Origin of the sequence: Kitasatospora sp. NPDC098663 (assembly GCF_044760075.1) — a bacterium.
GTDB lineage: Bacteria > Actinomycetota > Actinomycetes > Streptomycetales > Streptomycetaceae > Kitasatospora.
In genome coordinates, this window is sequence record NZ_JBIWAP010000005.1 from 1 (window position 1) to 114,102 (window position 114,102).

The 114,102-nt window shown below is 72.2% G+C and carries 97 protein-coding genes and 3 pseudogenes (1 of these 100 only partly in view); 38 read left to right on the plus strand and 62 right to left on the minus strand.

The features are described from left to right. Nucleotides 1–378: 378 nt before the first annotated feature. Nucleotides 379–3,150, minus strand: a complete 2,772-nt coding sequence (locus ACIQVZ_RS06795; RefSeq protein ID WP_402447721.1) for a hypothetical protein — start codon at nt 3,148–3,150, stop codon at nt 379–381. 157 nt (nt 3,151–3,307) lie between these two features. Further along, nucleotides 3,308–3,703 carry a hypothetical protein gene (locus ACIQVZ_RS06800; RefSeq protein WP_402447723.1) on the minus strand — a complete coding sequence of 132 codons (396 nt, stop codon included), beginning with the start codon at nt 3,701–3,703 and terminating at the stop codon, nt 3,308–3,310. Between ACIQVZ_RS06800 and ACIQVZ_RS06805 the strand changes: the two are divergent. After that, a pseudogene (locus tag ACIQVZ_RS06805) lies at nt 3,702–4,019 on the plus strand (response regulator); the annotation flags it as partial. The gene ACIQVZ_RS06800 and the pseudogene ACIQVZ_RS06805 sit on opposite strands and share 2 nt — an antisense overlap. A gap of 29 nt (nt 4,020–4,048) precedes the next feature. Here ACIQVZ_RS06805 and ACIQVZ_RS06810 read toward each other — a convergent pair. Next, nucleotides 4,049–4,153: pseudogene (locus tag ACIQVZ_RS06810) on the minus strand (transposase); the annotation flags it as partial. 287 nt (nt 4,154–4,440) lie between these two features. Between ACIQVZ_RS06810 and ACIQVZ_RS06815 the strand changes: the two are divergent. Continuing rightward, nucleotides 4,441–5,121, plus strand: a complete 681-nt coding sequence (locus tag ACIQVZ_RS06815; RefSeq protein ID WP_350876088.1) for a hypothetical protein — start codon at nt 4,441–4,443, stop codon at nt 5,119–5,121. A gap of 54 nt (nt 5,122–5,175) precedes the next feature. Here ACIQVZ_RS06815 and ACIQVZ_RS06820 read toward each other — a convergent pair whose 3' ends face one another. Next, nucleotides 5,176–5,502 carry a nuclear transport factor 2 family protein gene (locus ACIQVZ_RS06820; RefSeq protein WP_402447724.1) on the minus strand — a complete coding sequence of 109 codons (327 nt, stop codon included), beginning with the start codon at nt 5,500–5,502 and terminating at the stop codon, nt 5,176–5,178. A gap of 74 nt (nt 5,503–5,576) precedes the next feature. Next, on the minus strand, nt 5,577–6,761 hold the full coding sequence (locus tag ACIQVZ_RS06825; RefSeq protein ID WP_402447726.1) for a M20 family metallopeptidase: 1,185 nt from the start codon (nt 6,759–6,761) through the stop codon (nt 5,577–5,579). Between the two features lie 176 nt (nt 6,762–6,937). On the opposite strand from ACIQVZ_RS06825, the gene ACIQVZ_RS06830 reads away from it, so the two are divergent. The 3 genes from ACIQVZ_RS06830 to ACIQVZ_RS06840 all read left to right on the plus strand — a co-directional run bounded on the left by ACIQVZ_RS06830 (nt 6,938) and on the right by ACIQVZ_RS06840 (nt 10,085). Beyond that, complete coding sequence (locus ACIQVZ_RS06830; protein WP_402447727.1) at nt 6,938–8,014, plus strand: Lrp/AsnC family transcriptional regulator; 1,077 nt, start codon at nt 6,938–6,940, stop codon at nt 8,012–8,014. A gap of 204 nt (nt 8,015–8,218) precedes the next feature. After that, the gene (locus ACIQVZ_RS06835) at nt 8,219–9,037 is read left to right on the plus strand and encodes a hypothetical protein (RefSeq protein WP_402447729.1); all 819 of its coding nucleotides are present in this window, start codon (nt 8,219–8,221) and stop codon (nt 9,035–9,037) included. A gap of 193 nt (nt 9,038–9,230) precedes the next feature. Further along, nucleotides 9,231–10,085, plus strand: coding sequence for a PIG-L family deacetylase (locus ACIQVZ_RS06840; RefSeq protein ID WP_402447731.1), 855 nt, complete (start codon nt 9,231–9,233; stop codon nt 10,083–10,085). Between the two features lie 180 nt (nt 10,086–10,265). On the opposite strand, the pseudogene ACIQVZ_RS06845 reads toward ACIQVZ_RS06840, so the two are convergent. After that, nucleotides 10,266–10,480 (minus strand): annotated as a pseudogene (locus tag ACIQVZ_RS06845) (short-chain dehydrogenase); the annotation flags it as partial. Between the two features lie 135 nt (nt 10,481–10,615). Here ACIQVZ_RS06845 and ACIQVZ_RS06850 point away from each other — a divergent pair. Further along, entirely contained in the window at nt 10,616–11,851 is a 1,236-nt protein-coding gene (locus tag ACIQVZ_RS06850) for an epoxide hydrolase family protein (RefSeq protein WP_402447732.1), read from the plus strand. A gap of 166 nt (nt 11,852–12,017) precedes the next feature. Here the strand turns inward: ACIQVZ_RS06850 and ACIQVZ_RS06855 are convergent, their stop codons facing one another. From ACIQVZ_RS06855 to lxmK, 3 genes are read right to left on the minus strand one after another with little or no spacing between them, the layout of a single operon-like run. Further along, nucleotides 12,018–12,998, minus strand: coding sequence for an LLM class flavin-dependent oxidoreductase (locus tag ACIQVZ_RS06855; RefSeq protein WP_402447734.1), 981 nt, complete (start codon nt 12,996–12,998; stop codon nt 12,018–12,020). Nucleotides 12,999–13,003: 5 nt separating this feature from the next. Continuing rightward, nucleotides 13,004–14,047 carry a T3SS effector HopA1 family protein gene (locus ACIQVZ_RS06860; protein ID WP_402447735.1) on the minus strand — a complete coding sequence of 348 codons (1,044 nt, stop codon included), beginning with the start codon at nt 14,045–14,047 and terminating at the stop codon, nt 13,004–13,006. Further along, nucleotides 14,044–15,234 (minus strand): class V lanthionine synthetase subunit LxmK, encoded by a 1,191-nt coding sequence (gene lxmK / locus ACIQVZ_RS06865; protein WP_402447737.1) that lies wholly within the window; start codon nt 15,232–15,234, stop codon nt 14,044–14,046. The genes ACIQVZ_RS06860 and lxmK overlap by 4 nt, the downstream gene beginning before the upstream one ends. Before the next feature lie 219 nt (nt 15,235–15,453). Between lxmK and ACIQVZ_RS06870 the strand changes: the two genes are divergently transcribed. Next, entirely contained in the window at nt 15,454–15,630 is a 177-nt protein-coding gene (locus ACIQVZ_RS06870; protein ID WP_350876063.1) for a hypothetical protein, read from the plus strand. Nucleotides 15,631–15,675: 45 nt separating this feature from the next. Beyond that, a complete protein-coding gene (locus ACIQVZ_RS06875; protein WP_350876060.1) occupies nt 15,676–15,843 on the plus strand; it encodes a hypothetical protein in 168 nt (55 codons plus the stop codon). Here the strand turns inward: ACIQVZ_RS06875 and ACIQVZ_RS06880 are convergent. The 7 genes from ACIQVZ_RS06880 to ACIQVZ_RS06910 form a co-directional block, all read right to left on the minus strand. Next, on the minus strand, nt 15,833–18,247 hold the full coding sequence (locus tag ACIQVZ_RS06880) for a LuxR C-terminal-related transcriptional regulator (protein WP_402447739.1): 2,415 nt from the start codon (nt 18,245–18,247) through the stop codon (nt 15,833–15,835). The two genes, ACIQVZ_RS06875 and ACIQVZ_RS06880, sit on opposite strands and share 11 nt — an antisense overlap. Before the next feature lie 311 nt (nt 18,248–18,558). After that, nucleotides 18,559–20,223: a multicopper oxidase family protein gene (locus tag ACIQVZ_RS06885; protein WP_402447741.1), complete on the minus strand. Its 1,665-nt coding sequence runs from the start codon at nt 20,221–20,223 to the stop codon at nt 18,559–18,561. 306 nt (nt 20,224–20,529) lie between these two features. Further along, on the minus strand, nt 20,530–21,585 hold the full coding sequence (locus ACIQVZ_RS06890; RefSeq protein WP_350876054.1) for a type III polyketide synthase: 1,056 nt from the start codon (nt 21,583–21,585) through the stop codon (nt 20,530–20,532). Nucleotides 21,586–21,889: 304 nt separating this feature from the next. Next, nucleotides 21,890–23,095 (minus strand): cytochrome P450, encoded by a 1,206-nt coding sequence (locus tag ACIQVZ_RS06895; RefSeq protein WP_350876052.1) that lies wholly within the window; start codon nt 23,093–23,095, stop codon nt 21,890–21,892. 192 nt (nt 23,096–23,287) lie between these two features. Further along, on the minus strand, nt 23,288–25,063 hold the full coding sequence (locus ACIQVZ_RS06900; protein WP_402447743.1) for a glycoside hydrolase family 3 protein: 1,776 nt from the start codon (nt 25,061–25,063) through the stop codon (nt 23,288–23,290). Next, the gene (locus tag ACIQVZ_RS06905) at nt 25,057–25,908 is read right to left on the minus strand and encodes a tyrosine-protein phosphatase (RefSeq protein WP_402447745.1); all 852 of its coding nucleotides are present in this window, start codon (nt 25,906–25,908) and stop codon (nt 25,057–25,059) included. The genes ACIQVZ_RS06900 and ACIQVZ_RS06905 overlap by 7 nt, the downstream gene beginning before the upstream one ends. 204 nt (nt 25,909–26,112) lie before the next feature. Next, nucleotides 26,113–26,715, minus strand: a complete 603-nt coding sequence (locus ACIQVZ_RS06910; RefSeq protein ID WP_350876046.1) for a TetR family transcriptional regulator — start codon at nt 26,713–26,715, stop codon at nt 26,113–26,115. A 234-nt stretch (nt 26,716–26,949) separates the two neighbouring features. Here ACIQVZ_RS06910 and ACIQVZ_RS06915 point away from each other — a divergent pair, with 234 nt between their 5' ends. Genes ACIQVZ_RS06915 through ACIQVZ_RS06935 form a run of 5 tightly spaced genes read left to right on the plus strand, consistent with a single transcriptional unit; the run spans nt 26,950 to nt 32,452 of the window. Then, entirely contained in the window at nt 26,950–28,497 is a 1,548-nt protein-coding gene (locus ACIQVZ_RS06915; RefSeq protein ID WP_402447747.1) for an ABC transporter substrate-binding protein, read from the plus strand. Beyond that, nucleotides 28,494–29,462 (plus strand): ABC transporter permease, encoded by a 969-nt coding sequence (locus ACIQVZ_RS06920; RefSeq protein ID WP_402447749.1) that lies wholly within the window; start codon nt 28,494–28,496, stop codon nt 29,460–29,462. Before ACIQVZ_RS06915 ends, ACIQVZ_RS06920 begins: the two co-directional genes overlap by 4 nt. Further along, on the plus strand, nt 29,449–30,330 hold the full coding sequence (locus tag ACIQVZ_RS06925; protein ID WP_402447750.1) for an ABC transporter permease: 882 nt from the start codon (nt 29,449–29,451) through the stop codon (nt 30,328–30,330). Before ACIQVZ_RS06920 ends, ACIQVZ_RS06925 begins: the two co-directional genes overlap by 14 nt. Further along, nucleotides 30,327–31,433 carry an ABC transporter ATP-binding protein gene (locus ACIQVZ_RS06930; RefSeq protein ID WP_402447752.1) on the plus strand — a complete coding sequence of 369 codons (1,107 nt, stop codon included), beginning with the start codon at nt 30,327–30,329 and terminating at the stop codon, nt 31,431–31,433. Before ACIQVZ_RS06925 ends, ACIQVZ_RS06930 begins: the two co-directional genes overlap by 4 nt. Next, entirely contained in the window at nt 31,430–32,452 is a 1,023-nt protein-coding gene (locus ACIQVZ_RS06935; RefSeq protein ID WP_402447754.1) for an ABC transporter ATP-binding protein, read from the plus strand. Before ACIQVZ_RS06930 ends, ACIQVZ_RS06935 begins: the two co-directional genes overlap by 4 nt. Nucleotides 32,453–32,650: 198 nt before the next feature. Here the strand turns inward: ACIQVZ_RS06935 and ACIQVZ_RS06940 are convergent, their stop codons facing one another. Further along, nucleotides 32,651–33,307 carry a TetR family transcriptional regulator gene (locus ACIQVZ_RS06940; RefSeq protein WP_350876034.1) on the minus strand — a complete coding sequence of 219 codons (657 nt, stop codon included), beginning with the start codon at nt 33,305–33,307 and terminating at the stop codon, nt 32,651–32,653. 59 nt (nt 33,308–33,366) lie between these two features. On the opposite strand from ACIQVZ_RS06940, the gene ACIQVZ_RS06945 reads away from it, so the two are divergent. After that, nucleotides 33,367–34,986, plus strand: coding sequence for an FAD-dependent oxidoreductase (locus tag ACIQVZ_RS06945; RefSeq protein WP_402447756.1), 1,620 nt, complete (start codon nt 33,367–33,369; stop codon nt 34,984–34,986). A 177-nt stretch (nt 34,987–35,163) separates the two neighbouring features. Here ACIQVZ_RS06945 and ACIQVZ_RS06950 read toward each other — a convergent pair whose 3' ends face one another. Then, the gene (locus tag ACIQVZ_RS06950) at nt 35,164–36,420 is read right to left on the minus strand and encodes a serine hydrolase (protein WP_402447757.1); all 1,257 of its coding nucleotides are present in this window, start codon (nt 36,418–36,420) and stop codon (nt 35,164–35,166) included. Between the two features lie 324 nt (nt 36,421–36,744). Here ACIQVZ_RS06950 and ACIQVZ_RS06955 point away from each other — a divergent pair, with 324 nt between their 5' ends. Then, nucleotides 36,745–37,785 (plus strand): glycosyltransferase family 4 protein, encoded by a 1,041-nt coding sequence (locus ACIQVZ_RS06955; RefSeq protein WP_402447759.1) that lies wholly within the window; start codon nt 36,745–36,747, stop codon nt 37,783–37,785. A 151-nt stretch (nt 37,786–37,936) separates the two neighbouring features. On the opposite strand, the gene ACIQVZ_RS06960 is transcribed toward ACIQVZ_RS06955, so the two are convergent. From ACIQVZ_RS06960 to ACIQVZ_RS06980, 5 genes are all read right to left on the minus strand, one after another. Beyond that, nucleotides 37,937–39,181, minus strand: coding sequence for a glycosyltransferase (locus tag ACIQVZ_RS06960; RefSeq protein ID WP_402447761.1), 1,245 nt, complete (start codon nt 39,179–39,181; stop codon nt 37,937–37,939). 362 nt (nt 39,182–39,543) lie between these two features. Beyond that, on the minus strand, nt 39,544–41,550 hold the full coding sequence (locus ACIQVZ_RS06965; RefSeq protein WP_402447763.1) for an ABC transporter ATP-binding protein: 2,007 nt from the start codon (nt 41,548–41,550) through the stop codon (nt 39,544–39,546). A 433-nt stretch (nt 41,551–41,983) separates the two neighbouring features. Further along, nucleotides 41,984–42,643: a helix-turn-helix transcriptional regulator gene (locus ACIQVZ_RS06970; protein ID WP_402447765.1), complete on the minus strand. Its 660-nt coding sequence runs from the start codon at nt 42,641–42,643 to the stop codon at nt 41,984–41,986. Next, nucleotides 42,640–43,050: a hypothetical protein gene (locus ACIQVZ_RS06975; protein WP_402447767.1), complete on the minus strand. Its 411-nt coding sequence runs from the start codon at nt 43,048–43,050 to the stop codon at nt 42,640–42,642. Before ACIQVZ_RS06975 ends, ACIQVZ_RS06970 begins: the two co-directional genes overlap by 4 nt. 74 nt (nt 43,051–43,124) lie before the next feature. Continuing rightward, nucleotides 43,125–43,721, minus strand: coding sequence for an ATP-binding protein (locus tag ACIQVZ_RS06980; RefSeq protein WP_402447769.1), 597 nt, complete (start codon nt 43,719–43,721; stop codon nt 43,125–43,127). A gap of 254 nt (nt 43,722–43,975) precedes the next feature. Here ACIQVZ_RS06980 and ACIQVZ_RS06985 point away from each other — a divergent pair, with 254 nt between their 5' ends. Together ACIQVZ_RS06985 and ACIQVZ_RS06990 are read left to right on the plus strand one after the other, a co-directional pair. Then, nucleotides 43,976–45,211, plus strand: coding sequence for a hypothetical protein (locus ACIQVZ_RS06985; protein ID WP_402447770.1), 1,236 nt, complete (start codon nt 43,976–43,978; stop codon nt 45,209–45,211). A 33-nt stretch (nt 45,212–45,244) separates the two neighbouring features. Further along, nucleotides 45,245–46,147, plus strand: coding sequence for a phosphotransferase family protein (locus tag ACIQVZ_RS06990; protein WP_402447772.1), 903 nt, complete (start codon nt 45,245–45,247; stop codon nt 46,145–46,147). Nucleotides 46,148–46,227: 80 nt separating this feature from the next. Here ACIQVZ_RS06990 and ACIQVZ_RS06995 read toward each other — a convergent pair whose 3' ends face one another. Next, a complete protein-coding gene (locus ACIQVZ_RS06995; protein ID WP_402447774.1) occupies nt 46,228–46,548 on the minus strand; it encodes a hypothetical protein in 321 nt (106 codons plus the stop codon). Between the two features lie 154 nt (nt 46,549–46,702). On the opposite strand from ACIQVZ_RS06995, the gene ACIQVZ_RS07000 reads away from it, so the two are divergent. Genes ACIQVZ_RS07000 through ACIQVZ_RS07010 form a run of 3 tightly spaced genes read left to right on the plus strand, consistent with a single transcriptional unit; the run spans nt 46,703 to nt 49,236 of the window. Next, nucleotides 46,703–47,791 (plus strand): hypothetical protein, encoded by a 1,089-nt coding sequence (locus ACIQVZ_RS07000; protein WP_402447776.1) that lies wholly within the window; start codon nt 46,703–46,705, stop codon nt 47,789–47,791. 13 nt (nt 47,792–47,804) lie between these two features. Beyond that, complete coding sequence (locus ACIQVZ_RS07005; protein ID WP_402447777.1) at nt 47,805–48,473, plus strand: YdcF family protein; 669 nt, start codon at nt 47,805–47,807, stop codon at nt 48,471–48,473. 22 nt (nt 48,474–48,495) lie between these two features. Next, nucleotides 48,496–49,236 carry a WbqC family protein gene (locus tag ACIQVZ_RS07010; RefSeq protein ID WP_402447778.1) on the plus strand — a complete coding sequence of 247 codons (741 nt, stop codon included), beginning with the start codon at nt 48,496–48,498 and terminating at the stop codon, nt 49,234–49,236. A gap of 239 nt (nt 49,237–49,475) precedes the next feature. Here the strand turns inward: ACIQVZ_RS07010 and ACIQVZ_RS07015 are convergent, their stop codons facing one another. Then, entirely contained in the window at nt 49,476–50,369 is an 894-nt protein-coding gene (locus ACIQVZ_RS07015; RefSeq protein WP_402447780.1) for a LysR family transcriptional regulator, read from the minus strand. A gap of 122 nt (nt 50,370–50,491) precedes the next feature. Here ACIQVZ_RS07015 and ACIQVZ_RS07020 point away from each other — a divergent pair, with 122 nt between their 5' ends. After that, nucleotides 50,492–51,580, plus strand: a complete 1,089-nt coding sequence (locus ACIQVZ_RS07020; RefSeq protein WP_402447782.1) for an alcohol dehydrogenase catalytic domain-containing protein — start codon at nt 50,492–50,494, stop codon at nt 51,578–51,580. Nucleotides 51,581–51,687: 107 nt separating this feature from the next. Here ACIQVZ_RS07020 and ACIQVZ_RS07025 read toward each other — a convergent pair whose 3' ends face one another. From ACIQVZ_RS07025 to ACIQVZ_RS07065, 9 genes are all read right to left on the minus strand, one after another. After that, nucleotides 51,688–51,858 carry a hypothetical protein gene (locus tag ACIQVZ_RS07025; RefSeq protein WP_402447784.1) on the minus strand — a complete coding sequence of 57 codons (171 nt, stop codon included), beginning with the start codon at nt 51,856–51,858 and terminating at the stop codon, nt 51,688–51,690. Nucleotides 51,859–52,026: 168 nt separating this feature from the next. Further along, nucleotides 52,027–52,665, minus strand: a complete 639-nt coding sequence (locus tag ACIQVZ_RS07030; RefSeq protein WP_402447785.1) for a DNA-3-methyladenine glycosylase I — start codon at nt 52,663–52,665, stop codon at nt 52,027–52,029. A gap of 102 nt (nt 52,666–52,767) precedes the next feature. Continuing rightward, a complete protein-coding gene (locus ACIQVZ_RS07035; protein ID WP_350876020.1) occupies nt 52,768–53,292 on the minus strand; it encodes a hypothetical protein in 525 nt (174 codons plus the stop codon). A gap of 180 nt (nt 53,293–53,472) precedes the next feature. Further along, nucleotides 53,473–54,261, minus strand: a complete 789-nt coding sequence (locus tag ACIQVZ_RS07040) for a 2OG-Fe(II) oxygenase (RefSeq protein ID WP_402447787.1) — start codon at nt 54,259–54,261, stop codon at nt 53,473–53,475. Continuing rightward, nucleotides 54,258–54,875, minus strand: a complete 618-nt coding sequence (locus ACIQVZ_RS07045) for a methylated-DNA--[protein]-cysteine S-methyltransferase (protein WP_402447789.1) — start codon at nt 54,873–54,875, stop codon at nt 54,258–54,260. The genes ACIQVZ_RS07040 and ACIQVZ_RS07045 overlap by 4 nt, the downstream gene beginning before the upstream one ends. After that, on the minus strand, nt 54,872–55,510 hold the full coding sequence (locus tag ACIQVZ_RS07050; RefSeq protein ID WP_402447791.1) for an RNA polymerase sigma factor: 639 nt from the start codon (nt 55,508–55,510) through the stop codon (nt 54,872–54,874). Before ACIQVZ_RS07050 ends, ACIQVZ_RS07045 begins: the two co-directional genes overlap by 4 nt. A 198-nt stretch (nt 55,511–55,708) precedes the next feature. Further along, complete coding sequence (locus tag ACIQVZ_RS07055) at nt 55,709–55,972, minus strand: hypothetical protein (protein WP_402447793.1); 264 nt, start codon at nt 55,970–55,972, stop codon at nt 55,709–55,711. Beyond that, nucleotides 55,969–57,129, minus strand: coding sequence for an anion permease (locus ACIQVZ_RS07060; protein ID WP_402447795.1), 1,161 nt, complete (start codon nt 57,127–57,129; stop codon nt 55,969–55,971). The genes ACIQVZ_RS07055 and ACIQVZ_RS07060 overlap by 4 nt, the downstream gene beginning before the upstream one ends. A gap of 142 nt (nt 57,130–57,271) precedes the next feature. Then, the gene (locus ACIQVZ_RS07065; RefSeq protein ID WP_402447796.1) at nt 57,272–58,570 is read right to left on the minus strand and encodes an IS21 family transposase; all 1,299 of its coding nucleotides are present in this window, start codon (nt 58,568–58,570) and stop codon (nt 57,272–57,274) included. A 728-nt stretch (nt 58,571–59,298) separates the two neighbouring features. Between ACIQVZ_RS07065 and ACIQVZ_RS07070 the strand changes: the two genes are divergently transcribed. Then, entirely contained in the window at nt 59,299–59,538 is a 240-nt protein-coding gene (locus tag ACIQVZ_RS07070; protein WP_402447798.1) for a hypothetical protein, read from the plus strand. 225 nt (nt 59,539–59,763) lie between these two features. Beyond that, the gene (locus tag ACIQVZ_RS07075; protein ID WP_402447800.1) at nt 59,764–60,270 is read left to right on the plus strand and encodes a DUF2637 domain-containing protein; all 507 of its coding nucleotides are present in this window, start codon (nt 59,764–59,766) and stop codon (nt 60,268–60,270) included. A 210-nt stretch (nt 60,271–60,480) separates the two neighbouring features. Here ACIQVZ_RS07075 and ACIQVZ_RS07080 read toward each other — a convergent pair whose 3' ends face one another. The 10 genes from ACIQVZ_RS07080 to ACIQVZ_RS07125 all read right to left on the minus strand — a co-directional run bounded on the left by ACIQVZ_RS07080 (nt 60,481) and on the right by ACIQVZ_RS07125 (nt 69,247). After that, a complete protein-coding gene (locus tag ACIQVZ_RS07080) occupies nt 60,481–61,176 on the minus strand; it encodes a FadR/GntR family transcriptional regulator (RefSeq protein WP_402447802.1) in 696 nt (231 codons plus the stop codon). 78 nt (nt 61,177–61,254) lie between these two features. After that, nucleotides 61,255–62,148: an amidohydrolase family protein gene (locus ACIQVZ_RS07085; protein WP_402447804.1), complete on the minus strand. Its 894-nt coding sequence runs from the start codon at nt 62,146–62,148 to the stop codon at nt 61,255–61,257. Then, nucleotides 62,145–62,456: an L-rhamnose mutarotase gene (locus tag ACIQVZ_RS07090; protein ID WP_350875992.1), complete on the minus strand. Its 312-nt coding sequence runs from the start codon at nt 62,454–62,456 to the stop codon at nt 62,145–62,147. The genes ACIQVZ_RS07085 and ACIQVZ_RS07090 overlap by 4 nt, the downstream gene beginning before the upstream one ends. Next, nucleotides 62,453–63,106 (minus strand): lactate utilization protein C, encoded by a 654-nt coding sequence (locus ACIQVZ_RS07095; RefSeq protein ID WP_402447805.1) that lies wholly within the window; start codon nt 63,104–63,106, stop codon nt 62,453–62,455. The genes ACIQVZ_RS07090 and ACIQVZ_RS07095 overlap by 4 nt, the downstream gene beginning before the upstream one ends. Beyond that, entirely contained in the window at nt 63,103–64,554 is a 1,452-nt protein-coding gene (locus ACIQVZ_RS07100) for a LutB/LldF family L-lactate oxidation iron-sulfur protein (RefSeq protein ID WP_402447807.1), read from the minus strand. Before ACIQVZ_RS07100 ends, ACIQVZ_RS07095 begins: the two co-directional genes overlap by 4 nt. Then, a complete protein-coding gene (locus ACIQVZ_RS07105) occupies nt 64,551–65,291 on the minus strand; it encodes a (Fe-S)-binding protein (RefSeq protein ID WP_402447809.1) in 741 nt (246 codons plus the stop codon). The genes ACIQVZ_RS07100 and ACIQVZ_RS07105 overlap by 4 nt, the downstream gene beginning before the upstream one ends. After that, on the minus strand, nt 65,291–66,289 hold the full coding sequence (locus tag ACIQVZ_RS07110; RefSeq protein WP_402447811.1) for an aldo/keto reductase: 999 nt from the start codon (nt 66,287–66,289) through the stop codon (nt 65,291–65,293). Before ACIQVZ_RS07110 ends, ACIQVZ_RS07105 begins: the two co-directional genes overlap by 1 nt. Continuing rightward, complete coding sequence (locus tag ACIQVZ_RS07115) at nt 66,286–67,047, minus strand: SDR family NAD(P)-dependent oxidoreductase (RefSeq protein WP_402447812.1); 762 nt, start codon at nt 67,045–67,047, stop codon at nt 66,286–66,288. The genes ACIQVZ_RS07110 and ACIQVZ_RS07115 overlap by 4 nt, the downstream gene beginning before the upstream one ends. Then, nucleotides 67,044–68,384: an L-fuconate dehydratase gene (locus ACIQVZ_RS07120; RefSeq protein ID WP_402447814.1), complete on the minus strand. Its 1,341-nt coding sequence runs from the start codon at nt 68,382–68,384 to the stop codon at nt 67,044–67,046. The genes ACIQVZ_RS07115 and ACIQVZ_RS07120 overlap by 4 nt, the downstream gene beginning before the upstream one ends. Nucleotides 68,385–68,395: 11 nt before the next feature. Next, nucleotides 68,396–69,247: a fumarylacetoacetate hydrolase family protein gene (locus tag ACIQVZ_RS07125; protein ID WP_350875977.1), complete on the minus strand. Its 852-nt coding sequence runs from the start codon at nt 69,245–69,247 to the stop codon at nt 68,396–68,398. Nucleotides 69,248–69,763: 516 nt separating this feature from the next. Between ACIQVZ_RS07125 and ACIQVZ_RS07130 the strand changes: the two genes are divergently transcribed. From ACIQVZ_RS07130 to ACIQVZ_RS07160, 7 genes are all read left to right on the plus strand, one after another. Next, nucleotides 69,764–70,810, plus strand: coding sequence for a sugar ABC transporter substrate-binding protein (locus tag ACIQVZ_RS07130; protein WP_350875975.1), 1,047 nt, complete (start codon nt 69,764–69,766; stop codon nt 70,808–70,810). 83 nt (nt 70,811–70,893) lie between these two features. Then, the gene (locus tag ACIQVZ_RS07135; RefSeq protein ID WP_402447816.1) at nt 70,894–72,450 is read left to right on the plus strand and encodes a sugar ABC transporter ATP-binding protein; all 1,557 of its coding nucleotides are present in this window, start codon (nt 70,894–70,896) and stop codon (nt 72,448–72,450) included. Then, on the plus strand, nt 72,434–73,465 hold the full coding sequence (locus ACIQVZ_RS07140) for an ABC transporter permease (protein WP_350875970.1): 1,032 nt from the start codon (nt 72,434–72,436) through the stop codon (nt 73,463–73,465). The genes ACIQVZ_RS07135 and ACIQVZ_RS07140 overlap by 17 nt, the downstream gene beginning before the upstream one ends. Nucleotides 73,466–73,600: 135 nt before the next feature. Continuing rightward, nucleotides 73,601–74,299 carry a FadR/GntR family transcriptional regulator gene (locus ACIQVZ_RS07145; protein WP_350875968.1) on the plus strand — a complete coding sequence of 233 codons (699 nt, stop codon included), beginning with the start codon at nt 73,601–73,603 and terminating at the stop codon, nt 74,297–74,299. Nucleotides 74,300–74,379: 80 nt separating this feature from the next. After that, nucleotides 74,380–75,414: a sugar ABC transporter substrate-binding protein gene (locus ACIQVZ_RS07150; protein ID WP_402447819.1), complete on the plus strand. Its 1,035-nt coding sequence runs from the start codon at nt 74,380–74,382 to the stop codon at nt 75,412–75,414. Between the two features lie 216 nt (nt 75,415–75,630). Further along, nucleotides 75,631–76,188, plus strand: a complete 558-nt coding sequence (locus ACIQVZ_RS07155) for a hypothetical protein (protein WP_402447821.1) — start codon at nt 75,631–75,633, stop codon at nt 76,186–76,188. Nucleotides 76,189–76,268: 80 nt separating this feature from the next. Continuing rightward, nucleotides 76,269–76,847: a hypothetical protein gene (locus tag ACIQVZ_RS07160; protein WP_402447822.1), complete on the plus strand. Its 579-nt coding sequence runs from the start codon at nt 76,269–76,271 to the stop codon at nt 76,845–76,847. Nucleotides 76,848–76,961: 114 nt separating this feature from the next. On the opposite strand, the gene ACIQVZ_RS07165 is transcribed toward ACIQVZ_RS07160, so the two are convergent. After that, a complete protein-coding gene (locus ACIQVZ_RS07165) occupies nt 76,962–77,459 on the minus strand; it encodes a TetR-like C-terminal domain-containing protein (protein ID WP_350875960.1) in 498 nt (165 codons plus the stop codon). A 432-nt stretch (nt 77,460–77,891) separates the two neighbouring features. Between ACIQVZ_RS07165 and ACIQVZ_RS07170 the strand changes: the two genes are divergently transcribed. Together ACIQVZ_RS07170 and ACIQVZ_RS07175 are read left to right on the plus strand one after the other, a co-directional pair. After that, the gene (locus ACIQVZ_RS07170; protein WP_402447824.1) at nt 77,892–78,302 is read left to right on the plus strand and encodes a hypothetical protein; all 411 of its coding nucleotides are present in this window, start codon (nt 77,892–77,894) and stop codon (nt 78,300–78,302) included. A 145-nt stretch (nt 78,303–78,447) separates the two neighbouring features. After that, nucleotides 78,448–78,981: a hypothetical protein gene (locus ACIQVZ_RS07175; protein WP_402447825.1), complete on the plus strand. Its 534-nt coding sequence runs from the start codon at nt 78,448–78,450 to the stop codon at nt 78,979–78,981. Between the two features lie 466 nt (nt 78,982–79,447). On the opposite strand, the gene ACIQVZ_RS07180 is transcribed toward ACIQVZ_RS07175, so the two are convergent. The 5 genes from ACIQVZ_RS07180 to ACIQVZ_RS07200 form a co-directional block, all read right to left on the minus strand. Continuing rightward, nucleotides 79,448–79,726, minus strand: coding sequence for a hypothetical protein (locus ACIQVZ_RS07180; RefSeq protein ID WP_402447827.1), 279 nt, complete (start codon nt 79,724–79,726; stop codon nt 79,448–79,450). Between the two features lie 87 nt (nt 79,727–79,813). After that, a complete protein-coding gene (locus ACIQVZ_RS07185; protein WP_402447829.1) occupies nt 79,814–80,962 on the minus strand; it encodes a hypothetical protein in 1,149 nt (382 codons plus the stop codon). A gap of 40 nt (nt 80,963–81,002) precedes the next feature. Next, entirely contained in the window at nt 81,003–84,692 is a 3,690-nt protein-coding gene (locus ACIQVZ_RS07190) for a hypothetical protein (protein WP_402447831.1), read from the minus strand. A 12-nt stretch (nt 84,693–84,704) separates the two neighbouring features. Beyond that, nucleotides 84,705–86,975, minus strand: coding sequence for a hypothetical protein (locus ACIQVZ_RS07195; protein ID WP_402447833.1), 2,271 nt, complete (start codon nt 86,973–86,975; stop codon nt 84,705–84,707). Nucleotides 86,976–87,016: 41 nt separating this feature from the next. Continuing rightward, nucleotides 87,017–91,021: a DUF6603 domain-containing protein gene (locus ACIQVZ_RS07200; protein WP_402447835.1), complete on the minus strand. Its 4,005-nt coding sequence runs from the start codon at nt 91,019–91,021 to the stop codon at nt 87,017–87,019. 880 nt (nt 91,022–91,901) lie between these two features. Here ACIQVZ_RS07200 and ACIQVZ_RS07205 point away from each other — a divergent pair. Beyond that, nucleotides 91,902–92,699, plus strand: a complete 798-nt coding sequence (locus ACIQVZ_RS07205) for an alpha/beta fold hydrolase (RefSeq protein ID WP_402447837.1) — start codon at nt 91,902–91,904, stop codon at nt 92,697–92,699. Nucleotides 92,700–92,813: 114 nt separating this feature from the next. On the opposite strand, the gene ACIQVZ_RS07210 is transcribed toward ACIQVZ_RS07205, so the two are convergent. Both ACIQVZ_RS07210 and ACIQVZ_RS07215 read right to left on the minus strand, forming a co-directional pair. Beyond that, nucleotides 92,814–93,179 (minus strand): darcynin family protein, encoded by a 366-nt coding sequence (locus ACIQVZ_RS07210; protein WP_350875946.1) that lies wholly within the window; start codon nt 93,177–93,179, stop codon nt 92,814–92,816. Nucleotides 93,180–93,259: 80 nt separating this feature from the next. Continuing rightward, nucleotides 93,260–94,153: an NAD(P)H-binding protein gene (locus ACIQVZ_RS07215; protein ID WP_402447839.1), complete on the minus strand. Its 894-nt coding sequence runs from the start codon at nt 94,151–94,153 to the stop codon at nt 93,260–93,262. 104 nt (nt 94,154–94,257) lie between these two features. On the opposite strand from ACIQVZ_RS07215, the gene ACIQVZ_RS07220 reads away from it, so the two are divergent. Continuing rightward, a complete protein-coding gene (locus ACIQVZ_RS07220) occupies nt 94,258–95,241 on the plus strand; it encodes a LysR family transcriptional regulator (RefSeq protein ID WP_350875942.1) in 984 nt (327 codons plus the stop codon). A gap of 41 nt (nt 95,242–95,282) precedes the next feature. On the opposite strand, the gene ACIQVZ_RS07225 is transcribed toward ACIQVZ_RS07220, so the two are convergent. From ACIQVZ_RS07225 to ACIQVZ_RS07250, 6 genes are all read right to left on the minus strand, one after another. Beyond that, a complete protein-coding gene (locus ACIQVZ_RS07225) occupies nt 95,283–96,479 on the minus strand; it encodes a cytochrome P450 (RefSeq protein ID WP_402447842.1) in 1,197 nt (398 codons plus the stop codon). A 31-nt stretch (nt 96,480–96,510) separates the two neighbouring features. Continuing rightward, a complete protein-coding gene (locus tag ACIQVZ_RS07230) occupies nt 96,511–97,884 on the minus strand; it encodes an NAD(P)/FAD-dependent oxidoreductase (protein WP_402447844.1) in 1,374 nt (457 codons plus the stop codon). Next, nucleotides 97,874–98,083 carry a ferredoxin gene (locus tag ACIQVZ_RS07235; RefSeq protein ID WP_063352161.1) on the minus strand — a complete coding sequence of 70 codons (210 nt, stop codon included), beginning with the start codon at nt 98,081–98,083 and terminating at the stop codon, nt 97,874–97,876. The genes ACIQVZ_RS07230 and ACIQVZ_RS07235 overlap by 11 nt, the downstream gene beginning before the upstream one ends. 266 nt (nt 98,084–98,349) lie before the next feature. Next, nucleotides 98,350–99,555 carry a cytochrome P450 gene (locus tag ACIQVZ_RS07240; protein WP_402447846.1) on the minus strand — a complete coding sequence of 402 codons (1,206 nt, stop codon included), beginning with the start codon at nt 99,553–99,555 and terminating at the stop codon, nt 98,350–98,352. A gap of 93 nt (nt 99,556–99,648) precedes the next feature. Further along, nucleotides 99,649–99,867 carry a ferredoxin gene (locus ACIQVZ_RS07245; RefSeq protein WP_350875932.1) on the minus strand — a complete coding sequence of 73 codons (219 nt, stop codon included), beginning with the start codon at nt 99,865–99,867 and terminating at the stop codon, nt 99,649–99,651. Between the two features lie 164 nt (nt 99,868–100,031). Further along, complete coding sequence (locus ACIQVZ_RS07250) at nt 100,032–100,304, minus strand: hypothetical protein (protein ID WP_402447848.1); 273 nt, start codon at nt 100,302–100,304, stop codon at nt 100,032–100,034. Between the two features lie 344 nt (nt 100,305–100,648). Between ACIQVZ_RS07250 and ACIQVZ_RS07255 the strand changes: the two genes are divergently transcribed. Both ACIQVZ_RS07255 and ACIQVZ_RS07260 read left to right on the plus strand, forming a co-directional pair. Beyond that, nucleotides 100,649–106,831 carry a DNRLRE domain-containing protein gene (locus ACIQVZ_RS07255; protein WP_402447850.1) on the plus strand — a complete coding sequence of 2,061 codons (6,183 nt, stop codon included), beginning with the start codon at nt 100,649–100,651 and terminating at the stop codon, nt 106,829–106,831. After that, nucleotides 106,828–107,085, plus strand: coding sequence for a hypothetical protein (locus ACIQVZ_RS07260; RefSeq protein ID WP_350875928.1), 258 nt, complete (start codon nt 106,828–106,830; stop codon nt 107,083–107,085). Before ACIQVZ_RS07255 ends, ACIQVZ_RS07260 begins: the two co-directional genes overlap by 4 nt. A gap of 144 nt (nt 107,086–107,229) precedes the next feature. Here ACIQVZ_RS07260 and ACIQVZ_RS07265 read toward each other — a convergent pair whose 3' ends face one another. From ACIQVZ_RS07265 to ACIQVZ_RS07275, 3 genes are all read right to left on the minus strand, one after another. Then, entirely contained in the window at nt 107,230–108,009 is a 780-nt protein-coding gene (locus ACIQVZ_RS07265; protein ID WP_402447852.1) for a phosphatase PAP2 family protein, read from the minus strand. A 330-nt stretch (nt 108,010–108,339) separates the two neighbouring features. Next, a complete protein-coding gene (locus ACIQVZ_RS07270) occupies nt 108,340–109,002 on the minus strand; it encodes a response regulator (RefSeq protein WP_402447854.1) in 663 nt (220 codons plus the stop codon). Further along, nucleotides 108,999–110,294, minus strand: coding sequence for a sensor histidine kinase (locus ACIQVZ_RS07275; RefSeq protein ID WP_402447855.1), 1,296 nt, complete (start codon nt 110,292–110,294; stop codon nt 108,999–109,001). Before ACIQVZ_RS07275 ends, ACIQVZ_RS07270 begins: the two co-directional genes overlap by 4 nt. 325 nt (nt 110,295–110,619) lie before the next feature. Here ACIQVZ_RS07275 and ACIQVZ_RS07280 point away from each other — a divergent pair, with 325 nt between their 5' ends. Together ACIQVZ_RS07280 and ACIQVZ_RS07285 are read left to right on the plus strand one after the other, a co-directional pair. After that, nucleotides 110,620–112,119 carry an alpha/beta hydrolase family protein gene (locus ACIQVZ_RS07280; protein ID WP_402448070.1) on the plus strand — a complete coding sequence of 500 codons (1,500 nt, stop codon included), beginning with the start codon at nt 110,620–110,622 and terminating at the stop codon, nt 112,117–112,119. A 377-nt stretch (nt 112,120–112,496) separates the two neighbouring features. Next, nucleotides 112,497–112,919, plus strand: a complete 423-nt coding sequence (locus ACIQVZ_RS07285; protein ID WP_402447856.1) for a P27 family phage terminase small subunit — start codon at nt 112,497–112,499, stop codon at nt 112,917–112,919. A gap of 358 nt (nt 112,920–113,277) precedes the next feature. On the opposite strand, the gene ACIQVZ_RS07290 is transcribed toward ACIQVZ_RS07285, so the two are convergent. Then, a protein-coding gene (locus ACIQVZ_RS07290) for a helix-turn-helix transcriptional regulator (RefSeq protein ID WP_402447858.1) crosses the window boundary here: on the minus strand, nt 113,278–114,102 show its 3' portion. Its footprint extends 144 nt past the window's final position; the window shows 825 of its 969 coding nt (coding positions 145–969); its start codon lies off the right edge, out of view — the gene reads right to left on this strand; it ends in the stop codon at nt 113,278–113,280.

A 114,102-nucleotide genomic window follows, 5' to 3' on the forward strand; every position in this document is an offset into this window, starting at 1 on the left:
GGCGCCCCCGAAGAATGCCTGGACTGCGCCTGCGGCCTCTACCTCGACAGCCCGGCGACCTGACCCCTCCACGAACTTGCGCGGAGCAGCACTAGTGACCACGGCGTGAGCCCTGTTCGGTGGCCGTCACCCAGCGGGGGTGGCGGCCATCGGCGGCGCAAAGGGCCGCTGCCGCACGGACCGGCTGTCCGTCCGGTCCCGGCGCCGTTCTTGCCCGTCGCTCGGAGGGCGCCGCAGTGGCCGTCGAGGGGGAAGCAGGTTTCCGTGGCCCCCGCGTGGCCCCTCACGCCGATGGCACCGGCCCCCGCGGCGGGGGCCGGTGCCATGGTCCGGGTGGTGCGCTCGGGCACCGTCAGGGTGGGACGTGGATCCAGGGTGTCAGCCCTGGCGCGCGCCCGTGACCTTCCCCGTGAGGAGGGGGCCGTCCAGCCACTGGTCCTCCTTGAGGATGTACACCTGCATCCGCAGGGACTTCTCGGACCCGGTCAGCGCGTTGGGGAGCGTGGGCACGGACACTTCGGTGCTCGTCCCGCCCTTGGGGACGGACGCCCAGAGGGAGGGGCTGTTCGCGGACAGGGGCCGCTCCGGGTCGGCTTGTTCACCGAGTTTGGAGAGCCATTCCTTGTCGACGTCCTTCGTGGACAGCTCCGTGCCCTCGCTCACCGGCTGGAAGTCGAACCGCGTCTCGATGGTGGTGTCGGCGGGCTCCGAGAGCTCCACCTTCCAGGTGAGCTTCTGGCCCTTGGTGACCGAGTCGGCGACCGGGGTCACGGTGACCGTGGGCATGGGGACGTCGTTCTCGACGAGCACGCCCCCGAAGGCGCTGCCGACCGCCGTGCCGCTCACCGCCTTGGCCGCAACCTCGTGGCGGAGGTCGTGGTTGTAGCGGGTGCTGCCCTTGACCGTGATCGACACGCCTACGGAGCCGCCGGCCTTCACCGTTTCGGTGTGGACGGTGGACTCGTGGGTCTCCGGGTCGCGGACGGCGAGCTTGATCACGCCGGTGCCCTCGCCGGCGACCTGGACGGGCACGTTGTAGGTGCGGGTGCCGGAGCCGCCCTTCTTGACCGTCAGCTTGCCGATGTCGACACGCGGGAGCGCGACGGGGCTCACCGCCGGGGTGCCGGGGCGCCAGCCCCAGGCGTCCATCAGCCAGAGCTCGCCGGAGCTGTTGCGCGGGATGAGCTCCAGCGACTGCGCCTGCTTCAGGTCGACACCGGCGCTGACGGCGGCCTTCAGCGGGACGCGGACCTCACGCGCCCAGTGCGCGGCCGTCGAGTTGGAGCCGGGAAGGCCGTCGACGGTGACCTGGCCGAGCTTCACCCGCTTGCCGGAGGTGTCGGTGAGGGCGACGTCGAGTCGGGTGCCCCGGGTGTTCGGCGGCACCATCACCCGCAGGGCGAGCGCGTCGGAGCCCGCCAGTGAGAAGGAGTGCTCCGGCGTCAGGCGGACCGGGGTGCCCGGCTTGGTCCAGCGGGCCGTGACCGCGTTGCGGCCCGGCTCACTGGTGGTGTCCGCCCAGGACGCGAAGTGCGGCGACCTACCGGGACCGGAGTCCGTCCTACAGGCCTGGGTGGTGTTCGTCGTGATCTGCTGGCACACGCGCCCGTTCGTCACCGAGAGCGGGTCGTCGGGCCGGATCGCCGGGGTGCGGTTGCCGCCGACGGCGTGGGTCAGCACCCGGACGGGGCCGGCCGAGGGCGCGCTCCGGTCGGAGCCGTCGAGCAGCGGGCGGACCCGGTCGTCGCCCGCGAGGAAGAGCCGCGCGGCCGCGGCGATGTAGGTGGCGCCCGCCGTCTGCTGCTGCTGGGCACTCAGCCGGGTCTCGGCCTGTGGCGAGCAGACCGGGTCCGGGTTGTTCCTGTCGTCCCAGAAGTCGTCGGCGGCCGGGGCCTCGGCCTGGCCGGGCGTCCACTCCGTGTTGAAGAAGTTGTGGTTGGCGCCGACCATGTACACCGCGCTGTGCAGCGCCGTGCCCTGGCCGATGCCCCGGGTGCCGTCGAGGTAGATCTGGCCCTGAAGATCGCTCACATCGCCGTCGCAGCCCGGCAGGATGGCCATGGAGGGCACGTCGGGCGCGGGGTTCTGGCCGAAGCTGGTGGAGCCGATCAGGACGGTGCCGCGGATCCGCCAGTCCACCGGCCCCCGGTAGCCGTCCTCGGCGGGCGGCGGCGGGGAGACGCTGTCGAGAGCCGCCAGGTTGACGCCCTCGCCGCCCCGGGAGTGGCCGACCAGGAGTACCTTCGAGAGGTCTGCGGGCTCCGTCGCGCGCACGGCCTCGGGGGCCTTCGCGGGGTTCGCACCCCACTCCGCCCAGCGGGCGAGGTGCTGGCGCACCAGGGACGAACGGGCTTGCGCCCCGAAGTCGGCCGCGCGGCCGTCCTGCGCGTTGACACCGTTCGCGGAGATGGAAACCGTCACATAGCCCTGGGATGCCAGGCGCTCCTGGTCGTACAGAAAGCCGCGGTAGCTCGGGACCTCCTTCTTGTCCGGCTTGCACGGCCACTCCATGCCCGCGCTGTTCTTGCCGGGCTCGTAGCAGGTGGCATTGCGGCCGTGGAGGAAGAGCGCCAGCGGTCGCTTCCCCGGCGCGTCCGTCGGGCCGACGACCGTGGCGCGCATCTCCACGGGCTCGGCGTAGCCCGGCAGCCTCACCGACTCCAGGGTGTACTCGCCGCTGATGGTGTGGAACGCACCGGCGACACCGGGGTCGACCGGGTTGGCGGGGAACAGGTCCTGGGGCGCCGCCACGGCCGACGAGCGCAGGTGACCAGGTGCCTCGTCGGCCCTTGCGGCGTCCAGCCGCCGCGAACCGGCGACCACCTGGAGTTCGCTCACCGGTCCGACCCTCGCCCCGTCGAGGGGGAGCCGGAAGGTGCGTTGGTCGGGGGAAGGCTTCGGGACGCCGAGGGTCCGCTCCCCCGAGCGGAACTTGACCAGGGCGCCGCCCATGCCCACGGGCTCGGGCGAGCTCCAGATCAGCTCCCCGCCCTCGACCCGCCACCCCTCCGGCAGCCGCTCCCCGGAGGCGCCCGGCGGCGCGCCGGGTATGGACTCGGTAACCGGTTGCGCGTGCGCCGGCCCTGGCGCAGCCGCAGCCAGCGCTACGGCTGCCAGGGCAGCCGCCAGTGCGCGTGAGAGCTGTCTCACGATGATGTCTCCTCGTCGTTGGTCGCGTGGCTCTGTCCACGAGAACGGGCGAATCGAAATGTTCACGACTGCGAAATGTTCACGACTGATGGACAAAGCCGTCCAGGGCAGTCGTCGTCCACGCTCCCCGCCTCCGCGCGTGTCCCGACCCCGCAGCTCAGGGGCGCTGATGCAGCTGCGCCGACTCCGCCGGGGTGCCGTTCACGGTGACGGAGGAGACCTGGAAGCCCTTGAGGTCCGGGAAGAGGCGGTCCAGCGACCGCAGGGCCCGGGCGGTGGCGGTCGTGTCTCCCGTCAACAGGTCGGGCCGCGCCGGGTCGTAGGCGATCCGGACGTCGTGGTCCGCCCCGTCGTAGCCGGCGTTGCCGTCGTCGGGGAAGTACGGGTCCCCGATCCCGACCGCTCCCGCGGGGACGGCGGTCAGGGCGACGCCGAGGACGGTGGCGGCCGCCACCAGGGGGGCGGCCTTGCGGTCGGCGGCGGGGACGGTTGACAGCAGCAGGGCGGCCCCGATGACGCGGGCCGTGAGGGACACCAGGCGGCGGGAGGGCATGACGCGGGAGCCTTTCGGAGGCTGGGCCGGGGCACTCCCCCGGCGGGTTCCACCACCCTGGTCCGTCGATGTCAGGAACTTGTCGAGAGGCTGTCAGGAACCGGTGGGAGTGCCTCCGGAGGCACATGTCGTGGTCGTCGAGGACGATCCCGAGCAGGCCGACCTGGCCCGCCTGTGCCTGGAGCGGGAAGGGCACCGCGTGGTCGTCGTCCACGACGGCCGGGCCGCGCTGGAGCAGGCCCGGCGCGGCCCGGCGGACCTCCTGGTCCTCGACGTGATGATGCCCGTCATGGACGGGCTCGACGTCTGCCGCGCCCTGCGTGCCGAATCCGCCCTGCCGGTGAAGAGCACGGCGGTGACCAGCCGCAGGAGCGCGTCGTCGTCGGGGAAGACCTGGACGACGTCGGTGCGGCGTTTGATCTCGCGGTTGATCCGTTCCAGCGGGTTGGTGGGCAGGGGCGGACCAACGGGCAGACACCGCCGCAGGAACCGCCGGCACGCGTCACTCCCCAGGCGTCGCGCTCAGGCCGGGTTCGGCCGGCCGGGGGTGAGGGCACCCGCCAAGGCGAGGGCAGGGCGCGGGCCCCGCCCGGGTGAGCCGTCAACTGTCCGGCGGACAAGGCCCATCGGCTTCTGGGACAGGATCGGGATACTTCCCGCACCTGCCTGTGAACGACCCTCGCCTACGGTGATCACACCCGGTGAACCTCACCGGCCGAACGACATCGGGAGACCTCATGCGCACGCGCCGCCTCGCCCTCACCGCCGCCGCCGTCGCGGCGCTCGCCGCCACCGCGACGGCCTGCGGGCCGGACAACAGCGCCACGGGCTCCACCGCCGCCAGCCCCGCGGCCACCGCCGCCGCGCCCACCGGGGCCGCGACCGCTGGGGCCGCACCCACCGGGGCCGTGCCGACGAAGGCCGCCGACGCGCCCACGACGCCCTCCGCGCCGAAGTCGTCCTCCACACCGAAGTCGCCCGGCGCGCCCTCCGCCCCCGCCGCCGACAAGAGCGGCTACGGCCAGGCCTGCGGCGCCAACGACCTCGCCCTCAGCGCGAAGGCCGAATCCCAGGCCGGCGGCTACCTCCTGATCACGGCCAAGGCCAAGCCGGGCATCACCTGCACGCTCCCCGGCACCCACCCCACCATCGCGTTCGGCTCGCGCGGCATCGAGGCCGCCAACGCTGAGCAGTCCACCGGCGAGCCGATCACCCTGAGCGGCGCCAAGGTCGCGTACGCGGGCATCATGACGAAGACCACCAACACCAACCAGGCGATCCAGTTCACCGACGTCATCGTGGGCATCGGCAACGCCGACCCCGACCCCGCCAGCATCGCCGTCGGCACCACGCCGGTCGACAAGCCGATCGTCACCAACTGGCACACCGTCGCGAAGGACGCCGTCCCCGGCCTCTGACGACCGTTCACCGACGGGGCGCCGCGCGGCGACCACCGTACGGGCCCGCGCTGTTCAGCTCAGGAAGTCGACGCGGTCTATGAGGCCTCCGCGCACCCGGTAGGCGACCAGGACGCGGACCGGCTCGTCGGCCAGGCCGTGGGCGACTTCGTGGTCGACCACCCAGTCGCCTTCGCTGAGCCGCCCCACGATCTCCGCCCGGCAGCGGCCCTTGGCGAACTGTCCGGCGTACCTGTCACGCAGCGCCTGCCGGCCCTGCAGCCGGCTGCCGTCGGCCCGGTGGATCGTGACGTCCTCGGCATAGGTGGCGACGAAGGCGTCGATGTCGTGGCTGTTGTAGGCGGCGAGCTGCTGCTCGACCACGTCGCGCGGTTCGGTCATGTGATTGATCGTTCCTTCCTCGGTGCACGGGTTACGTGTTACGTGTGACGGGTTTCGGCCGGGTTCAGGCGGGTTCAGGCCGCGAGGCGGCGGGTGGCGAGTTCGGCGTAGAGCGCGGCCCCGTCGGGGAGCACCGCGTCGTCGAACTCCGCGTAGGGCGAGTGGTTGACCGGCAGGTCGTCGGGGTCGGTGCCCTTCGGGGCGGCGCCGAGCCACACGAGCGATCCCGGCACCGCGTCCAGGACCCGGGAGAAGTCCTCCGATCCGGTCATCGGGTTCGGCATCGACCGGAAGCGCTCCTCGCCGAAGACCTCCCGGACGGTGTCCGCCAGGAAGTCGGTCTCGGCCCCGTCGGTCACCGTCACCGGGTACTGGGGAAGGTACTCGACCTCGGCCCGCAGGCCGTGGGCGGCCGCGATGGCCCTGACCAGCTCCACCGTGGTGTCGGCGGCCCTGGACTGCGCCTCGGCGGAGAAGGTGCGCACGGTCGCCTCGAAGTAGGCGGTCTCGGGGATGATGTTGCGCTGGGTACCGGCCTGGATCAGCCCGACGGTGACCACCACCGGATCGAACACGTCGAAGCGGCGGGTCACCATGGTCTGCAGGGCGGTGACCATCTCGCAGGCCGCCGGGATGGGGTCCTTGGCCCGGTGCGGTACCGAGCCGTGGCCGCCCACGCCGTGGACGGTCACGTTCAGCGCGGTGGAAGCGGCCATGATCGGCCCGCGCCGGGAGCCGAACTCCCCGTGCCGCATGACCGACGACACGTGCAGGGCGTAGGCGGCGACCGGGCGCGTTCCTGCCGCGTCGAGCACGCCCTCGGCCAGCATGGCTCCGGCTCCGTCCCACCCCTCCTCGCCCGGCTGGAACATGAAGACCACGTCGCCGTGGAGCTGCTCCCGCCGTGCGGCCAGCAGGTGTGCGGCACCCGCGAGCATGGTGGTGTGCAGGTCGTGTCCGCAGGCGTGCATGGCCCCGTTGTCGGCGGCGAACGGCAGCGGGGCCTTCTCGGCGACCGGCAGGCCGTCCATGTCGCCGCGCAGCAGCACCGCCGGCCCCGGTCGGCCGCCGCGCAGCACCGCGGTGACCGAACTCAGCGCGGAGCCCTGGCTCACCTCCAGCGGCAGTCCGTCCAGGGCCCGCAGCACCCGCTCCTGGGTGCGCGGGAGGTCCAGGCCCAACTCGGGGAACCGGTGCAGGTCGTGGCGCAGCCGGACCAGGTCCGGGGCCAGAGCGAGAGCGTCGTCGTGCAGGGACACGGGCACCTCCGTCGATCCCGCGCGTGGCGGGAACTTGTCGGGAACTTGTGCAGAGCGATCTTGTTCCGTGATTCTGGATCTCGCGGCGGGATCTGCCCGCGATTTCGCAGGATCACGCCACCAGGAGGCCCTTCGATGAACGAATCCACCGGCAGCCGACGGTGACCGGCGCCGAGGTGACCGACACCGAGACAACCGACGCCGAGACGACCGGCGCCGAGGTGGCGGTGGACGAGCTGGACCTCGCCCTGGTGAACGCGCTGCAGCTGCGGCCCCGCGCGCCCTGGTCGCTGCTCGGCCAGACGCTCGGGATCAGCCCGGTCACCGCCGCCCGCCGCTGGCACCGGCTCTCGCAGGCCGGGATCGCCTGGGTGACCGCCTACGGTCTGCCGCACCCCGAGGACCGCGGGTGCGTCGCCTACCTCGACCTCGACTGCGCTCCCGGCCGACTCCGGCAGATCGCCGACGAACTGGCCGAGGACCCGCACGTGATGAGCATCGAACACGTCGCCCAGGGCTGCGACCTCGCCGTCACCGTGGCCTTCGCCGACCTGGCGACGGTCTCCCGGTACACCGCCGAACGGCTCGGCCGACTCCCCGGGGTCAACGCCGTCCGCGTCCACCTGGCGACCGGCTTCTACGCCGAGGGGATCCGCTGGCGACTGGACTCACTGGACCCCGCCCAGCGCGTGGAACTGCACGACGATCACCCGGCCGGCCACGGGCCGCCGTCCGGCGTACGAGCCGAAGTCCGCGAAGAAGAACGGGAGTTGCTCATCAGGCTGGGCGTCGACGGCCGCCTCGGCCAAGCGGAACTGGCCGCCGCCACCGGGCTCAGCCCGTCCACGCTGCGCCGACGCCTCGACCGGCTGGCATCCTCCGACGCGATCCGCTTCCGCTGCGAGATCGCCGCCCGCGACGCCGGCCGCCCGGTCCTGGCGACCTTCCGGGCCGACCTTCCCCCGGACCGGCTCGACGAGGTCGGCCCCCAGCTCGCCAGACTCCCCGAGGTCCGGTTGTGCGTGTCCGTCACCGGCCCGCACAACCTCCTGCTCTCCGTCTGGCAGCGCTCCCTCGCCGACGTCCAGCGGCTGGAGGCCGTCCTCGCCCGCAGGTTCCCCGACCTGAGGGTGGCCGAGCGTCGCGTGTCGCTGCGCACCGTGAAGCGGATGGGCCGGATCCTCGACCCGGACGGACGCGCCGTCCGCGCCGTTCCGCTGGACATCTGGCGGGACCCGATCCCGGTCTCCTGACGGCCGTTCAGGTCGGCCCCTGCTTCAACGCGCCGTCTCCAGGAGCCGCGGGCCGCCTCGCACGGGCCCGGCGGCCCGCCCGTGTGTTCCGGCCATTTCCGGGCGTAGGCGCCCGTACCGGTCGCCCCGGCGGGCAGGATGGCCGACGGTCCGCGCCACTGCCCGGCCGGGCCCCGCAGACCGATCGGAAGGCAGGGACCAGCCATGCCCGAGAGCGCACGGCGATGCACCGTGGCGGCGACCCTCTGCGCCGCACTCATCGGCGCAGTCGGCCTCCTCGCACCATCCGCCCAGGCCCAGGCCCAGGCCCCGGCGACCGTGTCGTCGACGGCGGACCGGCCCCGGGACACCACCACGCCCCCGGGCACCGAGGGGCAGTCCACCACGGTCACCCGTCCCGACGGCACCCAGGCGCGGTTCGCGGTCTTCGCGACCGACGACGGCACCGGCGGGACCATCTGGTACCAGACGCAGTCGTCCTCCGGTGGCCCGTTCGGCGCCTGGAGCCAGGTCAACGGCATGAGCCTCAGCTACCGGAACCAGGTGCTCACCGCCGTCGCGGACGCCGACGGCGCGCTGGAGGTGTTCACCATCGGGTACCAGTCGTCGGTCCTGGTCCGGATGCACCAGGCGGGCCCGGACGGGCCGTGGTCGGCGCCCGAGCCCTTCGGCCCCACCGGGGGGCTGGTGCCGAGGTTCTTCGGGGTGCCGGTGGCCTTCCAGCGGGCGAACGGCGCGCCGGCCTTCTTCCAGGTCTACCAGGGCGCGGCCAGCCCGCAGTTGTACGTCAACGAGCAGAGCACCCCCGGCGTCTGGGGCTCCTGGACCAACCTGGGCACCGGTCCGCTGCCGGAGGCGGTGGCCACCCCCTCCACCGTCAGCGAGTCGGCCGACGGGAGGCTGACGGTGGTCGCGCACATGTGGAACGGCCCCTCGTTGTCCGCCGAGATCTCCGAGCAGACCCCGGGCGGCGCCTGGGGCCCCTGGCGCGACTGCCGCAACGGCGGCTGCGCCGGAGGCTGACCGTCGGGGGGTGGCCGCCGGCGGCCACCCCCGGAAGCCCCACGTGGCGGCCGGGAGGCCGAGCACACCCCCTGACAGCGCCACCCCACGCCGACCTGCCCGACGGCCTCGACCACCCCCGGGCCCGAGCCGCCCGAGGCGCTGACGCAGACTGGGAGACGGACCACACCCGACCGACCGGAGGACGACACTCATGGCCGACCGGCCCCTGACGCTGATGGCAGTGCACGCCCACCCCGACGACGAGGCCACCTCGACCGGCGGCGTCCTCGCCCGCTACGCCGCCGAGGGCATCCGCACCGTCCTCGTCACCTGTACCGACGGCGCCTGCGGCGACGGCCCCGGCGGCGCCAAGCCGGGCGAGGAGGGCCACGACCCCGCCGCCGTCGCCGAACTGCGCCGCCAGGAACTCGAAGCCAGCTGCCGGATCCTCGGGGTCGACCACCTCGAACTGCTCGGCTACGGCGACTCCGGGATGATGGGCTGGCCCGCCAACGACGCCCCGGGATCGTTCTGGAGCACCCCCGTCGCCGACGGCGCCGCCCAGCTCGCCGACCTGATGCTCCGCTACCGGCCCGACGTCGTCGTGACCTACGACGAGAACGGCTTCTACGGCCACCCCGACCACATCCAGGCCAACCGCATCACCATGGCCGCCCTCACCCAGGCCGCCCTGACGCCCAAGGTGTACTGGACCACGGCGCCGCACTCGATGATGCAGCGCTTCGGCGAGCTCATGCGCGAGTTCGGCGCCGACGGGGGCGACGGAGCCGACGGGGACAACCCGGAGCCCACCGGGGAGGCCGTGGAGCTGCCCCCGATCGGGCTGCCCGACGAGGAGATCACCACCTGGGTGGACGCCACCGCCTTCGGCGGGCAGAAGTACGACGCGCTGCTCGCGCACGCCAGCCAGGGCGAGAACATCTTCTTCCTGAAGATGGGTCGGGAGCGGTTCACCGAGCTGATGGGCGTGGAGACGTTCGTCCGGGTCCTCGACACCACCGGCGCGGCGCTGCCCGAGAAGGACCTGTTCACCGGCCTGCGCTGAGCCCCAGGGTGAGCCGCAGGGCAGGCCCGGGGCCTCGGACTGAACGATGCAGGCCACGCCCGGAAGGGCGTGGCCGCTTCCGCTCGGGGGCAGTCGACGAGGGACCGGACCTGGACCGGAACCCCGGCCGCCGGTACCCGTGCCCGCTCCGCTGACCGGAGCGGGCACGGGCCACCACGATCAGCGGGTGGTGTAGCCGCCGTTGGCGAACACGGCCCGCCCGTTGATCCACCAGCCGTCGGTCCAGCCGTCGGCGAGCAGGAACTTCACGAGCGGGGCGATGTCCTCGATCCCGGTGAGCATCCCGTTCTGGCGGACGGCCTGCGGTAGGCGACGGAGTCGTCGGTCTCGGCCGGGTAGAAGAACGAGGTGTCCATCGGGCCGGGGGCGACGTTGCCGCCGTCACCACGCTGTTCGACGGACTCGCCGCCGCGGCCGGGCAGGGCGGGTAGCCGTATTCGCCGGCCTGCTTGGTGCCCGTCCGCCGACGGCACCGCTTTCTCCTCCCCGGACCGGAAAGGAACCACGCCATGACCGCCCCGCACGCCTTTCCCCTGAAACCCACCCCGATCCACGTGCCCGACGAGGAACTCGACGACCTGCGCACCCGTCTCGCGCTGACCCGTCCCCCGCTGGACGAAGGGAACGAGGACTGGTCCTACGGCGTCCCGGACAGTTACCTCCGTGAACTGGTCGCCTACTGGCGGGACGGCTACGACTGGCGCAAGGCCGAGGCCGCCATCAACGTCCACGAGCACTACCGGGTGAGCGTCGCTGGCGTCCCGGTGCACTTCATGCGCAAGCCCGGCCGCGGCCCCCGCCCGATCCCGTTGATCCTCACCCACGGCTGGCCGTGGACGTTCTGGCACTGGTCGAAGGTGATCGACCCGCTCGCCGACCCGGCCGCGTTCGGCGGCGACCCCGCCGACGCGTTCGACGTCATCGTGCCGTCCCTGCCCGGCTTCGGCTTCCCCGGCCCGCTCACCGGCTTTCCGGACGTCAACTTCTGGAAGGTCTCCGACCTCTGGCACACCCTGATGACCGAGACCCTGGGATACGGGAAGTACGCCGCCGGGGGCTGCGACATCGGCGGGATCGTCTCCAGCCAGCTCGGCCACAAGTACGCCGACGAGCTGTACGGCATCCACATCGGCTCCGGGCTGCCGCTCGACTTCTTCACCGGACCCCGCGCCTGGGACTTCGCCCGGAACCGGCCCCTCACCGACGACCAGCCCGCCGACGTCCGCGCCCGCACCATCGAGCTGGACCACCGCTCGGCGTCCCACCTCGCCGTGCACACGCTCGACGGCGCCACCCTGGCCCACGGGCTGAGCGACTCGCCCGCCGGGCTGCTCGCCTGGCTGCTGGAGCGCTGGAACGCCTGGAGCGACAACGGCGGAGACGTCGAATCCGTCTTCACCAAGGACGACCTGCTCACCCACGCCACGATCTACTGGGTGAACAACTCCATCGCCACGTCGATGCGTTACTACGCCAACGCCAACCGCTACCCCTGGACCCCCGCCCACGACCGCACCCCGGTCGTGCAGGCCCCGGTCGGCCTCACCCTCGTCACGTACGAGAACCCGCCCGGCATCCACACCGCCGACGAACGCGTCCGGGCGTTCAGGACCGGCCCGCAGGCCGCGTGGTTCAACCACGTCAACGTCAACGCCCACGACCACGGAGGCCACTTCATCCCCTGGGAGAATCCCCACGCCTGGGTCAGCGACCTGCGCCGCACCTTCCACGACCGCAGGCCCTGAACAACCCTGCCGGCTCGCCCGGCGACAGGCCGGACGAACGCTGCCCGGCGGGGGCGTGCGCGGGGCCGGCGGCGGGATCAGGGTGCTGGAAGACGGACGGAACCGTGTCCGCCACGCCCCCCCACACCCTCGTGCTGCGCCACGACGGCACGCCTCGCCGACGTCCTCAAGAACGGGTGAGGAGTTCGGTGAGGTCCGCCAGCGCGGCGTCCCACCCGTGGGCCAGCACCACGCCGGCGGGGTTCAGCACCACCTCGTCGACTCCGGCCGTCCCGTAGGCGGCGAGCTCGGTCGCCAGCTGGTCCGGCGAGCCGTAGAGGAAGACACCGGACTCGACGAGTTCGCGGGCGCCGGCCACCGGGTCGCGGGTGTCCAGGTGCAGGCCCGCGCGGCGGAGCATGTCGGCGTAGTGCGGCGCGCCCAGGTGCCGGCCGGCGCCGTGCTGGGCCAGCACCATCGGGTGGCGGCCCGGCCGGGCGACGGCGGCGTGCACCACGGTCACCACTCTCGGCGGGGCCGCCGCCCGGCCCGTCGTCGCCGCGCCTTCGGCCAGGGCGGGGACGAGGACCTCGGCCACGTACCGGGGCGGGGTCATCCAGGTGATCGCGACGTCCGCGACCCGCCCGGCCGCGCGGGCCATGGCGGGTCGCAGGACGCCCGCGCCCAGCTCGACCGCCGGCGGGTGCCCCCCGTGCGGGAGTCGGAGCCCGGGCGCGGCGGGGCCGGGGCCCGGGGCGGGCGGCCCGGCCGACCGGCCGTCCAACAGCGTGCGGACGGCGCCGACGTAGTCCGCCACGGCCTCGGCCGGCCGGGCGTAGGGGGCGCCCAGCAGGCCGCCGACGAGCGAGGGTTCGCCCGCGCCGTAGCCGATCACCGGCCGGTGTCCGGTGAGCACGGCCAGGGACTGGGCCTGGGCGGCCGCCTCGAAGGGGTGCCGCAGGGCCGTCAGCGTGACCGAGAGCCCGACCGGGATCCGCTGCCCCGTACCGGCCAGCCAGGCCAGCGCCTGGTGGCTCTCCACCGCCAGGGACTGCCCGAGCCAGAGCCGGTCGGCCGCGCCGGCGCCCACCAGCGAGGCCAGCGCCGTCAGCGCGGTGAGGTCGGCCCGGTCGCGGAGGGCGTGCGGGAAGAGGACGGAGATCCGCATGCCGCTCAGCCGTTCCGCGAGGGGTCGGTGGGGTCGGTGGCCGCGTCGCGCAGCGATCGGGCGACGGAGGCGGCGAGCGCCGGTCCGCCTGATCCGGCCGGGCCGTCCGGGGCGGCCGCGTGTCGCAGTACTCCTTCGGCCACCGCCGCCGCCCGGTGCTGGCCGAAGCTCCGGCCGCGCCACCCGGCCCTGGTGTCGCCGGGCTCGTCGGCGGTGGCGATGCCCGGCCCCAACGGGTGGGCGAAGACCGAGGTCCGCGTTCCGAGGCCGGGCAGGTCGCGCAGGGCCGCCGCCAAGGCCGTCAACTCGTCGGCGTGGGACCGGGGGAGGTAGAGCACGACCGCGTCGCGACGCGGGTACGACCAGGGCCGGGAGAGGATCTTGGCCCGGTACCGCAGCGAGCGGGCGGCCAGCTCCCGGAGCAGCGCCGCCCAGAGCGCGGGCGCGGCGGTGAAGTCCTCGACGTGCAGGTAGAGCCGCCGCAGCGACTCGCCCTCGTGCGGCCCGCCGTGCGGCCCGTCCACCAGCAGGAAGCCGGGCGACAGCGTGGGGCGGACGGCGGGCAGCTCGACGGTCACGGACGTGTCCGCCGGTCGCGGGCCGTCGCTCCGGACGGCGGTGGCCGGGACGCGGACCGTCACGCCGCCCAGCTCGACCGTGAACTCCGTGGCGGCGCCCCCGGTTCCGGTCCCGCACTCAGCTCCGGCCCCGGCTGCGGCCCCGGCCTCGGTCCCGGTCCCGGTCCCGGTCGGGACGGCGGCGCGCAGGTGGGCGGGGGCGAGCGTGTCCGCGTGCGGTGTCGCCGAGATCAGCTGCCGCTCGAACTCCACGTCACGGCGGGGCAGTCGGGTGGCGGTGCCGGATCGGTCGAGGCGCGACCGGTCGAGGCCGGCGTGCCACTGCTCGTAGAGCGCCGTGCCCAGGGCGATCCGCAGGCCGCGCGGTGAGTCGGCGCTGATGCGGTGGCCGTCCACCGTGACGGCCTGCGGGTACTCGGTGAGATCGATGCCGGTGAGTGCGGCCGCGAGCTGTTCGGACACGTGCGTCATGACGCCACCAGCCCGATCGCCTCGATGAACCGGTCCGGGGCGAGCAGTGCCCCGCGTCCCACACCGGCGATGCCGCGCTGAACCGCGCTCAGGGTGGGCCGGACGCCGGCGGTGGCCATGGTGCGGTCGAAGAGGTGCCAGCCGGCGTACCCGACCACCCGCTCCGCGAGTTCGGGATCGAGCCGGTCGGTTTGCTGCCGGTAGCCCTGCCAGAAGGCGCCGATCACCGGGAGGACGGCGGCCAGTTCGCGCTCTCCGCTGCGCATGAGGGCGCCGTGGGCGTCGGCGGGTCGGCCGCCGTCAGTGAGGTCGGGGCCGGGGCCGGGGCCGGTCACGTCAACCTCGGCGTCGACCTCGTCGGTGTCGACGCCGGTGAACATCCGGCTCGCCGCGCGGTACAGCCACTGCCCGACGAAGCCGCCGAGGTCGATCGCCGGGTCGGCGAGCTGGAACTCCTCCCAGTCGGTCAGCTGGAGCGTGCCGTCGCAGAGCAGGAACTGGTCCAGCCGCAGGTCGCCGTGGACCGGGAGGTGGTCGGCGGCGGCCGAGCGGGCGTCCAACTCGCGCAGGGCGCCGTGCAGTCGGCGGTCCTGCTGGAGCAGGCCCCACAGGGCCAGTTCGGCGCCGCTGCTCGCGGTGTACTTGGCCACGGTCAGCGCGGCCAGCCGGTGGCCGGTGCGCGTGCTGGGGCGGGGCTTCGGTCGGACGTCGGCCGTCGGGAAGCCGTGCAGCTCGGCGAGCGCCCGGCCGGCCCGCCGGGCGAGTCCGGTGTCGAAGCCGTCCTCGTCGGCGAGGGTGTTCCCGGTGACGGCGTCCGCCAGCAGGTCGAAGACCAGCACCAACCGCTTCCGGTCGCCGCCGAGCAGCGCCGGAGACTCCCAGGAGAGTGCGCCGGCCCCGGTCCGGGCCGACTCGAAGGCGCAGGAGCGGTCGTAGCGGTCGGTTCCGTCGGGGGCCTGGCCGTCGAGTCGTTTGATGAAGACGCCGGTGCCGTCCGTGGTGCGTCCCGCCCACGAGTCGTTGCGGCCGAGATGACTCACCAGGCTGTCCGGGTCCAGCGGGGCGAAACCCAACGCGGCCAGTGCCACCGGCACTTCGGGCGCGTACTCGAAGATGCCCGGGGTGCGGCCGGGGCCGGCCCGGTCGGCTGCCGGCGTGGCCGGTGGGGTCGAGACTGTCGCTGCCATGGCGGCCACGCTAGGGATCCCGGCCGACGGTCGCCACGGGCAGGATCGTGTCATGCCAGGGCGGGCAAGGGGCAGGATGCCCCCACTTTCCTGCTACTGGGCACCGGCATCGAACGCCTGATCTGCTGGGGGCGGTCGAGGAACCCGCTCCTCGCCCGAAATCCGAAGCCGAATCCGGGCCCGATCCGAGCTCGAATCCGACGAGTCGAGAGGATGACCATGAGCTCTGCTGACCTGATGGGCGGCTACGCCGCCTACACCACCCCGAACGCGGCGATCGAGGAGCTCGCCAGCACCGGCATCACGGCCGAGTTGGAGTTCACCCCGGTCCTCACGGTCACCCCGTGGACCGAGGCGATCTCCCTGGTGGTGGTCTCCATCGCCACCCAGCTGTGATCCGCTCGCAGACCTGATTCCCCCTCCATCTCAAGGGAGTTCGACATGAGTACTGCTGACCTGATGGGCGGCTACGCCGCCTACACCACGCCGAACGCCGCGATCGCGGAGCTCGCCAGCACCGGCGTCGCCGGCGTCCCGGCGGAGCTGGAGGTCACCCCGACCGTCTCGCTCGTCGTCCTCTCGCTCGTCACGATCACCATCATCGGCTGACGGACCCGTCGAGCGTCACGTCGTCCGGGCCTCGCGGCGCGCTGCGGGCGGGGCCCGGCCGGCGGCCGGAGCGGTGCACCCAGCCGGCGACGCCGACCCGCGAGGAGCACTGCAACCGCCGCATCGTCTCGCGGAGGTGGTTGACCACCGTCCACTCCGAGATGCCCAGGCGGCGCGCGATCTGATGGTTGCTCAGTCCGTCGGCCACCAGCAGCGAGACCTCCAGTTGCCGACTGGTCAGTTGCCGCCTCGGCGGTGCTTCGGCGGAGTCCGGCTCGGCGGAGTCCGGCTCGGCGGAGTGCGGCTCGGCGAGGGGGAGGACGAGGGAGAGGGAGCAGAGCAGGTCCAGGAGCGCGGTGTCCGCGCCGGTCGCCAGCGCGTGGGCGAACTCGTCCTCGGCGAGGCGGCGGCGGATGCCGGGCAGCAGCCGGGCGGTGGCCAGGTCGGGATCCGCGGGGTCGCCGGGGATGCCGGCTCGCCCCGGATGGAAGCTGCCCAGCAGCCGGGCGGCGTCGGCCGCCCGCGCCGGTGCGGGGCGCAGCGGACTCGCGACCAGGCCGACCAGCGCGCCGAGCGTGGCGACCGCGCCGAGTGGGCGCAGGTGGGCCAGCCCCTCGACGTAGTGGGCGCGGGACGCGGACGGATCGCCCCCGGCGGCGGCGAGCAGGCCCAGGTGCAGCAGGGCCGTGCCGACCAGCAGCACGTCCCCCCGGCGCCGGGCCGCGGTCAGCACCCGGCCCGCCAGTGCGCCACCGGGCCCGGTCCGACCGAGCCGGAACCCGACCAGGGCGGCCTCCAACTCGACGCGCAGGGCCGCCGGTTCGTCACCGGCCGCACGGAGGAGCGCTGCTGCCCCGGTGAGGGCGGCGAGGGTACGCTCGGGGTCCCGGTCGCATCCGGTCAGACCCCGCAGCCGTAGGAGTCGGGCCGCCGTGGAGGGTTCATCGGGCGCGGTCCGGGATCGGTCCGGCCGGGATGAGGCCGCCTCGGCTTCGTCCAGCAGGGAACTCGCCAACTCGTGGTCGCCGTCGAGCAGTCGGGCCTCGGCGCGGATCAGCGCGAGCCGGACCCGCGCTCGCCCGCCGGTGATGCCGGTGGGATCGGCGGGATCGGTGGGACTGGTGGCGCCGAGCGGCACGGCGGGCCGGTCGGCCCAGTCCGGGCCGAGGCCTGCGACTCGGGCGTGGGCGAGCAACTGCTCCATCAGGTCGAGGGCCTCGGCGGTGAACCCGAACCGGGTCAGTGTGCCGACCGCCAGCCGGAGGTTGGCCTCCTCGACGCGCAGGGCGAGCAGGGCCGTCGGCTGGTCACCGGCGGCCAGCCGACGGGCGGCCCCGGCGGCGAGCCGGGCGTAGTAGCGCGCATGGCGGAGCATGAGGACGACGAGTGGGCCGCCGGCGGGCCGGACCTCGGGCAGGTCGCCGAACGGCACGTACAGTCGCGTCTCGGCCGCACCGTCCAGTCGGCCGGACGGCCGGTCCTCCAGCGTCAGCGACTGCCGATCGAGCAGGGCCCCCAACGCCGCCGGGAAGGCGCTCGGCGCGATCCCGGACACCGCCCGGAGCGCCTCGGGCCCGAATCCGCCGGCGAACAGGGGTGTGCAGGACATCAGCCGCGCCGCGTCGGCGCCGAGCGGGCCGCATCGCCCTGATGGTCGCCCCACCTCTCGCCCCACCTCTCGCCCCCGCGACCATCCCGGCGACCGGTCCGCCGACGGAACGGGCAGCGGGACGGGCGGCGGGCCAGCCGGCTCGACATAGGCGGCCACCAGGCGGCCTCCCCCCGCCCCGCCGAGTGCGGCCAGCACGGTGCCGACGCCCTCCAGCGCCGCCACCCGGGCCGCGAGCACCAACGCCCCTGGCAGGCCCCGGAGTTCCACGCAGATCCGGCCCACGGTCTGCTGGTTCCGGGAGGTCACCGTGAAGCCCGGACTCCAGGCCCGCCGGGCGGCCGTGAAGACCTGTACCGCGGGAGTGCGGCAGAAGGCGTCCAGGTCGGTCGGCGACCAGTCCACCGGAACGGCCAGCGGGTCCACCCGGTACGCCACGCCGCCGCCGGCGGGCGGCAGCCGACCGGTGGCGAGCAGCTTCACCCCACGCGGGGCGCACCGGGCCAGCAGCGCCAGGTAGTCGTCCGGCTCGACCTGATCGACCGTCAGCAGCTCGGCTGGTCCCGGGGTTCCGGCCGCCCCGCCCGCCGCCCGGTACTGCTCGGCGACCGCGAACGCCAGCCGGGTCTTGCCGCTGCCCGGCAGGCCGTGCAGCAGCACGCCGGGTACGGCGGGGTCGGCGAGCAGCCGCAGCAGTTCGGCCGTCTCACGTGCTCGCCCGAACAGTTCACCCGTGAAGGCCCGGTGGTCCGCGGGCTCCTGCCGGGGGACGCCGGACTCGAACAAGATGGTCATGGACGGCTCCAGGGCCGGCTCCGCCCGCCTACACGGCGCGGGCGCGCCGGCGGGATCGTCCGTACTGATCCTGGACGGCGGCGGCGGCCGGCGGTATCCCAGACTTCTGGGACGCCGCCGGTCCGGCATCGCCGGTTCAGCGTCGCCGGTTCGGCATCGGTGCGTGGCCGACCGTCGGGACGGCGAGCGCAGACCGCCACCCGGGGCCGTCACGGAGCCGTCACGGAGCCGTCCACCGCCGGGCTCGCACGGCGGCCCCGTTCCGCGGGCTCAACCCCTCGTCCGGGCCGGCCCGCCGTCCGGTTCCGGACTCACCGCAGTCCCCGGTGCCGGCGGTGGTGGCCCGCGTGGTGGTGGTGGTGCCGGTTGCGCCGTCGCCACCGCCGTCGACCGACTCCCGCCGCCGAGGCTCCGGCCGCCGACGCTCCGGTGGACCGGGACGAGTCGGCGAAGGCGTCGTCCGACTCCCGGCCGGAGTCCTTCGATCCCGCGGGCAGCACGTCGATCCGGCCCATCTGGCCGTGCGAGGAGTGCACCATGTGGTGGCAGTGGTAGACGTACTCGCCCGGATATTCGCCCCAGGTCATGGCGATCCGGACGCTCTCCCCCGGGTGGACCGTGACGGTGTCCTTCAGTCCGGCCTCGGCCGGGCCGACCGGCACCCCGTCACGGTCCAGCACGCGGAACTGCACCAGGTGGGTGTGGAAGGAGTGGGGGGCGTGGAAGACCCCGGCCGGCGGGCGGGTGAGGTGGTTGCGGATCGTCCAGATCTCGCTGCTGCCGACGGTGGTCCGCACGTCGGTCCGCTTCGGGTCGTACTTGCGCCCGTTGATCCTGGCGTCCGGGAAGGTCGTCAGCGCGAACTCCCGGTGCACCGTCGCCTTCGGGATCGGCGGCAGGGTGGCCAGGACGTCCGGGATCCGGCTCCGGTCCTCGGCCGTCCGGGTGATGTCGAAGCGCAGCACCTCGGTCCGCTCGCTCTCCAGCGCGGCCGTGTTCTCCAGCACCACCGATCCGCCGACCGGGTAGCGGGCGAAGTCGACCACGATCTCGGCGCGCTCCGCACCGGTCAGGGTCAGCTCGTGCAGCGTCACCGGCGCGGCGAGCAGTCCGCCGTCGGAGGCGATCTGGGTGAACGGCTGGCCGTCGGCGAGGCGCAGCGACACATGGCGGTTGGGCGAGACGTTGAAGACCCGCAGCCGGTACTTGCGCGCGGCCACCTGGAAGTAGGGCCGTTCCTTGCCGTTGACCAGCATGTGCGGGCACGCGTACGGGTCGGTGTAGACCAGCCTGCCGTCGGTCTCGATCCGGGCGTCCCGGATCAGCAGCGGGATGTCGAACTCGCCGTTCGGCAGCGGCAGGCCGCTCTCGTGCGGGTCGCTGAGCAGGTAGGCGCCGGCCAGGCCGCGGTAGACGTTCTCGGCCTCCAGCTCGTGCGCGTGGTCGTGGTACCAGAGCGAGGCGGCTACCTGCGAGTTGGGGTAGCGGTACTCGCGGGTCTCGCCGGGCTTGACGAGGTCCATCGGCAGGCCGTCGTAGCGCGAGTGCACATGGCCGCCGTGCAGGTGGACGGAGGTGTGCACGCGCAGGTCGTTGGTCTGCTGGACCACCACCTCCCGGCCCCTGACCGCCCGGATGGTCGGACCGGGGAAGCAGCCGCCGAAGGTCCGGACGGTGGTCAGCAGCCCCTTGACGATCTCCGCCTGGGTATCGGCCATCCGCAGCCGGTACAGGTCCGAGGAGTCCGTCCGCGACACCGGGCTCAGCACGGGGGGCACCGGCATGGCGTGCTCGAAGGGGGTGATCCGGGCGGCCGACCGCTTGGCCTCCGACCTGGGCGGCGCGGCTTGCGCGGCCGGAGCGGCCGGCAACGCCAGGGACGAGACCCGGGCCCCGCCCGGTGCGCGGTCCCAGGGGAAGAGGACCGCCGGGCCGCCTATCGCGGCGGCTTTCAAAAGGTCTCGTCGGTTCAGCATTCCCGGTCTTTCCGTCCAGGGCCGGGCGGTCGGTACGCCGCCGGGCCAGTGGTCGCCGGTCGTGGTTTCCGGCGGCCCTGCTCGGTGGCCGCCGCGCGCACGACGGCGCGGGCCGGGCGTGTCGGACCGTAGCGCCGACGCGACGTTCCGTCACTGCCCGTTGGCTCAGTATCGGCGAGCTTCTCGCGCTCCGCAGCGCGACCGCACCTGCCCGGACGCGGGGCCCGGGCCCCGGCCCCGGCCCCGGCCTCCTGAACGACGGACGCGGGGGCCGGGCACCTGGTGCCCGGCCCCCGCGTCCGTCGTTCAGGATTCGGGCGACGCCCAGGTGCCCAGGGACATCTCGGCGGTGATCCCCGGGCCGAACCCGGCCAGCAGCCCTTGGTGGCCTTCGAGGGCCGACTTCTCGTCGAACATCCGGGCCAGGGCGTCGAGCACGACCGCGCTGGCGATGTTGCCGTACTGGGTGAGGGTGGCCCGGCTGAAGCGGAACGCCTCGGGCGGCACCTCCAGGAAGCGGCTGAGGTCGTCCAGGATCCGTGGGCCGCCGGCGTGGACGATGTAGAAGTCCAGCGTGCCCACGTCCCACTGGTGCTGCTGCGCCACCGCGCGCAGGGCCGGGCTGAGCGGCTCCATCGTCCCCGGCACCCTCTTGTCCAGCTGGAAGTGGAATCCGGTGGGGCGGACCGCGTAGGAGATCCACTCCTCGGTGTTCGGGATGAGGTACGAGCCGTTGCGTTCCAACCGCATTCCGGTCCCGCCCTCGCCCCGGACCACGGCGGCGGCGATCCCGTCGCCGAACAGGCCGTTGGACAGCAGCGAGCCCACGCCCAGGTCCGTGGGCTGGTAGCACAGCGAGCAGAACTCACAGGCCACGATCAGCACGTTGGCGCCCGGGTAGGCCGAGCAGAAGTCATGGGCCCGGTTCACCGCCGCGCCGCCGGCCGCACACCCCAGTTGGGCGATCGGCAGCTGTCGGGTCTCCGGCCGGAAGCCCAGCCTGTTGATCAGCCACGCCGTGAGCGACGGCATCATGAAACCGGTGCACGACACATAGACGATCAAGTCGATCTGGGAGGCCTCCACTTGGGCCTGCTCGAGGGCCCTGACCACCACCGCCGGGACACGGTCCTTCGACTCCGCCGCGAAGACGGCGCTCCGTTCGTCCCACCCCGGGTGTTTCAGCACCACCTCGATGGGTTGGATCAGGTGCCGCTTGCGCACTCCGGTGTTCTTGATGAGACGCAGCGCCAGTTCGAGCTGTGGGTGGTCGGGGTGGAGCCTGCGCGCCAGCTCGATGGTCTCCTCGTTGGTGATGACGTGCTCGGGTACATCTATCGCCGGTTTGCACAGAACTGCCACGGCACTTCCTCCAGACGGGCGGTGTTCCCGGTGCGACCCTGGCGGGGCGGGATTTCACCACTCGACGGCAGCCGCTGCGAGCCGGACGCGCGGAGGGCGCGGGCGGCGGGACGCACCGGGCGGGACCCAACTCAGCGGCCGACGAGCCGACCGGGCGAGGATCGGATGATCGCGGTGCGGGCGGTCGTGCTGGCCGCAAGTTGGTTCAGGCCACCTAGCCCAATTTACGGAAGGCGGGCCCGTCCCGCACGTCGGCCCGCACACCCCGGGGTGTGCGGGCCGACGTGCGCGGTGCTTCCGGCACTCACCAGGTGACCGGCAGCGCCAGCGGATAGCGCCAGATGGACGTGGTGTTCCACGCCAGCTCCGCGGCCGGCTTGGCCAGCGCGATCCTGGGAAAGCGCTCCAGCAGGGTCCCGAGGGCGACTTCGAGTTCGGTGACGGCCAGCGGCGCGCCGAGGCAGTGGTGCGCGCCCCAGCCGAAGGTCATGTGGGAGGGGCTGGTCCGCTCCAGGTCCAGCTCGTCGGGCCGGTCGAACCGGCGGCCGTCCCGGTTGGCCGTCAGGTAGGAGACGTGCACGATGTCCCCCGCCGGGATCGTCACCCCGCTGAGCTCCACGTCCTCAAGGGCCACCCGGGGGATGCCGACGCCCTTGCGGAAGGGGATGAAGCGCAGCAGCTCCTGGAGCGTCCGGGAGAGCGTCTCGGGCCGCTCGCGCAGTGCGGCGAGCACGTCGGGGCGGCTGAGGATGGTGTACGAGAGGTTGCCGAGCTCGTACGTCGTGGTGTCCTGGCCCGTGATCAGCAGGACCATGGCCATCACGGTGAGTTCCTTCTCGTCGAGGACCTCGTCGCCGTCGCGGGCCGTGGCCAGCACGCTGATCAGGTCGTCGCCGGGGTTCCTGCGCCGTTCGGCGGTCAGCTCGGCGAAGTACGCCCGCAGGTCGGCCTTGGCGCGCACCGCGTTCGGCTTGTTGGCCAGGCTCACGTCCATCATCGTCCGGGCGTTGGCGCGCAACTGCGCGCTGTCGGCCTCGGGGATCTCCAGGACCTCGCAGATCGTGATCAGCGGGAGCGGGTGGGCCAGGTGCTCCATGAGGTCGGCCGGGGGGCCCTGGTCCCGCATGCGGTCCAGCAGCCCGTTCACGACGTGCTGGGTACGCTCCCTCATCCGCTCGATGTGGTCGGGGGTGAAGCCCTTGGACACCAGGCTGCGCAGGCGGGCGCTGGCGGGCGGGTCCATGACGTTGATCGCCTCGGCCTGGACGATGGGCTCGGGGGTCATGCGCGGGAAGTCCCGGCCGACGATGGCGTGGCGGCTGAACCGCCGGTCGGTGGTGACCGTGCGCACGTCGTCGTAGCCCGTGACGAGCCAGGCCTCCCCCTCGCCGTAGGGGAGGCGGATGCGGCTGACCGGTGCGTCGTTCATGAGCTGCCGGAGCGTCGGGTCGAACTCTAGGGTCTCGGCGAAGTCGAACGGGCAGTTCCGTGCGCTGGAGTCGGTGGACATGCGGACCTCCAGGTCTGGGCCGCGCGGGCCGGATGGGGGAGGCGGACGGAATGCACCGGTACCCGATCGGTCGGCCGCACACACCGGCGGACGGGCGAGAGCGCCGGTAATTCATCCGGTCCGATCAGCGGCTCGGCTCCACCCGCGCCGGGGCCTGCCACCGGTCGGTGACAGGCCCCGGCCCCGGGTGCCTCAGCCCTCCCCGATGGCCCGGTGCCCGTGCCGGAAGAGCGGGGCGCGGGTGTCGAAGGGCACGTCCTCGCGGGAGGCGGCGACGTCGGCGTCCGAGCAGGGGAGGTCGAACGGGAGCGTCGCGGTCATCGGGGCCCGGCCGAGCGCGGCGTCCAGCACGACCTCGTCCGCGGCGCCGAACTCGCCGATCAGCAGCGCCGCGTGCGGGGCGAGCGGGGTGAGCACGGCGGGCCGCTCCAGCTGAGCGGCGAACACCGTGGGCACGGTCGCGGCCAGCGCGGTGAGCCGGTCGACCTCGGCCGGCTCGAACTCCAGCGAGCCGCTGTGGAAGTGCTGCTCCAGCAGTCCTTCGCGCCGCTCGTACGGGGTGGCGAGGCGGATCACGGCCAGCTCGGCCCGCTCCGGGTCCTCGACCAGGGTGCCGTACCCGGCGGCGACGGCGGGGTCGATGCCCTCGACGTAGAGCCGGGTGGCGGTGCGCGGCTCGCCGGCCAGGTGGACCACCGAGCGGCGCTGGACCTCGCGGCCGAGCGCCCGGCCCTGCGGGGCGCCGACCAGGTCGGCGGCGGCCTCCGGATCGACGTACGGGTCGGCGAAGAGGCCGAGGCGGAACTTGTCGCGCAGGATGCGGCGGACCGACTCGTCGAGCCGGGCCTCGGTGACCGCGCCGGAGCGGACGGCGGCCAGGATCAGCTCCGGGTCCGTCTCGCCGCCGAGCTGGTCGGCGCCCGCGTCCAGGGTGAGCACGACCTGCTCGGCGACGGGCAGCTCCTCGACGCCCCAGTGCCGCGGGGGCAGCGTGACCACTCCGGGGACGTCCATGCCGGTGATGGCGTTGAAGTCGGTGCAGACCACGCCGTCGAAGCCGTAGCGCCCGCGCAGCAGGCCGGTGATGACGTCCCGGTTGAAGTTGGCGCCGACCTCGGCGAGGCCGCTGCCGGAGGGGATCGCGTAGGCGGGCATGATCTGCGCGGTGCCCGCGGCGAAGGCCGCCTCGAAGGGGCGCAGGTGGGTCTCGAACTCGCCACCGGGGTAGACCAGTCGGCGTCCGGCGGCGAAGTGCGAGTCCTCGCCGCCGGCCTGCGGGCCGCCGCCGGGGAAGTGCTTGGTCATGCAGGCGACGCTGTCCGGGCCGATCGGCCCGCCCTGGAGACCCTCGATGTAGGCGGTGATCATCCGCGAGGCGCGCTCCGGGTCCTCCCCGAAGGTGCCGCTGATCCGGGCCCAGCGGGGCTCGGTGGCGAGGTCGGCCATCGGGTGGATGGCCACCCGGATGCCGACGGCGCACAGCTCGCGGCGGATCAGGTCGGCGTAGCGGCGCACCAGGTCGGGGTCGTCGGTGGCGGCGAGGCCGATCGGCTCGGGGCCGGTGCTGAAGCCGCCGCCGGTGTGGGCGGTGGCCGGGTTGGCGGTGAAGCCGTGCCGGGGGTCGGAGGAGAGGGTGACGGGGATGCCCAGCCGGCCGGCCGCGGCGAGGTCCTGGACGTGGTTGTTCCACTCGGCCATCGCGCGCGGGTCGGGGACGGCCATCATGGCGAAGTGGGTGAGGCCGCGCTCGGTGATCAGGCGGGCGCCGGAGGGGAACGGGCCCTGGTCGCCGGGGAGCATCCGGCCGTGCAGCATCAGCGCGGCCTTCTCCTGCAAGGTCATCCGGGTGAGGAGGTCCTCGACCCGCTCCTCGACGGGCAGCCGCGGGTCCTCGTAGGGCTCCATGGTGCCGTTGTGGTTGAGGTCGCGGAAGGGCGTGCCGTCGGTGTGCCGCAGCAGGGTCAGCATGCCGTCACCTCGGCGGTGTTCGACGCGGCGGTGCGGGCGGCGGTACCGGCCTCGGCGCTGGCGGCGGTGCGGGCGGCGGTACCGGCCTCGGCGCTGGCGGCGGTGCGGGCGGCAGTGCGGGCGGCGGCCTTGGCGCGGAAGGCGTCCAGGGTCTCGGCGGGGACCCCGCAGGCGGTCAGGAAGCCCTCGGCGCCCCCGTGCTCGGCGCGGACCAGGCCGAGGAAGGTGCTCATCGCCCCGGCGGGCGCCTCCAGCAGCGGGGCGGGGACGACCAGCCGGCCGGCCTCGACCTCGTTGAGGGCGGCGCGGTTGCGGTCGGCGAGGCCGGCCCAGATCTGCTCGATCGCCTCGTTGGTGCGGGCGTAGTCGGCGACAATCTCCTCGGCGGGCACCCCGAGCAGCTCCAGCAGCAGCGCGGTGAGCAGCCCGGTGCGGTCCTTGCCGGCCGCGCAGTGCACCAGCACGCCGCCCGGGCGGACGGCTGCCTCGACGGCGGCGGCCAGCCGCTGCGGCGCGGACTCGGCCATCAGCAGGTAGAAGGCGCCGAGGTCCTCGGCGGTGGTCATGGCCCGCATGGCCTGCGCCAGTTCGTCGTTGGTCGGCTCGACCCGGGCGGGGACGACGGCGATGCCGGCGGCCTCGGCGGCGGCCCAGTCCTCGGGGCGGCTCTCGGACTCGCCGCGGAGGTCGACGACGGTGGTGATGCCGTGCTCGCGCAGCTGGGCGACGACGGCCTCGTCGGCGGCGGGGAAGGGCTGGGCGGAGCGGAACAGGGTGCCGGGACGGATCCACCGGCTCGCGGGGTCGGCGAGCGCTGCGGGGTCGCGGAAGTTGACCAGGGACATGCGGGGGCCTTTCAGGAAGTGCGAAGCAGGTGGTGAAGGTGCGCGGCGGGCCGCGCGAGGGGGGAGAAGAAGGGCCGGGCGGGGACGGCGAAGGGCGCGCGGTGCCGTCCGGACGGCCGGCGGCATCGCCCGGTGGTGTCGGGGTGTAGGGGTGTAGGGGTGTAGGGGTGTCGGGGTGTCGGGGTGCAGGGCTGTCGGCTCGGGTCAGCCGGCGGTGTCGAGCACGTCCCGGTAGGCCTTGTGCCAGTCGGCCACCGTGCCGGTCTCGGACGAGATCAGGACGTGGTGGCGCACCATGCCGCCGAACTGCGCGCCGAGCGCGGTCGGACGCAGGTCGGTGGCCGGGTCGACGCCGAGCCGCTCGGCCGCGATGGTGACGGTGCGTTCGGTGAAGCCGTCGATCACGACCACGGCGTAGTTGTGCACGGAACCCTGCACCTCGATCAGGCTCCGGCGCAGCCGGCGGCGGCGCTCGGTGTGCTCGACGGGCTCTTCCAGCCGGCCGCCGGTGGCGGTCAGCGCGTGGTCGAGCGCGGCCCAGAGCGGGAGTTCGGCGGGGGCGGCGGCGAAGGCGTCGAGGATGGCCTGGCCGAAGTCCCAGCCGAACAGCAGAGCCTCCTTGGCCGGGTAGTAGCGGAAGAACGTGCGGTGGGCGATGTCGGCGCGGCGGCAGATCTGGTCCACGGTGGTGTGCTCGAAGCCCTGCTCCTCGAAGAGGTCGAGCGCCGCGGTGCGGATGCTGTCGCGGGTGCGCGCCTTCTTGCGGTCGCGCATGCCCTGCTCCGCCGCGGTGTCCGTCCCCTGCATGGTTCTTCCGTTTCCTCTCGGTGAGTTGAGTGTGGATGGGGCCGCCGAGGGGGCGGCTGTCAGTACCGAATCACGTCCGACCGTGCTCGCTCAAGGCGAGCGCCGACTCTTCCGGGTTCCGTCATCTGAAATTTGCACAACTGCCTTTTGGCAGTACTGCCACTTCCGGAATGGTGTGGGGCGTCGGCGGCCGCACTCCCCCAGGCCGCCCCCACTCCCCCGAACCGAGGAACCATGAAGCGGCACTACCTCCTGGCATCGGCGGCCCTCGCCACCGCGCTCACCCTCACCGCCTGCTCCGCCTCCGACGACGCGGTCTCCGGCGCCGCAGGGAACACCGGCGCGGCGAACGACGGGCCTGCCGTCGACGGCGGCACGCTCAAGATCGGCCTGGACCGGCCGTTCGCCAAGCTCGACCCGGCCGACGGCACCCTGACCTCGATGCCGATGATGGTCCTCGCCAACGCCCTGTACGACCCGCTGATGGTCAACGGCGACAACGGCGCCGTCCAGCCCTACCTCGCCAAGTCCTTCACCCCCAACGCGGACGCCACGGTCTGGACCCTCGACCTGCACGAGGGCGTGAAGTTCAGCGACGGCAAGCCGCTGGACGCCCAGGCCGTCGCCGACCACGTCACCCGGCTCGCCAAGCCGGAGAGCAAGTGCGCGTGCGCCATCGACGCGGCCACCATCGGCGCCACCGCCGTCTCCGGCCCGACCACCCTCACCTTCACCCTCAAGGCGCCCGACGCCGCCTTCCCGAACCTGTTCACCCGATCCCTCGGCTACGTCTCCGAGGCCCCGGCCGGCGACTCCCCCGCCGTCGGCTCCGGCCCGTACACCGTGGAGAGCGTGCAGCCCGGAGTCTCCGTCACCCTCGCCCGCAACCCCGCGTACTGGGGCGCCAAGGGCCACGCCGACAAGCTCGTCTACCGGGTGCTCACCGACACCGACAGCCGCTACCAGTCGCTGCGCTCCGGCGACACCGACCTGATCTGGACCGAGACGCCCGGCCAGCTCAAGCAGGCCGCCGCCGACGGGCTGCGCGGCGCCACCGGGCCCGGCGCCACCACCACCATGGTCTTCAACACCGCGTCGGCGCCCTTCGACGACGTGCGGGTCCGCCGGGCCGTGCAGTACGCGATCGACCGCCAGGCCCTGGAGAAGGTCGTCTCCCTCGACCAGGGCGCCGTCTCGGACGGCCCGATCGGCTCCCGCTCCCCGTACCGCACCGCCGCCGGGTACCCGGCCCACGACCCGGCCAAGGCCCGGGCCCTGCTCGCCGAGTCCGGCCACCCCGACCTCGCCTTCGACTACCTCGTCGACAGCCGCCCCGAGGGCCAGCAGCGCGCCACCGTGATCCAGCAGATGCTCGGTGAGGCCGGGATCAAGGTGACCATCAAGCCGCTCGACGCCGCGGGTCTGGGCACCGCGATGCTCCAGCACAAGTTCCAGGTGATCGACTTCCCCACCAGCATGTTCGGCGACACCGACACCGCGCTCACCAGCCTCTACCTGCCCAACTCGCCCTACAACTTCATGAGTTGGTCCGACCCGGAGACCTCGAAGGCGATCGCCGAGGGCCGCGCCTCGACCGACCCCGCCAAGCGTGCGGCCGCCTACCAGCAGGCCGCCCGGCGGGTCGTCGGCGAGGCGCCGATGGCCTTCCTCACCGAGAACACCGTCGGCTTCCTCGCCGGCGCCAAGGTCGGCGGACTGCCCGACCTGTCCAAGCGCACCGTCCTCAACGTCTCCCCCGCCCCCCTGTGGGTGAAGCGGTGACCCCCCGCACCCGCACCGCGCTGCGCCACGGCGGGCGGCTCGGCCGCGCCGCGGCCGTGCTGCTGCTCGTCACCGTCGCCGCCCTGTACCTGCCCCACCTGATGCCGGGCTCCCCCGCCGTCGCCGCCCTCGGCCCCACCGCCACCCCCGAGCAGATCTCCGTCTACGAGGCCGGGCTCGGCCTGGACCGCAATCTGTTCGCCGCCACCTGGCAGTGGATCGCCGACGCCCTGCACGGCGACCTCGGCCACTCGCTGTCCACCGGAGCCGCCGTCACCACCGAACTCGCCGACCGCATCCCCGTCACCCTCGAACTCTTCCTCGCCGCCCAGCTGGTGGCGCTCGCCCTGGCCGTGCCCGTCGCCCTGCTCTCCGCCTGGCGCCCCGGCGGCACCTTCGACCGGATCGCCACCGCCGGCACCTTCGGCTGGCTCGCCGTCCCCGGCTTCGCCCTCGGCCTGCTGCTCATCTGGCTCGCCGCCGTCCAACTGCGCGTCCTGCCCGCCACCGGCTGGACCCCGTTCACCGAGGACCCGGCCGAGAACCTGCGCCACCTGGTGCTGCCCGCCCTCACCCTCGGCCTCACCGAGGCCGCCGTGTTCACCCGCACCCTGCGCGGACAGCTGCTCGACACCCTCGACCAGCCGTACATCGCCGCCGCCCGCAGCCGCGGCATGGGCACCACCCGGCTGCTGCTGCGCCGCGCCCTGCGGCCCTCCAGCCTGCCGCTGGTCACCCTGGTCGGCATCGGCATCGGCACCTCGCTGGGCGGCTCGGTGCTGGTCGAGTCGCTGTTCGCGGTGCCCGGCGTCGGCAGCCTGGCCGCCGGGGCCATCTCCGGCCGGGACTTCCCCGTCGTCCAGGCCGTGGTGGTGGTCAGCGCCGTCGGCGTGGTCGCGGCCACCTTCGCGGTCGACCTGCTGTACCGCACGATCGACCCGAGGATCGCCCATGAGCACCGCTGAGACCCCAGTCGTGACCGTCGAGACGGTCGCGGCGCGCGCCACCCGCCGCCGGCGGCCCCCCGCCGGCGTGCTCGCCGCCGGGGCCTGGCTGGCCGTCGTCGCCCTCGCCGCCCTGCTGCTGCCCCTGCTGCCCGGCTTCGACCCGCTGCACGGCGACTTCGCCCACCCCGCCGCCGCCCCCGGCCCCGGCCACTGGCTGGGCACCGACAGCGCCGGACGGGACGTCCTGCAACGCACCGTCGCCGGCGCCCGCGCCTCCTTCACCGTCGCCGCCCTCACCATCCTGGTCGGCCTGCTCGGCGGCGGAGCGCTCGGCCTCGCCGCCGGCTGGTTCCGCGGCCCGCTCGACAAGGCGATCGGCTTCGCGACCGACCTGCTGATGTCCGTGCCCAGCCTGATCCTGGTGATGATCGCGGTCTCGCTGCGCGGCCCCAGCCTCACCGTGATCGGCACGCTGATCGGGCTGTTCACCGTCCCGCACTTCACCCGGGTGGTGCGCGCCGTCGTGCTCTCGCTCAGCGAGCGCGGCTTCGTCCAGGCCGCCCGCATGCTCGGCACCGCCCCGCTGCGCGTCCTGCGCCGCGAGATCGTCCCGCACGTCGCGCCGGCCGCCCTCACCTTCGCCTTCACCGCCACCACCGTCGCCATCGTCGCCGAGGGCTCGCTCAGCTTCCTCGGCTTCGGGCTGCGCCCGCCGGAGCCCTCCTGGGGCGGCATCATCGCCGAGGGGCGCACGGCCCTCGGCAGCGCGCCGTGGATCTCCCTGGCGCCCGCGGCCGTGCTCTGCCTGACCGTCCTCGCCCTCAACTACCTCGGGGAGCACCTGCGTTCGGGTGGTCCCGCCGGCCCGAAGGGAGCGCGCGGATGACCTCCGCCCCCGACCTCGACGAACCCGTCCTCGACGAACCCGTCCTCGACGTCCCGGTGCTCGACGTCCGCTCGCTGGACACCGTCCTGCACACCCCCGACGGCCGCGCCCTGCACGTCCTGCACGGCGTCAGCCTCACCATCGCGGCCGGCGAGTGCCTCGGCGTGGTCGGCGAGTCCGGCTCCGGCAAGTCCGTGCTCGCCCGCGCCGTCCTCGGCGTCGAGTCCCGCACCACCAGGGCCGTCGCCACCGGCGAGATCCGGCTGAACGGCGAGGACCTGCTCGCCGCCTCCCGCACCCGCCGCGCCGAACTGCTCGGCACCGGCATCGCCATGGTCCACCAGGACCCGATGACCTCGCTCAACCCGGTGGTCCGGATCGCCGACCAGGTCACCGAATCCCTCACCAACCGGCGACGACTCTCCCGGCGCGAACGGCTGCGCACCGCCACCGAGTTGCTCGCCGCCGTCGACGTCCCCGACCCCGCCCGGCGGGCCCGCGCCCACCCGCACGAGCTCTCCGGCGGCCTGCGCCAGCGCGTCGGCATCGCCGCCGCCCTGGCCGGCGAACCCGCCCTCCTGCTCGCCGACGAACCCACCACCGCCCTCGACGTCACCGTCCAGCGCACCGTCCTCGACCTGCTCGACCACCACCGGCGCAGCCGCGGCCTCGCCACCCTGCTGATCACCCACGACATCGGCCTGCTGTACGGGCGGGCCCGCCGGATCGCCGTCATGTACGGCGGCCGGATCGTGGAGACCGGCCCCACCGAGGCCGTCACCCGCCACCCCCGGCACCCCTACACCGCGGCCCTGCTGCGCTCCGTACCCCGGGTCACCGGCCCGCTGCGCCGCACCCTGCCCGCGATCCCCGGCTCGCCGCCCGACCTCACCCGGCCCACCCCCGGCTGCCCCTTCGCCCCGCGCTGCGAACTGGCGACGGACCTCTGCACCACGACCGCGCCCCCCACCCACACCGCGGCGGACGGCCACACCGCCGCCTGCCACTTCCCGCTCACCGCGCCGCCTGACGCGCCGTCGCCCTCACCCTCCTCCGATTCCTCGCCCTCGTCCTCGCCCGACGAACTGGAGCCCGCGGCATGACCACCGCCCCCGAAGCCGCTGCCCCCGAGACCGTCGCCCCCGGCGCCGCCGCTCCCGGAACGGCCGTCCTGGAGGCCACCGGCCTCAGCGTCGTCCACCGCACCCGCTCCGGCCCGCTGCACGCCGTCAGCGGCGTCGACCTGGCCCTCCACCCGCGCCGCACCCTCGCCCTGGTCGGCGAGTCCGGCTCCGGCAAGAGCAGCATCGCCAAGGCCCTGCTGCGGCTGCCCCCGCCCACCACCGGCACCGTCACCCTCGACGGCACCGACCTCGCCACCCTCTCCCCGCGCGCCCTGCGGGCCGTCCGACCCCGCCTCCAGCTGGTGTTCCAGGACCCGCTCTCCTCCCTCAACCCGCACCGCCGCGTCCGCGACCTGGTCGCCGAACCCCTCGACGCCCACCCCGACCCGGCCCGCGACCGCGAACAGGTCGTCACCGAGCAGCTGGCGGCCGTCGGCCTGCCGCCCGCCCTGTTCGGCGACCGCCGCCCCCACCAGCTCTCCGGCGGGCAGGCCCAACGGGTCGCCATCGCCCGGGCCCTGGCCGCCGGACCGCGCGTCCTGATCGCCGACGAGGCGGTCTCCGCCCTCGACGTCTCGGCCCAGGCCACCGTGCTCAACCTGCTGCGCGGGCTCACCGAGGAACGCGGACTGGCCGGCCTCTTCATCTCCCACGACCTCGGCGTGGTCCGCGCGGTGAGCGACGAGGTGGCCGTGCTCCAACTCGGCCGCATCTGCGAACGCGGCCCCACCGAGGCCGTCCTCGCCGCCCCGGCCCACCCCTACACCGCCGCCCTGCTCGCCGCCGTCCCCGAACCCGGCCGCCCGCTGCGCGACACCGGCCTCCTCCCCACCGACCCGCCCTCCCCCCTCGCCCCGCCCAGCGGCTGCCGCTTCCGCACCCGCTGCCCCCTGGCCGACGCCCGCTGCGCCACCGAGGAACCGCAGCTGCGGGAGGTGGCACCTGGCCGCGCGGTGGCCTGCCACCGGCCGCTGGTCGGCACTGCCGCGGGGGTCTGACCAGCCGGGCGCAGCACGGGCCGGCGTCCTGGCGTGACGGATGCGCCTTACGCTCGCCGTCGAGCAGTCCCAGGGATATGTGAACGGCGGGCGACCGCAGGCCACTTCGACCTGTCGGCCGCCCGCCGTCCGCCACCCGCCGCCCGCCGCCCGCCGCCCGCCGCCCGCGCCCACGGCGGCGCTACGACGGCGGTGGCGCTACGACAGCGGCAGCGCCCGCCTGAGCGCGCCGAAGGCCGCGTCCAGCAGGGCGCGATGATCGGGGTCGACCGCCGCCGCGCTCTCCCCCGCCAGCATCCGGCTCGCGGAGGTGAGGCAGCCGGTGCGGTAGGCGGCGACGGCGAGCGCGGCGGTCAGCCGGGGCTGCGGGTCCGGCGAGGTCCGCGCGATCACCTCGGCCAGCGCGCCCTCCAGCTCCTCGACGCCCTCGCGGGCCCGCGCCCGCAGCGACGGGGAGTCCACCACGACCTGCCAGAAGGCCGTGAAGCGATCCCGCAGAGCGGCCAACGGGTAGCCCTCGTCGATGAGTTCGAGAATCAGGCGGTGCAGCGCGGCGAGTGGGGACTCGGCGGCCGGGCGGTCGCGCACCGCGCTCGTGAACAGCTCGACGGCCTCCGGGATCCGGTCCAGGAAGAGGTCCTCCTTGCGCGGGAAGTAGTTGAAGACCGTCATGGTCGAGACCTCCGCCGCCTCGGCCACCTCGGCGACGGTGACCTGGTCGAACCCGCGCGCCAGGAACAGGGTGGTGGCCACGCCGGAGATCCGCTGCCGGGTCTGCGCCTTCTTGCGCTGACGCATCGTGAGGTTCCGGGACTGCGGTTCGTCGTCGGCATCTGGGGTCCTGGCTACATCCATGACCGAAATTATACCCACCACAGATTTTTAGTGACTACAGTGAAGTCATGAACACGGACATGCGCACAGACGCAGGCACCGGCGCAGGCACGGACTACGACGTGGTGGTGGCGGGCGGCGGCCCGGTCGGGCTGATGCTGGCCTGCGAACTGCGGCTCGCCGGAACCTCGGTGCTGGTCATCGAACGGCTCACCGAGGTGGACCAGACGGTCAAGGCGGGCGCCATCAACACGCCCAGCGTGGAGGCCTTCTACCGGCGCGGGCTGCTGCCGGCGCTCGAAGAGATCCACGCGCAGGCGATGGAGAGGTTCGCCCAGTTCGCCCGGCAGCGCCGCCCGGACGGGCCGCCCACCAACGGCGAAGCGCCCGCCAACGGCGAAGCGCCCGCCGACGGTGCGGTGCCCACGCGGGCGCCGCAGCGGATCGCCGGGCACTTCGCCGGGATCATGCTGAGCCTCGACCGCTTCGACCCCGCCGACGACCCCGACTTCGCCGACCGCGGTCCCGTCGACAAGGCCGCCCTCGTCCCGCAGGCCGCCCTGGAGCACGTGCTCGGCGAGCGCGCGGCCGAGCTGGGCGTCGAGCTGCGCCGGGGCGTGGAGTTGACCGGCTTCGACACCGACGAGCACGGGGTGACCGTGCACACCGACGGCGGTGCGCCGATCCGAGCCGGCTGGCTGGTCGGGTGCGACGGCGGCCGCAGCACGGTGCGCCGGCTCGCCGGGTTCGACTTCCCCGGCACGGCCCCGGAGATCACCGGCCACCAGGCGATGGTGGAGATGACCGGCTCCGAGGCCCTGGGCGCCGGCTGGAACCGGACCCCGGTCGGGACGTACGTGCACGGGCCGGTGCCGGGCCGGATCCTCACCGTGGAGTTCGGCGGCCCGCCCGCGGACCGCCGGTCACCGGTCACCGCCGAGGAGTTGCAGGCCAGCCTGCGCAACGTCAGCGGCGTGGACGTGACGATCACCAAGGTGCACAGCGCGACCCGCTTCACGGACAACGCCCGCCAGGCGAGCACCTACCGCGCGGGCCGGGTGCTGCTGGCCGGCGACGCGGCGCACGTGCACTCCCCGTTCGGCGGCCAGGGGCTCAACCTCGGCATCGGCGACGCGATCAACCTCGGCTGGAAGCTCGCCGCCACCGTGCGGGGCTGGGCGCCCAAGGGCCTGCTGGACACCTACACCGCCGAGCGGCACCCGATCGGCGCCTGGGTCCTGGACTGGACGAGGGCGCAGGTCGCGCTGATGCGGCCCGAGCCGGGAAGCGGCGCGCTGCGCAACGTCGTCGCCCAGCTGGCCGACACCGCGGCCGGGACCACCTACTTCGTCAAGCAGCTCTCCGGCGTGTGGCAGCGCTACGACCTGCCCGGCGAACACCCGCTGGTGGGCCGCAGCGCACCGGACCTCGTACTCGCCGACGGCAGCAAACTGGCCGACCACCTGCACGACGGCCGCGCGCTGCTGCTGGACCTCACCGACGACCCCGAACTGCGCGCCCGCGCCGACGGCCACCGCGACCGGTTGCGGATCGTAACTTCCCACTGCCCCGAACAGCCCACGCCGGCCGCCCTGCTGGTCCGCCCGGACGGCTTCGTCGCCTGGGCGGGCGACAGCGGTGAGGCCTTGGACGGGCTCGACGAAGCCCTCGACAGGTGGCTCGGCGCAGCTCAGGGCTGAACTCAGGGCAGAACTCAGGGCTGAGCTCAGCCCTGGCGCAGGACGGCGGCTGCCAGGGCGAGCGCCGGGTCCCACCCCGGGCCGCCTTCAGCAAGCCGGCCTGCGCGGCCGGGGTCTCCACGTCGCCGGCCAACCCGGCGAGGGGCCTACTGGAACATGGAGGACAGTTCGCCTGCCTCAAACGCCCTCTGAGGTCAGCAAGTCGAATGCGCCTCGGATGATGGTCTGGCCTTTCAGTGCCACGCCGGCCTTGTCAGGGGCTGTACCGGCGTCCGAGACCATCAGGCTGGTGACCAGAGTGCGGTCGTCGCTCGTGTGCGCCAGGTAGTTCAGCGTGATGACTCCGGGTTCGCTGCCGCCTTTGTACCAGACGGTCGGGAATCGGGATGGGGCCAGATTCAGTCCGTCGTCGTTGAGGGTGAGTGCGTGCTCGATCTCGGGCTGGTCGAACCGCCACAGCGCCGCGTAGGCGTTGCAGATGTCGATCGGTGAGGCGAACCATTCGATCTGGTCGATCTTCCTTGGATGGGGCCAGGTCTCGCGAACATCGGGCAGGGGGAGTCGTTCAAGCTCCCGCAGCGCGGCGGAGCGGTGGTGTTCGGGCAGTGCCAGGTACTCGTCCGCGCGGGCTGGGTACTGGTCGGCCTTGAGTTGGAAGAACGCCTTGGTGGTCAGGCACGGAATGTTCGCTCGGGACTGTTGGTGGCCGAACAGGTCCATTTGGTGCACCACCGCGTCCTGGCCGAGCCGGTGGATGAGGTGGTCGGTTGCGGTGTTGTCACTGAGGGAGATCATGCAGTCGGCGAACTCGGCCATCGTGACGGTGGTGCCGGCCGGGTGGTCCTGCAGTCGGCCCGAGGGCAGGCTCTTGTAGTCATCGCGGATGACCAGCGACTCGTCCCAGGACGCTCGTTGTTCGTCGACGGCCTGTGCGAGCGCGCCCAGCACGTACAGCTTGAACGCCGAACCGATCGGCCGCTGGGTGTCGGCGCGTACGCCGTGCACCAGCTCGCAGCGCCCATCCGGGCCGATCCGCGCTGCGGCGAACGACACGCGGGCTCCCAAGTCGGCCAGCATGTCGTCGACTTGAGTCCACGACGAGAGCGGCGCCTCGTCGGGAGTCAGGCTCACATCATTCACCAGACCCGAGGGGGCCACGCGCACCCGCAGAAGGTAGTCGCCGTCACGGCCGCTGACCGCCGCCTGCACGTGATCCCGACCCGACTCGACAATCCTGTGCAGGGTGATGGGGCCCAGTTGGTGCAGCACCGCGTTGAAGGCGTTCGGACCGCCGCTGGCAGCCAGGAGCGGCGCAGCTATGTGGTCGTGGATCTCGGTGTCCGTCATCGGCGCCCGCGCCGAGGCGTCCACAAGCCAGTGCACCTGGGCCTGGGCGGTCGACGGTGGCGTGTCCGCGCCGGGTGTTTCGGTCATTCGTCCCCTCCGCGGGGTAGGGGCCGAGGGAGGCGGTCCCGCTCTCGGCGATTGAGTCAACTCTGCTGTTGCGAGGCACACTTGTTCACGCGAGAATGCTACCTTTCCAGTGGGGGATCTCTGGCGGCTACGACTACGGACAAGAAGTGGCCGCATTCGAACGGCGCCGGACTCTGGACGGCGGAACACCCGGCCGCCCCGACGCGGGGCCTCGGGGCCGTCCCACCGGCACCCGACGGTGCGCGTGCGACGGGCGAGCGAGGCCCGGGCTCGATCCTCGACGGTTCGCCAGCATCCTCGGCGTCGGCTGCCTGTCGTGGTCGGGTGATCTCCCACGTCTGGACTCCTTCCTCGTTCTGGACTCCGCCGCTTCCGCTGCTGCCGGGAAGCGGCGGAACGGAGACCTTCACCCTGGGCCAGTGCCGGGAGTTGACGCGCCGGGGTATCGACAACCAGGTAGTCACCTTTCGGCTCGGCGCGCAGGACGGTCGGGCGCGGGCGTCCGACGTACGCTTCACCGGCTACCCCACCCCGGACGACGCCGGCCTGCTGGAGGGCGAGGTGGTCCTAGCCACCGAGCCGCTGCGCCTCTCGACCGTCCGGGTGCCGCACGTGATGATGCACAACCTCCCGCTGGTCGGTCGGGATCTGGCGTTCTACCGGGAGGGCTACGCGGGTCACCGGCTGCTCGCGCCCAGCTGCGCCGCCGCCCGCGGGTGGGGCGCCTTCCTGGGCCTGGACCCGGGCGGGATCGGAGTCGTCCACCCGTTCGCCGGCGTCGAGTTCGCGACCGAACCGGAGCCGGAGCGCGGGTCGGGCCCGGTACGGGTGCTGTTCGCGGGGCGGCTCGGCCCCGAGAAGGGGGTCTACACGCTGTTCGAGGCGCTGCACTCGTTCGCCGGGGACGGGGACTTCGCGTTCACGGTGGTGCTGGCGGGTGGTCAGGACGCCGCCTACGCGCTGGCCGAGCCGCTGGTGCGGGCTCACCCGATGATCGAGGCGGTGGCACCGCGAACCTCCGCGCGTGAGATGGCGCGGCTGCTGGTGACGCAGGACGTGCTGGTGATGCCCAGTCACAGTGCCCTGTGGGTCGAGCCGTTCGGCACCCTGTCCGCCGAGGCGCAACACGCGGGCTGCCGGGTGGTGGCCAGTGACCTGGGAGGCCTGCCCGAGTCCGACTGCGGGGGCCTGGTGCTGTGTCGCCCCGATGACCCGCTCGCGCTGGCCCGTGCGATCCGCCGGGCGGGCGCGCTCGGCCGCCTGACGCCCGCCCCGCGCAGGGCTGCCGCCCGGCACCGCACCGTGGCGCACTCGGTCGACGAACTGCTGACCGCGCTGAACGGCGGGCCGCCCGTCCTCGGTTGACCCCGCCCCGCGCTACCCGGCACCACGCACCCGACGAAAGGAAGTACACGTATGACCGCGACGGGTCGGGCGCACCGGACGCTCCGGGCACGGGAGCTCGTCACGGGGGCGGGCCGCGAGGAGACGGCCGAGGGCCCGTGGTCCCGAGCGATCACCGCGCCCCTGCCGCGGTGACGCGCGGGTCGGCCACCCGGTGGTAGATCGCCCGGATACCGTCGACCCACCGCTCGGCGCCGTAGACGCTGGTGACGCGGTCCAGGCAGGCCTGTCGGCGCTCTGCCGCACCCGAGGTCAGTACGTCGACCAGCGCTTTCGCGAGCGAGGCCGGATTGCGCGGCGGCACCAGTACCCCGACGCGCGGGTCGGCGACACTCCAGCGCAGGCCGCCGACGCGGGTCGCGACCACCGGTGTGCCGCAGGCCATCGACTCCACGGCGACCAGGCCGAAGGGCTCGTAGTGGGAGGGCACGGCCGTGACGTTCGCGGCACTGTAGTAGCGGGCCGTGGCCTGGTGGGGAACAGGTCCGCGCAGGTCCACGCTCCCCGTCAGCCCGTGCCGCTCGACCAGCGCCGCCAGCGGACCGCGCCCGGTGCGCCGCTCCGGCGCCTCGCCGCCCACGACGACGAGAACCGCGCCGGGGAGCGCCCGGCGCACGAGGGCGAAGGCGGGGACGAGGTCCTCCCAGCCCTTGCGCTGTTCGAGCCGCCCGACGAACAGGACCACCGGGACGTCGGCCGGCAGGCCCAGTTCGGCGCGGGCGAGGGCCCGGTCGCGCGGGGTCAGGACCGCAGTGTCCACCCCGGGAGGCACCACGTGCAGTGTGTGCCGCGGCGTTCCCAACAGCTGCTGAAGGTCGGTGAGTTCGCCGGGACTGCTGGCCACGACAGCGGCAGCGCGCAGGCCGATGCGGCGTTCGATCCGGTGCCTGGCCGCGAAGTGCTCCCCGGCCTCGTCCGCCGCGTCCCGCCCGAGTGCCGCCCGGCGCACGGCCCCCAGGGAGTGGTGGGTGTGCACCAGCGGTACCTGGTGGCGGTCGCCCAGCCGCAGGGCGGCGACCGCGGAGTACCAGTAGTGACTGTGCACCACGTCGTATCCGCCCGCCTCCTTGTGGAGTCCGACGACACCCTCGCAGAACTCGTCGAGGACTTCGCCGAACCGCTCGCGCGGCAGCGGCCCGATCGGTCCAGCCGGTACCCGGACGGTCCGCGCGCCGGGGGCGATCGGCTCCCGCCGGGCCAGCCGCCCGTCCGCCCAGCGGGTGACGACGTCGACCGTGCAGCCGGAGCCGGCCAGCCGTCTCGCCAGTTCCCTGACATAGACGTTCTGACCGCCGCAGAACTCGCCTCCCGGAGTGGCCAACGGGTCGGCGTGGTCGGAGATGTGCAGGACGCGCATGGTGCTACCTCGCCGGTACGGAGCGGGTCGGGCTCGTCGGGTGTGGCCGGGGCGGCGGATGAGTGGGGAGACTACGACGTCAACCGTCGCCTGCGGAAAGCCTTTCAGGATCCGCGGAATCCGGCTACAGGCCAAATCCGGCAAGTTGTCAGCAGGCCGCCAGGAACCGCAACGCAGCCGGGCCGGCTCCAACCGGCTCTCGTGGATGACAGGACCACCCGTCGTCGCCGATGCGTACCGGCCGGATCAACACCGCAGGCTCTGTACGCGCTCCGGGCACACGAGTTGGACTCTGAACGGCCTTGCCGAGGGAGAGGGTTACCGTCCTGGGCCATTGCCCGCAGAATCGTGGAACTGCCCGCTCACTGTCCATTCTGTACAGGTACCGTCCATTTCGACGTGGAACCTACACGGCGCTCGCCGATGCCGTACTGGGCGGCCTGGAGCCGGTAGGCCTCGGAGTAGGTGGAGGGCTTGGCCATCAGCTCGTCGTGGGTGCCCTCTTCGATCAGGCGGCCGTGGTCGAGGACGTAGATGCGGTCCGCCTGCGCGGTGGCCGCGAGGCGGTGGGTGATCAGGACGATGCTGACGCCGAGTTCGGTCAGGGCGCGGATCTTCTCGAAGGCCTCGATCTCGGCTTTGGCGTCCATGGCGCTGGTCGGCTCGTCGACGACGATCAGGTGCGGGAGGCGGCCGTCCGGTGCGGGGGTGGTCATGCGGTGGCGCAGCCTGGCGAGGGCGACGCGTTGCCACTGGCCGCCGGAGATGCCGACGCCGCCTTCGAAGCCCTTGGCGAGGAGGGTGTCCCAGCCTTTGTCGAGTTCGGCGAGGACGGGGTGGAGGTCGGCGTAGTCGGCGGCGGCTTCCAGTTGCTGCTGGGTGGCGGGGGCGTCGGGTCGCCCGAGGAGGAGGTTGGCGCGCAGGGTGAAGGACCAGCGCTGGAAGTTCTGGGCCAACAAGGCGATGCCGGCGAACAGTTGGGCGCGGTCGGCGGTGGCGGTGTCGGTGCTGTCCCACAGGATGCGGCCCTGGTGGGGCTGGTAGACGCCGCACAGCAGGTGGGCGAGCGTGGACTTGCCGGAGCCGTTCTCGCCGACCAGGGCGATGACTTCGCCCCGGCCGATGGTGAGGCTGACCTTGTCGAGGGCGGGGGTGTCGCGGCCCGGGTAGGTGAAGGACACGTCCTCGACGCGGATCCGTTCGGGGCGTTCGGGCAGCGGTGTGCCGCCGACGGGGATCGCACGGCGGTGGCCGTGGCGGCGCAGCCGGTCGAGGTCGGCGACGAACAGGGACTCCTCGTAGAGGGAGTTGATCTGGGAGACGAGGCCGGAGATCGAGGCGGAGCCGGTGCGGATGGCGACGACGGCGGTGCCGGCGACGGCCAGCGGCATGGAGCCGGTGCTGACCAGCCAGCCGAGCATCGTGAACGCGCCCACCGTGGCGAGTCCGGCGAGGGAGGCGGTCAGCAGGTCGGTGCGGGCCTTCACTCCGGCGAGGCGGGCCTGTTCGCGTTCGGCGGCGCGGGCCATCTGCTCGTAGTGCCCGAGCAGGAACGGCCCGCAGGCGTGGACGCGGACCTCGGCGGCCGACCACGGCCGGATCAGCATGTCCGAGAGCAGGCCGCTGGCCCGGCTGTGCTGGAGCATCGCCTGCGTGGACAGGTAGCGGCGGCGGGCGGTGCGCACGGCGCCCCAGCCGCGCGGGGCGGTGATGAGCAGCAGCATCGGCAGCAGCGCGGGGTGGAGGACGGTCAGCACTCCGGCGGCGGAGACCAGGGCGAATCCCGCCGTCAGGACGGACACGCCCTGGCCGACGATGTGCTGGATCGATCCGGCGCCCCAGCGGGCCGAATCGACCTCGGCCAGGAACTCGGGGTCCTCGATCGCCTCCAGCTCGGAGCGGGAGACGATGCTGAGGAAGTCGACGGTGGCGGCCCGGAACACGGCCGGTTCCAGGCGGCCGGAGGCGAGTCCGGACACGGCCGCGAGCACGGCGGACAGGGCGGAGACGGCCCCGACGGCAACGACCGCCGGAATGGCCGCGCGGAGGACGGTCGCCATGTCGCCCGGGGCGAGAAGGCGGCCGAGGGCCTGGTTGGTGGCGATCAGCGCGGCCGCGGCGGCGACGCCGCGCAGCACCTCGGCCGTCACCAGGGCCACCAGCGCCGGGCGGTCGGCGGCCCAGGCCATCCGTCCCGCCAGCCGCAGGAACGTGGGCATCTGGCGGGCGACCGTCCAGAACGTCACCTTGGCGCCCGCGAACTCGTGCTTGGCCCAGCCGTAGTCGTAGCGCATCGGGCCGCCGAACAGCAGGCGTTCGCTCTCGGAGACGTGGAGGTCGTCCGGCGTGGTCGCGCTGGGTGAGGTCATGGCACTCCTGCCGTAGGGGTACGGGCCGTGGAACTCACGGGGTCGAGGGCGCTGTTCGAGCTGGAATGCCCAGTGTCGGCGCCATGCCCGCACGTTGGGGCGGGCTCGTGCCGGATCACCCGAGTGGGTGACGGCGGACGGCGGGCGGCCGCTGCCCTCACCAATGCGGTGCGCCCGGTCCGGCCGGTCCTTTCGGTGCGCCGGCGGTCGGCCGATGGTGGGCCCGGTGTGTGTCGGAGCCGGCCCAGCGGCCCTGGCAAGCTCGGGGTCCACCGGGTTCGCGGTGTGACGGGATGCGTGGGGGCGTCGAGGTAACGGGCGGTGGAGTCGAGCGGGTCGATGCGGCGTTCGGTGATCAGGTTGTGCAAGGCACGTGGGAGGTTGTCGAGGCTGCTGCGCACCTCCTTCAGGTCGAAGGCGTTGGCCTGCCCTGTCACAGCGGAACGGGCCTTGAGCAGGTTGGTCGGCGGGTTCTGGGCAGCGTTGCGAGGTGGGGCAGGATGCCCGAGGTCAGCGCCCCAACCGGCTGGCAGGGGCAGGGGTGTGCGGTGGCGAGCAGGCCGAGGCTGTGCAGGGTGAGGACCACGGCGGCGGCGGAGGTCACGTCCAACTCGTCGTAGAGGCGGCGGACGGACGTGGCCACCGTGCGGGAGTGGACGCCTCGGATCTCGGCGATCCGGGCTTGGGTGTGGCCGTCGGCGAGGAGCTGACCGGTGGTGCGCAGGACGTCGGTGACCGCCGGGCGGTCATCATCCGGGAATTCGGGCGCGGCGATGAGCCCGGCGCGCACGGCGATGTCGACGGCGTGGGCGGTGTTGTTCGCGCGCAGGCAGCGGGCCGCGACGCGCGTGTAGAGGGCGGCCGTGTCCCAGGCCCAGCGGTAGGCCCGGTCGATGAGGTCAGGGTCGAGCCCCTGGCCAGCGAGGTCCAGGACGGTGGCGTGGGTACCGGAGACCTTCGGGCGCCGGTGGCAGGTCGGACAGGGGCTTCCGGCGACGAGGCCGGACGGGATCTCCGGCACCATCGACGGCCGGGAGCCGATGGCGACGGCGGACGCGGGCAGTGGCACGGGAGTGCGGGGCGCGGTGGTCACAGCGTGATCCCGAGACGATGGGCGGCTTCGGCGACCTTCTCCCGGTCGAACGGGCTCGCGGCGTACAGGGCATGGACGTGGCGCAGCATCTCGGCGGCTGTGTCGGTGCTGCCGTTGGAGCCGGTGTGCTCGGCCGTCCACAGCAGGGTGCGGGCCTGCCAGGCGGGGGCGTTCTGGGCGAGGAAGGTGTTCATCGCGTCGGCGAACGCGGTGTCGCCTTGGGCGTGCTCGCCCCGGCTGGCGTGGATGCGGCCTTGCCAGGCGCGGGCCTGGCCGGCGTTCAGGCCGTCGCCTGCGGCGGTCAACTCGCCGTGCTCGGTGGACAGACGGCGCAGGGCGGTGTCGGAGTCGCCGAGGTGGTGGCAGCCGAGGGCTCGCCGTACGGTGGCGAGGGGCCGACTAGCCAAGCGGCGGGGCGCTGCCGGGGCCGGTCGGGGGTCGATCGGCAGGATCCGGCGCGTGCCGGACCTGCGCCCGCCGGCTACGCGACGGTGCGTTCCCTGCGGCGCGGGGTGGGCCAATGCAGTCTGAACAGGTTCCTCCGGGCGAGCACGGAGGCGATCGTCAGGCGCGGCGCCGAGGTCTGTACGGAGGTCTCCGGCTGCACTTCCGTGAGCGCGGTGGCCTGGCCGAAGCCCTCCAGGAGCTCCACGTCGAGCTCGAACCAGACGGACCAGCCGACAGCTCTCCCCTTCGAGTCGAGGCGCTGGTGCCATCCGGTGCCGTCCGCGTAGCCCGCGGCGACCGTGATCCCCCGGCCACTGGTCGCGTCCAGGTCCACAAATCGACTGCCCATGTCCGGCACCGTCGGACGGGGGTCGGTGACGGTGATCCGCAGCCGGCCCCGCGACGGGTGAATCTCGCCCTCGATGATCAAGTCCGCTTCCTCCTCGCCGTGTTCGCCTCCGTACTTGATCGCATTGGTGACGAACTCCGAGGTACACACGCGCAGCGCGTACGCCTGATCGTCGTCAAGAGCGACAGCGGCCAGGCCGTTCACGCGGTCACGGAGCTGATTGCGGATAGCGCCCACCGAAGCGGTTCTCAGTGGGGTCCTGTACTCGAAGACGCGGTGCATGGCTGTTCCTCCGGGCTGTATTCAGGGCAGGTGGTCCCGGGCCGTCGGCGGGGGCTTGCGAGCGGTACTCATCGCGTGCCCACCGAGATTCGCTGAATGGCGGCCGCTCGGCAAACGGGAGAAGTTGCTGTTCCTGGCCGAACTCACTGGGCCCGACCTCGGATTTCGGCAAAACGGTAATGAGTTACTGCTTCTGACTCCTGTTCAGTCATGTCAGATGGCGAGAATCCCCGCGGGTGACAGGGAGGTGGATCGTGGTTCACGGGCCGTCCTGCGCGGCGCGCACCAGGGCTGCTGCCGAGTCGAGCGGCTGGACGATCGACACCACGGTGTCCGCGATCGCCGAGTGCTGCGATGTCAGTCGGCTGCGTGCTCACCGCCTCGCCCGGGGGTGGACGCGCGAGCGCGCGGTCGCCGAACTGTCCTCCCTCTGCTCGCTCTCCGGGCTCGACCGTCCAAACCTGGACGCCGAGCAACTTGGCGCCTGGGAGCGCCGTGTCCGAATGCCCCGGGCGCAGACCATCGATTTGCTGTGCCGCCTGTACGAGACCGACACGCAGGGGCTGGGTCTTGCCGGCGGCTACCGGCCGGACACCCTCTCCTGCGGGACCGCGCTCCCGGCACCCGTCGGGCTCCGTCTTCCCGTGGCCCGCTCCGCAGCAGTCCCCTCCCCGCTGGGTGGCGGCGACCCGCTCGATGCGCTGGCCCGCTCCCACCGTCGTGCCATCGAGCGCACACTGGCCGCCACGACGCTCACCAGCGGCGAGCTGGAATCCCTGGACAGCAAGCTGCTCACCCTGCGCCGGGAGTACGTGAGCGACCCGCCGATGATGATGCTGACCAGGCTGCTGACGACCCTGGAGGAAGTCCGGCAGTATTCCGACGAACGACAGCCCGCGCTCGTGCAGGTGCGCCTGTCCGAGATGCTCGCCGTGCTGTCCACCCTGACCGCCGACGCCCTGATGAAGCTCGGGCGCAAGGAGCAGGCCCGGAACTGGTACGGCACCGCGAGGTCGGCCGCCGGCGACAGCGGCAACCGCGAACTGCGGACACGGCTCCGGGTGCAGGCGGCGATGCTTCCGTTCTACTACGGCCCCCTGGAGGAGGCGGCGGCCCTCACCCACGAGGCCGTGCTCCTCAACCGCGGACGTCCGACCCCGACCGGGGCGTTCGCTTCCGCCGCCGACGCCCGTGTCCGGGCACACCGGGGGAACGAAGAGGGCGCCCGCGCGGTGATCGCGCAGGCCCGCGACCTGTTCGAACGCAGCCGGCCGACAGCCCCGGGGGACGACGCGTGGGCGTTCCCCTACCGGCGCCTCCAGCTGTACCTGTCGGGCGCCTACACCGCGCTCGGCGAAACGGCGCAAGCCAGGCGGACCCAGGACGAGTCGCTTCGCCTCTACCCCACCCGCACTGGTATCGACCCGGCACTGCTGCGCCTGGAGCAGGCGATCGGCGAACTCCTGGCGCTCCCGACCGGCGCGACGTGACAGATCCACCTGCGGCTCGTCAGCCTGGCAGGTATGAGTGCTCCGGTCGTCCGGATCGGCGGGTTCGCCGAGTCCGAGGTTGTCAACGTCCTCAACGCCGCCTGCGATCAAGCCGGGCTCGATCCGGCCGACGCCGTGATGCTGCGTGGCCACACCAACGCCGTCTACCTCCTGCCGGCCGCCGGGGCGGTCGCCAAGATCGCCCGGGCCGGCACTCCCCTGACCAGCGTCCGCCGCACCGTCCAGTTGGTGCAGTGGCTCACCGCCCACAGCTTCCCAACGGTCGAACTGCTGCCGCTGGAGCAGCCGGTCATCGCCGACGGGCATGCCGTGACGTTCTGGCACTACCTCCCTCAGCCCGGCCACCCCGTTCCGGCGGTACATCTCGCCGGACCGCTTCGTGCTCTTCACGAGCTTCCACCTCCTCCCTTCGATGTTCTCCCCGTCGACACGGTCGGGGCGATCAGACGCTCGATCAGGGAGACGACCGCGCTCCCACTGGACGACCTCGATTTCCTCAAACGACGCTTGGCCGAGCTGGACGACGCCCTTCGCCAGGTGCGCTACGTCCTGGCTCCCGGGTTGCTGCAGGGCGATCCGCAGCACCGCAACGCCCTCCACCACCAGGGGGCGGCCGTGTTGTGCGACTGGGACACCGCCTGTTTCGGGCAGCCGGAACTCGACCTCGTCACGGTCGAGATCCACTGTCGCCGATTCGGCTATGGTCCTTCCCACTACCGGGAGTTCGCCGACAGGTACGGCTTCGACGTGACCTTGTGGCAGGGCTACCCGGTGTCGTCGGAGCTCCGGGAACTGCGGATGATCACGACGAACGCCAAGCGGGCCTCGCTCGGCAGTCCGACACTCACGGAAGTACGGCGACGCATTCACGGGCTGCGGTCCGGCCAAGACCGGCTCGCCTGGAACATTCTCTGAACAAGTCGGTTCGCACGTCGGGACCTTGGAATCAGCCAAGATGCCGCCACGACCCACCCGGCCTGCGATCAGTCGGCTGGTTAGCCCCGTGCGACCAGGAGACGTATGCCGGCGTCCTCAAGGTACCGACGTCGCCGATCAGCGTCGGGCTGACCGCCGAGGTGTGCGATCGTGGGCAGGACGACGGCGTACAGGGCGGGCTTCTCCTCGATGCGGGCGAGGAGGGTGTCCGGTTCGGAGCCGTCGTCGGTGATCACCTCGGCAAGGTGCAGCTCCCGCCGTTCGCAGAAGTCATCGAGGACACCGGTCAACGCCAGCTGGCGAGACAGTGCCGCGGCAACGGCCGCGCGGAGGAGCCCCACCACTACGGGCGGCGGGACGGGTAGTTGCTCGGTCAGCATCCGACAAGGTCCTTCCGATCGAGGAGTCCGTCTGCATCGAGACTGCCGGAGCCGCGATCGCCACGGAATCACGTCGCGTGGCAGTTCCGTGGCAGTTCCGGCGCACCACCACTGCTGACAATGCTTCGATGGCTCCCCGGAACGGGAGGTAGCGATGGCGGCAGTGATCGTGTGGACCGGCCTGGAAGCGAAGGCTCTGCGGCTGGCATGCCGAAAATCGGTGCGAGACTGGGCCGCGATCTTGGGCATGTCGGTACGGGCCGTGACGAACTGGGAGAGACTGGGGGCCGGCACCCGGCCCAGGCCTGACACCCAGGCGATCTTCGACACCGTACTGCGCCAATGCGATCCCGAGGCTCGGATGCGTTTCGAAGCTCTCGTAGCGCAACAACCCGGCGCTCCGGTGCTCGCGGAGATGCAAGCCGGGCCTCGGGCGTGGGAGTACGAGTCATGGACGGAGGACATCGAGCGGGCGGTTCTCGCGGCGGCCCGGCAGGACTTCGTCTTCGCCGGGAGCCTGCTGGAACGCTGGCGGTCACGCTGGCCGGTGACCGAACTCGACGACCGCGGGCTCTACCTGCTGGCCCGCTCGACGGCGCTGGTGGGAGACCTTCGCCGTGACCAGGGCGCTTTGCTCGGCCCGCTGTCAGCCTCGGCGTCCTACGCCCAGGCACGGCTGTTGTTCACCCGTCTCGACATCCCGAGGCGAACAGCACAGCTGGACCTGTCGCTGGCGGTGGTGACGGAGATGTCCGGGCAACTCGGTACTGCGGCGTCCCGGTACTCGGACCTGGCCGGCGACGTGCGTCTCAGCGCGCGGGACCGTGCGCGGGCAGCCTTGTGGGTCGGCACCGCACTGGACAAACAGGGCCGGCACGAACAGGCCATCGATATCACCACGACGGCGATCCAGGTGTTCGAGAACCTGGGAGAGACGGAGGACTGGGCGACGGGGCACCAGAAGCTCGCACTCGCGCACCGCGGCGCGCGGAACCTCGGGGAGGCCGTGCGGCTGATCGAGGTGGCGCGAGCGAACACCACCGGCGCGGCTCCGATGCAGGACGTGCGGTTGACCACCGCGCACGGACACATCCTGCTGAGCGACCACGCAACCGCCGAAGAGGGGACTGCCCTGCTGGAGAGGGCCGAGGCGAAGGCGGCCCAGTACGGTATGACCCACCAGCAGAGGAGCATCCAAGGCATCCGGGGTCGCTTCCAACGGCTGGCACCGTGCCTCCAATGAGCGGGAGAACAACGTGGCGGACACGCGGCAGCGCGAGATCACCGACCGGCAGTGGGCGGACACCGCGCTGATCTGGGACTACCACCAGATGGGGCACGAGCGACGCCCGTGCGACGTGGCGATCGGCCTGGGCTGCCACGACCTCGGTGTCGCGGCCGAGACGGCCGCGCTGTACCTGAACGGCCTGGTGCAGCGGATCGTGTTCACCGGCGGCCCGAATCCCTCCCGGCCCGACCACTTCCCCCGCGGCGAAGCCGTGCACTTCACCGAGCACGCCGTCGCCCTCGGCGTACCCGAGCACGCGATCCGCCAGGAACCGCGGGCGCGCAACACCGGGCAGAACATCCAGCTCTCCCGGGAAGTCCTGGAGACGGCCGGCGTGGAGGTGCGCTCGGTGCTGCTGGTGAGCATGCCCTACATGGAGCGCCGGGCGTACGCCACGTGCCGCAAGGTGTGGCCGGAGGTCGAGGCGGTGTGCACTTCGACCTCGATGAACCTGAACGACTACGTGAAGACGATCGGCGACGACGGGCTCGTGATCGACAGCCTCGTGGGGGACCTCCAGCGGGTGATCGAGTACCCGAGGTTCGGGTTCGCCGTCGCCCAGGATGTTCCGGAGACGGTCCTTGATGCGTACCAGCGGCTCCTGGCCGACGGATTCGACAGCAAGCTGCTCGACTGACACAGCACCGCCCGCCGGACTGGTGTGCGCCATCCACCAGCCGAACCTGTTCCCCCGCCTCTCCACCCTCGCCAAACTGTTCGCCGCGGACGTCTGGATCGTCCTGGACGATGTGCAGTTCGCCCGCCGCGACTACCAGCACCGCGCCCGCATCGGTGCTCTGCACGAGGACACCACCCGATGGTTGTCCCTTCCCACGCATCTGCCGAACGGCAGGGCCACCCTGATACGGGATGCCCGCCTCACCGACCCGGCGCGCAGCCGCCGCCAGCTGGAGGACATCCTTCGGGACCAGTACCGAACGTCGCCGTTCTGGCCGCTGTTCACCGAGCAGTTGGGGCCGGTACTCGACCTGTTCCGAATAGCCGACCGCACCGCCGAGATCACCAAGGCGTCCACGCTGCTGCTCCTGGGCGCGCTCGGCTGGAGCGGCCGGGTTGTGCGCAGCAGCGATCTGGCGGCCGGGACCGGGCGCACCGAGCGGCTGGTGGACCTGTGTCGGGCGATCGGCGCGGGCACCTACCTGTGCGGCACTGGCGGCACCCAGTACATCGAGCCTGACCGGTTCGCCGATGCCGGGATCAGCGTTCGGCGGTTCTGCGTGCCGGGCACCGGTGTGTGGAGGGGCGCCCGGTCGCTCAGCGCGGTTCACGCCTTGCTGCTCCACGGCCCTGGCCTCGTCGGCGTGACCGTCTTCGACAGCGCCACACAGGTGAGCGAAGTACAGCCGAGCTCCAGCACCTGCTGGCGGCGGGCACCATGATGGCCCGGATGACGACCGCCTCCCCCGCCCACCGCGGCACGCCGGACCCGTGGTGCTACTACGGCCGCACCCGCACCAACACCGCCCGGAGCACCCCGCCGGGCCTACCGGTCACGGTGAGCACCACCTCGTCAGTGTTCGGGGGTCAGCCCGAAGGTTCGGCTGCATCGGGGTGGGAGATCGGCCACTCGGCGGCTTCCTCGACCGTGCGCAGGGTGCGGCGGGCCCGGCGGTGCGTATCAGGCGGTCGAGACGATCGCCCGGATGACGGACGTGATCGCGGGGGTCGGGCGGCCGGGGAGTCGCGCTACGAGAACGCGGCGGAGCTCGGGAGGTGCGCCTTCGACGTGCAGCAGGCTCACCCCGGGCGGCAGCACCGGCGAGAGCCGGGAGGGCGCCGTCGTCACCCCGAAGCCGCCGGCGACCAGTTGAAGCTTCGTCAGCCAGTCGCGCGCGCGGTGGACGATGTGCGGCCGTGCGGGCAGGCCGGGCCAGACGCCGAGCAGCGGCTCGGAGTTCGACGCCGGGGCGGCGATCCACGGGGCGTCGACCAGTTCGTCGACGTGCACCGCGGTGCGGCCGGCGAACGCTCCGGTCGAAGGCGCCGCAACGACCAGTTCGGTGTCCATGACGGTCTCGACGTGCAGGCGCGGCGACTCGCCGTCCAGGGGCCGGTGGGGCGGGCGGGACGTCAGTACGGCGAGGTCGATCGAGCCCGCGCGCAGTGCCCGGACCAGGGTGGGGGTGGCGCCCTCGGTCGTCGTGACCGTGATCTGCGGGTCGGTCGCCGCGAGGCGGGCGAGGGTGGGAGGCAGGATGGCCGCGCCCGCACTCAGGAACAGTCCCAGCCGCACCGGTTCGGTCCGCGGGGCGGTGCCGGTGAGGTCGTGCTCGGCCGCCGTCAGGCAGTCCAGGATCGTGCGGGCATGGCGCAGCAGGGTCAGGCCCGCGGGGGTGAGCCGCACCCCGTCGGGGCGGCGTTCGAACAGGGTGGTGCCCGCGCTCCGTTCGAGGGAGGCGGCCTGGCGTGAGACCGCCGACTGGGTGTAGCCGAGCCGGGCGGCTGCCGCGGTGAAGCTGCCGGACGCGGCGATCTGCTGCAGGACCCGCAGGCCCGTGCTGGAGATGTCCATGCGGCATACGCATACCACAGATGCTTGATCATCGCTTCCGGCATGCTCTCCGGGCTCCTAGTGTCGAACTTGACGAACACGGATGAACGCGAATGAACACGGACGAACACGGAGGTCATCACGTGCGAGCAGCAGTCCTGACGCAGTTCGGCGCCCCGCTCACGGTGCGGGAGGTGCCCGACCCCGAGGCCGGCGGCGGCGAGGTGGTGGTCGAGGTGCTCGCCACCTGTGTGGCCCCGTACGCGGCCGAGGTCTTCGGCGGCCGGCGGAACTACCCCCTGGTGCCTCCCGTGGTGCCCGGGATCGGCGGGGTGGGACGGGTCGTCCACGTGGGCCCGGACGCCACCCGGCTGCGCCCCGGCGACCTGGTGTGGTGCGACTCCACGGTGCGCTCGCGGGACGACGCCCTGACGCCCGACATCACGCTCCAGGGCTGGAGCTCCCGCGGCGAGGGCGGCGCGCGGCTCGCCCGGCACCTGCACGACGGGTCGTTCGCCGAGCTCATGCGGGTCCCGACGGAGAACGTCTTCCCGCTGCCCGCGGCGGCGGGGGACGACCCGGCCCGCTGGGCCGCGCTCGGCGTGCACGTCATCCCTTACGGCGGGCTGCTGGCCGGCGGGCTCGCAGCCGGTGAGACGCTGCTCGTCAGCGGGGCCACCGGCAACCTCGGCAGCAGTGCGGTCGCGGTCGCACTCGCCATGGGGGCGGGCCGCGTGGTCGCCCCCGGCCGCAACCGGGCCGCGCTCGACCTCCTCGCCGACCGGTTCGGTCCGCGGGTGCGCCCGGTCCCGCTGACCGGGGACGAGGCCGGCGACCGCGCGGCGATGTCCGCGGCGGGCGACGGCCCGATCGACATGGTGATCGACCTGCTGCCGCCGAGCGCACCCAGCTCGGTGGCGCGCACGGCAGCCATGACCGTGCGCGAGTACGGCCGCGTCGTTCTCATGGGTGGCGTCGGCATGCTCAGTGGCGACGACCTCGCGCTCCCGTACCCGTGGATCATGCGCAACTCGGTCACCGTGCGCGGCCAGTGGATGTACCCGCGTACGGCGAACGTCGGCATCATCCGGCTCCTCGCCTCGGGCACCCTCGACCTCGCCCACGAACGGGTCCGGTCCTTCGGCCTCGGTGCCGTCAACGACGCCGTCGCGTACGCCGCCTCACACGGTGGCCCGTTCGACCGCACGGTCCTCACCCCACCGGCTCGCTGACCAGGGCCGACTGATCTCCGCAACCCGGCGCCACGGCCCACCCGCCCACCGCCCACCGCCCACCGCCCACCGCCCGTCAGGAGAGCCGGGCCGGCGCGTTCAGGCGGCTACTGGGCCAGCACCACGGTCCCGCCGACGAGCAGGACCATGGGGCCGAGGCCGAGGTGGAACTTCAGGTGGCCGGCGACGAGTTCGAGCGTGGCGATGATGAGCACCGGCCCGAGATCGGACCAGTGCGGGCGGAATCCGTCTTTCCCCCGGAAGATCCGTTCTTTCACGCTGCGCACACTACGCCGCCCTCGGCCCGGCGGGCCCGGCCTCACGGGGGGATGGGTCGACGGCCGTGCGGCTCCCGTCAGGGCAGGTCGAATACCGACGAGTCGGCTGGTACCCCTGCTGCCCGACGACGGTGAGCGGCGCGGTGCAGGCGCTGTGGTGTGGTGGGGTCATGCCGGCCAGATTCCGGAGGAACCGCGGCGGTGGGAGTCCACCAGGTGGGTGTCGATGATGCCGATGGCTTCCATGAGGGCGTGCATGGTGGTCGGGCCGACGAACGCGAACCCCTGTGCGCGCAGTGCTTTGGACAGGGCCTGCGATTGGGGGGAGGTGGTGGGGATCTCGGCGAACGTGCGCGGTCTGGGGGTGTCGAGTGGCTTGAACCCCCACACGAAGTCGGTCAGGCCGCCGTGTTCGCGCAGCCGGACGGTCGCCCGGGCGTTGGCCACGGCCGCGAGGATCTTCGCGCGGTTGCGGACGATCCCGGCGTCGGCCATGAGGCGTTCGACGTCGGTGTCGCCGTAGCCGGCGACCCGGTCGGGGTCGAAGTCGTCGAACGCGGCGCGGAACGCCGGGCGCTTGCGCAGGATCGTCGCCCACGACAGCCCGGCCTGGAAGGCTTCCAGGCTGATGCGTTCGTACAGCCCTCGCTCGTCGCGCACGGGCATGCCCCACTCGGTGTCGTAGTACTGGCCGAGCAGCGGATCGGTGCCGGCCCACGCGGGGCGGGCGAGCCCGTCCTCGCCTGTCACCACCCCGGGGTCGACGGAGCGTTCGGGGGCGGAGGCGGGGGCGGTGTCACCGGCCATCGGGAGGGTTCCTCGCTGTTCTTCAAAGGGACGTGGGTTGCCGGGCGTTCGCGGTCGGGCCGCCCGGCCGGGGCGGCACCTCCGACAGGTCGGACAGCGCCGTCATCGTGATGTGCCGGGGTCGGTGACCGTGAGGCCGCCGTCGTCGGTGACGGTCCAGGTGGCGCCGTTCGTACCGGCTCCGGTCAGGCCGCGCAGCTGCCGGGCGCCGACCAGGGCCAGCGTGGCGGGGCGGCCGATGGCGGCGGTCGCCAGGGTGCGGTCGGGCCGCCAGGACGTGGACCACAGCAGCCGCCGGGCCACCTGGGCCCAGCCGACCTCCGGGCCGGTCATCACCCACACGTCGGCCGGCGCGTCGGCGAAGTGGCGGGCCTGGCACAGCCAGGAGGCTGCGGTCTCCGGCCAGGTGGTCGTGGCGGCCACGACGCCGCCGACGGCCTGCCAGGCCCGGGTGATCGCGTCGGCGCCTGCCAGCGCGGCCGGGGTCCGGCCGGAGCCGACGGCGATGCTCCGGGCGCCGCGCGCCTCGGCCAACGCGACCAGCACGGTGACTTCGGTGTCGGTGACTGCCAGGTCGGGGCCCGGCGGTGAGGGGTCGGTCAGCAGGGGGCTGGTCAGGGGGTCCATGGGGTGCCTTCCTCGTCAACGTTCTTCCACTGCCGGCAAGGGGCCCGGACGGCACACCCCGCCCAGCCGGTATCCGACCGCCGCGACACCGGCCCCGGCGGCGGGCACCGTCTGGCCGCGTCGGCGGCGGCACGGGCCGGTGAATGGTGGATGGTGAAGGCGGACAGGCCGCCGGGGACGCTAGGCGGCGTCGTGGAAGACCAGGGCCAGGGTGTGCCGGTGCCCCGAGCGGACCGCCGAGACGCCGTGCCGGACCGGGGCGGCGGACCAGCCGCGCGCGGAGCGCACGGGTCGGTCGCGGGTGGTGAACACGTAGCCGTGGCCCTGCGGGAGCAGGGTGGCGGTGCCGCGGGACTGGGCGCGGGGGCGCTGCTCGACCAGCAGGAACTCCCCACCGGTGTGGTCGGTGCCGGGCCGGTCCAGGTTGATCACGACCTGCAGCGGGAACACCAGGTCGCCGTACAGGTCACGGTGCAGCGCGTTCCAGTCCCCGGCGCCGTAGCGCAGCAGGATCGCGGTGGACTTGGACTGCCCGGCCGCGTGGCACATCCGCAGCCACTCGTCCAGGGTGTCCGGCCACGGCGCGGTGCGGCCGAGCCGTTCCCACCAGGTGCGGGCGATGGGCAGCAGCCGCGGGTACAGGGCCTGCTTGAGCCACTCGACCGGCTCGGGGTAGGGGGCGTGGAAGTACTTGTACTCGCCGGACCCGAACCGGTGGCGGGCCATGTCGACGGTGGAGCGGAACAGCTCGGGCCGCCCGTACAGGTCCCGGAGCCGGCCGGCCTCGTCCGGGGTGAGCAGCTGCGGCAGCAGCGCGCCTCCGAACGCGTCGAGTTCGGCGGCCACCGCGTCCCAGTCGGCGGTCTCGGCCCGGCCGCCCCACGGCTCGCCCGCGGTGGCGCCGTCCGCGCCGGGAGCCGCCTTCCCCCTCTTCGCGGTGGTGACGGTGGTGACGGTGGTGGCGGTCATGCCGCGGCCTCCAGTTCCAGCAGTGCGGTCTTGGCCTCCAGGCCGCCGATGTAGCCGCCGAGGGTGCCGTCGGTGCGCAGCACCCGGTGGCAGGGGACGACCACCGGCAGCGGGTTGGTCGCGCAGGCCGTGCCGACGGCCCGCACCGCCTTGGGGCTGCCGACCAGTTCGGCGACCTGGCGGTAGCTGCGGGTCTGGCCGTAGCCGATCTCCGGCAGGTGCTGCTGGACCAGCTGCCGGAAGCCCTTGGAAAGGGACAGGTCCAGCGGCAGGTCGAACGCGCGACGGCGGTGGTCGAAGTACTCGTCGATCTCCCGGGCAGCGGTGTCCAGCCGGCCGGGGGCGCGCAGGATGCGCGGGCTGACCTTGTCGGCCAGGGTCTGAAGGACTCGGTCGTGGTCCTCGACCGCGTAGGCGACACGGACCAGGCCCCGGTCGGTGGCGGCCAGCAGCAGAGGGCCGACCGGGGAGTCGACGACGGTGTAGGCGATGTCGACCAGGGCGGCGGCCTGGGCCTCGGCCTCCAGTCGGCGGTGCAGTCGGGCCAGGGTCCCGGCGTCGACGGGAGCCGACAGCACGCTCAGGACGTCGTCGTGGGATCGGGTGCCGCTCATGTAGCTGCTCCTCTCGAGGTCGCGCCCGGATAGTGTTTTCGTAGATTCTTCAGACCGTCCGCCGCCGCCCGGCGCGCCGCCGCGGTGTTCCCACCCAGGACCGCCGCGATCTCGTCGTACGACATCCCGGCCAGATAGCGGAACGTGACCGCCTGCCGCTGCTTGCCCGGAAGACGGCCCACCATCTCCCACAGCTCGCCGTCGTCAGCGCCCGGAACACCCGACGAACTGGGCGCCTCCGGCAACTCCTCGACCGGCAGCGGCCGGCGTCCGGCGGCGCGCAGCACGTCGATCGCCTTGCGCCGCGCGATCGTCACCAGCCACGCCTCCACGTTCGCCGCCTCCGGCAGCCCTGGCCAGGCCCGCATCGCCGCCAGGAACGTCTCCGACCAGGCGTCGTCCGCGTCGTGTGTCCCCAGCAGCGCCCGGCACACCCGCAGCACGGTCGCGCCGTGCTGCTCGACCGCCTTCTCGAACGGTTCCCTCATCCTCGCCCTGCCGTAGACCTTGAATCCGAACCGGTGTGTTCGAGCTCCCGAAACAGCAGGCCGGTCGCGGCCGGCACTGCCGTCCTCCACGTCCGGCGGCCTCCGCCCGGTCTTCGGGTCGTCGCCGTGCCCGGCCGCCTTCTGCACTTGCTGTCTCACCTGGAAGACGGTGCGGGTGCCGAGAACGTGAGATCCGGATTTCACCCGCCGACTCCGTGGATCCCGGCCTGCCGGCCTGCTGCCGCCGAGGACGGGCGCACGGGCGGACTCGGACGTACGGCCCGGGCGGAGCCCGCACCTCCCGGCGGGACCGGCACGCGCCGGGACGGCCTGGACGGCGGGCGGTCAGCGGTGGCCGACGATGACGGAGATGCCCCAGCCGATCGCCGCGAGCACCACCGCGAAGATCAGTCCCGCCAGGGTGGCGCCGACCGGCCCGGCGGCGGGCCGGACCGCAGCCGGCTCGCCGATCGAGCCGATCGAGCCGGGCGAGCCGGGCGGGTTGAGCAGGCGCAGGCCGAGGGCGAACAGCGCGGGCAGGCCGGCGCCGGTGAGCAGGCCCACCACGACGATCCTCCACACCGCGTCCAGGTTGATCCAGGCGTTCACGGGCTCACCTCGTCCGTGGCCTTGACGGGCTCCGGGGCCACCGAACCGGTCCACGCCGCGTTGACGTTCTCCGGCGTCACGGCCGGATGGCGGGAGGCGGCGAAGAAGGCGACCGACGCCGCCACCAGCACGCCGACGATCACCACCACGCCGGCCGTCCCGCCGATCCCGTTCGCGGCCCGGTAGGCCAGCGCGCCGACCAGGGCGGAAGCCGGCAGGGTGAGCAGCCAGGCCGTCACCATCCGGCGGGCGAGCTGCCAGCGCACCACGGCGCCGCTCCTGCCGATCCCCGAGCCCAGGATCGACCCGGTGGCCACGTGCGTGGTGGAGAGCGAGTAGCCGAAGTCGGTGGAGCAGAGGATCACGGCGGCCGAGGCCGACTCGGCGGCCATCCCCTGCGGCGGTTCGATCTCCACCAGCCCCTTGCCCAGGGCCCGGATCACCCGCCAGCCGCCGATGTAGGTGCCCAGGGCGATCGCCAGCGCGCAGAAGAGGACCACCCAGGCCGGCGCCTTCGCCCCGGTGGGCAGGGTGCCGTTGGCGATCAGGGCGAGGGTGATGGCGCCCATGGTCTTCTGCGCGTCGTTGGTGCCGTGGGCGAGCGAGACCATGGAGGCCGAGCCGATCTGGCCGAGCCGGAAGCCGCGCCCGCGCGGGCCTTCGGGCACGTCGCGGGTGAGGCGGTAGACCAGGAGGGTGCCGACCGCGGCCACCCCACCGGCGATGAACGGCGACAGCGCCGCGGGCACGACCACCTTGGAGACCAGCCCCTGCCACTTGACGGCCGAGGCCCCGGCGGCCGCCACCGTCGCCCCGACCACCCCGCCGATCAGCGCGTGCGAGGAACTGGAGGGGATCCCGAGGAACCAGGTGGCCAGGTTCCACAGGATGCTGCCGACCAGACCGGCGCAGACGACCGTCAGGGTGACCTCTCCCGTGGCGACCAGGCCGTTGGCGATGGTCGCCGCCACGGCGGTCGACAGGAACGCGCCCACCAGGTTCAGCACCGCCGACACCGCGACCGCGACGCGCGGGGGCAGGGCGCCGGTGACGATCGAGGTCGCCATCGCGTTGCCGGTGTCGTGGAAGCCGTTGGTGAAGTCGAAGCCCAGCGCCGTGGCGACCATCAGCGCCAGGACCGCGTCGTTGCCGGTCACGGACCCGAACCTAGCCCGCGCACCGGCCGAGGCGGCGGCCGACCCGCCCTGGCCCGGGGCCGCGCACCCGTTCGTCCGGCCGTTCGCCCGGTTGCGGGGCCCTCGGTGCCGGTGCTCGTGTCACGCGAGACCGGCCGGCGGATCAGACCCCGCGGTGGGGGGCGACTCCCGCGGATTGCTCACGATCGAACACGCGCCCTGGCGCCGAACCGTTCCTGTACAGGGCCTCGGCCTCGGCCTGGGCCGCCGGGGAGAGCGGGAGGTGGTCCTTGCCGCGCGGGCAGGGTGGGGCCTCGACACGGGGCGGGCGGACCGGGCGTTGCAACACGATGGCCCTGTCGCGGTCGACCAGCCTCAGCCCGGCACCCGGCGGCGCCAGCGCGTAGCAGGCGATGACCGCTCCGCTCGCGGCGGTGATCGACAGGAACGATTCCCCGAGGCGTCGCCGGACGTGTACTTCCGCGCCGGTCAGATCGGCCGAGACCGCGTAGAAGTTCCCGCGATAGGGTACCAGGCCCTGCGGCATGACCGTGCGGTCGACGCAGCTCTGGAGCGGGTACGGGGTGCCCGGCAGGTCCAGCAGCGCCGTCGCCGGAGCCGACTGGTCCGGGTCGCCGACCGTGCGGGCGCGGTCGTCCAGGGCGGACGCGTACCGGTCGAGGATCTCCTGGGCACTCCAGAGGGAGCGACCGTCCGGAACGGTGAGCCACCAGTTCTGGACGGTGGCGCGATGGGCCGCGTCCATGGCACTGACCCGGTCGGACCGGCAGACCTTGACCGTCACGCCGTAGTACTTGGCCACCCGCGCGAAGGCCGGCGTCACCCGGCCGGTGTCCACGCACCACACGGTCGGCGACCGGCGGAACCGCCAGCATCCGGTGGTACCGCCCAGCCGCCGCAGCACCTGGTCGATCCCCTCGACGAGCTGCGGGAGTTCTCCGCCTTCGACGATCACGGCGCGCCAACGATCCGGCCGGGTGACCGAGCCCAGTAGCAGCCGGGCCGGGCTCCTGCCGTCCCACTCCGCCGGTGGCCCGGGAAGCTCCAGCCACTCGAACCGGACCTTCTCGTCCGCCGGACGCGGGGCGACGGCGCCGGCACCGAACCCGGCTGAGCCGCAGAGCTCGCAGGCCGGCCGGACCCGGTACTTGCGCAGGGCCCGGGTGAAGGTCGAGTATCCACCCGGATAGCCCAGCGCCGAGACCTCGTCGAACAGCGTGGATGCCGGCAGGTGCGGATCGTCCGCGAGTCGCTGGCGGCAGTACGGGAGGAAAGCGGAGAGCTGGTCCTGGGCCGAGCTGCGGATCCCCACGGTCCGCTCCCCGCGGAGGTAGAGCCTTACCGTCTTGCGGTCATGCCCCAGGTGCCGGGCGATGGCCGAGATGGACCACCCCTGCAGGTGCAGGTCCCGCACATTCTCGTATTCCTCCTTGGTGAGCATCCACTGCTCCTCACAACCTGGACTTCACCAGCAGGCGGGGCTCCGAATTCGAGCGGTCCCCGTACGGCCGCAAATGCTACACGACCACTCCGGACGAATAGGGGGAGGATCGAGCGCCGGGCGTGCGCCCTGGGGAATTTCAGAGAGCGCCGCAATCGAAATGAATTACGTCACGGCCCGTATCCCCGGGGAGGTTTGACGAGCCGCACCGGAAACTCATATGGGACGACGCCCATATTCCACGGTAATCGGCCGGCGGGCAGCGGCTCACAGGATCGACCATTCGCCACCCGGGAGGCAGGTGGAAATCGGGATTCACCGGAAATCCATTTTCCGGCGCCGAAAGTAAAGGGCCGGTCATGTGAGTCCGCAGGTAGCGACGGCACCAAGGGCACGAACCAGGCCGTCACGAACGCGGCACAGCTCCGGTCGAACATCGAGAACCGGGTCCACTCCGACCATGACACCGCCTTCACCACCGGTGCCGGCACACCTCCCACTGGCCCTTCACCCGCCCGCTCGACCGCCTGGACATCCCCCGAGGGCCCGCCCGCACCGACACGGGTATTTGCGACAGCCCGGGCGGTCCCCGGAGCGCGGCCGGGCCCGAACCAGTCCGGGTATTTTCGGAGAGCGCCGGAATGCTGAATATGGAACGACGCCCGGATGCCGGATACGCGTCCCGGCAGCCATTTCGTTGATGGGGCATGAGTTCAATGTGCCAACCAATGACTCTGCCGCACCGCCTGCCGAAGGAGCCGGCGACCAGGCTCGGCGAGTGGTTCTTCGTCCCGGATCGGCGGAACCCTGCGGGTGACGTACGGATCGGCTACCTGTCATGCAACGGCGAACGGGTCGTTCTGCACCACTGCTCCAGCTACCTGGCCGACTTCCTGCGGACGCTCCGTCAGCTCGAGGAGGACTTCGGCCGACGCTGTGGCGCGGAGCCGGTCCCGACCGGCGCATGACGACCGGGATGCGCGCCGAACGGGCAACCGTCGCCCGGCGGAGACGGCAAGGACATGGAGGGCGCCGTGTATGACCCGAGAGCCGCTTTCCTCCCCCCGCACGGTGGTGCCACCCGGTTCGAACCAGAGGACTTGCCCACGTACCCGACCATCGAAGCCTTGGGCACCTGGGACCCGGAGAGTCCCTTCGTCCCGCACCCCCGCGCTCCCGTCAGCGATCCAGGCATGTCCGGCGCCGACCCCGGACGCCCGATCTCCCGACACCGACGGCGCACGCCCCCCGCCGAGGCCACCTGGTCACAGGTCCTCGGCTCGCTGTTCCTGGTACTCAGCACCATGACCGTCATCGCGGTGTGCGTGCTGGGCTGGTTACTCGCCTACGACCCGCTGCGCAACCTGGCGCTCGACCGAGCGCCGGGCGGACTTCCTCACCTGTGGCCGCTGGTCATCTACGGGCCGTGGCTGGTGGGCTGCCTGTCGGTACTGCACGCCGCGCTGGACGGACGTCGGCCCGTGCACTCGTGGGTCGTGGTGGTCGCCTTCTCCGCCACGGCGGCCGGTCTGTGCGTGGCCGACGCCTCGCCGACCGTCCCCGATGTGATCGTCGCGGGCCTGCCACCGATCACCGGGGTGGTTTCGCTGCACCAGTTGGTGCGTCAACTCCTCTCCGGAAAGCGACCGCAACGCCCCACCTCCCACAAGGCGGGCCCTTCGAGGCGGGTGCGGCGATGACCGCCGTCCCAGGCGAGCGAGGTGTCGCACGGGTCGTCAGGAGACCGCCCAGGTGGCGGGAGTGACCGGGCACACCTCGTAGCATGCGGCAGGACGCCCGCACCGCGGTCCTGTGCCGCCCCCTGAACGACGGCGCCCCGCCGTCGTTCAGGGGGCGGGGCCGAGGCCTGGGTCAGGATCGCGTTCGCCCCCTGCAGCACCCGCCCCGGGTCAGCCGAGCGAGGATCCGGCTGCGCCGAGGGTGTCCCGCAACCACTGCTCGACGCCTGCCACGTGCACCGTCGCCCAGGCGTGCGCGAGGTCGGGGCGGCGGTGGGCGATGGCGTCGAGGATGGCGCGGTGCTGCTGGCGGGTCCGGTCGACCGCGCCTTCCTCGGTCAGCCCGCGCCAGACCCTCGCCCGGGCGGTCGGACCGGACAGGCCGTCGACGAGCGAGCACAGGACGGTGTTGCCCGAACCGGCCGCGATCCTGTGGTGGAACTCGAGGTCGTTGTCGATCAGCTCCTGCAGGGGGGCGTCGTCACGCAGGCTCTCCAGGACCTCTCCGAGCGCGGCGATGTCCTCGTCCGGCATCACTCGGGCGGCCATGGCCGCGGCGGCGGGCTCCAGGATGCGGCGGACCTCCAGGAACTCCAGCACCGAGTCGTCCTGGTGAAAGTCGACGACGAAACCCAGCGCGTCCAGCAGCAGGTTGGGCTCCAGACTCGTCACGTACGTGCCGTCTCCCTGGCGCACGTCGAGCACCCGGATGAGCGAGAGGGCTTTCACCGCCTCACGCAGGGAGTTGCGCGACAGACCGAGCCGCTCGGCCAGGTCGGCCTCCTTGGGGAGTCGCGAACCGGGGCGCAGCTCACCACTGACGATCATGGCTTTGATCTTCTCGATCGCCGAGTCGGTGACTGGCACGCCGATGCCTCCCTGGTCCTGATCCCTGCAGCATAGTCTCCCCGGCACCCACCCGGAGCTGGCCTTGATCGCGACAGGTCAAGACCATCCGGCACGTCCCTCCGCAGGCCGGCGCGGGGCGCCGAGCCCGTACACGCGGACCGCGTTGTGCCGGAACACCGCGTCCTCCTCCCCCGCGCTGAGGCCGTCCACGAGGTGCCGGGTGATCCGGGCGACCTCGGCGTAGCCGGCCTCCAGGGTGCACACCGGCCAGTCGGAGCCGAAGAGGAGCCGCTGCGGGCCGAAGGCCTCCAGGGCGGTGTCGGCGTAGGGCCTGAGGTCCGCCGTCCGCCACCGGCCGGGGGCGGCCTCGGTCACCAGGCCGGAAAGCTTTCCCACGGTGTTGGGCAGCGCGGCCAGGCGGCGCAGGTCCACGGCCCAGGGGTCGAGCGCGCCGTCGGCGATCGGGGGCTTGCCGAGGTGGTCGAGGACGAACGTCAGGCCGGCGAGCCGGGCGGCCGCGAGGGCGGCGGCGGGCAGCTGGTGCGGCTTGACGACGAGGTCGTAGGCGAGACCGGCCTCGGCGACGGCGAGCAGGCCGCGCTGGACGTCGGGGCGCAGCAGCCACTCGGGGTCGGGCTCCTCCTGGACCTGGTGCCTGATGCCCACCAGCCGTTCCCCGCCGGGGAGTTCACGCAGGGCGGCGATCGCGTCGGCAACGCCGGGGGCGGTGAGGTCGGTCCAGCCGACGACGCCGGCGATCAGGTCGCCGCCGTCGGCCAGCGCCAGCAGTTCGGCGGTCTCCTCGGGGACGCAGACGGTCTGCACGACGACCGTGGCGACCACTCCGGCCTCCGCGGCTTCGGGGGCGAGGTCGACGGCGGTGAAGGAGCGGGCCAGGGGAGCGAGGGCCTCGCCGCTGATCCAGGGCTGCGGCCGCGTGCCGAGGTCCCAGACGTGGTGGTGCGCGTCGACGATCTGACGCCTGGTCACAGTTCCCACACGGCCGGGAGCCCGGCCCCGGCGCCGGCGTCCGAGTAGTCGTGGCTGATGTCGAGCAGTTCGCCCATCCTCTCCTGCCAGGCGGTGTTGGCCGGGAGGTGCTCCAGTTCGGCGAGGAGCCGGGCGTAGTCCTCGCACTCCAGCAGGTGGAACAGCTCGCAACCGCTGCGCCAGATCGTCCACGAGGTGGCGCCGGCAGCCCGGATGGCTGCGACGAGTTCGGCGGGCACGTCCCGGTGGGCGGCCTCGTACTCGGCGATCCGGTCCGGGCGGAGGCGGGTGTGCAGGGCGACTCTCATGGCTGCTCCGGGTGGGTGGGGTGGTCGACGATGACGACGTGCAGGGTGCGGGGGCCGTGCACGCCCTCGACGCGGTCGAGTTCGATGTCGCTGGTGGCGGACGGTCCCGAGATGAAGGTCAGCGGCAGCGCGGGGTCGAGGCGGGCGAGGGCGTCGGGGACGTCGGCGGCGATCTGTCCGGCGCGGATGACGCACAGATGGTAGTCGGGGACGAGGGTGAGGGCGCGGCGGCCCTGGCCCGGGCCGGTGTCGAGGACGATGGTCCCGGTGACGGCGATGCCGGCGGCGGCAAGGGTGCAGGCGCCGTCCAGGGCGTTCAGGGCCTGGACGTCCAGCGGTTCCGGGTGCCACTGCCAGTCGCCGGGCGGCAGCAGCTCGACGGGAAAGCCGCTGGGCAGTGCCAGGTTGCTCGCCCCGGATGCGGTGAGCGCGGCGGCGATGGCGGCCGGCAGGCCCGCCCGGTCGGTGCGGGTGACGTTCGCGCGGTGGTCGGCGACCCGCTCGGCGAACAGGGCGACGGTGTCCTCGCCCGGCTCGGTGTGGCTGCGGCGGTAGGCCCGGGGTACGGGGACGTCGTCGGGCCGTTCGTCGGCGGGGACGTCGGCGAGCGCCGCCCGGATGCGGCCGAGAACCGCCTCACGGCTGCTCATCGTTCACCTTCCCTGTTCTTGCGCCACCAGGTGCGGAAGGACTCTGCCGGAGGTGCGGGGGTGTCGCGGGTGTCGGACCAGCCGTGCAGCGGGCCCGGCAGCCGGCCGATCCGCCCCTCCCTGGCGAGCGCCCTGCCGCCGAGCGCGGCGGCCTTCTGGGCCGCGGAGAGCAGGCGCGGGGAGTCGAGGACGGTGGCGGCGGCCTTCATGGCCAGCGCCTCGGCTCCCCTCGGCCTGCTCTCGACGGCCTTGGCCCGCAGGTGGGCCAGCACCTCCGGGATGTCGATCTTCACCGGGCAGGCGTCGTAGCAGGCGCCGCACAGGGTGGAGGCGAACGGAAGGGACGCCGCGTTCTCCACGCCGACCAGTTGCGGGGTGAGGACGGCGCCGATCGGTCCTGGGTAGACCGAGCCGTAGGCGTGGCCGCCGGTGCGCTCGAAGACGGGGCAGACGTTGAGGCAGGCCGAGCAGCGGATGCAGCCGAGTACCTGCCGTCCGACCTCGTCGGCGAGGGTGTCGGTGCGGCCGTTGTCGAGCAGCACCAGGTGGAACTCCCCGGGGCCGTCGCCGTCGGTGGTTCCGGTCCAGGTGGAGGTGTAGGGGTTCATCCGCTCACCGGTGGAGGAGCGGGGCAGCAGTTGGAGGAAGACCTCCAGGTCCTGCCAGGTCGGGACGGTCTTCTCGATGCCCATGACGGTGATGAGGGTTTCGGGCAGGGTGAGGCACATCCGGCCGTTGCCCTCGGACTCCACGACGACGACCGTGCCGGTGTCGGCGACGGCGAAGTTGGCGCCCGAGACGGCCACCTTGGCGGTGAGGAACTTCTCCCTCAGGTGCAGGCGGGCGGCTTCGGCGAGCTCACGCGGGTCGTCGCCGAGGTTCTCCGGTGCGGGCTGCCCCCAGTGGGCCATCTCGGCGAGGAAGAGGTCGCGGATCTCGGTCCGGTTGCGGTGGATCGCGGGGACGAGGATGTGGGACGGGCGGTCGTCGCCGAGTTGGACGATGAGTTCGGCGAGGTCCGTCTCGTAGGCGGTGATGCCGGCTTCGGCGAGGGCCTCGTTGAGGCCGATCTCCTGAGTCGCCATGGACTTGATCTTCACGACCTCGCGTTCGCCGGTGGCCCGCACGAGTTCGGTGACGATGCGGTTGGCCTCGGCGGCGTCCGAGGCCCAGTGCACGGTGCCGCCCGCGGCGGTGACGGCGGCCTCCAGCCGGACGAGGTAGCGGTCGAGGTGGCGTGAGGTGCGGTTCTTGATCGCGGCGGCGGCGTCGCGCAGGTGCTCCCAGTCGTCCAACTCGGAGGCGACGGCGAGCCGCTTGTCGCGGATGGTGGTGGTGGCGCGTTTCAGATTGGCGCGCAGCCGGGTGTTGCCGAGCGCCTCGCGGGCGGCGTCGGGAAAGGACGGGGAACCGAGCCAGACGACGCCGCGGCCGCCGGGCTTGCTCATCGTGCGGTTCCTTCGGTGGCGGCGAGGATCTCGGCCAGGTGCAAGGTCCGCACCGTCGCGCCCCGGCGGGACAGTCCGCCGCCGATGTGCATCAGGCAGGAGTTGTCGGCGGCGCACAGGACCTCGGCTCCGCTGTCCAGGACGGCGGCGTTCTTGTCGGCGAGCATCGCGGCGGAGGTGTCGGCGTTCTTCACGGCGAAGGTGCCGCCGAAGCCGCAGCAGGAGTCGGCCGCGGGCAGGTCGACCAGGTCGATGTCCTCGACGGCGCGCAGCAGCCGGTCCGGGCGATCGCCGAGACGCAGGCCGCGCAGGGAGTGGCAGGTGGGGTGGTAGACGACGCGGTGCGGGAAGCGGGCACCGACGTCCGTGACGCCGAGCACGTCGGTCAGGAACTCGGTGAACTCGTGTACCCGGGGCACCAGTTCGGTGACCTGTCGGAGGAGCGGGGCGGTGCCGTGCCGTTCGGCGAGCAGGGGGTGGTTGTCACGGACCATCCCGGCGCAGGAGGCGGACGGCGTGACCACGGCGTCGTAGTCGGCGAAGGCCCGGGCGAAGCGGGTCACCAGCGGGACGGCGTCGGGGCGGTAGCCGGTGTTGAAGTGCATCTGGCCGCAGCAGGTCTGTTCCCGGGGGAACTCGACACGGTGGCCGAGCCGCTCCAGCACCGTCACCACCGCGCGGCCGGTGTCGGGGAAGAGGGTGTCGTTGAAGCAGGTGATGAACAGGGCGATGCGCATCAGCCCGCCTCCCCCGGGGTCGGGACGTCCGCGGGAAGCAGTCCGCGGTGCTTGAGCTCGGCCCAGAGCGCCGCCGGAACGGGGTGGCCGAGCATGGCGGCGGCGTCCCGGGCCTCGCCGGCGCTGCGGGTGCCGACCAGCACGCTCGCCACCGCCGGGTGCCCGAACGGGAACTTCAGGGCGGCGGCGCGCAGCGGGACGCCGTGCCGCTCGCAGACGGCCTTGAGGTCGGTGGCCCTGGTGAGCAGGTCTGCGGGGGCCGCGGCGTAGTCGAAGGTGGCGCCGGGCCGCGGGTCGGCGAGCAGGCCGGAGTTGAAGACGCCGCCGATCACGACGCCGACGCCGCGCCGGTGGGCCAGGGGCAGCAGTTCCGCAAGGCCCTGCTGGTCGAGGAGGCTGTAGCGGCCGGCGAGCAGGACGGCGTCGAGGTCGGTCTCGCGGATGAACCGGGCGGGCAGCCCGGCCTGGTTCATGCCGACGCCGATCGCTCCCAGGACGCCTTCGGCGCGCAGGCGTTCGAGTTCCGGGTAGGCCTCGGCGAGCGCCTGTTCGGCGTGGTCGTCGGGGTCGTGCAGGTACGCGATGTCGATCCGGTCGAGGCCGAGCCGGTCCAGGCTGTCCTCGATGGAGCGGCGCACGCCCCGGGCGCTGAAGTCCCAGACGCGGTGGTGGGTGGCGGGCACGGCGAAGCCGTCGGCCAGGTCGTCGCCGTCGCCGGAGCAGGCCGGCTCCAGCAGGCGTCCGACCTTCGTGGAGATCGTGTACTGGTCCCGGGGGAACGCGCGCAGGGCGGCGCCGAGTCGCCGCTCGGACAGGCCCAGGCCGTAGTGCGGGGCGGTGTCGAAGTACCGTACGCCGGACTCCCAGGCGGCGGTGACGGCCTGTTCGGCCTGCTCGTCGGTGACCGGGGTGAACAGGTTGCCGATGCCGGCGGCGCCGAAGGCGAGTTCGGTCACCTGGGCCCTGCTGCGGCCGAGGGGGTGGTGGCGCGGCTTCACGGGCGTGGCTCCGGTCGCAGGCGCAGGCCGGCCATGCCGCCGTCGACGGCGAGCGCGGTGCCCGTGACGCTGGCGGCGGCCGGGGAGGCGAGGTAGGCGATGGCGGCGGCGACCTCCTCGGCGGTGACCAGCCGGCCGGTGGGCTGGCGGGCGTTCAGTGCGGAGCGCTCGGCGGCCGGGTCGTCGGCCGCGTCGAGCAGCCGGCCGACCCACGGGGTGTCGACGGTGCCCGGGTTGACGCAGTTGACCCGGATGCCTTCGCGGACGTGGTCGGCTGCCATGGCCAGGGTGAGCGAGTGGACGGCGCCCTTGCTCGCCGCGTACAGCGCGCGCCGGGGCAGTCCGGCCGTGGCGGCGATGGAGCAGGTGTTGACCACCGAGGCGGAGGCGGAGCGGCGCAGGTGGGGCAGGGCGGCGCGGGTGGTGCGGACGATGCCGAGCACGTTGACGTCCAGGACGTGGTGCCACTGCTCGTCCGAGTTGTCCTCCACGGTTCCGGCGGCGCCGATGCCGGCGTTGTTGACCAGGATGTCGATCCCGCCGAGCGCCTCGGCCGCCGCCTGGACGGCCTCGCGTACGGAGCGGTCATCGGCGACGTCGGCGGTGAAGCCGCGCAGCGGGGCGCGGACGCCGCTCGGGTCGAGGTCGAGGACGGCGACGTCCGCTCCGCGTGCGCCGAGCAACCGGGCGGTGGCCAGTCCGATGCCGGAGGCACCGCCGGTGACCAGGGCGGTGAGCCCGTCGAGGTCGGTCGTCATGAGCGCTCCTCCTTGTCGCCGCCGGCCAGGTCGGCTGCCCAGAACGTGCCGTCGGGGTAGGTGTAGGTGTCGATGGCCACCTGGTGCATGGTGGCGGAGAACCCGGGCACGGTGGGTGCCCGGTAGCGGCCGCCGTCGATGACCACGGGGTCGAGGAAGTGCTGGTGGAGGTGGTCGACGTACTCGATGACGCGGTCCTCGGTGGTGCCGGAGAGCGCGACGTAGTCGAACATCGACAGGTGCTGGACGAGTTCGCACAGGCCCACGCCGCCGGCGTGCGGGCACACGGGGACGCCGAACCTGGCGGCGAGCAGCAGGATGGCGAGGTTCTCGTTCACGCCGGCCACCCGGGCCGAGTCCAGTTGGAGGATGTCGATGGCGCCGGCCTGGAGCAGCTGTTTGAAGACGATGCGGTTCTGCACGTGCTCGCCGGTGGCGACCTTGACGGGGTGGACACCGCGCCGGACGGCGGCGTGGCCGAGCACGTCGTCCGGGCTGGTCGGCTCCTCGATCCAGTAGGGGTCGAACTCGGCGAGCTCGTTCGTCCACTCGATCGCCTCGGCGACGTTCCAGCGCTGGTTGGCGTCGATCGCCATCCGGATGTCCGGACCGACGGCCTCGCGGGCGGCGCGGCAGCGGCGGATGTCGTCCTCCAGGTCCGCGCCGACCTTCAGCTTGATCTGGGTGAAGCCGTCGGCCACCGCCTCCTTGGCGAGGCGGGTGAGCTTCTCGTCGCTGTAGCCGAGCCAGCCGGGCGAGGTGGTGTAGGCGGGGTAGCCGCGGCGCAGGAGTTCGGCGGCCCGCCCGGGTGCGCCCTGTCTGCCCTTGCGCAGCAGTTCGAGGGCCTCATCGGGCGTCAGCGCGTCGGCGATGTAGCGGAAGTCGACCTGGGACACCAGCCATGCGGGGTCGGCGTCGGCCAGCAGCTGCCACAGCGGCTTGCCCTCGCGCTTGGCGGCGAGGTCCCAGACGGCGTTGACGACGGCTCCGATCGCCATGTGCATCACGCCCTTCTCGGGTCCGAGCCAGCGCAGCTGGCTGTCACCGATCAGGTCGCGGTACAGGGAGCCGGGGTCGGCGCACAGCTGGGCGACGGACCGTCCGACGACGTGCGGGCGCAGCGCGTCGATGGCGGCGACCTGGACGTCGTTGCCGCGACCGATGGTGAAGGTGAACCCGTGGCCCTCGTGGCCGCCCGCGGAGGCGCGCAGGACGACGTAGGCCGCGGAGTAGTCGGGGTCGGGATTCATGGCGTCGGACCCGTCCAGCTCCCGCGAGGTGGGGAAGCGGATGTCGAAGGTGTCGACGGCGGTGATCCGCGCTGTGGTTGCGGACAACGTGGTGCCTTTCAGGCGTTGGAGAAGGTCTGGCGCTGGGTGCCGAGGCCGTCGATGGCCAGTTCGACGGTGTCGCCCGCGCGCAGGTAGGGGGTGCCGGGCAGCCCCAGGGCCACGCCGGCCGGGGTGCCGGTGTTGATGACGTCTCCGGGCCGCAGCACCATGTACTGGCTGAGGTACCAGACCAGGTACGGGACGTCGAAGATCATGTTCTTGGTGCTGCCGCTCTGCCGCTGCTCGCCGTTGACGGCCAGACGGAGGCCGAGGGCCCGCACGTCGCCGGCCTCGTCCGGGGTAACCAGCCAGGGGCCGAGCGGGTTGAAGGTCTCGCAGGACTTGCCGAGGTCCCACTGCCCGGAGTACTCGAGCTGGAACTCCCGCTCGGACACGTCGTTGCTGATCGCGTAGCCCGCGACATGGGCGAGGGCCTGTCGGGGCGAGTCCAGGTAGCGGGCCTCGCGGCCGATCACGACCGCGAGTTCGACCTCCCAGTCGGTCTTGGCCGAGCCGCGCGGGATCAGCACCTGGTCGCAGGGACCGACCACGGCGGACGGGTCCTTCATGAAGACCACCGGCCGGGCGGGGACGGCGGCGCCGGTCTCCTCGGCGTGGTCGCGGTAGTTGAGGCCGATGCAGACGACCTTGCCCGGCCGGGCGACGGGGGCGCCGATCCGCAGGCCGACCGGGTCGATCGGAGGGAGCTCTCCGGCGGCCAGGGCGGCACGAACGCGGTCGATCCCGTCCGAGGCGAGGAACGCCCCGTCGATGTCACCGGTCAGGCCCGAGAGCGCGAAGACCCGGCCGTCGTCGCCGAGGGCTGCCGGAGCCTCTTCTCCCGCCGGTCCGATCCGCATGAGCTTCATGCCATGGCTCCTGTCATAGGTCTGCGGGCCGGGGCTCTTCACCGGGCCGACACATCGGATGAATCCTCGACGCCCTGACCATACGAGTGTCGGCCACGCACCGCAAGAAGTCCTCCGATGTCTGTCGGCGCCCATCGGGGCCAGGAGTCGAACCTCTCCTAACTGTTCATCAAATCTCCAGCTCAGAAAGGAGATGACAGCTCGTTATCATCCGACATGGAGGCCCGGACGTTACGGTTGAGATTCGCCCGAGGTTTCCCTATTGTCAGTCAGGTGCCAAGCTCGTATGGTCCTCGTGATCGCAAGCCATCCGATGACTGCGGAGAGCACGATCCAGCGCGCCTGCCACGACCCGCCGCATCCACGGCCTCCCTCCTGGATGACGACCGGGAAGGGAGGTCCGGCCCAACCGCCCCCGCTCCACCTCCCGGGGGGACAGGCCTCTCCGCCTCCCGCCACACCGGCTCCCCACCCTCGCGGGGGAGCCCGGACATCCCAGCCAAGGAGATCAGCACCATGAAGCCTCGCTCCTCCAGAATCGCGGCCACGGCCGCCGCCGTAGTCGTCCTGGCGGGGGCCGCCACGGCCTGCAACCGCGGCAGCACGACGGACTCCGCCGCCGGCGGCAAGCCGGCGCTCGGCATCGACCTGCCGCGTGCGGACTCCGACTTCTGGAACTCCTACGCGCAGTACATCAAGCAGGACGCCTCCGCCCAGGGCCTCAACACCCTGCCGGTGAGCAACTCGCAGAACGACGTCACCAAGCTGGTCGCCAACGTCCAGGTCTTCCAGAACACCGGCGCCAAGGCCGTCGTCATGGCCCCGCAGGACACCGGCGCGATCGCCTCCACCCTCGACCAGCTGACCGCCAAGAAGATCCCCGTGGTCAGCATCGACACCCGCCCCGACAAGGGGAACGTCTACATGGTGGTGCGCGCCGACAACAAGGCGTACGGCACCAAGGCCTGCGAGTTCCTCGGCCAGCAGCTCGGCGGCAAGGGCAAGGTCGCCGAACTCCAGGGCGCGCTGAGCTCCGTCAACGGCCGCGACCGCTCCGAGGCCTTCGCCGCCTGCATGAAGGAGAAGTTCCCCGACATCCAGGTGATCGAGCTGGCCACCGACTGGAAGGGCGACGTCGCCTCCGCCAAGCTCCAGTCCACCCTCGCCGCCAACCCGGACCTGGGCGGCGTCTACCTCCAGGCCGGCGGTGTCTTCCTGCAGCCCACCATCGCCCTGCTCCAGCAGAAGGGCCTGCTCAAGCCCGCCGGCCAGCCCGGTCACATCGCCATCGTCTCCAACGACGGCATCCCGCAGGAGTTCGACGCGATCCGCAAGGGCGACATCGACGCGACCGTCTCCCAGCCCGCCGACCTCTACGCCAAGTACGCGCTGTTCTACGCGCAGGCCGCGGCCGAGGGCAAGACCTTCCAACCCGGTGCCACCGACCACCAGTCGACCATCATCTCCCTGCCCAACGGCCTGGAGGACCAGCTCCCCGCTCCCCTGGTCACCAAGGAGAACGTCGACGACAAGTCCCTCTGGGGCAACGGCGTAGGCAAGTAGCCCACCGACCCCTCGTGCGTGGCGGCCCGGACCCCCCTTCCCGGGCCGCCACTCGCGGATCCCGCGGAAAGGACATCCCCGCCATGGCGGACCCCAGCCCCGTCCGGGGCCCCGTCGTCGAGGCCGACGGGATCAGCAAGCGCTTCGGCGCCACCGTCGCCCTCAGCGACGCCCGCATCTCGGTCGCGCCTGGCGAGTCGCACGCCCTGGTAGGCCGCAACGGCGCGGGCAAGTCCACGCTCGTCTCGATCCTCACCGGCCTGCAGCACCCCGACACCGGCACCCTGCGCTTCGACGGCGAGCAGGCCCCGGCCCCCGGTGACACCGACGCCTGGCGGTCCCGGGTCGCCTGCGTCTACCAGCGCTCCACCATCATCCCCGCGCTGACCGTCGCCGAGAACCTCTTCCTGGACAGGCAGAGCAGAGGCGCCCTGCGCCCGATCAGCTGGAAGCAGCTGCGCGGCCGCGCAACCGAGCTGCTCGCCGAGTACGGCGTGGACGTCGCCCCGACCGCGCGCGCCGAGGACCTGAGTGTCGAGCAGCGCCAGTTCGTCGAGATCGCCCGGGCGCTGTCCTTCGGGGCCCGCTTCATCATCCTGGACGAGCCCACCGCCAAGCTCGACGCGCGCGGCATCGAGCGGCTCTTCGACAAGCTGCGCTCACTGCAGGAGCAGGGCGTCGCCTTCCTGTTCATCTCCCATCACCTGCAAGAGGTCTACGACCTCTGCACCACCGTCACGGTCTACCGCGACGCCCGGCACGTCATCACCGCGCCGGTCGCCGAACTCGACCAGCAGGCCCTGGTGGAGGCGATGACCGGCGAGAGCTCCCGGGACAGCGGGCCCGCCTGGTCGGTGACCGGCCGGACGCGCCCCGACGGTGCCCCGCTGCTGGACGTCTCGGGCCTGAGCCTGGCCGGCGCCTACCAGGACTTCTCCCTGACCGCGCACGCCGGCGAGGTCGTGGGCCTGGCCGGAGCGGCCGCCAGCGGCAACGTCCGGCTCGGCGAGACCATCGCCGGTCTGCACCGCCCGCAGGCCGGCACGATCACCGTCGCGGGCCGCCCGGTGCGCACCGGGCGCGTTCCCGCCGCTCTCGCGGCCGGCATCGGGTTCGTGCCCGAGGACCGGCACATCCAGGGCCTCATCCCGCAGCGCAGTGTCGCCGAGAACGCCACCCTGACCGTCACCGACCAGCTCGGGCCCTTCGGCACGGTGCTGCCCTCCCGCACCCGGGCCTTCGCCGAACGGATGATCGGCGACCTCGACATCAAGACACCCGGCCCCTCGGCCCCGGTGTCCGCGCTGTCCGGCGGCAACCAGCAGAAGGTGGTCATCGCGCGGGCCCTGGCCACCGAGCCGCACGTCCTGGTGGCCATCCGGCCCACCAACGGCGTCGACGTCAAATCCAAGGAGTCCCTGCTCGGCACCGTCCGCGAGGTCGCCGACGCCGGGAGGAGCGCTCTGATCGTGTCCGACGAACTCGACGACCTGCGGGTCTGCGACCGCGTCCTGGCCATGTTCCACGGCCGCGTCGTCGCCGAGTTCGAGCACGGCTGGAGCGACGAACAGCTGGTCGCAGCCATGGAGGGCATGTCCGGCCCGACCGACACGAAGGAACGCAATGTCTCCCACCACTGAGGTCCACCCGCGCGCGGCCACCGCCGGCACCGCACCGGCCGGCCGGCGCTTCGACCTCGCCCGCTACCGCGACCTCTCGCTCGTACCGGTCCTGCTCGTCCTCGGCGTCATCGGCTTCGTCGTCTCACCCGCCTTCCTCACCTCCGACAACCTCCTGGGCGTCGGCCAGCAGGCCACCGAACTGAGCCTGCTGGTGCTGGCCGAGGCGCTGATCCTGGTCGTCGGCCGGATGGACCTGTCCCTGGAATCCACGATCGGCGTGGCCCCCGTCATCGCCGTCTGGCTGGTCCTCCCCGACCACGGCGCGCGCTTCAACGGCCTCGGGCTCCTGCCCTCCTGGACGGCCATCCCGCTGTGCCTGGCCGTCGGCGCGCTCATCGGGGCGATCAACGGGTTCCTGATCCTCAAGCTGCGCCTCAACGGCTTCATCGTCACCCTCGGCGCGCTCACCCTGCTCCGCGGCCTCCAGGTCGCGATCTCCGAGGGCCAGTCGATCGTCAACCTGCCCGGCTCCTTCACCTACCTCGGCAGCACCAGCTGGCTCGGCGTCCCCGCGGCGATCTGGATCTGCGCCCTGCTCTTCCTGGCCGGCGGCTGTGCCCTCGCCTGGCTCCGCCACGGCCGCGCCCTGTACGCGATCGGCGGCAACCCCGAGGCCGCCCGCGCCGCCGGCATCCGGGTCGACCGGATCACCTGGATCGTGCTGGTCCTCGGCGGCCTGCTGGCCGCCTTCGCCGGCGTCCTCTACACCGGCCACTACGGCTCCATCTCCGCCGACCAGGGCAACGGGTGGATCTTCCAGGTCTTCGCCGCCACCGTCATCGGCGGCGTCAGCCTCAACGGCGGGCGCGGCACCCTCTTCGGCGCCCTGACCGGTGTGCTGACCCTCCAGCTCGTGGTCAACGTCATGACCCTCGCGGGCGTGCCGCCGCTGTGGAACCAGTTCCTCAACGGCGCGATCATCATCGTCGCGCTGATCATCTCCCGCTTCGCCTCGGGCGAGAAACAGGAGTGACGGGGTCCCCCGGCCCGAGAGCCACCGAAGCGGCGCGACCAGCCCCGCGGGAACCGGTCGCGCCGCTTCGGCCTCCCCCACTCCGCCCCCTCGACCGACCAGCACTCCCAGGCCCGCACGCAGGAGGCGAACACCATGGCGGTGACCGACCAGGCCATCGAGAAGATCAAGGAAATGATCGTCTCCGGCGCCCTGCTGCCCGGCGCGCGACTGCCCAACGAAGCCGACCTCGCCGACCAGCTCGGGCTGTCCCGCAACTCGCTGCGCGAGGCCGTCCGGGCGCTCACCGCGATGCGGATCCTCGTCCCCCGGCAGGGCGACGGCACCTACGTCTCCGGCCTGGAGCCGCACCTCCTGCTGGAAGCCATGGCCTTCGCCTCCGACGTCTCCCGCGGGCACACGGCCCGGCAGCTCCTCCAGGTACGGCGCCTGCTGGAGCCGCAGGTCACCGCCCTCGCCGCCGGCCTGCTCACCGACGACCACCTGCGAACGCTGCGGGCCGTCCTCGACCAGAGCGCCGCGGCTGCCGGCATCGAGGAGTTCATCGAGCTCGACATCGAGTTCCACCGCACCATCGCCGACGCCGTCGGCAACCCCGTGCTGTCCACCCTGCTCGGCATCCTCTCCACCCACACCCAGCGGCTGCGCATCGTGCGCGGTACACACGACGCCCCTGCCCGCGAGCAGGCACACCGCGAACACGAGGCCATCTGGCGGGCCCTGGTCGACCACGACGCCGTCCTGGCCGCCAGTGCCAGCACCGTGCACGTCGCCGCCGTCGAGGACTGGCTGGCCGCCGGCACCGACCCCCCGGACCTCGACGCCATCGCCTGACGGCGGCGTGCCGAATCCCGCACATCCGTTCCCCTCCCCCTCAGCGCGCAAGACCCCCACGACCCAGGACGGTCTGACACATGAAGAGCCGAACCATCCGGACCACCTGCACGGGCTGCATCGCCGTGTTGCTCGCCGGCTGCCTCACCGCCTGCGGTGGCACTGATGACCCCGGCGCCCGCCCCCAGATCGGCATCGACATCCCCCGCGCCGACTCCGACTTCTGGAAGGCGTACGCGAAGTACCTCCAGCAGGAGATCAACGACCAGCAGCTGAGTGTCCTGCCCCCGACCCGTTCGAACGGCGACGACGCGACGTTCACCGCCAACGTCCAGTCGCTGGCCGCCCGACATCCCAAGTCCATCGTCATGGCGCCGCAGAACACCATGACCACCGATTCGACACTCTCCGAGTTGTTCCGTGCCAACATCCACACGATCAGCGTGGACACCGAACCGGAGCACGGCAGCGTCTACATGGTGGTCCGCACCGACAACAAGACGTACGGCACCAAGGCCTGCGAGTTCCTCGGCAAGCAGCTCGGCGGCAAGGGCAAGGTGGCCGAGCTCCAGGGCGCACTGACCTCCATCAACGGATACGAACGCTCCGAGGGGTTCGCCGCCTGCATGAAACGCAACTACCCCGGTATCCAGGTGATCGCGCTGCCCACCGACTGGAAGGGCGACGTCGCCTCCGCCAAGCTCCAGTCCACCCTCGCCGCCAACCGGGACCTGAACGGCATCTACCTACAGGCCGGCGGCGTCTTCCTCCAGCCCACCCTCGACCTCCTGCGCCAGAAAGGCCTGCTCAAGCCCGCCGGCCAGCCCGGCCACATCACCATCGTCTCCAACGACGGCATCCCGCAGGAGTTCGACGCGATCCGCAAGGGCGACATCGACGCGACCGTCTCCCAGCCCGCCGACCTCTACGCCAAGTACGCCCTGTACTACGCCAAGGCCGCGGCCGAAGGCAGGAAGTTCCAACCCGGGCCCACCGACCACCAGTCGACCATCATCACCCTGCCCAACGGCCTGGAGGACCAGCTCCCCGCTCCCCTGGTCACCAAGGAGAACGTCGACGACAAGTCCCTCTGGGCCAACCACGCCACGGGCTGACCGAGGCGGGCTGACCGAGGCGGGCCCCAGCACCAGGCCGGCATCCACCGCACCAACGGGACACGACGGGACTCCGGTCCGTGCGCCACCACTGATCGCTCTCGGGCACGTCCGCGTGGCACATCGTTCGACTTCTTCGGTTCGTCCGTGTTTTGGCTCCGGGCAGCAGGGCACGCGCCGTTCAGGGAGGTCCGGATCTACAAGCGGAGGACCCACATGTCAACAGGGACCCTCATCGCAGTCATCGCCATCGTCATCGTCCTCCTGGTCGCGTGCGCGCTGGTGGCGACGTTCGCCATCCGCCGCCGCCATCTGCAGGAGCGGTTCGGCCCGGAGTACGACCGGACCGCGGAGGCGAAGGACGGCCGCTTCGCCGCCGACCGGGAGCTGCGCAAGCGCGAGTCGCGCCACGACTCGCTGAACATCAAACCGCTGTCACCGGGTACCCGTGACCGGTACGCCAAGGACTGGGCACGGGTGCAGGAACAGTTCGTCGACCGGCCCGACGACACGGTGCACGAGGCGGACCGGCTCGTCACCACGCTCATGAGCGAGCGCGGATACCCGACCGAGGGATACGAGCAGCAGCTCAAGGACCTCTCGGTCGAACACGGGAACGTGCTGACGCACTTCCGGACCGCTCACGAGGTCAACGACCGCAGCAGCCGCCACCAGGCGACCACGGAAGAACTGCGGGGCGCCATGGTGCACTACCGCACCCTGTTCGAGGAACTGCTCCACAACGGTGACCGTCCGCAGGGCAGCCGTGCGTGAGCCCCGGACCTGCGAGTCGAGCCGACGGGACGCACCCGGCGACGGCCGCCGACCGGAACCGCCGAGAGGGAAGTGAAGAGATGCACAGCCGAGCAACATCCGAACCGCGCGAGGGCGGCCTGTCCACGGAGGATCTGGCCGGCGCCCGACAGGACACCGACGAACGGAGCGATACCGCCGGGGCGGATTCGCCACCGGCGTTCCCCGGGGAAGCCACCACCGAACAGCGGAGCGGTGAGCAGGAGTTCACGCTCGAAGGCCGCGACCGCGAGCAGAGCTACGGGCAGGAACGCGGACAGGAAGAGGATCAGGAAAGGGGCTACACCCAGGCATCCGAGCCGTCCGAACCGTCCGAGCCGTCCAAGCGCACCAAGGACCCGGAAGCCGCCGAGAACGAACCGCTGCTGGGCGGGCAGCAGGAGGAGTTCCGCTCCCGGTGGCAGAAGATCCAGGGCGAATTCGTCGACGACCCGCGCAGTGCCGTGTCCGCGGCCGACAATCTGGTCGCCGAAGCGATGCAGGCACTCGCCACCACCTTCTCCGCGCACAAGCAGGACCTCGAAGGCCAGTGGCACCGCGGCGACGAGGTGCCGACCGAAGAACTGCGCGTCGCGCTCCGGCGCTACCGCTCGTTCTTCAACCGCCTGCTCAACACCTGAAGCAACGGGGCCGAAGCAACGGTTCCGAAGCCACTCCCCCGACCTGCGACGACCGAGTTCCGTTCGGTCCTCGCCCAAGAAAACCGAACAGGTTCTTCGGGCCTCCTGCGAACTTCAGGAGGCCTGCTGGCTGATCGGACCGGGCGACAGCAGGCGCGACACGAGGGTGCGGGTCCATTCGGCGGTCAGGGGCAGGGCGGTGAAGACGGCGCGGTAGTAGAGGGGCGCGAGTACGGCGTCCGCGGCGTGTTCGAGGGTCGGGGGCTGTTCGCCCCGGGCCCGTTCCCGTCCGAGGATGGCTTCGAGCCCTTGCTCGCGCTCTCCGCGGCACGCCGCGGCACCTTGTTCTCCGCCCGTGCCGATGGTGGCCCGCACCAGGGCGAGGGTGTCCGGGTCGCCGAGGTCCTTGGCGAGGTCGGACGCGTAGCGCTCCAGGTCCCCACGGAGGCTCCCGGTGTCCGGCACCACGATGTCTCCGGTGAAGCGGCTGGTCGCGACGTCGGCGAGCAGTTCGCCGACGGAGCCCCACCGGCGGTAGACCGTGGTGGCGTGCACACCCGCGCGGGCGGCCACCACCGGAATCGTCAGCACGTCGGGGGAGCCTTCGGTCACCACTTCCTGGACGGCCCGGTGCACAGCCGCTCGGACTTTCGCGGAGCGGCCGCCGGGCCGGCTGCCGTTGCCGGACGGAGGGGGCGTCGTAGCGGTCACGCGGCCAGTATCGCATCGATCACTGCTTTTTAGGTTTTCCCCGGGCAAGCCCCTGAACTGCGGAAACGCTGACCAGTTGGCCACTGACCTGCGAAAATGCCTCTCTGGGACTCTCGCGACCTCTCCGCGTTTCTCGGCCTCATGTGTGCCGATTCCGTGCTGCGAGATGCCCCCCGGCACTCTGGCCACCGCCGACCGCCTCGCTGCCCGGCCGCTCGACGGCCCTACAAGTATGGCAGGCCCACCGCCCCTCGCGGGTACCGAACAGGGCTGGACATCGCTGCGGACCTACGTGTGGCAGCGCCCCCTCACCCACCTCAACCATCACGGAACGTGACCAAGGAGCTGACCTTACACATCGACACCATCACCCCTCAGCGGTTCGACGAACTGCTCTGGGACTCGACCATTCCTGTCGCTCACCGCGCCTTGTGGGTGCTGCTCACGGAGGTCAAGTTAAACCTTACGGACTTCCTTTCTCTCGACGTCCGGGACCCGACCGACACCACGTTGTCAGCCGCTGGCGCGTCGAAAACTGGGTTGACGGAGATGCTGATCCCGGAGTGCGCCTCGATCCTTCTCCGGGAGACCATCGGTGACCGTGTGGAGGGCGCCATCTTCACCGAAGGAGGGAAGGCCATGTCCCGAGAGGCGGCGACTCGGGCCGCACGCCAGTACGCCGGGTGCTCGATCCACACCTTCCGAAACTCCGGGTTCGAATGGAAGTCCAGGCCGGCGGACTGAGTCGCGGCTACCCGGTCGATAGAACCTGTCGGCATCCCGCAGGAACTGTCGGTCTGCTGCGTCCACCAAGCAGGAAACCAGCGGCGGCGCGGGCACCAGGGCAGGCAGAATTGGGTGACCACTGATGCTCAGCTGCGGGGCGGCCGTGCAGGAACTGCGCTTCGAGAACGACGTCCGGTTCACGCTGGAACTGGACGAGCAGGTGTGGCTCAACCGCTCGATCGGCGGCCACGAACTGCGAGTCCAGGCCGCGGTCAGCGTATCGCCGCTGAGTGAGGCCGGGAGATTCCTCTCGCTGGAAGCAACCTTGTTCGGGTTCGCGGCCTCCCCGATCAACCGGGCCCAACTCGGGCGGGTGACGGCGAACCTGGCGTACACGCGGACCGTCACCGTTCATCAGCAAGCCTTGGTGTTCCCGCTGACCACCGTGCAGTTTCACGCGATCGAGGCCGGCCGGTCTGGCGACGCCCGGTTTGAGGTGGAGGTGTCGGCGACGCTTCCGCAGGCGGCGGGTTACCCCGGCACCGCAATCATTGTCGGCCGATTCCGACGACACCGGGCTTGGCGCGTAGCGCTCCGGGGCACCGCCAGCCGGCCCGGGTTGGCATGCCGAACCCCGTGGTTCAGCCGTTGCCCCAGCCTGCGATCCGATCGGCCCGGTGGACCTGCGCGAGCTTGAAGCCGACCTCCGCGCTGGCTACCTGACGTACGCGGAAGAGAACCTCGACGCCGCGGCTCTCCAACGACAAGCCGTCGTTCTGACCAACCAGGTCAACGCGGCGCGCGACCTCGCGCTGGACCAGAGCCCCCTCGGTCAGGTCCGCAGCAACTCCGCGCTCCGCGCGCTGTGCGAGCAGGCAGCAGGCTACCGGCCTGCTCGGAACACTGGGCACTGCTCCTCGGAGAGGAGGGCCGTTTCGACGGTCGACGTGCCCCGGTTTAGCGAAGGCGCGGTCCCTGCTGGTCCTGCCGGATCTGCCACGGGCGCGGCTGGACCGGCGGGCGCTGCCCGCTCGGGCGCTGGCCGGGGCCTCAGCCTGACGCGGGTCACCGGCCTCAACTCGGCGGCTGACGACCTACGCCTCGTCACCCCGGTCGTCGTCGGGCAGCATCTCGCCGAACCGCTCCAGCACCTCCTCCGGCCCTCAGGCGAAGGCGCGGCCGATGTACTCCCAGGTCATCAGGTTGCTGCGTGCCTTGCGGCCGGCCAGCAGCGCGGTCGAACCGGCGGCGCGCTCGAACTGAGCGGCCGCACGGGCGGCGGCGTACGGCTCGCTCTCCGTCAGGCGGACACCATCCGCGACACCGCCGTCACGCAGCCGCTGCTCGTAGCCTCCGCGCTGGTCTCGGCGGGGCAGCTCCTCGCGTCCACCGAAGACGTGTCCCGCCGCCCCGGCCTTGACGGCCCTGGTATCGGCGATCAACGAGCTGACCCCGGACGGGAACCCCGGCGGGCCCCACGAGCGGGCCTGCTGTCAAATGATCTTGCATCTCAAGGTCGTAGGTGGCGGCTACCAGGGCAGTGCTTCCCCGCCGAACGGGAACCAGCCGACGACGACGTCGGGATTCCCGGCGGGCTTTCTCACCGTGATCTTCCATCCTTTGACCAATGGCAATGTCACAGGGATGGCGTTCCGGACGGCATAGGTCTGGGAGTCCTGGAAGCCACCGTCCGGTCGGAACTCGACGTCGATGCGCACGGTGGAATTGCCGCCGTCGCCGGACATGGTGCGGATGGTCAGAATCCCGTCCGTTGGGATCAGTGCTTCCTTTTCCGGAACGGCATTCCTCAGCTGATAGTGGTGGTAGCCGAACACCGTGGCGGTGCCGCGCAGTTCCAGATCGTTGTTGACGGCGAGTCTGCCGTGGGTAGTGGCTCCGCCGTAGACATCGAGGTGACCGACTTCGAGGTCGGGTTTGTCGACCATGACGACGGCGGTGAGGGTGTGGATGAGGGTGTCCGGGCCAGTGGTGACCTTGGCCTGGAGCATGAAGCCGGTGGGCGCGACGAGGGGTTCGGGGGTGGTCCAGGTCCGGACGCTGCTCACGTCCCTGTTGTCACGGCCCCAGAACATGGTGTATTCGGCGTCCGAGCCGTCCCACTTGAGGGTGGCGTGTTCGCCGTTGTCCACCATGACCTTCTCGGGGCGGAAGTTGCGGAAGGCGAATTCGGCGGGGAACTTCGCGACCGACGAGGGCGTGCTCTTCTCCGTAAAGCCACTGCTGGTAGGTGAGGTCGTCTCGATGATCTCGATGCCGGCATTGCCGGGCGTCTTGTTGACCTCGATCTGGGAGACGACGAGGGTCAGGTGCCAGTCGGTGAACTGGGGCGGGCGGTTGGGGGTGAACTCGAAGACCTGCCAGTCCCCTGAGGCGTACCCGTCTTTCGGCGTCCAACCGCCGCCCTGCTCCGGGGCGGTACCGCCTTCCACCGCGGAGACGATCGCCGTGCGATTGTCGGTGAGGGCGTTGGCGCCGGTGCCGATACGGATTCTGACGGTGAGCTTCTCGCAGTAGGCGGGGCCCGTTTCCCCTCGGGTGACGGTGATGTCCAGCCGTCCGCGCACCGGATCCTTGTCGGTGCTCACCGCCAGCGGATCGGGCTCGGACTTCATCGCGTAGGACAGCAACGCGTCGGCGGACGTCAGATACGTGGACATGAACTGCCTTTCTCCTGATGGCATGTGAGGAGTGTCGGGATCAGTCGGTGCCGGCCGGGCGCAGCTGGAGGTAGCCGGCACGGGCCTCGGCGCTGGGACCTCCGGGGGAGGCGTAGGTGTCGGCGGGCGCGATCGGGAACTCCAGCCAGTCCGGTACTGCCGGTCCGGCGCCCTCGCGGGGTTCGGCCCAGGTCCAGGTGCCGTGCCAGGCTGCCGGGCGCGGCATCACCAGCTCGTCGTGCTGCGGGAAGCCGCTGCGCAGCGCTTCCTCGGGGTCGAGTGGCGGACGGACCGATGCCAGCAGGGGGTTGAGGAGGAAGGAGGCGCGGATGTTCTTCAGGGCCTGGTGGACGAGGTCCGCGTCGAGCTGGAGCACGGCGATCGGGAGGATGTCCGTGATCGCGTGGACGGGGGTGTGCGGTTCGGCCAGCAGGGTGAGGTGGTGGGTGATGGTGTCGTCCGGCTGCCGCGCCGGCAGGGCGAGGTCCTGGCCGGTGGTGATCTGCCGGAGGTAGGGGTGGTCGCCGGCCGGGGCGGTGGCGTTCAGCTGCTGGTAGTCGATCTCGTCGCCGGCCTCGCCGGTGGTGGCGTAGTAGCCGATGAGTCCGTCGGTCAGGCTCTGGGCGTCGCCGAGGCGTACTGGCCAGGTGTAGGCGGGGTAGTCCTCGCTGGGGGGTTCGAGTACGGTCGCCCAGCTGGGATTGGTCAGTGGCGGTCCCTGGAGGTCGATGGCGAGGTCCGCGCGGAGCAGGGCGATCGGGCGGCCGATGAGCTTGGCGGGGACGGCGTCGTCTTGCGCGGCGGGGTCGACGATCAGGTCCAGCGTCCGGTCGATCGTGTCGAGCAGTGCGGTGAACGCTGAGGGTGCCTCGGGTTGGCCGCGCAGTCCGGCGAGGAATCCGGCCAGGACGGGGAAGGCTGCTCGGAAGTGCGCGGATGTCGGGTCGGGGTGAGGCGAGTGCGGCAGGGGGTTCCAGGCGATGGACTGCGTGGTGTGGAGAACGCGGAGTTCACCGAGAGGATCTCCCCCGGGGGCGTACACCATCAGGGTCCGGTCGAGGTGGTTCACCAGCAGCCAGCCTGCGAGAGGCGTCGTGGGGGCGGCGCTGTCGCGGGCCGTGGGGGCCGAGGTGTAGGCGGCTCCGGTCGAGGAGTTCACGGCGTCCAGCCGGACCCGGGCGTCCTGGAGGATGCGCGGTGGGAGTTGGATGAAGCGCTGGTTGCCGACCGCGTCCGGGAACAGGGGTCGCTGCCGGTGGTCGGGCGGTGTGACGCTGGCGGCGCGTACGGGGGTGAACTGTTCGATGTGGTTCTGCCGGTCGTTGACGATGTCGACGGTGCGTCCGAAGCGGTCGATGATCCGCAGGTCGTGGAAGAAGAACTGGCCTGCGCGGACGGGCTGGAACACCTCGGCGTCGGTGTGGTCGTAGTCGCCGGGGATCGGCCGGGTGCCGCTGTCGCCGAGGAGGTCGGCCATGTCCGCGGGGGGCAGCAGCCGCGGGCCGCCGCCTTGCAGGAGCAGCCAGTCGTTGAATCCGTCGAGGGTCTGCGACAGCAGGTCCAGCTGGCCCATGTCCTCGCGCAGGGTGGCGATGCCCAGGCTGCTCGCCTGCGGGTAGGTCTCCAGGTAGCGGGCCAGCTGCGCGCGTACGACGTGCCGTGTGGTGGGGGTCAGGAAGGAGCGTCCGCGGAAGAAGCGGCGGCGTGCGGAGCTTTCGTCCGTCGCGGTCGAGCCGGTGCCCTTCCACTGGTAGGTGGTGCCGTCGAACTCCCAGTTGTCCACCCCGTCGCTGCGGTACGGCGTGGGTACGTAGCGCAGGTCCCACTGGATGTACAGGGGCAGCCACGGCTGGCGCCACGGCGCGGTGTACTCGGCGATCCGGCCGGTGGCGTTCTGATCCGGGTCGGCGATCGCGTCGTGCAGCGCGGTCGGGCCGGGGTCCGTGGCCGTGGCCCAGACGGCCTGGTCGAGCAGCGCGAACTCCTGGAGCAGGGCGAGGCAGACGTCCGGCAGCCCGGTGAGGTTGGGCTTCGCCGGGTCGGTGGGGCGCTCGACGAGGCCGGCGCCGATCCTGACGGACTCCAGCAGGTCCGAGGCCAGTCGGCAGGGCAGGGGCGTGTCGCGGGTCAGGTCCTCGAAGGTTCCCGCGCCGTCGACCACGACCACCGGATCGGCGGGGCTGTGGAAGGCGGGCACGGCGTCCCGGATCAGCCGCGTGCCCTCAGGCAGCCGTTTGTCGGCGACGTAGGCGGCGATCGCCTCTTCCAAATCCTCGGGCGTCGTGCCGTGGGGAAGCTGCGCCGCCAGTGTGGCGGCCTGTTCGTGTGTGGTTCTGGTCCGGGAGGCGAGGCTGTTCGGGTCGGTGAGGGACAGCTGTGCGTCGGCGGCGGTGTCGAACTGGGGAGGGTGCTGGCCCTCGACGATGCTGCGGGTGCGCAGCCAGTACAGGCTCCAGGTGCGCCACTGCAGGTGCTCCAGTTCGGCGAGGAGCCGGTCGTACTGCGCCTGCCGCGCGTTCAGTTCCTGCAGCCAGTCCGGGGTGGCGTCGCGGCCGGTGGTGCGGCGGGTCGGCTGCGATCCCTGTGCCGGTCGATCCGCCAGGCGCCAGGTGTAGCCGCCGGTACGGCCGGCGAACCACGTCGTGCGCAGGGACTCGGTCAGGTCGCCGGGGCCCTCGGAGGTGTCGAAGGTGTCGATGGTGCCGTGGCAGAGGGCTGAGAGCAGGTCGCCGGTCTCCGCCGAGCGGGTCTGGTTGGCGGCGAGCGCGGCGGCGGCCTCGGCGGTGCTGTGCCCGACGGCGACGGTGATGTCGGCGATCTCCGGCTTGTCGGAGGGCGGCTGGAAGTCGTTGTACTGCCATGTGATGCCGAGCGCGGTACCCGAGTACAGCGAGCGTTCCAGGTCCTGTGGCACACCGCCGGGCAGCGCCCAGTTCAGGGCGGCGAGAATCGCCTCCGGGGAGGTGTCGTCGGGCGGGAGCAGGCCGGGGATCGAGATCGCCTGCTGGAGCAGGTCGATCGGGTTCTCGGAGTACCAGCCGACCACCAGGTAGGACAGCCGGTTGTCCGGCGGGTGGAGGTCGACGTCGGCCTGCAGGTCGCTCAGGTCGTCGTGGAAGGAGAAGACGTCGCGATTGTAGGGGTGGTAGGCAGCGAAGTCGGGCAGCCCGGGGCCGACCGCGGTGAGGAAGGGCTCGCGGCGCGGCGGCTCGTGCCAGGGCTCGGCGTCGCTCAGTCGCTGGTGGCGGCCGAGGAACTCGCGCCCCTCGCCGGGCAGTTCGCGCGGGAGGTACCGGTTGGTGCCGTAGGGCAGGGTGCCGTCGAAGTCCGCCGCGGTGTAGTCGGCCTCGCGGTAGTCGCTGTGCACGATCCAGCCGGCGGCCCGCACGTCCTGGCGGGACTGGGGGGCCGGCTGGTCCGGGGCGTCGAAGTAGCGCACCACCAGCCAGCGGTTGGGCACCAGGGGCCAGCTGGTCTCCTCGGTGTCCGGGTCGTAGTGCCCCGCGGTGAGGGCCTCGGGCAGCTGCCACATGAGGTGGACGCCCCGGAAGTCCTCAAGCCGCTCCTCCTGCTGCCCGTTGCCCGGGGAGGGGACCAGGCTGAGGCCGTCCTCCAGCATGCCCGCGTAGTCGGCGTTCCAGCGGGTGAAGGGGCCGCCGGCGGTGTGCACCAGGTGGTTGTACACCAGGGCGTGCAGCCGGATCGGTACGATCAGGTCGGTGTCGCTCATCTGTCGTCCCTCTCAGGCGCTACGGTCGGTCGGCTCGCGGCGGGTGGAGCCGGCGGGTGTCAGGCGCTGCTCGATCGGCGCGTTGACGAGTTCGAGGGCGAACTGCGCGGGATGCAGGTCCGTCAGCGGGGGGAACGCCGCCGCGAGTTGCCTGGCGAGTCCGTCCTCGCCGCGCAGCCGCAGCACGTCGGCAGGGCCGTCGCCGTGGGCCGGGCGCAGGTAGTGGGAGAACACGGTGTCCGTGCCGGTGGGGAAGTACTGGCCGGGCAGCGTGGCGCCCAGCGGTGGGGTGGTGCCCGCGGTGAGCTGGCGCAGGCCGATGACCTCGCGGCCGTCGAGGGTGGTGTCGATGCCGAAGTGGATGCCCTCGCTGGGCTCGCGGATCATCACCTCGTCCGGCACGCCGTCGAACAGACAGAGCATCATGTCCGGCGCCGGGTGGTCGCGGCGGACTTCCGTCAGAGCCCGACCGTCCTGGGTGGCGGCGATCCGCATCTGCGGCCAGGCCGGGACGAGGTCGGAGCGCAGCAGCAGCCCGGCCTGCGGGTAGGTGCCGCGCTGCGCGGTGCCGGTGGCCCGGCGCAGTGCCTGGTCGCAGGCGACGTCCAGGGTGGTGCTGGTGGCGACGTCGCGGGCTCCGGCCAGCAGTGCGTCGATCCAGGTCGGGTCGACACGGAACAGGCGCAGGCTCTCCGGAGGCAGCATCCGGAAGTCCGGGACCAGGTAGGAGAACGGCACCAGTCGCAGTTCGCCGAGCTCGTCGAGCCGCTCGCTGAGGCCGTCGGCGCGGCGGCTCGCGGTGGCGAGCAGGGCCGCCTGGCGGGGCTCGGCAGCCAGCGCGGCGCGGGCGGCGGCCCGGCTCAGCCGGGGCGGCTCGGTGGCGGTGCGTGCTGCGGGGTCCTGCGGGAGCTGCGGTGCGCGCAGGGCGTCGACCAGGCTCCGGCCGCCGCGGTCGCGGGCCAGGCGGGCCAGCGCGGTCAGGCCGGGCCGGGCCTCCGGTTCGGCGGCGGCGACCTGGGAGCGGGTCGGGTCGGCGGCGGTGGCCATCAGGCGGGTGGCGGTGTTCGCCAGTTCGCGCCGGGCGCGGGTCATCTCGGTCGCGTAGCTCGGGTCGGCGATGGCGATGGTGCGGCCGAGTGTCCAGGCGGCGGCGTAGGAGACGTCGAAGACGCCGTAGTCCTGGTCGTAGATGAGTGCGTGGTCGGCGGTGGTGCGGGGCGTGTCGGTGCCGATGCCGGGAGCCGGCCGGGCGGTGAGCGGGGTGAAGGGGCCGCGGTACCAGGCGTAGCTCTGCTCGCCGGTGATCAGCCGGTGCGGGACGGGGACGTAGCCGAGGTGCAGGCGGTCCAGGGCGTACTGCTCGTCGGGGGTCGGCGTTTCCGGCGCGGCGCTCGGCCGGGGCGTGCGCAGGGCCAGTTGCTCCGGGTCCTCTTCGCCGGGTCGGACGAGGTTGTTCAGGATGCCTGCCGCGTCGAAGGCCGCGTCGGGGTCGTTGCGGAAGGACCAGGACCACAGCGCGCACAGGCGCACCGTCTCGGTGCCCTCGGGCAGGCTGCCGTCCAGGTGGCGGTCGAAACCCTCCAAGGAGACCAGGTGCACGGCGTAGTCGCCGGCGGCGCGGGGGAAGCGGTTCGCGGTGACGACGCTGAAGGTGCCCTTCTCCAGGATCTCCCCGTCGGCCAGCAGCGCCGGTTCGGCCACGTCGCGCACGTGCGCCAGGTAGTAGAGCTCCTCCTCGGTCGGCAGGATCGCGGTGAACAGCGAGGCCGGCACGTCGATGCTCCGGCACTGCCCGTCCAGGGTGGTCTCGGGCAGATCGGTCAGGCGCGGCCCCAGCACGGTCGGGTCATCGGCGGCGATCAGTTCCCGGACCGTGAGCTGCTCGGTCAGGGCGATGCCCTCCGGATCCCCGGGCAGCTCACCGGCCCGGAAGACCAGCAGGGCCAGCCACGGTGCGCGCTTGTCCGCCAGCCGCGACCACTTCGGCTCCCGCTCCCAGGGCAGGTACTCCTTGGTCAGCGTGATGTGCGGCAGCACCAGGCGGAAGTCGCCGTCCGCCGCCCGCGCGGGGTAGACGGCCTGGACGGTGGCGCCGTCCAGCACGAACTGGGCCGCCCGGATCTCGAAGTCGTGCTCGACGGACGGCAGCGGGTCGCTGCCGTCGATCGGGTTTGCGCCGTCGCTGAGCCGTTGTTCCAGCGTGACCGTGTAGGTACCCGCGGTGGCTCGCGGGCTCATGTGGTCGACGAAGGTCACGTTCAGGTCCGGCTGCGTGGCCGTCAATGCGGCGGCTGCCTCTGGGGAGAGCGGTCGGGTAGCCATGGTCAGCCCGCCATCGTCGTCGCAGGGAGCACCAGCGGTGCGTCGGTCAGGGTCGTCTCGGCTCGCTGCGCGTAGCCGGCCAGGGAACCGTCCTCGGCCGCCAGGTCCAGGCCGAACCGGTCCAGCGCGGCGTGCACGGCGCTTCGGCGGGAGCGGATGCCGGGGGCGGCGACCGTCTGCGCGATGATCCGGGGGCCTGCGGAGTCCTGGGCCGGGACCGGGCCTGCCGCCGCCGGGTCGCGCAGCGGGGTGCGTCCGTGGGGCAGTTGCTCCGATCCGAGCGCGGCCGAGGTGATCGGGCCGACCTCGTCGCCACGGGTGGGCGGCGGTACCTCGATCAGCAGCCCGGAGGCCTTGTCCGCGATCATGCCTTCGTCGAGGCTGGGCTTGCCCGGCTTGCCCCACAGGGCGCTCGGGACGTCGCGCGTGATCGGGGTGATCTTCCAGCCGTAGCCCTGCCAGTCGAAGTACTCGGCGCTACGGTTGCGGTGGATGGTGACTCGGTGTTCCGAGGTGAGGCCCGTCAGCCCCATCGGGCGGATGTGCACCGGTACGCCGTTGGACGGCAGTTCGTCGTCGTTGACGTAGAGCGCCGAGGCGGGGATCGCCGACTCGGTGGCGAGCTCGAAGCCGGCCGAGGTGATCAGCGTCGGCGCCTCGACAGCACGACGTGCGGCCAGTTCGCCCGGGTCGACGTCGGCGAGCAGCCCGGCCAGCGGGGTCATGGCGACCGGGTCGGGTAGCTGGGCCCGGAACTCCTTCCAGTTCGAGGCCGGCAGCGACGGGCGGGCGGCACCGAACCCGAAGCTGAAGGAGACGAACCAGACGTGGACGGTGACCCGTCCGCCGAGCTGCGGGGTCCACAGGTCGATCTCGACGCCGACCTCGATCTTGACCCTTACCTTGACGAAGAGGACCTTGATGGTGAACGCGACGCCGATCCGCACGCCCAGCGAGAGTTCGAGGTAGAACGGGTTCCACTGGATCAGCACGTCCAGGTGGGCGGTGAACCACGCCGAGAGTAGACCCTTGTCGTACGTCGCCTCCAGCCGTCCGCCGAGCATGAGCGCGTTGGGCGTGAGCGCGGTGTAGCCCTGGGCGCTGACCCGCAGCTTGTCGTCCGGGGACCAGACGAAGCCCAGCCTGGCCGGCACCGGATAGTGCCCCGGCGGCTGGTACGAGGGGTGGTAGCCGCCCGCGCTGATGGCGAAGTCACCGCGCCGGGACCCTCCGGTCCAGACATAGACGGCGATCCCGCCGGTGAGCCGCACGGACTCACTGAACACGAACGAGCCGTCGGCGACCGCGACGTCCATCGACAGCAGGCCCTCGGCCTGTACGTAGGCGAGCTTGAGGTCGATGTTGAGCCGGGCGTGGACCTTCCGCGCGGTCGAGGCGTTGCGCGGGAACGTCACGCTGGTGCGGCCGAGCAGCATCACGGCGAGCCTGTTGCCGAACTCGACCAGGGCCAGCGCGCGGCTCTCGATGAACTTGAAGGAGGTGAACTGCACGCCCACGGCGCCCCAGTACTGGTCGGGCACCGGCCTGAGCCACCCGCCCGGGCCCATCAGCTCGTTCAGCATCTCCTGCGGGGTCCGCTCGTCGGAGGCGTCCAGCCGGGCGATGAGCGGGAACGAGTCGAGCTCGTCGATGGCCGGCACCCGCACTGAGCTGTTGACGCCGAAGCCGCCCGACAGCCCGGTGACGGTGAAGGCCGGCGGCCCGAACAGGGCCACACCGCCGGCTGCGCCCGCTTCCCCGAACAGGAACAGCGAGGACCAGCCCTCGCGGCTGCGGGCGTAACTGCCCAGCGCCATCATCGCGAAGAAGCCGGTCTCCGCCGTCACCACACCGGTGATCAGGGCGGAGTAGTCCGGGTCCAGGCGGTTCTCGAAGACGCCGGCGATGCGCAGCGGGGGCTTCTCGATCAGCAGGGCCGCGCCCATGAGGACCGGGGTGACGGAGAAGTCACCCGCGTCGACGGCGATTCCCAGGCCCAGCAGGCCGAACTCGGCCGGGCCGACCGCCAGCGTCGCCTCCAGGGCGAGGAAGACGCGGTCCCCGCTGTAGCCGAGGACGGCACGCTTGATCCGCAGCGGGCCGAACGCGAAGTCCAGGTCCCGGCTGGCGAGTTCTTCCGGCGCGGCAGGCACGGCGACGGTACCCGAGCCGCTCGGCTGCCACACCACCAGCGCCAGTGGCGGCTGCGGGTCACCGCTGATCGCGTAGTCCAGGGCCAGGACCAGGCCGGGGACCGCGACCGCCTCGGCGAACCGGGGCAGCGGAGGGCGGTCCGAGCCGTCCCCGATCGACTCGGCCGCCGCGAGCATGCCGTTGGCTGCCTCCGCCGCCGCCGGGTCCCAGCCGGCGGAGGTGAGCGCGAAGCCCGCCCGGCTGAGGGCGAGGTCGAACTCCGCGGGCACCAGGTCGCCGATCAGGGGCAGTTGGGAGGTCATGGCGGTGATCGCGGCTCCGCCGGCCGCCGCGCACAGGCGGCGCTGCGGCGCTGACGGGTCGGGCAGGGTGACGAAGGCCCAGGTCGTGTAGCCGGCCACCGCGCCCAGCGCCAACTGCCCGGTGCCGGGCTCGTACCACAGTGCCACCGAGGTGAGTGTCGGGATCAGCGCCTGCGGAGTCTCGGGTGCCGTGGCGAGCCCGAACGCCGACACGAGGTCGAGGGCGCCAACCTGTTCCACGCCACCGTCCCAGCGCGCCGCCAGCCGGTGACCGTCCTCGCCGGTGGCCGCGTCGACCGTGAACACCATCTCGCGGATCGCGTCGTCCGCGCTGGGGAGCGGGATCACCAGGGTGCCGGAGAGCCGGGTGGTGGAGCCGCCGGGCTCGGCCTCACACCGGAGGTCCAGTACCGCCGGAGACTGCGTCGCGTCCAGCGCGGAGCGCAGGCCGACGGCGATCCGGCCCCGGTCGTCGAAGTCGACGGACAACCGCTCGACCGTCATGTCGGCGAGGAACTCGGGCGCGGTGAGGCCCAGGGACCGGAACAGCTCCGCGGGCGGGATGTTCTGGGCGAGGCCGGTGAAGGACCAGCCGCCGACCGTGGAGTGTGTTCCGGTCACCGTCATGACGACGCCCTGGGTCAGTGTCACCTGGCCGGCGGCCCCGGTCGAGAGCGAGGGCGACCCGAAGGGGTCCTCGACGGTGAACACGGCCGCCAGGTGGTCGACGGTCACCTTGCCGGGCACGACCTCCCAGGAACTGCCGAGACCGACGGTCATCGACGCCTCGGTCCAGTCGAAGGACACCGGTGCCCTCGACGAGCCGGGCGAGCCGTGCGATTCGCCGGGGGCGTCGGATCCGGCGGCGGCACGGGCTTCGCGAGGCACGAAGGCGATGGCCAGGCCGGTCAGTGCCAGGGCCGCCGCGCTGCCCAGGTCCGGCGGGATCTGCAGGTCACCAGGCCCCAGGCCCGCGAAGGCCAGCAGATCGTCCGGGCTGTCGAGCGGGACGTCGGGGAAGGTGCCGGTGACGAACCAGGTCTGGTCCGACCCCAGCGGCAGATAGCCCCAGACGTAGGGCCGGGGATCGGCCTCGGCAGCGGGGAACAGCAGCTCGACACCGAAGCCGACCCGGGCGGCGTTCCCGTTGTCGGAACTCGACTCGACTCCGAAGACCAGGTGCAACGGGCCGAGTCCCACCCGTGCCAGCGCCTCCGGAACCTGGGCCACTTCGACCGGCAACCCGGGTCCGTCCGGTAGCAGCACCACGTCGATCCGCACCCCCGCGACGTACTCGCCCGGCCCGTCGGGCAGGAACACGACGCGGGCGTCCGAGGCGGCCTGTCCCAGCAGCACGACCTTGCCGCAGACGCTCAGCGCGTCCACGTCCACCAGGACGCCGCTGACCACGTCCAGCAGACCATCCGGCAGGAAACGGGTGAAGAGGTCGGTCATGTCGGCGAAGTCGAGGTCGGCCGGCCCGATCCGGAACGAGCCGTCACCCTGTGCCTTCTCCAGAGCCGTACGCAGAGTCGAGATGGAAAGTGGCACAGCAGGGCTCCCTCTCCGCCCACGGCGAATCGGCACGGGTATTGGCGCGGCCGTAAGACGAGTTCGAACTGTCCGGGCGGACTGACGAGCAGCCGTCGGCTCCCCGGCGCACGACATCCCGGATGCCGTGCGGCCTACAGCGGATGATGGCAGAGCGAATGACGCAGCTTCAGGTGACGCGACCAATCCAGCGATCTCGACCGCTATTTGTTCGCATTCGTAGCAGCCTCACACCTCAATCGATCACGTGTTGATCGCCACGGATCAGCCCTGCTGGTTGAAGCGTGGCCACTTCGCACCTCACCGTTGCAGTGGGCAGCGGCAGGGCGGCCTCCGATGGCTACTGAGTCGCCGTGATCGCATGCCATGTGTGCTGAATGTGTGCGGTAAGCCCTCACGGCCCCTGTCACACCCGCTCTGACCTGCGACTTCACATTGGTCCACATGGGTGAACCCCGCCCAGCGGAAGCAGAGATCACCCAACGCGGTCCACCGGCCGGAAAACCCGCCCTGACCTGCTGTTTCCTCAGAAGAAGCCCCGCGAGGGACATGAGCGCCGCTTTCGCGAAGCAGATGTCACCAAGGGCGCAAAGCGCCTCTGACCTGCGACGATGCCAGACAGGGGCCAGGAAGCCCAGAAGCGAGGGAGCGCAGGATACTCGCCCCGATTGTCCGTTTCGACCTGAAAATATGTCCGTTATGGGTGGGCGTGGACGGTTTCGAACCGCCGACATCTGCTTTGTAAGTGCAGCGATCACTGCGTTTGCGCTACGCTCGAATCGCTGACGCAGCGATCACTGCGAATGTCGCCTTGCCTGTCGACCACTGCTTCCCACCGACCGCCCGATACAGCCTTCACCCCGCCGCATCAGGAGCCACCGTGACGACTGCCAGCAGGATCAAGAAGCACCGCCAGGTTCAGCGATCGGACCGCACGACGATCCGCTACACGGCCAGCGGTCCGACCGGAGGGCCGGTCCTGGCCCTCATCCACGGCTGGGCGTGCGACCGCGGCGACTTCGACGCGGTGATCGACCATCTGCCCGAGGACCACCGCGTCCTGGCGATCGACCTCGCCGAGCACGGCGAGTCGCGGTCGACGCGGGAGGTCTGGACCATGGAGGAGTTCGCCCGTGACGTGGCCGCCGTCCTGGAAGCCGAGTCGGTGGACACGGCTGTCGTGGCCGGCCACTCCCTCGGCGGGGCGGTCGCCGTCGAAGTCGGCCGACTGCTCCCCGACACCGTCTCGCAGGTGGTCGCACTCGACGCACTGCACTACCTGTCCCTGTTCCCGGCGCTGGGCGAGGAACAGGCCGAGGCGACGGTGCACGTGTTCCGGACGGACTTCGCCGCCGCCGTTCGGGGCCTCGTCGAAGGGGGTTCACCCGCCGGGACGGACCCGGCGCTCAAGGACGCGTACGCCGAGAAGATGACCGCGGTGCGCCAGCCCGCGGGCCTGCGGGCCATCGAGGGCCTGGTGCGCTGGGACATGGACGCGGCCCTGCGCGAGACGAGGCAGCCGATCACCGTGTTCGCGATACGCGACCTGGTGACACGGGAAGCGATCGACCGGTACCGGGACCGCCTCGACATCGTGCTCATCGACCTCGGCAGCCACCACTTCCCGGTCGAGGCCCCCGAGGAGACGGCGAAACTGCTCTCCGGCGTCAGGTTCTGACTCGACGCCAGCCCACCGGTGCGCCGCTGCGGGCCGCGGGCCCGCCTGACCGCGAGCGGTCAGGGGGCATCGGCGCTCGTGCGCAGGTGGGCGGGTGGGTGGGCGGGCGGTGTGTCAGGTGGCGATGGTGGCGACGGGTTCGAGGCCGTAGGTTCGCGCGTAGCCGTTCTCGGTGCCGACGAGGAGGTCGACGACCTCGAAGTAGCGGTCCCAGAAGGGGGTTTCGCGCAGTGCGTCGACGAGGAGCCGGTAGGCGTGGTGGTCGTCGGCCTCCCACACCCAGACGTCGGTGACACGAGCGGAGTAGAACTCCGTGTCGTAGAAGCGTGACCGGACGCCGGTGGTCCTGGCCTCGATGGCCGGCAGGACCTGGGTGGTGAAGGCGTCCACGCGTTCCTCGACGGTCAGTGCGAGCCACTCGGGCGTGGTCTTGACCAGCATGAACGCCGTGACCGGCGGTTCGGACTTTTCAGCGGACATCGGGGGGCCTCCGAAGCGGCAGATGGGTCGTGGTCGTGGTTCGCCGGGCTCTGTGCCGCCCCGGCGCCGGGTGCTGGACTTCAGGAGAGGACCGCGGGCTTGAGGGTCCGGGCGCACCACTGCTCGAAGCCGGTGGCGGAGGCGGTGTCCGGGGTGCGGACGACGCCGGCGTCGAGGCCCTCGTCCTTGGCCCGCTTCATGTCGACCACGCCCCGGGCGAACGCCTCGTCGAGGCCGTAGCCGACGAGGGTGGTGTACAGCTCGTCGAACGACTGGCGTTCGTAGCGGACGGGGCGGCCGAGCTGCTCGGTCATGATGCGGGCCAGGTCGTTCGGGGACAGGTCCCGCGGCCCCAGGACCGGGACGCTGCCGGTGCCGGTCCACGAGCGGTCCAGCAACAGGCCGGCCGCGGCCGCCGCGATGTCGGCGACGGCCACGAACGGGGCCCTGCGGTCGGCGTCGACGGAGTCGGTGAAGACGCCCTTCTCACGGATCGAGTCGGCTTCCTCCAGGAGGTTCTCGAAGAAGGACGGGTTGGCCAGGGCCCGGTAGGCGACGCCGGTGCCGGCGATGAGGTCGTCCATGGCGAGGGAGGCGGTGACGAGGCCGGCCCGGTCGGCGAGCGGGGTGCCGCGGCCGAGCGCGGAGACACCGACGACGTGGCCGACGCCGTGGGCGACGAGCGCCTCGGTGGCGGGGCGGGTGAAACCGCTGTAGGCGTCGTACGGGGTCAGGGAGGCGTCCGGGGGGACGAGCCAGAAGACCGCGTCCGCGCCCTCGAAGGCCCGGTCGAGGACCACGGCGTCCGCGTGCGAGCCGGTGACCACCTCGACGCGTCCGCGCGCCGCGTCCGGAAGCCGGGCGGGATCGCGCACGATCACGCGCAGTTCCTCGCCCGCGGCGGGGGCGGACTCCAGGAGCCGGGAGAGCAGGTGGCGGCCGATGTTCCCGGTGGGACCAGTGATGACGATCATGAAAACCTCGTAGCTGGTGCTGATTTCGGTATGCCCTCATCCTGCTGAGGCCCACCGTGCTGCCACAATGGGAACTTCAGCACGGAATCATTGACTGAAATGGAATGATGCTGGTGAGCAGCCCGGATCCGGTCATCGACGCCAATCTCGCCATCGCTCTGGATGCCTTGCTGGCCGAGCACAGCGTGACCCGCGCCGCCGCACGACTGCACACCTCGCCCGCCGCCATGAGCCGCACCCTGGCCCGGCTGCGCCGCATCCTCCAGGACCCCCTCCTGGTCCGGGCCGGACAGACCATGGTTCCCACCCCGCGCGCCCAGGCCCTGCGCGAGGAAGCCGCCGCAGTGGTGCGCAGCCTCGGCGCGCTGCTCGGTCCCGGCACGAGCGTCGACCCCGCCGGCCTCCGCAACACCTTCACCCTCCAGGCCGCCGACCTGGTCGGCGCGGCCTTGGCGCCCGGGCTGCTGCGACTGGCCCGGCGGGAGGCGCCGGGGGTCTCGTTCCGGATCCGGGCCGAGGAACTGGAGGCCGGGCCCGCCCTGCGCGACGGCCGGATCGACCTGGAGGTCGGGTCCATCGACCACGTGGACCCCGAAACCCAGGTCGAGGAACTGGTCAGCCTCCGCATGGTCGCGGCCGTCCGGCCCGGCCATCCGCTCACCGAAGGACCGCTGACCTTGGCCCGGCTCGCTGCCGCCCACCACGCCGCGGTCAGCCGCCGTGGCCGGTTCACCGGCCCCCTCGACGCCGCCCTGGCCGAGCAGGACCTCCACCGGCGGGTCAGCATCGTCCTCCCCAGCCACCTGGCCGCGATGACCCTCGCCACCCGCAGCGACCTCGTCTGCCTCGTACCCGCCGCGCTCCCCGGCGCCGCCCCCTCGCCCCTCACCCACGACGCCGGCGCCCTCGGACTGCACCTCCTCGACATCCCCCTGGCCCTGCCGCCCCTGACCATCGGCATGGCCTGGCACCCCCGGCACACGGCCGACGGGGCCCACCGCTGGCTCCGCGACACCGTCCGCCGGGTTCTCCGCACGCCGGCGGCAGCTTCTGGGCCCACCGCGGCGGACGCGATCGGCCCCGCCTAGGACGACGCCGCCCCGGCCCGCTGGCTTCAGACCCGCTGGCTTCAGAGGTGGACGGGCAGGTGGCGGGGTCCGCGGAGCATGGCGTTCTGCCGGTAGGGGGGCGGATCCTGGACCAGGCGTGCCGCGCCGAGGCGGGGGATCAGCGCACCGAGCGCGGCCTCGGCTTCGATGCGGGCGAGTGGTGCGCCGTAGCACAGGTGGATGCCGCTGCCGAAGCCGAGGTGCTGGTTGTCCGGGCGGGTGGGGTCGAACCGGTCCGGCGCGTGGAACCGCTTGGGGTCGCGGTTGCCCGAGGCCAGCGCGAGCACGACGGTGGCGCCTTGGGGGATGGTGGTGCCGCCGACGTCGATGTCGGCGAGGGGGATGCGCTCGCGCATGTGGACCGGGGGTTCGTAGCGCAGCAGTTCCTCCACCGCTCGCGGCATCAGGTCCGGTTCGCGACGCAGCCGGTCCAGCTGCTCGGGCTGGCGCAGCAGGGTGAGCACCCCGTTGGTGATCAGGTTCACCGTGGTCTCGTGTCCGGCGATGAGCAGCAGCACGGCGGTTTCCGCGAGTTCTTCCTGGGTGAGCCGCAGGGCCGGGTCCGGTTCGTTGACGAAGGCGGAGAGCATGTCGTCGCTCGGGTTGCCGCGGCGCTTCTCGGCGAGGCCCGCCAGGTACCGGCCCATCTCGCCCCGCGCCTGTTCGCCCGCTTGGTCGCCCGCCTCGTCCCGCTCGGAGGAGTCCTCTTCGGGCCGGACGTCGGCGGACGCGACGATCGCGTCGGACCACGCCCGGAAGAGCGGCTCGTCCTCACGCGGCACGCCGAGCAGGCGGCAGATCACCGTGACGGGCAGCGGGTAGGCGAGGTCGTCGACGATGTCGATCCGGCCGCCCGCCTGGAACGGCTCCATCAGTTCCCCGGTGAGCCGGACGATCTCGCCGCGCATGGCATCGACCCGGCACGGGCTGTGCGGGGGGCCGAACGGCCGCATGGCCAAGGTGCGCAGTCTGTGGTGCTCCGGGTCGTCGAGCCGCAGGAACGGCGGCTTGTGCGTCGTCTCGCCACAGGTGCGGGGGTCGACGCTCATCCGTGGATCGTGGAGCAGGGCGGCGACCTCGTGGTAGGTGCCGATCAGGTAGCTGCCGTCTGCCTGCCGCACGACGGGACCGGCCTCGCGGAGTTCCGCGTACAGCGGGTAGGGGTTGGGGCGGTTCGCGTAGTCGGTGATCCGTGCCAGCAAGGTGTCGGAGTCCATGGTGGCTCCTCGTCGTTGGGCGGGACGTGGGTCAGCCGGTGGGCCGCACCACGGTCAGTCGACGGTCGGGCAGGTATCCGGTGAGCGCCACGGTGGGACCGTGGGACAGCCCCTTCGGATCCGGCACGTCGGACGGAATCGGGATGTCCGCCGCGAGCGCGCGGTCCGCCGCGCCGGGCGGGGGCGGGAACGGCGCGGCCGTCTCGATCAGATGCCGGTAGTAGTCGAGCGACTTGGCCATGTCGACGGTGACCGCCGCGGTGACCCGCCCCTGGTAGCCGTAGACCATCGCCAGACGGCGCGCCTCCAGGGAACCCTGGGCGATGACCACGTGGTCGGAGAACGTGGGCACGCCCACCGACTTGATGTTGAGCCCGAACTGGGTCGACCAGAACGTCGGGAGGGCGAGGTGCGGGCGCCGCAGGGGACCTGGACTGACCATGTTGTGGGCCGCCACCCCGGCCTGTTCGACCGCGTTCCCCCAGTGTTCGAGGGAGAGCATCTGGTAACCGAACAGCGGGTGGGGGAAGCGGGAGACGTCGCCGGCGACGAAGACGTCGTCCGTGACGATTCCGTACATGGTGAAGGCGCGGCACCCGGCGTCGCAGGCGATTCCGCGCGGGCCCGCCGCCAGGCCGGAATCCGCCAACCACTCGACGTTGCGGACCGCCCCCAACGCCACGACGCACACGTCCGCCTCGACGCGGCTGCCGTCGGACAGCTCCGCGCCGGTGAAGCGGCCGCCGCCGTCCCCGCGCAGGGCGGTGACCGTCACGCCGGTGCGCAGGTCCACACCGTGGTTGCGCTGCATGGCGGCCGCGAGTTTCGCCAGGGTGCCGCCGAGCGCGCCCACCAGAGGTGCGGGACCGCGTTCGGCGACGGTGACGTCCAGTCCGCGTTCCCGGCAGGCCGAGGCGATCTCCGAACCGGTGAAGCCGCCGCCGATCACCAGCACCCGCCGTGGCCCGGCGGCCAACCGCTCGGCCAAGCCGCCGGCGTCCTCGCGGGTACGCAGGGTGAACACCCCGTCCAGGGCGGCCTCCTGCGGATGGGGCCAGGGACGCGCCCGGGTCCCGGTGGCGATCAGCAACCGGTCGTACGGCAGCGACTCGCCATCGGCCAGCAGCACCCGCTTCCCCAGGGGGTCCAGGCCGGTGGCGCGTACGCCCAGCCGCCACTCGGCGTCCGGATCCCGGCGCATCGGCAGCCCGGTGGAGTCCGCCGCAGCGTGGCCCAGCAGCACCTGCTTGGACAGCGGCGGCCGGTCGTAGGGCGGATGGGGCTCGTCGCCGACCACGGTCAGTGAGCCGGTGAAGCCCTCCTCCCGCAGCGCCTCCGCGGCCCGCAACCCGGCCAGCGACGCGCCGACGACGACGATCCGGCCCGCTTCCTGGTCACCGGCCATCAGCGCTCACCTCCTCACCGAGGAGGATGGCCTGGACCGGGCACGCCGCCGCGGCCTGGCGCACGCGCTCGACCTGGTCGTCGGGGACAGCCGGGGCGTACAGCAGTCCTTCCTCGCCGTGCAGCTGGAACACCCTCGGCGCGAGAAACACGCACTGTGCGTAGCCCTGGCAACGCGTGAGGTCCACAACGGTCCGCATCCCCACCACTTCCTCTGCCGCCGTACCCCCTCTCTCTTCCAGCATGGAACGAGAACCGGACGCGCGCAGCACGGGCCGAGAACCGGGCGCGGGCGCGGCAACCGCGCGGGGACGCCCCGAGGGAGAACACCACGGCGTCACCACCGGCACTCCCGCCGGCACCGTCACCGCAGCCGCTCTCGTCATCCGGCTCCGCACATGATCGCCCGGACGGCTCCGCCCAGCTCCGCCTGGTACTCCGGTGAGAGTTCTCCGTTGAGCCCCGCTCACCAGGTCACGGGCAGTGACCGCATCCCGTAGATGAACGACTCGGTACGGAACTCGCGCTCGCCGGTCAGCCGCAGCCCCGGCAGTCGGCGGAACAGCGTCTCCAGGGCGATCTGGAGTTCGGCGCGGGCCAGCGGCTGGCCCAGGCACTGGTGCACGCCGAAGCCGAACGCCAGGTGCCGCCGGGCGTCCCGGAGCAGGTCCAGCTCGTCCGTCGCCCGATGGCCGGCGCCGCCGAAGACCGCCTCGTCCCGGTTGGCGGTGGAGAGCATCGCGATCACGCCCTCCCCTGCCCGGACGGTGACGCCGCCCAGCTCCACGTCCTCCAGCGCCACCCGGGGCAGGCCGGTGTGCACGATGGTCAGCAGCCGCAACAGCTCCTCCACCGCGCCCGGCAGGGTGGCCGGGTCGGCCAGGCCGGGGATCTGCTCGGGGTGCTCCAGCAGCAGCGCGGTCGACAGCGCGATCATGTTCGCGGTCGTCTCGTGCCCGGCGATCAGCAGCAGCACGCCCGTGCCGGCCACGTCGTCCGGGGTCAGGTCGTCCCGCGCCGCGAGTCGGCTGAGGACGTCGTCCTCCGGCTGTGCGCGCTTGCGGGCCGTCAGGTCGCGCAGGTAGTCCAGGACCTCCTCCTGGGCCTCCCGGAGCTGCTCCACGGTGCTCTCCTGGCTGAGCATCGTGCGGCTCAGGCTCTGGAAGCGGTCGTGGTCCTCGTACGGCACGCCGAGCAGCAGGCAGATCACCAGCGAGGGCACCGGCAGCGCGAAGTCCGTGACCAGGTCGGCCGTGGTCCGGCCCTCGGTCATCCGGTCCAGTGCCCCGTCCACGATCCGCTGGATCTCCGGGCGCAGCGCCTCCACCCGCTTGACCAGGAATTCCCCGGTGATCACGCGGCGCTGGCGGGCGTGCTCGGGGTCGTCGAGCCGCAGGAAGTCCGGATTGTCGGTGATCAGCTCGCGAGCGCCGGCGACCAGCAGCGGGAAGGCCGGGTGGCGTATGTCGGCACTGAACCGGCGGTCGGACAGCACGGTGCGGACCTCGGCGAAGCCGGTGACCAGCCAGCAGAGGTCGCCGTCGGGCAGCTCGGCCCTGGTCACCGGCCCGGTGGCGGCGGCCTCGGCGTACGCGGGCGGCGGGCCGAACGGGCAGCCGCCGGAGTGCCGGGCCGGCAGCGGGAGGACGGGGGTGGTGGGTGCGGTGGTCAAGGCGGGGGTCTCCTCACGTCGCGGGTGTACTCGTGGGGTTCGGGGCCCGGGAAGGTTCCCGGCGCGGCCTGCGGGGCCGGCGGCGGGGGTCCGTCAGGCCCCGGTCCGCGCGGGCTCGTCCCCGGTGACGGTGATCGCCCGGCCCGGGCAGAGCTCGGAGGCGAGTCTGACGTCGTCGAACTGCTCGGGCAGCACGACGGTCTGACGGAGCCTCACGAGACTGTCCCGGTCGTCCTGGTCGAAGACCGCGGGGGCGTTCATCACGCACAAGCCGGAGCTGCAGCAACGGTCCCGGTCGACGCTCACCTGCATGTCTGGCACCTTTCGCCAGGGCGGCGCCGGCTGCCCGGCGGCCGCCGCTCGTTGTCACGGTCAACCTAGCCGTCGCCGGTCCGTTCACGGAGGGGTACGGTGGCCGGATCGAGAATGGCTGATTCGGCCCCTGTGCGTGAACTCCCCTTGCGGCGCAATGCGTTTCAACCCGCGGTACTTCGCCGGGCGGGTCGGCGGACCCGGGCACGCGGACGGCCTCGCAAGCCTTCTGCGGTGGCCAACTCCCGTACGGAGGCCACCGTGTCGGCCTCGGCGGCGCTCCTGTCCGGCCGGTAGCGCACCACCCGGGCGAACCGCAGGGCCGGCCCGGCGGGGTGGTGGGGGCTGCGCCGGAGGCCGTCGAAGGCGACCTCGACGACCAGTTCCGGCCGGACCGGCACCGCCCGGGCGTCCCGCCCGGTCTCCCGGGCGAGCAACTCGGCGGTCTGCCAGGCGAGCGTCCGGTCGGTCAGCCGGAACGGCCCCGCCCTACCGGCGGTGGCGGCCGGTAAGCGGTCGGCGCGGTCGGCGCGGTCGGCGCGGTCGACGCCGCTGACGTGACGCGCAGGGCGCGGGCGCGGTTGCCTACGCCATGATCACGGTCACGTGAATCTTGTCGAAACAAGATCATTATTTGATGATCCTTTGGCGTCATTTGACCCCATCTTTGATCTTGCCGCCCACTCCTATGCTCCGAGAGCGCCGTCGAGCGACGGTGTCTCAAGGAGTCGATATGAACAGACGGATAACCACACGACGCAGACCCGGCAGGCCTGTTGGCATGCGGACGCTGAGCGGGTCGCTGGCCCTGGCCGTGGCGGTGTCGCTGCTGGCCGGGTCCGAGACGGCCCTCGCCGCGTCGCCGAGCGCGGCGGCGAAGGCGGGCAAGGGAGCCGGGCAGTGGGCCACGTCCGCCGCCGACGTGCCGTCGGCGAGGGTCGCGGCGCGGCTGTCCGGGCAGCGGGTGGAGGCGCTCTCCGAGCGTACGGAGACGTCGACGACGTGGGTGAACAAGGACGGTTCGCTCACCACCGAGCTGTTCGCGGGCCCGGTCCGTTTCCAGCGTGACGGCCAGTGGGTGGACGTCGACCTCGGCCTCCAGGCCGGCGCGGACGGGTCGGTGGCGCCGAAGGCCCACCCGAACGCGCTGCGGCTCGCCGGTGCCGGCGGCACCCGCGCGAAGTCGCTGCTCCACGCGCAGGCGGCGGCCCCGGACGACGCCCGCACCCTGGTGACCCTCGGACAGGGCGACCAGCAGGTCGAGCTCCAGTGGCGGGGCGGCCTGCCCAAGCCCGCCCTGGACGGCACGAAGGCCACCTACCGGGACGCGATCGCGGACGGCGCGGCCGACCTGGTCGTGGAGGCCACCCGGACCGGCTTCGAGCAGTACACGGTGCTCAAGCAGCGCCCGAGCGCCGCCGGGTTCTCGTACACGATGCCGCTGAAGGCCGACGGCCTGAAGGCCGAGGTCCAGCCGGACGGCGGCGTGCTGTTCACCGACAAGCGCACCGGCGAGCGGCGGGCCGTGCTCCCGGCGCCGGTGATGTGGGACGCGACGGCCACCGCCGAGGGCTCCGGCGAGCACGCCCGGCAGGCGAAGGTCGGCCTGAAGGTCGTTCAGCGCGGCGACGGCATCGACCTGGTGTTCACGCCGGACGCCGCGTTCCTCGCGGACCCGAGGACGCAGTACCCGGTGACGGTCGACCCCTCCACCACGGCCCTCGGCAACGCCTTCGACACCCGGGTGCAGCAGGGCGAGACGGTCGACTGGTCGGCCGACACCGAGATCTACTGGGGCAACTCCGGCACCAAGAACGCGGACGGCTCCTCCCGCCAGGCCCGGTCGTTCATCAACTGGAACACCGCGCCGATCGCGGACGCGCTGATCACCAACGCCAGCCTGTCGCTGTACAACTTCCACTCCGGCAACAGCGACTGCCAGCCCTACGCGTGGGACATCTGGGACACCGGCCTCGCCTCGACCGCCTCGCGCTGGACGGCGCAGCCCTCCTGGAACGCCAAGAAGGCCACCGGCACCGAGACCAAGGGCCGGGACGCCTGCGGCGGCGACGGCTGGATCACCGCGGACGTCACCAACCTGGTGCAGACCTGGACGTCGGCGAAGAACACCACCTCGGGCATGGGGCTGCGCGCCCCGGACGAAACCAACACCAAGTACTGGAAGGAGGTGAACTCCGCCAACGCCGCGACCAACGTCCCGAAGCTGACGGTGACGTACAACTACCGCCCCCGGACCGGGACGGACCAGCAGGCCGGCTCCCCGTTCTACAAGGACACCGCCGGCACCTGGTGGGTCAACTCCACCACCCCGACGCTGCGCGACACCTTCGTCGACCCGAACAACGACAAGGTCGACGGCACCTTCCAGATCTTCGACACCGCCACCGACACCCAGGTGGGCAACGTCCTCGTCTCCCCGTACGTGCCGAGCGGGGCCCCGGCCTCCGTCAAGGTCCCGGCCGGTGTGCTGACCAACGGCAAAACGTACAAGTTCCGCACCTCCCCGTACGACGGGCTGCACTACAACAACAACTGGTCGGCGTGGGCCACCTTCACGGTCGACACCTCCGCCCCCTCGGCGCCCGCCGCGCTCTCCTCCACCGACTACCCGTCGGGCCAGTGGGTCAAGGGCCCCGGCCAGGCCGGTTCCTTCACCGCGACCCCGCCGGCCGGTGACCAGAACGCGCTGGAGTGGACGCTCGACGGCGCGACCTGGACGAAGGTCGCGACGAACGGCTCCGCCGCGCCGGTGACCTTCACCGTGACCCCGGCCAAGGCCGGCACCAACACCCTCCAGGTGCGGGCGGTGGACCGGGCGGAGAACAAGTCCGAGGCCCGTACCCACACCTTCCAGGTCGGCGCGGGCGGTGTCACCTCCCCGAACGACGGCACCCGCACGGCGGCGCGCCTGCCGCTCACCGCCGAGGCCGACGCCGCCCGGTACGACCAGGTGGCCTTCTCCTGGCGGCGCTCCGACGCCGACGCCTGGACGCGGATCCCCGCCGGCGACATCACCAACGGCGGTGCCGCGCCGGCGGCCTGGCCCGTGCCCCTCACCGCCGGGAAGAGCCCGGCACTCACCTGGAACGCCACCTCCACGGTGAGCCCGGACGGCAGCGTCCAGCTCCGCGCGGACTTCACCGGCCCGGGCGCCGCCGCCGTCTCCTCGGAGCCGGTGCGGGTCGTCGTCGACCGCAAGGCCGACGGCGCGGCGACGGAGAACGTCGGCCCCGGTGCGCTGAACCTGCTCACCGGCGACCTCAGGGTCCCGGCCACCGACGTGTCGCTGTTCGGCATGACGGTCGGCCGCACGCACTCCTCGCGTGACCCGCGGGCCGCCGCCGGCCAGGACGGCCAGGCGGCGGTCTTCGGCCCCAACTGGGTGTCCAGCGTGTCGTCGAGCCTGTCCGCCTCGGAGTACACGGAGATCCGCAGGACCTCCGGCACCTCGCTCAGCGTGATGTCCGCCGACGGCTCCGCCGTCTCCTTCACCTCGAACGCGGCCGGCAACGGCTGGACGCCCGAGCCGGGCAGCGAGGACCTCACCCTGAGCGGCTCCTTCGGCGCCGACTTCACGCTCTCCGGCACCGAGGGCACCGTCACCACCTTCGCCAAGGCCGATCCGGCCGCCGCCACCTGGACGGTGACCTCCACGCTCCAGGGCGGGCTGGCCAACACCACCACCAGCGTGGTGTCGGAGACGACCGTGGTCGGCGGCAGGACCCTGGCCCGGCCGAAGCTCGTCATCGCGCCGACCTCCGCGGCCACCCCGGCGGTGTGCGCGGCAAACGTCGCCGCCAAGGGCTGCCGCGTCCTCCAGTTCGTCTACGCCACCGCGACCACCGCCACCGGCGTCACCGCCGACACCGAGTTCGGTGACGTCGCCGGGCAGGTCAGCGCGATCCGGCTCTGGAGCACCGCGCCCGGGGCCGCCGCGGCCACCGCCACCGACGTCGCCGTCTACCGCTACGACTCGGCCGGGCGGCTGCGCCAGACCTGGGACCCGCGGCTCGGCCAGAGCAGCCAGAACCAGTACACCTACTACACCCAGGGCGCCGACGACGGCCTGCTCTCCTCCGTCCAGCTCAGCGGCACCCGCGCCACCTCGCTGGCGTACGGCACCGTCGGCGCCAACCCGGCCGCGGGCCCGGGCATGCTGACGAAGACCTGGCACGACACCCTCGCCCCCGGCACCACGGGCACGGTGAACGGCACCGCCACCACCACGGTCGTCTACGGCGTCCCGCTCTCCGGCGCGAAGGCGCCGGAGGACCTCTCCGCGCCGGCCGCCTCCGCGTGGGGCCAGAGCGACCTGCCGACCGACGCCACCGCGGTGTTCCCGCCGGACCAGGCCCCCGCCTCCAACAACGGCACCGACCTCGGCGCCGGCGACTACACCCGGGCGAGCGTCACCTACCTGAACGCCTCCGGCCGCCAGGTCAACCAGGCCACCCCGGGCCACCACGTCACCACCACCGAGTACGACAACCAGGGCCACCAGGTCCGCAGCCTGACCGCGGGCAACCGCGAGCTCGCCCTCGGGGCCACCACCGCGGCCAAGGCCCAACTGGCCGACCTCGGCATCGACACCCTGCCCTCCGCCGAACGCGCCCGGCTCCTGTCGAGCAGCAGCGCCTACAGCGCGGACGGCCAGCAGGAGACCGACGTCTACGACCCGCTCCACCGCATCACCCTCGCCACCGACGCCACCTCCGGTGCGACCGTCCTGGCGAAGGCCGGCACCCAACTGCCCGCCCGCCAGCACACCGTGAAGACCTACGACGAGGGCCGGCCGACCGACGGCACCGCCAAGATCAAGAACCAGATCACCCTCACCTCCACCGGCGCCCGGCTCCGCGCCTGGCCCGACCTGCTCGTCGACGCCCGCCAGGACCGCACCGCCTACAACTGGGCGCTCGGCGTGCCCACCGCCCAGATCAAGGACAGCGGCGGCCTCGCCCTGACCACCACCACCGGCTACGACGGCCAGGGCCGGGTCGTCTCGACCCAGCAGCCGGCCTCCACCGGCTCCGACGCGGCGGCCGGCTGGACCACCTACTACACCGCCGGCGGCACCGGCACCTGCGGCAACCGCCCCGAGTGGGCCGACCTCGTCTGCCAGACCGGGCCCGCCGCGGCCATCACCGGCGGCGGCGCCAACCCCGCACAACTGCCCACCAGAACAACCCAGTACGGGCAGTTCGGCCAGGTCGCCCGCACCACCGAGACGGCCAACGGCGTCACCCGCACCACCGTGACCGACACCGACGCCGCAGGGCGCCCCACCACCGTCACCGTCACCGACGGCCTCGGCACCCCGGCCCCCGCCGCCACCACCACGTACCACCCGGGCACCGGCGCCGTCACCCGCCAGACGTCCGCCACCGGCGGCACCATCACCAAGGGCTACGACGAACTCGGCCGCCTGATCTCCTACACCGACGCCGACGGCGCCGTCACCACCACGGAGTACGACGCCCTCAACCGCCCCACCAAGGTCACCGACACCTCCCCCTCCACCACCACCTACACCTACGACACCGCCGTCGACCAGCGCGGCCTGGCGACCTCGGTGACGGACTCCGTCGCCGGCACCCTCACCGCCCGCTACGACGCCGACGGCGCGCCGCTCACCCAGGGCCTGCCCGGCGGCTACACCCGGACCGACGACAAGGACCCGGCCGGCACCACCACCAGCCGCACCTACACCCGCGACAGCGACGGCCTCGTGCTGGTCTCCGACGGCATCACCGAGACCATCCACGGCCAGCGGGCCACCCACACCGGCACCCCCGGCGTCACCGCGGCCCAGACCTACGCCTACGACCGGGCCGGCCGGCTCCTCCAGGTCCAGGACACCTCGACCGACGCCGTCTGCACCACCCGCACCTACACCTTCGACCGCGACACCAACCGCACCGCGCTGGCCACCGCCGACGCCGCCCGCGGCCAGACCTGCACCACCACCGGGGGCACCACCCAGACCGGCAGCTACGACACCGCCGACCGCCTGGTGAGCCCCGGCCACACCTACGACGCGTTCGGTCGCACCACCGCACTGCCCGGCAGCACCCTCGCGTACTACAACACCGACCTGGTGCAGCAGCAGACCAGCGGCACCAACCGGCAGAGCTGGACCCTCGACTCGGCCCAGCGCTTCCGCGCCTGGACCACCGAGACCAACACCGCCGGCACCTGGGCCCAGACCGGTCTGCGGACCAACCACTACGGCTCCGACACCGACAGCCCCCGCTGGATCACCGAGGACACCGCGGGCACCCTGACCCGCAACGTCACCGGCCCCGCCGGCACCCTCGCCGCCACCACCGCGAAGACCGGCGGCACCGTCCTGCAACTCGCCAACCTGCACGGCGACATCACCCTGCGGCTGCCGCTGGACACCGCCGTCGCGCCCACCGTCCTCGACTACGACGAGTACGGCCAGCCGCGCACCGGCCAGCCCGGCACCCGCTACGCCTGGCTCGGCGACAAGCAGCGCTCCGACGAGACCCCGAGCGCCCTCACCCTCATGGGAGCGCGCCTCTACAACCCGGCCACCGGCCGCTTCCTCTCCCCCGACCCGGTCCAGGGAGCGAGCGCCAACGCCTACGACTACTGCAACGCCGACCCGGTCAACTGCACCGACCTCAACGGCCGGATGCCCGGCTGGCTGAAGGCCGCGCTCAAGGCCGCCGTCGCCCGCGCCGTCCAACTGTCCGTCACCGCGGCCGTGGCCGCCTGGATCCCCTTCCTGGCACCCTGGGCGCTCCACATCGGCAACTGCGCCGGCGGCGCCTGCGCCGGTGTACTGTTCGGGAGCGGCGGCTGGAAGCAGCGCATCGTCTGGGCCGTCGCCGGCTGCCTCGCGGGCTTCGTCTTCGACCGCGGCGTCTCCCAGCGGATCGTCGACAAGGTGATCGGCGTGGTCAGGAGGTTCGTGTGACATCCACGGAGTCGGCGGAGTCGGCGGAGGAACCGGCAGCGCGCCGGGCGAGCCCGCTGCGCCTCGCCGCGACCAACGGGGCCTGGCTCGCCCCGTCCTTCCTCGCCGCCTACCTGCTCGCCGACCGGCTCACCGCCGACGCCACCACCCGCACCTGGTGCACCCTGCTCCTCGCACCGGTGATCGGCCTGGCCCTGCGCGCCACGGCCACCCTCGTGGCCCGCCGTCGGCGGGCGCGGACCAGCCGCCGCTAGGCGAACGCACATCCTGCAACAGGCCGACCCGCCGGTGCCACCGGCGGGTCGGCCTGTTCCGTGCCTGTTCCGTGCCTGTTCCACAGCCGCATCCGACCGGATTCACTCCGCCCTGCCGCCGACCGGGAAATGCTCACCGGACGGTCAGCCGACCACAGACCGTGTACGACGCGCGGCGCGGGCAGGGCCCTCCACCACGGTGAACCAGACCAGGACCGCGCACAGGAAGGCCGCGGCCGCGAAGAGCAGCGGTCCCTGGACGGAGTCGTCCCGCGCGCCGGCGGCGAGCGCGGCGGCCGCCGACAGGACGAGGGCGGCGGCCGGCAGAGCGCGAGGAGTGCGCGCGACGCCCGGTGCGGCGGAGGACGGCAGCAGCCGGAGCGCGAGACCGTAGCAGGCGCAGCCCAGCAGCGCGGCCCCCAGCACGTCGCTGGGCCGGTGGTGGTAGAGCGCCTGCACGGCAGCGGCGGTGACGGTGAGCCACAGCATGCCGACCGCGGTGACGTAGGGGCGCAGGCGAGGGGAGGCGACCAGGGCGGCGCCGAGGACCAGTCCGATGGGGACGGCCGCGTGCCCGCTGGGGAAGCTCACCTCGGTGAGCATGGCGGGCGCGTTCACCAGGTCGGGGCGGGGCAGGACCATCTTGCTGCACACCTCGGTGCCGCCGAACGTGCCCAGGACGACCCCGATCGCCGCGACGCCCTGCCACCAGCACCGCCGCACCAGGGCGACGACCACGATCACGGCCGTTCCCACGACCAGGGTGGGCAGGGCGGTGAACTCCAGCGGCGGCATGGCCGCCGAGTCGAAGGCCGACCCCGACCAGCCCCAGATCCACGCCGGTTCGCCGCCGTGCCCGTTCATCAGGGAGTTCTCCCCCCGCTGCCCGAACGGGGTCCAGACGGCGAGCAGGTAGACCGCCACGAACCCCAGAGCGCACAGCAGAGCCGGCAGCCACGGCCGTATCGACCGCGCGGGGCCCCCTCCGGCCGGGGTCCCCGGAGCCCGGCCGGGAGCGTCCGGCCCGGGAGCGTCCGGCCCGGGAGCGTCCGGCCCGGGTGCGGGCAGGGCCGGGTGATCGTGCTGAGTCATCACTGTCTTTCCGCTCGCGACTCGGGGAGCCGCGAGCCCTGGTCGTAGACGACTTGGTTTGAACGGGGACGCCGACGACGACGACGCGGTTCCCGTCCCGACACCGGCCCCGGACCCGGACCCGGACCCGGACTGAGGACGTCGCCGTCGGCCCCTGCGGCGTCATGCCGGGTGGATGAGGCGGCTCTCGTAGGCGAAGACCACGGCCTGTATCCGGTCGCGGAGTTCGAGCTTGTGCAGGATTCGCCCCAGATGGGACTTCACGGTCGCCTCCGCGAGGTGCAGGGCGGCCGCGATCTCGGTGTTGGACAGGCCGCAGCCCACCTGGACGAGCACCTCGCGCTCACGGGCGCTGAGCCGGCTCAGCCGATGGTCGGGGCCGACGCTGCTGCCGTCGGGGATGTGCGGGCGCAGCTGCTCCAGCAGGAGGCGGGTGATCCGCGGGGACACCACCGCGTCGCCCGCGGCGACGCTGCGTATCGCGGTGAGCAGTTCCTCGGGCCTGGTGTTCTTCAGCAGGAAACCCGAGGCTCCGGCGCTGAGTCCGGCGAAGGCGTATTCGTCCAGGTCGAAGGTGGTGAGGATCAGCACCCTGCTGTGCGGGGAGGCCCGGATGACCTGCCGGGTCGCCTCGATCCCGTCGATCCCGGGCATCCGGACGTCCATGAGGACGACATCGGGGCGCAGCTCCCGGGCGAGGCGTACGGCCTGGGCGCCGTCTGCGGCCTCGCCGACCGGTGCCATGTCGGGCTGGGCCTCCAGGACCGTGCTGAAGGCCATCCGGAGCAGTGCTTCGTCGTCGGCGATCAGGATGCGGATCGTCATGCGGATGCCGCTCCACCGCTGTCGAGGAAGAGGCGGGTGTGGACTCCCCAGCCACCACCCGGAAGCGGTCCGGCCCGCAACGACCCCCCGTAGGCGGCCGAGCGTTCGCGCATGCCGGGGATGCCGTGGCCGGACGGTGTGGCACCGGGAAGCGGCGGGCGGGGGCCGCTGTCGGTGACGTCCACGGTGACGGTCCCGGTCGAGCACCGTAGCCGTACCTTCGCGCGTGTGCCGGTGGGTGTGTGCTTGAGGGTGTTGGTCAAGGCTTCCTGTACCAGGCGGTAGACGGTCAGTTGCGCGGTGGCGGGTATGTGGGTGTGGCCGCCCTGGACCTCGATGCGGGTCGGCAGCCCGGCGGCGCACATCTGGTCGGCGAGGGCCTCCAGTTGGGCGATGCCGGGCAACGGGTGGCGTTCCGCGTCCGGTTCGTCGGTCCGCAGGACGCCCAGCGAGCGCCGCATGTCGGTCAGGGCCTGCCGGCCCGTCTCGGAGATCTGGAGCATCGCGGTGGTGGCCTTGTCGGGCGACCGGTGCTGCGCGTAGACGGCGGCGTCGGTGAGCGCGACCATGACGGACAGGTTGTGGGTGACGATGTCGTGCATCTCCCGGGTGATACGTGTCCTCTCCTCGGCGACGGCCAGTCGCGCCTGCTGTTCCTGCTGCTGCTCCAGGCGTGCGGCCCGTTCCTCCACGGCCGCGAGGTAGGCACGCGTGGTCCGCACGTTCACACCCAGGACGGCGGCGGCGACGACCATCGCGGTGACCGCGACGAAGGGGGTCAGGAACGCGCCTTCCGTCGCCCAGCGCAGGCAGGCCAGCAGGGCCCCCGCCTCCACGACGGCACCGGCGAGAAGCGCGCCGCGCCGGCCCGAGTTCGCGGCCGCCGTGTAGAGGGCCACCAACAGGCAGACGTCCGCCGGAAGTTGGATGTCCGTCAGCCACTGGACGAAGGCCGCGGCCGCCACGGCGCCGAACACCGCGAGCGGGGCCCGGCGCCGCCACACCAGGGGCAGCGCGAGGGCGGCGGTGAGGGCGACGGCCACCGGCAGCTCGTGCGGTGCCCGGGTGGTGACGATGTTGAGCAGGAGAAGCGTCGGCAGCAGCGAGTCCCACACCACGGGCGGCAGCCGGGAGCACCGGCGCCCGGCAGCTGTCACCAGTCGCGCGGCTCGTACGGAGGCCAGGTCGGCGTACCTCGTCAGCCGTGAGGCCGTCCTCGCCCAGCGCGCCCGCGTCAACGCCCGCACCCGATCCCGGTAGGCACTGCCGGGTTCCGCGGCCGCCTCGGTCATCACACGTCCCTGTCGATTCGGCGTCATGGTGGCCCCGGCCGGGGCTGCCACCGCGTACAGCCGGATCCGAGTCGAGTACGGGGAACGTACGCCTCGCGCCGCCCGGCACGTATCGCGGCCCTGTCACGGTAGGCCACGGGCCCCACAGAGCACATGAGTCCACCGTCTGACGGCACCGTGCCCGGATACGCCCGCAGGAGGAGTCCCACGACCTCCCGTGGTCGTAGGGCGGCCGCCGATCCGGCGTGCCCGATTGCCACTCCGGTCGCACCGCGAGCTGCCACGGATTGCGACCCCGGTGGCACACGACGGCGACCCGGGATCGATGTGGCAGCGCGTGCCCGGCGCCGAATATGGCCTGGTGACCGAGATCATCACGGGGCTGTACATGTCCCCCCTGGAAATCCTTGCCCTGCTGGGCGCCGTCGCACTGGTGGTGGCGCGCTGGCTTCCCCCCTCCGCCCGTCCACGCGTCACGATCGCGGCGGGGGCGGTTCTCGTGCTGTCCGCGATCCTGCTGGGCGTGACGGGGATCCGCTGGCAGCTGCTGCCGGTGCTGGCAGGCGCCGCCTTCGCGCTGCCGTTCGCCCTCTCCCCCCTGCTGCGGCCGCTTCGGCGCCGCCCCGGCCGGCCCGCGTGGCGGGCCCGCTGGTGGCTGGCGCTGCCGGGATCGCTGGCCTGCGCCGGCCTGATCGCCACGGGCCCGGCGGCCGCCTGGGCCCTTCCCGTACCCGAGTTCCCCACCCCGACAGGCGAGTTCGCGGTCGGCACCCGCGTGGTCCAGTGGACCGACCCGCGCCGTCCCGAGACCTTCACCACCGATCCGGACGACCGGCGCACGGTCGTGGTCCAGCTCTGGTACCCCGCGCAGAAGAGCCCCGCCGGCGCGCAGTGGGCCCAGTACCTCGGACGCACGGAGCACGAGGCGCGCACCGTCTCCGACGCCCTCGCCCGCCAGGTCGGCCTGCCGGGTTTCCTGGTCGACGGTGTCCCGCGCGCCCACACCCATGCCGTCTTCGACGCCCCGGTGGACGGCGGGCGGGGGCGGTTCCCCGTCGTCCTGTTCTCTCCCGGGTCGGGCGGAGTACGGACCCAGAACACCGCCTGGGCGGAGGAACTGGCCAGCCACGGCTACGTGGTCGCCGCCCTCGACCACCCGTACGACTCCGCCGCCGTCGTCCTCTCCGACGGCCGGACGATCACCACCGAGACCTCCTCCACCGGCGACCCGGACCAGGACGAGAAACTGGCGGCCGACTGGACCGCGATTCGGGCCGCCGACCTCGGCTTCGTCCTCACCCGACTGGACGGCCTGGACCGGGGTGAGACCGCCGACCCGCTGAGCGGACACCTGGACACCGGCCGGGCCGCGGTGGCCGGACACTCCATGGGCGGCGCCGCCGCCCTCCAGGCAGCCCGGCAGGACCGCCGCTTCCACGCCGTCATCGACCTGGACGGCTACCCGCACGGCCCCGCCTCCCCCGCCCTCGACCAGCCGACGCTCGCGCTCACCCAGGCCATCACCCCGGCAACCGACCCGCGCTACCTGCCCCGCCTCACCGAGGCGCTCAAGTCCAGCACCACGACGAGCTACCGGCTCACCATCCCCGGCGCCGCGCATCTCACGTTCATGGACGGCCCCCTGTATCTGCCGCCCGTGCCCTCGATCGTCGGCTCCCTGGGCCGCACCGAGAGCCCGCGCGTCGTCGCCGCAGCCACCCTCGCCTTCCTGGACGCCACTCTGCGGGGCAAACCCGGCGACCTGGCGGGCGCTCTGCCGGCCTACGGCAACCTCAGCGTCTACCGCCCGGACAGCACCCTCTGAACCAACTGTTCCGGGGCACGTACGCCTGCCGGACGAGGCTGAGGCCGGCGAGGCCGGCGCCGCGCTCGGCCCGACGGGCTCCCCTCCTCGCCGGCTCGGGGAAGGAGGGGAGCCTCAGTCGACGCAGAACTCGTTGCCCTCGATGTCTCCCGACGGACGCCCCGAAGCGTCTCGGTGAAAACAGTGCCGGACAGTGGAAGTTACTGATCTTCACCGAGGGGCTGGGCGGGGGTCGACAGGTGTTCGACTTCCGTTGCCGCTGGGGGTACTCCCGTCCATGCCCAAGGGTGATCGGCAGGGAGGGAAGAAACTCGCGCCGGGGCTGTGGCCATTCTTGGAAGCCCCGCGTGCCGTTAGAGCGAGTTGGAAAGGAGAGCATGGTTGACCGGTACCGACCCAAGCCGGCGGCAATACGGGCCCGTGAAGGGAACCCGTTCAATGACTCGCCGGCCGCCGAGATTCAAGCAGCCAATATCCGCTGTCGGGAAATTACTTCGGCTGAGTGGCAGCGCGTTGTGTCGATTCTCGAAGTGGCCGCCGGGCTCGGCGAAGTGGACCACTCGAACGTCAAGGACCTGTGCGTCTGCGTGGCCCGCATCGACCAGGCGGAGCGCGACCTGTCCGAACGCGGACTCATGGTCACTGCCGAGCGCGGCACTGTGAAGAACGGCGCCGCCGCCATCGCGACACAGTACCGCTCCCAACTTGCGCGCTATATTCGAGAGTTGGGATTGTCGCCGAGTGCTCGCGCAGCTATCGCACCGCCCGGGCCGGGCGACGATTCCGACATCTGGGATTGATCGTCCCGCCAAGCGATAGCAGTTAGTTAAGCTGCGAAAAACACAAGGGCCCTGTCCTGTTCTCCCGAAATGGAGGCAGGGCGGGGCCTTTTTGTGTTTTCACTGCCAATCGCTCGATGGCGATATCTGTAGGCGCATTCCTTCATAGACTTCCCTGAGGTCTCGAGCGTCGGAAATCTTTCGCACTTCTACTGCCTTGACGACTTCAAGGGCGCGCCAATGGTTAGACGGCGCCACTCGACCAGACAGCATGGCGCGCTGTGCCGAATCACATGCTTCATCCAATCGATTAGTAGCCACCAAGGAGAGCGCCAGGTCGATATTAGCGGATGCCACCCGACGAGGCCATTTGCTAACGTCATCCGAGGGGGGAGAGTCGCAAAATTACTTCTCGCGCATATGCTTCGGCTGCCGGGTCACCGAGCCATGCAAGCGTGGTCGCCGCATAGGCGAGTGATTTAGCTGGATCATATTGAAAATGATTTTCCGGCCGATTGGGAGTTCCCAGGGAAGCGGAAAGTGTTTGAACTCGATCTATTACGACATAAGTCTCGGCCGAATAGCCCAAGCGTGCAGATGATCGCCCTTGCTGAGCAAGGGACTGGATTTCAACCGAACTTCCGGCGGGCGCGAGCTGCTGAGCAGCGGCGCTAAGTTCCACTGCCTTCGAGTAGTCGCCATCAGTGAGAACCCGCCAGGCGTCAGTCTCAAAGCACCAAGCTTGAATTTCCGAATTCTCGGCATGTTGCGCTAGCGTCATCGCCGTTCGCAGTCTCGCCGTTGCCGCGTCCTGCTGATCGAGGTCGATGTGCAGGGTTGCGCCGAGAAGAGAGAACCAGCCACCTATTACTAGTAGCTGTCGGTGTTCGGCAAGAGTCTTTTTTGAATCCATGAGCCTTGCTACATAAAGCGCATATTTCCGCACCTGGCCCAAGAGTTCCTGCGGGGCCACAGTCGGATATTTGATTGCCAGGTCATGAAAAGTCAGCTCAAGACGTTCAAGCGTTTCCTTGCCTACGTCGCTGGCGGAGACCCTGCGCGCAAGCTCCAATGCCTCAATCTCATCGTCATATTCTGCCGAATTGCTGGGGGTCTCGTCCCGTGCGGGTTTCGGAGTCGCCGCGCTGCGCAAAAGAGAGCCAAGCTCAATTAGCGTGACTCGCAATACCTTGGCCAGGGTCGG

Bases quoted from the DNA above. Each gene is read 5' to 3' on its own strand.
- ACIQVZ_RS06800 (WP_402447723.1), bottom strand. From the start codon at position 3,703: ATGCCCTCCCGCCGCCTGGTGTCCCTCACGGCCCGCGTCATCGGGGCC.
- ACIQVZ_RS06815 (WP_350876088.1), top strand. From the start codon at position 4,441: ATGCGCACGCGCCGCCTCGCCCTCACCGCCGCCGCCGTCGCGGCGCTC.
- ACIQVZ_RS06820 (WP_402447724.1), bottom strand. From the start codon at position 5,502: ATGACCGAACCGCGCGACGTGGTCGAGCAGCAGCTCGCCGCCTACAAC.
- ACIQVZ_RS06835 (WP_402447729.1), top strand. From the start codon at position 8,219: ATGCCCGAGAGCGCACGGCGATGCACCGTGGCGGCGACCCTCTGCGCC.
- ACIQVZ_RS06840 (WP_402447731.1), top strand. From the start codon at position 9,231: ATGGCCGACCGGCCCCTGACGCTGATGGCAGTGCACGCCCACCCCGAC.
- ACIQVZ_RS06850 (WP_402447732.1), top strand. From the start codon at position 10,616: ATGACCGCCCCGCACGCCTTTCCCCTGAAACCCACCCCGATCCACGTG.
- ACIQVZ_RS06855 (WP_402447734.1), bottom strand. From the start codon at position 12,998: ATGCGGATCTCCGTCCTCTTCCCGCACGCCCTCCGCGACCGGGCCGAC.
- ACIQVZ_RS06860 (WP_402447735.1), bottom strand. From the start codon at position 14,047: ATGACGCACGTGTCCGAACAGCTCGCGGCCGCACTCACCGGCATCGAT.
- lxmK (WP_402447737.1), bottom strand. From the start codon at position 15,234: ATGGCAGCGACAGTCTCGACCCCACCGGCCACGCCGGCAGCCGACCGG.
- ACIQVZ_RS06870 (WP_350876063.1), top strand. From the start codon at position 15,454: ATGAGCTCTGCTGACCTGATGGGCGGCTACGCCGCCTACACCACCCCG.
- ACIQVZ_RS06875 (WP_350876060.1), top strand. From the start codon at position 15,676: ATGAGTACTGCTGACCTGATGGGCGGCTACGCCGCCTACACCACGCCG.
- ACIQVZ_RS06880 (WP_402447739.1), bottom strand. From the start codon at position 18,247: ATGACCATCTTGTTCGAGTCCGGCGTCCCCCGGCAGGAGCCCGCGGAC.
- ACIQVZ_RS06885 (WP_402447741.1), bottom strand. From the start codon at position 20,223: ATGCTGAACCGACGAGACCTTTTGAAAGCCGCCGCGATAGGCGGCCCG.
- ACIQVZ_RS06895 (WP_350876052.1), bottom strand. From the start codon at position 23,095: ATGTCCACCGACTCCAGCGCACGGAACTGCCCGTTCGACTTCGCCGAG.
- ACIQVZ_RS06900 (WP_402447743.1), bottom strand. From the start codon at position 25,063: ATGCTGACCCTGCTGCGGCACACCGACGGCACGCCCTTCCGCGACCTC.
- ACIQVZ_RS06905 (WP_402447745.1), bottom strand. From the start codon at position 25,908: ATGTCCCTGGTCAACTTCCGCGACCCCGCAGCGCTCGCCGACCCCGCG.
- ACIQVZ_RS06910 (WP_350876046.1), bottom strand. From the start codon at position 26,715: ATGCAGGGGACGGACACCGCGGCGGAGCAGGGCATGCGCGACCGCAAG.
- ACIQVZ_RS06915 (WP_402447747.1), top strand. From the start codon at position 26,950: ATGAAGCGGCACTACCTCCTGGCATCGGCGGCCCTCGCCACCGCGCTC.
- ACIQVZ_RS06925 (WP_402447750.1), top strand. From the start codon at position 29,449: ATGAGCACCGCTGAGACCCCAGTCGTGACCGTCGAGACGGTCGCGGCG.
- ACIQVZ_RS06930 (WP_402447752.1), top strand. From the start codon at position 30,327: ATGACCTCCGCCCCCGACCTCGACGAACCCGTCCTCGACGAACCCGTC.
- ACIQVZ_RS06935 (WP_402447754.1), top strand. From the start codon at position 31,430: ATGACCACCGCCCCCGAAGCCGCTGCCCCCGAGACCGTCGCCCCCGGC.
- ACIQVZ_RS06940 (WP_350876034.1), bottom strand. From the start codon at position 33,307: ATGGATGTAGCCAGGACCCCAGATGCCGACGACGAACCGCAGTCCCGG.
- ACIQVZ_RS06945 (WP_402447756.1), top strand. From the start codon at position 33,367: ATGCGCACAGACGCAGGCACCGGCGCAGGCACGGACTACGACGTGGTG.
- ACIQVZ_RS06950 (WP_402447757.1), bottom strand. From the start codon at position 36,420: ATGACCGAAACACCCGGCGCGGACACGCCACCGTCGACCGCCCAGGCC.
- ACIQVZ_RS06960 (WP_402447761.1), bottom strand. From the start codon at position 39,181: ATGCGCGTCCTGCACATCTCCGACCACGCCGACCCGTTGGCCACTCCG.
- ACIQVZ_RS06965 (WP_402447763.1), bottom strand. From the start codon at position 41,550: ATGACCTCACCCAGCGCGACCACGCCGGACGACCTCCACGTCTCCGAG.
- ACIQVZ_RS06980 (WP_402447769.1), bottom strand. From the start codon at position 43,721: ATGCACCGCGTCTTCGAGTACAGGACCCCACTGAGAACCGCTTCGGTG.
- ACIQVZ_RS06990 (WP_402447772.1), top strand. From the start codon at position 45,245: ATGAGTGCTCCGGTCGTCCGGATCGGCGGGTTCGCCGAGTCCGAGGTT.
- ACIQVZ_RS06995 (WP_402447774.1), bottom strand. From the start codon at position 46,548: ATGCTGACCGAGCAACTACCCGTCCCGCCGCCCGTAGTGGTGGGGCTC.
- ACIQVZ_RS07000 (WP_402447776.1), top strand. From the start codon at position 46,703: ATGGCGGCAGTGATCGTGTGGACCGGCCTGGAAGCGAAGGCTCTGCGG.
- ACIQVZ_RS07015 (WP_402447780.1), bottom strand. From the start codon at position 50,369: ATGGACATCTCCAGCACGGGCCTGCGGGTCCTGCAGCAGATCGCCGCG.
- ACIQVZ_RS07030 (WP_402447785.1), bottom strand. From the start codon at position 52,665: ATGGCCGGTGACACCGCCCCCGCCTCCGCCCCCGAACGCTCCGTCGAC.
- ACIQVZ_RS07035 (WP_350876020.1), bottom strand. From the start codon at position 53,292: ATGGACCCCCTGACCAGCCCCCTGCTGACCGACCCCTCACCGCCGGGC.
- ACIQVZ_RS07040 (WP_402447787.1), bottom strand. From the start codon at position 54,261: ATGACCGCCACCACCGTCACCACCGTCACCACCGCGAAGAGGGGGAAG.
- ACIQVZ_RS07045 (WP_402447789.1), bottom strand. From the start codon at position 54,875: ATGAGCGGCACCCGATCCCACGACGACGTCCTGAGCGTGCTGTCGGCT.
- ACIQVZ_RS07065 (WP_402447796.1), bottom strand. From the start codon at position 58,570: ATGCTCACCAAGGAGGAATACGAGAATGTGCGGGACCTGCACCTGCAG.
- ACIQVZ_RS07070 (WP_402447798.1), top strand. From the start codon at position 59,299: ATGACTCTGCCGCACCGCCTGCCGAAGGAGCCGGCGACCAGGCTCGGC.
- ACIQVZ_RS07075 (WP_402447800.1), top strand. From the start codon at position 59,764: ATGTCCGGCGCCGACCCCGGACGCCCGATCTCCCGACACCGACGGCGC.
- ACIQVZ_RS07090 (WP_350875992.1), bottom strand. From the start codon at position 62,456: ATGAGAGTCGCCCTGCACACCCGCCTCCGCCCGGACCGGATCGCCGAG.
- ACIQVZ_RS07095 (WP_402447805.1), bottom strand. From the start codon at position 63,106: ATGAGCAGCCGTGAGGCGGTTCTCGGCCGCATCCGGGCGGCGCTCGCC.
- ACIQVZ_RS07100 (WP_402447807.1), bottom strand. From the start codon at position 64,554: ATGAGCAAGCCCGGCGGCCGCGGCGTCGTCTGGCTCGGTTCCCCGTCC.
- ACIQVZ_RS07105 (WP_402447809.1), bottom strand. From the start codon at position 65,291: ATGCGCATCGCCCTGTTCATCACCTGCTTCAACGACACCCTCTTCCCC.
- ACIQVZ_RS07115 (WP_402447812.1), bottom strand. From the start codon at position 67,047: ATGACGACCGACCTCGACGGGCTCACCGCCCTGGTCACCGGCGGTGCC.
- ACIQVZ_RS07125 (WP_350875977.1), bottom strand. From the start codon at position 69,247: ATGAAGCTCATGCGGATCGGACCGGCGGGAGAAGAGGCTCCGGCAGCC.
- ACIQVZ_RS07130 (WP_350875975.1), top strand. From the start codon at position 69,764: ATGAAGCCTCGCTCCTCCAGAATCGCGGCCACGGCCGCCGCCGTAGTC.
- ACIQVZ_RS07135 (WP_402447816.1), top strand. From the start codon at position 70,894: ATGGCGGACCCCAGCCCCGTCCGGGGCCCCGTCGTCGAGGCCGACGGG.
- ACIQVZ_RS07140 (WP_350875970.1), top strand. From the start codon at position 72,434: ATGTCTCCCACCACTGAGGTCCACCCGCGCGCGGCCACCGCCGGCACC.
- ACIQVZ_RS07145 (WP_350875968.1), top strand. From the start codon at position 73,601: ATGGCGGTGACCGACCAGGCCATCGAGAAGATCAAGGAAATGATCGTC.
- ACIQVZ_RS07150 (WP_402447819.1), top strand. From the start codon at position 74,380: ATGAAGAGCCGAACCATCCGGACCACCTGCACGGGCTGCATCGCCGTG.
- ACIQVZ_RS07155 (WP_402447821.1), top strand. From the start codon at position 75,631: ATGTCAACAGGGACCCTCATCGCAGTCATCGCCATCGTCATCGTCCTC.
- ACIQVZ_RS07160 (WP_402447822.1), top strand. From the start codon at position 76,269: ATGCACAGCCGAGCAACATCCGAACCGCGCGAGGGCGGCCTGTCCACG.
- ACIQVZ_RS07185 (WP_402447829.1), bottom strand. From the start codon at position 80,962: ATGTCCACGTATCTGACGTCCGCCGACGCGTTGCTGTCCTACGCGATG.
- ACIQVZ_RS07190 (WP_402447831.1), bottom strand. From the start codon at position 84,692: ATGAGCGACACCGACCTGATCGTACCGATCCGGCTGCACGCCCTGGTG.
- ACIQVZ_RS07210 (WP_350875946.1), bottom strand. From the start codon at position 93,179: ATGTCCGCTGAAAAGTCCGAACCGCCGGTCACGGCGTTCATGCTGGTC.
- ACIQVZ_RS07215 (WP_402447839.1), bottom strand. From the start codon at position 94,153: ATGATCGTCATCACTGGTCCCACCGGGAACATCGGCCGCCACCTGCTC.
- ACIQVZ_RS07220 (WP_350875942.1), top strand. From the start codon at position 94,258: ATGATGCTGGTGAGCAGCCCGGATCCGGTCATCGACGCCAATCTCGCC.
- ACIQVZ_RS07225 (WP_402447842.1), bottom strand. From the start codon at position 96,479: ATGGACTCCGACACCTTGCTGGCACGGATCACCGACTACGCGAACCGC.
- ACIQVZ_RS07230 (WP_402447844.1), bottom strand. From the start codon at position 97,884: ATGGCCGGTGACCAGGAAGCGGGCCGGATCGTCGTCGTCGGCGCGTCG.
- ACIQVZ_RS07235 (WP_063352161.1), bottom strand. From the start codon at position 98,083: ATGCGGACCGTTGTGGACCTCACGCGTTGCCAGGGCTACGCACAGTGC.
- ACIQVZ_RS07245 (WP_350875932.1), bottom strand. From the start codon at position 99,867: ATGCAGGTGAGCGTCGACCGGGACCGTTGCTGCAGCTCCGGCTTGTGC.
- ACIQVZ_RS07255 (WP_402447850.1), top strand. From the start codon at position 100,649: ATGCGGACGCTGAGCGGGTCGCTGGCCCTGGCCGTGGCGGTGTCGCTG.
- ACIQVZ_RS07270 (WP_402447854.1), bottom strand. From the start codon at position 109,002: ATGACGATCCGCATCCTGATCGCCGACGACGAAGCACTGCTCCGGATG.
- ACIQVZ_RS07275 (WP_402447855.1), bottom strand. From the start codon at position 110,294: ATGACCGAGGCGGCCGCGGAACCCGGCAGTGCCTACCGGGATCGGGTG.
- ACIQVZ_RS07280 (WP_402448070.1), top strand. From the start codon at position 110,620: ATGTGGCAGCGCGTGCCCGGCGCCGAATATGGCCTGGTGACCGAGATC.
- ACIQVZ_RS07285 (WP_402447856.1), top strand. From the start codon at position 112,497: ATGGTTGACCGGTACCGACCCAAGCCGGCGGCAATACGGGCCCGTGAA.